This window comes from Bacillus sp. OTU530 (genome assembly GCF_038440375.1).
In genome coordinates this window covers 57672-173014 of record NZ_JASATP010000006.1, presented here as the reverse complement: position 1 = coordinate 173014, position 115343 = coordinate 57672, and the positions used below count along the sequence as shown (strand labels likewise).

General features: G+C 42.3%; 103 protein-coding genes, 2 tRNA genes, 1 pseudogene and 3 other annotated features. Of the genes and pseudogenes, 87 read left to right on the top strand and 19 right to left on the bottom strand.

What is annotated here, in order from left to right; translation table 11 throughout:
- Positions 1-91: 91 nt before the first annotated feature.
- Positions 92-928: an EcsC family protein gene (locus tag AAHB12_RS06635; protein WP_342044703.1), complete on the top strand. Its 837-nt coding sequence runs from the start codon at positions 92-94 to the stop codon at positions 926-928.
- A 201-nt stretch (positions 929-1129) separates the two neighbouring features.
- On the opposite strand, the gene AAHB12_RS06630 is transcribed toward AAHB12_RS06635, so the two are convergent.
- Positions 1130-1447: a radical SAM protein gene (locus AAHB12_RS06630; protein ID WP_129727829.1), complete on the bottom strand. Its 318-nt coding sequence runs from the start codon at positions 1445-1447 to the stop codon at positions 1130-1132.
- A 181-nt stretch (positions 1448-1628) separates the two neighbouring features.
- On the opposite strand from AAHB12_RS06630, the gene AAHB12_RS06625 reads away from it, so the two are divergent.
- From AAHB12_RS06625 to ald, 3 genes are all read left to right on the top strand, one after another.
- A complete protein-coding gene (locus AAHB12_RS06625; RefSeq protein ID WP_129727828.1) occupies positions 1629-2837 on the top strand; it encodes an argininosuccinate synthase in 1209 nt (402 codons plus the stop codon).
- Positions 2834-4207, top strand: coding sequence for an argininosuccinate lyase (gene argH / locus AAHB12_RS06620; RefSeq protein WP_129727827.1), 1374 nt, complete (start codon positions 2834-2836; stop codon positions 4205-4207). Before AAHB12_RS06625 ends, argH begins: the two co-directional genes overlap by 4 nt.
- A 423-nt stretch (positions 4208-4630) precedes the next feature.
- The gene (gene ald / locus AAHB12_RS06610) at positions 4631-5746 is read left to right on the top strand and encodes an alanine dehydrogenase (RefSeq protein WP_342044702.1); all 1116 of its coding nucleotides are present in this window, start codon (positions 4631-4633) and stop codon (positions 5744-5746) included.
- 55 nt (positions 5747-5801) lie between these two features.
- Here the strand turns inward: ald and AAHB12_RS06605 are convergent, their stop codons facing one another.
- Together AAHB12_RS06605 and AAHB12_RS06600 are read right to left on the bottom strand one after the other, a co-directional pair.
- A complete protein-coding gene (locus AAHB12_RS06605) occupies positions 5802-6065 on the bottom strand; it encodes a hypothetical protein (protein WP_129727825.1) in 264 nt (87 codons plus the stop codon).
- Positions 6066-6172: 107 nt separating this feature from the next.
- Positions 6173-7273: a M24 family metallopeptidase gene (locus tag AAHB12_RS06600; RefSeq protein WP_342044701.1), complete on the bottom strand. Its 1101-nt coding sequence runs from the start codon at positions 7271-7273 to the stop codon at positions 6173-6175.
- Between the two features lie 168 nt (positions 7274-7441).
- Here AAHB12_RS06600 and AAHB12_RS06595 point away from each other — a divergent pair, with 168 nt between their 5' ends.
- Together AAHB12_RS06595 and AAHB12_RS06590 are read left to right on the top strand one after the other, a co-directional pair.
- Positions 7442-8125 (top strand): metal-dependent hydrolase, encoded by a 684-nt coding sequence (locus AAHB12_RS06595; protein ID WP_342044700.1) that lies wholly within the window; start codon positions 7442-7444, stop codon positions 8123-8125.
- Between the two features lie 245 nt (positions 8126-8370).
- A complete protein-coding gene (locus AAHB12_RS06590) occupies positions 8371-9684 on the top strand; it encodes a DRTGG domain-containing protein (protein WP_129727822.1) in 1314 nt (437 codons plus the stop codon).
- A 243-nt stretch (positions 9685-9927) separates the two neighbouring features.
- Here AAHB12_RS06590 and AAHB12_RS06585 read toward each other — a convergent pair whose 3' ends face one another.
- Complete coding sequence (locus AAHB12_RS06585) at positions 9928-10227, bottom strand: YtpI family protein (RefSeq protein ID WP_129727821.1); 300 nt, start codon at positions 10225-10227, stop codon at positions 9928-9930.
- Positions 10228-10347: 120 nt separating this feature from the next.
- On the opposite strand from AAHB12_RS06585, the gene AAHB12_RS06580 reads away from it, so the two are divergent.
- On the top strand, positions 10348-11283 hold the full coding sequence (locus AAHB12_RS06580; protein ID WP_342044699.1) for a DHH family phosphoesterase: 936 nt from the start codon (positions 10348-10350) through the stop codon (positions 11281-11283).
- Between the two features lie 190 nt (positions 11284-11473).
- On the opposite strand, the gene ytrI is transcribed toward AAHB12_RS06580, so the two are convergent.
- Both ytrI and AAHB12_RS06570 read right to left on the bottom strand, forming a co-directional pair.
- The gene (ytrI, locus tag AAHB12_RS06575) at positions 11474-11974 is read right to left on the bottom strand and encodes a sporulation membrane protein YtrI (RefSeq protein WP_129727819.1); all 501 of its coding nucleotides are present in this window, start codon (positions 11972-11974) and stop codon (positions 11474-11476) included.
- Entirely contained in the window at positions 11971-12333 is a 363-nt protein-coding gene (locus AAHB12_RS06570; protein ID WP_446715523.1) for a YtrH family sporulation protein, read from the bottom strand. Before AAHB12_RS06570 ends, ytrI begins: the two co-directional genes overlap by 4 nt.
- A gap of 654 nt (positions 12334-12987) precedes the next feature.
- On the opposite strand from AAHB12_RS06570, the gene AAHB12_RS06565 reads away from it, so the two are divergent.
- The 8 genes from AAHB12_RS06565 to AAHB12_RS06530 all read left to right on the top strand — a co-directional run bounded on the left by AAHB12_RS06565 (position 12988) and on the right by AAHB12_RS06530 (position 24075).
- Positions 12988-16344 (top strand): DNA polymerase III subunit alpha, encoded by a 3357-nt coding sequence (locus tag AAHB12_RS06565; protein ID WP_342044732.1) that lies wholly within the window; start codon positions 12988-12990, stop codon positions 16342-16344.
- A gap of 90 nt (positions 16345-16434) precedes the next feature.
- A complete protein-coding gene (locus tag AAHB12_RS06560; protein ID WP_165350742.1) occupies positions 16435-17691 on the top strand; it encodes a malic enzyme-like NAD(P)-binding protein in 1257 nt (418 codons plus the stop codon).
- 71 nt (positions 17692-17762) lie between these two features.
- Positions 17763-18344 carry a FadR/GntR family transcriptional regulator gene (locus AAHB12_RS06555; protein ID WP_446715522.1) on the top strand — a complete coding sequence of 194 codons (582 nt, stop codon included), beginning with the start codon at positions 17763-17765 and terminating at the stop codon, positions 18342-18344.
- A gap of 115 nt (positions 18345-18459) precedes the next feature.
- Positions 18460-19329, top strand: coding sequence for an acetyl-CoA carboxylase, carboxyltransferase subunit beta (gene accD / locus AAHB12_RS06550; RefSeq protein ID WP_342044697.1), 870 nt, complete (start codon positions 18460-18462; stop codon positions 19327-19329).
- Entirely contained in the window at positions 19317-20291 is a 975-nt protein-coding gene (gene accA, locus AAHB12_RS06545; protein WP_129727813.1) for an acetyl-CoA carboxylase carboxyl transferase subunit alpha, read from the top strand. The genes accD and accA overlap by 13 nt, the downstream gene beginning before the upstream one ends.
- Positions 20292-20606: 315 nt before the next feature.
- Positions 20607-21566 carry a 6-phosphofructokinase gene (gene pfkA, locus AAHB12_RS06540; RefSeq protein WP_129727812.1) on the top strand — a complete coding sequence of 320 codons (960 nt, stop codon included), beginning with the start codon at positions 20607-20609 and terminating at the stop codon, positions 21564-21566.
- Between the two features lie 66 nt (positions 21567-21632).
- A complete protein-coding gene (gene pyk / locus AAHB12_RS06535; RefSeq protein WP_129727811.1) occupies positions 21633-23390 on the top strand; it encodes a pyruvate kinase in 1758 nt (585 codons plus the stop codon).
- 295 nt (positions 23391-23685) lie between these two features.
- Positions 23686-24075 (top strand): FxsA family protein, encoded by a 390-nt coding sequence (locus AAHB12_RS06530; RefSeq protein ID WP_129727884.1) that lies wholly within the window; start codon positions 23686-23688, stop codon positions 24073-24075.
- 140 nt (positions 24076-24215) lie between these two features.
- Here AAHB12_RS06530 and ytvI read toward each other — a convergent pair whose 3' ends face one another.
- A complete protein-coding gene (ytvI, locus tag AAHB12_RS06525; protein ID WP_342044696.1) occupies positions 24216-25307 on the bottom strand; it encodes a sporulation integral membrane protein YtvI in 1092 nt (363 codons plus the stop codon).
- A 202-nt stretch (positions 25308-25509) separates the two neighbouring features.
- Between ytvI and AAHB12_RS06520 the strand changes: the two genes are divergently transcribed.
- The 27 genes and pseudogenes from AAHB12_RS06520 to AAHB12_RS06385 all read left to right on the top strand — a co-directional run bounded on the left by AAHB12_RS06520 (position 25510) and on the right by AAHB12_RS06385 (position 55309).
- The gene (locus tag AAHB12_RS06520) at positions 25510-25971 is read left to right on the top strand and encodes a DUF441 domain-containing protein (RefSeq protein WP_129727809.1); all 462 of its coding nucleotides are present in this window, start codon (positions 25510-25512) and stop codon (positions 25969-25971) included.
- 231 nt (positions 25972-26202) lie between these two features.
- The gene (citZ, locus tag AAHB12_RS06515; RefSeq protein ID WP_129727808.1) at positions 26203-27321 is read left to right on the top strand and encodes a citrate synthase; all 1119 of its coding nucleotides are present in this window, start codon (positions 26203-26205) and stop codon (positions 27319-27321) included.
- Positions 27322-27458: 137 nt separating this feature from the next.
- A complete protein-coding gene (gene icd / locus AAHB12_RS06510) occupies positions 27459-28748 on the top strand; it encodes an NADP-dependent isocitrate dehydrogenase (RefSeq protein ID WP_129727807.1) in 1290 nt (429 codons plus the stop codon).
- 227 nt (positions 28749-28975) lie between these two features.
- Entirely contained in the window at positions 28976-29914 is a 939-nt protein-coding gene (gene mdh, locus AAHB12_RS06500) for a malate dehydrogenase (RefSeq protein WP_342044731.1), read from the top strand.
- 472 nt (positions 29915-30386) lie between these two features.
- Entirely contained in the window at positions 30387-31304 is a 918-nt protein-coding gene (gene epsC / locus AAHB12_RS06495; RefSeq protein ID WP_342044695.1) for a serine O-acetyltransferase EpsC, read from the top strand.
- Between the two features lie 169 nt (positions 31305-31473).
- Positions 31474-32190 (top strand): response regulator transcription factor, encoded by a 717-nt coding sequence (locus tag AAHB12_RS06490; RefSeq protein WP_342044694.1) that lies wholly within the window; start codon positions 31474-31476, stop codon positions 32188-32190.
- Positions 32183-33940, top strand: a complete 1758-nt coding sequence (pnpS, locus tag AAHB12_RS06485) for a two-component system histidine kinase PnpS (protein WP_342044693.1) — start codon at positions 32183-32185, stop codon at positions 33938-33940. Before AAHB12_RS06490 ends, pnpS begins: the two co-directional genes overlap by 8 nt.
- A gap of 529 nt (positions 33941-34469) precedes the next feature.
- Positions 34470-37100: a DNA polymerase I gene (gene polA, locus AAHB12_RS06480; protein ID WP_342044692.1), complete on the top strand. Its 2631-nt coding sequence runs from the start codon at positions 34470-34472 to the stop codon at positions 37098-37100.
- A 206-nt stretch (positions 37101-37306) separates the two neighbouring features.
- Positions 37307-38131: a DNA-formamidopyrimidine glycosylase gene (mutM, locus tag AAHB12_RS06475; RefSeq protein WP_342044691.1), complete on the top strand. Its 825-nt coding sequence runs from the start codon at positions 37307-37309 to the stop codon at positions 38129-38131.
- Between the two features lie 113 nt (positions 38132-38244).
- A complete protein-coding gene (gene ytaF, locus AAHB12_RS06470; protein WP_342044690.1) occupies positions 38245-38880 on the top strand; it encodes a sporulation membrane protein YtaF in 636 nt (211 codons plus the stop codon).
- Between the two features lie 200 nt (positions 38881-39080).
- Positions 39081-39683, top strand: a complete 603-nt coding sequence (coaE, locus tag AAHB12_RS06465) for a dephospho-CoA kinase (RefSeq protein WP_342044689.1) — start codon at positions 39081-39083, stop codon at positions 39681-39683.
- A 105-nt stretch (positions 39684-39788) separates the two neighbouring features.
- Positions 39789-40817 carry a glyceraldehyde-3-phosphate dehydrogenase gene (locus AAHB12_RS06460; protein WP_129727799.1) on the top strand — a complete coding sequence of 343 codons (1029 nt, stop codon included), beginning with the start codon at positions 39789-39791 and terminating at the stop codon, positions 40815-40817.
- Positions 40818-40847: 30 nt separating this feature from the next.
- Positions 40848-40982: pseudogene (locus AAHB12_RS06455) on the top strand (adenosylmethionine decarboxylase); the annotation flags it as partial.
- Positions 40983-41259: 277 nt separating this feature from the next.
- Positions 41260-41661, top strand: a complete 402-nt coding sequence (locus AAHB12_RS06450; protein ID WP_129727798.1) for a cytosolic protein — start codon at positions 41260-41262, stop codon at positions 41659-41661.
- A 37-nt stretch (positions 41662-41698) separates the two neighbouring features.
- A complete protein-coding gene (nrdR, locus tag AAHB12_RS06445; protein WP_129727797.1) occupies positions 41699-42160 on the top strand; it encodes a transcriptional regulator NrdR in 462 nt (153 codons plus the stop codon).
- Positions 42161-42233: 73 nt separating this feature from the next.
- Entirely contained in the window at positions 42234-43622 is a 1389-nt protein-coding gene (locus tag AAHB12_RS06440; protein ID WP_129727796.1) for a replication initiation and membrane attachment family protein, read from the top strand.
- A gap of 29 nt (positions 43623-43651) precedes the next feature.
- A complete protein-coding gene (gene dnaI, locus AAHB12_RS06435; RefSeq protein WP_342044688.1) occupies positions 43652-44605 on the top strand; it encodes a primosomal protein DnaI in 954 nt (317 codons plus the stop codon).
- Positions 44606-44787: 182 nt separating this feature from the next.
- Positions 44788-45645, top strand: coding sequence for a putative sporulation protein YtxC (gene ytxC / locus AAHB12_RS06430; RefSeq protein ID WP_342044687.1), 858 nt, complete (start codon positions 44788-44790; stop codon positions 45643-45645).
- Between the two features lie 57 nt (positions 45646-45702).
- Positions 45703-45924, top strand: a binding site (T-box leader).
- 42 nt (positions 45925-45966) lie between these two features.
- Entirely contained in the window at positions 45967-47898 is a 1932-nt protein-coding gene (gene thrS / locus AAHB12_RS06425; RefSeq protein ID WP_342044686.1) for a threonine--tRNA ligase, read from the top strand.
- Positions 47899-48269: 371 nt separating this feature from the next.
- Positions 48270-48406: a sequence feature (ribosomal protein L20 leader region), on the top strand.
- Between the two features lie 65 nt (positions 48407-48471).
- Positions 48472-48978, top strand: coding sequence for a translation initiation factor IF-3 (gene infC / locus AAHB12_RS06420; protein WP_129727882.1), 507 nt, complete (start codon positions 48472-48474; stop codon positions 48976-48978).
- A gap of 17 nt (positions 48979-48995) precedes the next feature.
- Positions 48996-49193 (top strand): 50S ribosomal protein L35, encoded by a 198-nt coding sequence (gene rpmI / locus AAHB12_RS06415; RefSeq protein WP_129727792.1) that lies wholly within the window; start codon positions 48996-48998, stop codon positions 49191-49193.
- 41 nt (positions 49194-49234) lie between these two features.
- Positions 49235-49594, top strand: coding sequence for a 50S ribosomal protein L20 (rplT, locus tag AAHB12_RS06410; protein WP_342044685.1), 360 nt, complete (start codon positions 49235-49237; stop codon positions 49592-49594).
- Between the two features lie 370 nt (positions 49595-49964).
- The gene (locus tag AAHB12_RS06405) at positions 49965-50579 is read left to right on the top strand and encodes an acetate uptake transporter (RefSeq protein WP_129727790.1); all 615 of its coding nucleotides are present in this window, start codon (positions 49965-49967) and stop codon (positions 50577-50579) included.
- A gap of 174 nt (positions 50580-50753) precedes the next feature.
- Positions 50754-51245 (top strand): dUTP diphosphatase, encoded by a 492-nt coding sequence (locus AAHB12_RS06400; RefSeq protein WP_129727789.1) that lies wholly within the window; start codon positions 50754-50756, stop codon positions 51243-51245.
- Between the two features lie 69 nt (positions 51246-51314).
- Complete coding sequence (locus AAHB12_RS06395; RefSeq protein ID WP_342044730.1) at positions 51315-52400, top strand: M42 family metallopeptidase; 1086 nt, start codon at positions 51315-51317, stop codon at positions 52398-52400.
- A 410-nt stretch (positions 52401-52810) separates the two neighbouring features.
- Positions 52811-53464, top strand: a complete 654-nt coding sequence (locus AAHB12_RS06390; protein ID WP_129727787.1) for an HlyD family secretion protein — start codon at positions 52811-52813, stop codon at positions 53462-53464.
- 12 nt (positions 53465-53476) lie between these two features.
- Positions 53477-55309: a DHA2 family efflux MFS transporter permease subunit gene (locus tag AAHB12_RS06385; protein ID WP_342044684.1), complete on the top strand. Its 1833-nt coding sequence runs from the start codon at positions 53477-53479 to the stop codon at positions 55307-55309.
- Positions 55310-55422: 113 nt separating this feature from the next.
- Here AAHB12_RS06385 and dctA read toward each other — a convergent pair whose 3' ends face one another.
- The gene (gene dctA, locus AAHB12_RS06380; RefSeq protein ID WP_342044683.1) at positions 55423-56757 is read right to left on the bottom strand and encodes a C4-dicarboxylate transporter DctA; all 1335 of its coding nucleotides are present in this window, start codon (positions 56755-56757) and stop codon (positions 55423-55425) included.
- Between the two features lie 554 nt (positions 56758-57311).
- Between dctA and AAHB12_RS06375 the strand changes: the two genes are divergently transcribed.
- Complete coding sequence (locus AAHB12_RS06375; RefSeq protein WP_342044682.1) at positions 57312-58490, top strand: amidase; 1179 nt, start codon at positions 57312-57314, stop codon at positions 58488-58490.
- Positions 58491-58631: 141 nt separating this feature from the next.
- Here the strand turns inward: AAHB12_RS06375 and sspI are convergent, their stop codons facing one another.
- The gene (gene sspI, locus AAHB12_RS06370) at positions 58632-58850 is read right to left on the bottom strand and encodes a small acid-soluble spore protein SspI (protein WP_129727783.1); all 219 of its coding nucleotides are present in this window, start codon (positions 58848-58850) and stop codon (positions 58632-58634) included.
- Between the two features lie 110 nt (positions 58851-58960).
- On the opposite strand from sspI, the gene AAHB12_RS06365 reads away from it, so the two are divergent.
- The 3 genes from AAHB12_RS06365 to pheT all read left to right on the top strand — a co-directional run bounded on the left by AAHB12_RS06365 (position 58961) and on the right by pheT (position 63550).
- Entirely contained in the window at positions 58961-59722 is a 762-nt protein-coding gene (locus AAHB12_RS06365; protein WP_129727782.1) for a TrmH family RNA methyltransferase, read from the top strand.
- A gap of 60 nt (positions 59723-59782) precedes the next feature.
- Positions 59783-60012, top strand: a binding site (T-box leader).
- 65 nt (positions 60013-60077) lie between these two features.
- Entirely contained in the window at positions 60078-61112 is a 1035-nt protein-coding gene (gene pheS / locus AAHB12_RS06360; protein ID WP_129727781.1) for a phenylalanine--tRNA ligase subunit alpha, read from the top strand.
- A gap of 17 nt (positions 61113-61129) precedes the next feature.
- Entirely contained in the window at positions 61130-63550 is a 2421-nt protein-coding gene (pheT, locus tag AAHB12_RS06355) for a phenylalanine--tRNA ligase subunit beta (protein ID WP_342044681.1), read from the top strand.
- 464 nt (positions 63551-64014) lie between these two features.
- Here the strand turns inward: pheT and AAHB12_RS06350 are convergent, their stop codons facing one another.
- Entirely contained in the window at positions 64015-64713 is a 699-nt protein-coding gene (locus AAHB12_RS06350) for an SDR family NAD(P)-dependent oxidoreductase (RefSeq protein ID WP_129727779.1), read from the bottom strand.
- A gap of 550 nt (positions 64714-65263) precedes the next feature.
- On the opposite strand from AAHB12_RS06350, the gene AAHB12_RS06345 reads away from it, so the two are divergent.
- The 5 genes from AAHB12_RS06345 to AAHB12_RS06325 all read left to right on the top strand — a co-directional run bounded on the left by AAHB12_RS06345 (position 65264) and on the right by AAHB12_RS06325 (position 69860).
- Positions 65264-65761 (top strand): HEAT repeat domain-containing protein, encoded by a 498-nt coding sequence (locus AAHB12_RS06345; protein ID WP_342044680.1) that lies wholly within the window; start codon positions 65264-65266, stop codon positions 65759-65761.
- Between the two features lie 86 nt (positions 65762-65847).
- Entirely contained in the window at positions 65848-66735 is an 888-nt protein-coding gene (locus tag AAHB12_RS06340; protein ID WP_342044679.1) for a polyprenyl synthetase family protein, read from the top strand.
- Positions 66736-66753: 18 nt separating this feature from the next.
- Positions 66754-66909, top strand: coding sequence for a competence pheromone ComX (gene comX / locus AAHB12_RS06335; RefSeq protein WP_165350740.1), 156 nt, complete (start codon positions 66754-66756; stop codon positions 66907-66909).
- A gap of 37 nt (positions 66910-66946) precedes the next feature.
- A complete protein-coding gene (locus AAHB12_RS06330; RefSeq protein ID WP_342044678.1) occupies positions 66947-69229 on the top strand; it encodes a sensor histidine kinase in 2283 nt (760 codons plus the stop codon).
- Positions 69204-69860 carry a response regulator transcription factor gene (locus tag AAHB12_RS06325; protein ID WP_129727774.1) on the top strand — a complete coding sequence of 219 codons (657 nt, stop codon included), beginning with the start codon at positions 69204-69206 and terminating at the stop codon, positions 69858-69860. Before AAHB12_RS06330 ends, AAHB12_RS06325 begins: the two co-directional genes overlap by 26 nt.
- Positions 69861-70012: 152 nt before the next feature.
- On the opposite strand, the gene AAHB12_RS06320 is transcribed toward AAHB12_RS06325, so the two are convergent.
- Positions 70013-70738, bottom strand: a complete 726-nt coding sequence (locus AAHB12_RS06320; RefSeq protein ID WP_342044677.1) for a MurR/RpiR family transcriptional regulator — start codon at positions 70736-70738, stop codon at positions 70013-70015.
- A 467-nt stretch (positions 70739-71205) separates the two neighbouring features.
- Between AAHB12_RS06320 and AAHB12_RS06315 the strand changes: the two genes are divergently transcribed.
- A complete protein-coding gene (locus AAHB12_RS06315; protein ID WP_129727772.1) occupies positions 71206-72534 on the top strand; it encodes a 6-phospho-beta-glucosidase in 1329 nt (442 codons plus the stop codon).
- Positions 72535-72718: 184 nt separating this feature from the next.
- Here AAHB12_RS06315 and rnhC read toward each other — a convergent pair whose 3' ends face one another.
- The gene (gene rnhC / locus AAHB12_RS06310; protein WP_342044676.1) at positions 72719-73651 is read right to left on the bottom strand and encodes a ribonuclease HIII; all 933 of its coding nucleotides are present in this window, start codon (positions 73649-73651) and stop codon (positions 72719-72721) included.
- Between the two features lie 126 nt (positions 73652-73777).
- Between rnhC and zapA the strand changes: the two genes are divergently transcribed.
- The 21 genes from zapA (at position 73778) to uvrC (ending at position 97551) form a co-directional block, all read left to right on the top strand.
- Positions 73778-74041 carry a cell division protein ZapA gene (zapA, locus tag AAHB12_RS06305; RefSeq protein ID WP_129727770.1) on the top strand — a complete coding sequence of 88 codons (264 nt, stop codon included), beginning with the start codon at positions 73778-73780 and terminating at the stop codon, positions 74039-74041.
- Positions 74042-74048: 7 nt separating this feature from the next.
- On the top strand, positions 74049-74588 hold the full coding sequence (locus AAHB12_RS06300; RefSeq protein WP_129727769.1) for a CvpA family protein: 540 nt from the start codon (positions 74049-74051) through the stop codon (positions 74586-74588).
- Between the two features lie 72 nt (positions 74589-74660).
- Positions 74661-76379: a DNA polymerase/3'-5' exonuclease PolX gene (polX, locus tag AAHB12_RS06295; RefSeq protein WP_129727768.1), complete on the top strand. Its 1719-nt coding sequence runs from the start codon at positions 74661-74663 to the stop codon at positions 76377-76379.
- A gap of 16 nt (positions 76380-76395) precedes the next feature.
- Positions 76396-78756, top strand: a complete 2361-nt coding sequence (locus AAHB12_RS06290; protein WP_342044675.1) for an endonuclease MutS2 — start codon at positions 76396-76398, stop codon at positions 78754-78756.
- Positions 78757-79434: 678 nt separating this feature from the next.
- Positions 79435-80175, top strand: coding sequence for a CRISPR-associated endoribonuclease Cas6 (gene cas6 / locus AAHB12_RS06285; RefSeq protein WP_342044674.1), 741 nt, complete (start codon positions 79435-79437; stop codon positions 80173-80175).
- Between the two features lie 217 nt (positions 80176-80392).
- Positions 80393-82066: an AMP-binding protein gene (locus AAHB12_RS06280; protein WP_342044673.1), complete on the top strand. Its 1674-nt coding sequence runs from the start codon at positions 80393-80395 to the stop codon at positions 82064-82066.
- 143 nt (positions 82067-82209) lie between these two features.
- A complete protein-coding gene (locus tag AAHB12_RS06275; protein ID WP_129727764.1) occupies positions 82210-82797 on the top strand; it encodes a TetR/AcrR family transcriptional regulator in 588 nt (195 codons plus the stop codon).
- 15 nt (positions 82798-82812) lie between these two features.
- On the top strand, positions 82813-83586 hold the full coding sequence (locus AAHB12_RS06270; protein WP_129727763.1) for an enoyl-CoA hydratase: 774 nt from the start codon (positions 82813-82815) through the stop codon (positions 83584-83586).
- Between the two features lie 80 nt (positions 83587-83666).
- Positions 83667-84440 (top strand): electron transfer flavoprotein subunit beta/FixA family protein, encoded by a 774-nt coding sequence (locus AAHB12_RS06265; protein WP_342044672.1) that lies wholly within the window; start codon positions 83667-83669, stop codon positions 84438-84440.
- Positions 84441-84480: 40 nt separating this feature from the next.
- On the top strand, positions 84481-85458 hold the full coding sequence (locus AAHB12_RS06260; protein ID WP_342044671.1) for an electron transfer flavoprotein subunit alpha/FixB family protein: 978 nt from the start codon (positions 84481-84483) through the stop codon (positions 85456-85458).
- A 204-nt stretch (positions 85459-85662) separates the two neighbouring features.
- Positions 85663-85977, top strand: a complete 315-nt coding sequence (gene trxA / locus AAHB12_RS06255) for a thioredoxin (RefSeq protein ID WP_129727760.1) — start codon at positions 85663-85665, stop codon at positions 85975-85977.
- A gap of 331 nt (positions 85978-86308) precedes the next feature.
- Complete coding sequence (locus AAHB12_RS06250; protein ID WP_165350738.1) at positions 86309-86476, top strand: hypothetical protein; 168 nt, start codon at positions 86309-86311, stop codon at positions 86474-86476.
- A 324-nt stretch (positions 86477-86800) separates the two neighbouring features.
- Positions 86801-87979 carry a hypothetical protein gene (locus tag AAHB12_RS06245; protein WP_129727759.1) on the top strand — a complete coding sequence of 393 codons (1179 nt, stop codon included), beginning with the start codon at positions 86801-86803 and terminating at the stop codon, positions 87977-87979.
- Between the two features lie 454 nt (positions 87980-88433).
- A complete protein-coding gene (locus AAHB12_RS06240) occupies positions 88434-89381 on the top strand; it encodes an SDR family NAD(P)-dependent oxidoreductase (RefSeq protein ID WP_129727758.1) in 948 nt (315 codons plus the stop codon).
- Entirely contained in the window at positions 89365-90282 is a 918-nt protein-coding gene (locus tag AAHB12_RS06235) for a lysylphosphatidylglycerol synthase transmembrane domain-containing protein (RefSeq protein WP_342044670.1), read from the top strand. The genes AAHB12_RS06240 and AAHB12_RS06235 overlap by 17 nt, the downstream gene beginning before the upstream one ends.
- On the top strand, positions 90270-91742 hold the full coding sequence (locus tag AAHB12_RS06230; RefSeq protein WP_342044669.1) for an alkaline phosphatase family protein: 1473 nt from the start codon (positions 90270-90272) through the stop codon (positions 91740-91742). The genes AAHB12_RS06235 and AAHB12_RS06230 overlap by 13 nt, the downstream gene beginning before the upstream one ends.
- Positions 91739-92491 carry a glycosyltransferase family 2 protein gene (locus AAHB12_RS06225; RefSeq protein WP_129727755.1) on the top strand — a complete coding sequence of 251 codons (753 nt, stop codon included), beginning with the start codon at positions 91739-91741 and terminating at the stop codon, positions 92489-92491. Before AAHB12_RS06230 ends, AAHB12_RS06225 begins: the two co-directional genes overlap by 4 nt.
- Before the next feature lie 66 nt (positions 92492-92557).
- The gene (locus AAHB12_RS06220) at positions 92558-93313 is read left to right on the top strand and encodes a hypothetical protein (protein ID WP_342044668.1); all 756 of its coding nucleotides are present in this window, start codon (positions 92558-92560) and stop codon (positions 93311-93313) included.
- A 28-nt stretch (positions 93314-93341) separates the two neighbouring features.
- Positions 93342-94256, top strand: a complete 915-nt coding sequence (locus AAHB12_RS06215) for an FTR1 family iron permease (RefSeq protein ID WP_129727753.1) — start codon at positions 93342-93344, stop codon at positions 94254-94256.
- A 61-nt stretch (positions 94257-94317) separates the two neighbouring features.
- Positions 94318-95757, top strand: coding sequence for a glycosyltransferase family 39 protein (locus AAHB12_RS06210; protein WP_342044667.1), 1440 nt, complete (start codon positions 94318-94320; stop codon positions 95755-95757).
- A gap of 12 nt (positions 95758-95769) precedes the next feature.
- On the top strand, positions 95770-97551 hold the full coding sequence (gene uvrC / locus AAHB12_RS06205) for an excinuclease ABC subunit UvrC (RefSeq protein WP_129727751.1): 1782 nt from the start codon (positions 95770-95772) through the stop codon (positions 97549-97551).
- A 339-nt stretch (positions 97552-97890) separates the two neighbouring features.
- Here uvrC and AAHB12_RS06200 read toward each other — a convergent pair whose 3' ends face one another.
- Entirely contained in the window at positions 97891-98337 is a 447-nt protein-coding gene (locus AAHB12_RS06200; RefSeq protein WP_342044666.1) for a YslB family protein, read from the bottom strand.
- A 315-nt stretch (positions 98338-98652) separates the two neighbouring features.
- Between AAHB12_RS06200 and AAHB12_RS06195 the strand changes: the two genes are divergently transcribed.
- From AAHB12_RS06195 to AAHB12_RS06180, 4 genes are all read left to right on the top strand, one after another.
- Positions 98653-99279: a succinate dehydrogenase cytochrome b558 subunit gene (locus AAHB12_RS06195; RefSeq protein WP_129727749.1), complete on the top strand. Its 627-nt coding sequence runs from the start codon at positions 98653-98655 to the stop codon at positions 99277-99279.
- A gap of 12 nt (positions 99280-99291) precedes the next feature.
- Positions 99292-101088 carry a succinate dehydrogenase flavoprotein subunit gene (gene sdhA, locus AAHB12_RS06190; RefSeq protein ID WP_342044665.1) on the top strand — a complete coding sequence of 599 codons (1797 nt, stop codon included), beginning with the start codon at positions 99292-99294 and terminating at the stop codon, positions 101086-101088.
- Positions 101081-101842: a succinate dehydrogenase iron-sulfur subunit gene (sdhB, locus tag AAHB12_RS06185; RefSeq protein WP_129727747.1), complete on the top strand. Its 762-nt coding sequence runs from the start codon at positions 101081-101083 to the stop codon at positions 101840-101842. Before sdhA ends, sdhB begins: the two co-directional genes overlap by 8 nt.
- Before the next feature lie 523 nt (positions 101843-102365).
- On the top strand, positions 102366-102815 hold the full coding sequence (locus AAHB12_RS06180; RefSeq protein ID WP_342044664.1) for an acyl-CoA thioesterase: 450 nt from the start codon (positions 102366-102368) through the stop codon (positions 102813-102815).
- A 207-nt stretch (positions 102816-103022) separates the two neighbouring features.
- Here the strand turns inward: AAHB12_RS06180 and AAHB12_RS06175 are convergent, their stop codons facing one another.
- From AAHB12_RS06175 to AAHB12_RS06155, 5 genes are all read right to left on the bottom strand, one after another.
- On the bottom strand, positions 103023-104036 hold the full coding sequence (locus AAHB12_RS06175; protein ID WP_342044663.1) for a glycosyltransferase family 2 protein: 1014 nt from the start codon (positions 104034-104036) through the stop codon (positions 103023-103025).
- A gap of 4 nt (positions 104037-104040) precedes the next feature.
- Positions 104041-105732 (bottom strand): DUF6044 family protein, encoded by a 1692-nt coding sequence (locus tag AAHB12_RS06170; RefSeq protein ID WP_342044662.1) that lies wholly within the window; start codon positions 105730-105732, stop codon positions 104041-104043.
- 371 nt (positions 105733-106103) lie between these two features.
- On the bottom strand, positions 106104-106280 hold the full coding sequence (locus AAHB12_RS06165; protein ID WP_165350737.1) for a hypothetical protein: 177 nt from the start codon (positions 106278-106280) through the stop codon (positions 106104-106106).
- A gap of 127 nt (positions 106281-106407) precedes the next feature.
- On the bottom strand, positions 106408-106638 hold the full coding sequence (locus tag AAHB12_RS06160) for a YozQ family protein (RefSeq protein WP_129727743.1): 231 nt from the start codon (positions 106636-106638) through the stop codon (positions 106408-106410).
- A 141-nt stretch (positions 106639-106779) separates the two neighbouring features.
- The gene (locus AAHB12_RS06155) at positions 106780-108168 is read right to left on the bottom strand and encodes an aminotransferase-like domain-containing protein (protein WP_342044661.1); all 1389 of its coding nucleotides are present in this window, start codon (positions 108166-108168) and stop codon (positions 106780-106782) included.
- 134 nt (positions 108169-108302) lie between these two features.
- Here AAHB12_RS06155 and azlC point away from each other — a divergent pair, with 134 nt between their 5' ends.
- The 10 genes from azlC to AAHB12_RS06105 all read left to right on the top strand — a co-directional run bounded on the left by azlC (position 108303) and on the right by AAHB12_RS06105 (position 114729).
- On the top strand, positions 108303-109013 hold the full coding sequence (azlC, locus tag AAHB12_RS06150; protein WP_342044660.1) for an azaleucine resistance protein AzlC: 711 nt from the start codon (positions 108303-108305) through the stop codon (positions 109011-109013).
- Positions 109010-109342 (top strand): branched-chain amino acid transporter permease, encoded by a 333-nt coding sequence (locus tag AAHB12_RS06145; RefSeq protein ID WP_342044729.1) that lies wholly within the window; start codon positions 109010-109012, stop codon positions 109340-109342. The genes azlC and AAHB12_RS06145 overlap by 4 nt, the downstream gene beginning before the upstream one ends.
- Positions 109343-109711: 369 nt before the next feature.
- On the top strand, positions 109712-109936 hold the full coding sequence (gene gerE, locus AAHB12_RS06140) for a spore germination transcription factor GerE (RefSeq protein WP_129727742.1): 225 nt from the start codon (positions 109712-109714) through the stop codon (positions 109934-109936).
- A gap of 158 nt (positions 109937-110094) precedes the next feature.
- Positions 110095-110895 carry a glutamate racemase gene (gene racE, locus AAHB12_RS06135; RefSeq protein ID WP_129727741.1) on the top strand — a complete coding sequence of 267 codons (801 nt, stop codon included), beginning with the start codon at positions 110095-110097 and terminating at the stop codon, positions 110893-110895.
- Positions 110896-111125: 230 nt separating this feature from the next.
- Positions 111126-112181, top strand: coding sequence for a GerMN domain-containing protein (locus tag AAHB12_RS06130; protein WP_342044659.1), 1056 nt, complete (start codon positions 111126-111128; stop codon positions 112179-112181).
- Between the two features lie 385 nt (positions 112182-112566).
- Positions 112567-113304, top strand: coding sequence for a ribonuclease PH (rph, locus tag AAHB12_RS06125; protein WP_129727739.1), 738 nt, complete (start codon positions 112567-112569; stop codon positions 113302-113304).
- 14 nt (positions 113305-113318) lie between these two features.
- Positions 113319-113951, top strand: coding sequence for an XTP/dITP diphosphatase (locus tag AAHB12_RS06120; RefSeq protein ID WP_129727738.1), 633 nt, complete (start codon positions 113319-113321; stop codon positions 113949-113951).
- A 12-nt stretch (positions 113952-113963) separates the two neighbouring features.
- Positions 113964-114470, top strand: a complete 507-nt coding sequence (locus AAHB12_RS06115) for a metallophosphoesterase (RefSeq protein ID WP_342044658.1) — start codon at positions 113964-113966, stop codon at positions 114468-114470.
- A 99-nt stretch (positions 114471-114569) separates the two neighbouring features.
- Positions 114570-114643, top strand: a tRNA-Gly gene (locus AAHB12_RS06110).
- Between the two features lie 12 nt (positions 114644-114655).
- Positions 114656-114729 (top strand) — tRNA-Arg (locus AAHB12_RS06105).
- Positions 114730-115160: 431 nt separating this feature from the next.
- Here the strand turns inward: AAHB12_RS06105 and AAHB12_RS06100 are convergent.
- Entirely contained in the window at positions 115161-115340 is a 180-nt protein-coding gene (locus tag AAHB12_RS06100) for a small acid-soluble spore protein H (protein ID WP_342044657.1), read from the bottom strand.
- Positions 115341-115343: the final 3 nt, after the last annotated feature.

Below are 115343 nucleotides of genomic sequence, written 5' to 3'. Positions count from 1 at the left end.
TGATATAATATTAGGAACTATGTGGTAAAAAAAGGATGGTGCAGGGCAAGCCTGGGCCAAGCAACGCTTTCTCAGATAAGGAGCTGATACTATGCCATTAACAGAACGGGAGCAAAAGGTTTGGAATGAAATTCAAAGCTGGGAGTACCAATTATCGCAGCAGGAATCAACCGACTTTCAAATGCTGTATGACAAATGGGTGAATGCGGCTGTAAATGGAATACCGGCTGGCAAGAGGCTGGAGGCTTTTGCAAAAGTGGATCAATGGTTGTTTCATTTACATGCGTTTATTCAAAGCTCACAATCGCAGTTAGATGCGAGAGGGCGTATTTTATCAGAGGCACGTTTATTTAATGAGCATATTGAGCACCTTGAAGAGCTTCGTACATTATCTATTGATCAGCTTATTTATATTGCAGAGCATCAAATTGCCCGTCATCGTGTCTATTCTTTCTTACAGGGTGGGGCGACGGGAGCTGGAGGTTTCTTATTGCTGAGTGCTGATCTTCCACTCATGCTCACTTTAAATTTGAAGGCTGTTCAGCTGATCGCAACTACGTATGGATATGATGTGAATAAACCTTATGAGATGATGCTTGCTTTAAAGGTGTTTCATGCAGCCATCTTGCCAGCGAGATTACAGCGCTATGCTTGGCATGGATTACTGGATGAAATTAATGAGGCAGGAGATATGCCATTTTTTTATGCAGGAGAAGACAAAATTGTAGGTGCAGAGTCCTGTCAGGCGTTTTTGAAGCAGACGCTTAAAACGTATATTATTTATATGCTTCGCCGCAAGCTCGTTCAAGGGATCCCGCTTCTTGGAATTGCGGTTGGATCGACGGTAAACTATCGATTAACCCGCACTGTCACAGAGTTTACCCATCGCTTCTATCAGATGCGGTATTTGCTTGAGAAACAAAAATAAGCTTCTGCCCCAGCAGAAGCTTATTTTTTATGTTCAAAAAACAAAGGATAAGTGCAGCTGCAGCTCGGTCTTCGAGCCCGCCAATCGGTGAGTTTTCTGTATTAAACTAGGAAATGATGCATAGGGAACAATGAAGATATTCACAGCTTTCTACCCTCTGTAAGCAGCATCTAATGAGAATGAAATGTGGGCGCTGATGTATTATGAGTGTGTTTTTTCGGCAGATATATCCTGATGTATACGATACCACAGCCATAAATCATTAATAACAGAAGCAAGATTAGCAATTTCTGAATTTAATCTGCAGGAAATCCCAAAATCTGCTTCATGATCAAGCTGATGCTGCTTTTGGTTAATTGTTTGTTCCAGTTCTTGAATACGATCGGGAATATGTCCGCGTATGCTTTCCCATTTCAGTAAAATGTGCTGCTGATCTTGCTTTGGTATTTCATCCCAATCTTCTTGTGAATCAGGAACTTCAATGCCTAATCGTTCATCTAATATAAAATAATGTTTCATGATTTCCCCTCCGTTTACCCATATTCTATACGAAAGGCTAGGCGAATTCGAAGGAATTGTCTGAAAAAAGAAAAGCGAAAAATAATTCTTGCGTGGTGGGCAAAAAGTTGGTAAAGTATCACTATGAATGAAAATGAATTTAGATGAATATTTATTCTTTTAATATATAGGAGGATGTCAGATGGGCAAGCAAAAATTAGTGTTGGCATATTCCGGAGGCTTAGACACTTCCGTTGCAATTAAATGGTTACAACAACAAGGTTATGATGTAGTAGCGGTAGGATTAGATGTAGGCGAAGGAAAAGACGTTGAGTTTATCAAGCAAAAAGCATTACAGGTCGGCGCAGTAGAATCTTATTCCATTGATGCAAGAAAAGAATTTGCTGAAGAGTACGTTCTTCCAGTGCTGCAAAGCCATGCATTATATGAAGAAAAATATCCACTTGTATCGGCTTTGTCACGTCCGTTAATTTCAAAAAAGCTTGTTGAGATTGCAGAGCAAGTAGGAGCGGTTGCAGTTGCTCATGGCTGCACAGGAAAAGGAAACGACCAAGTTCGTTTTGAAGTTTCTATCATGGCTTTAAATCCAGATTTAAAAGTAGTAGCTCCTGTACGTGAGTGGAGTTGGTCACGTGAAGAAGAAATCGAATACGCGAAAGAAAACAACATTCCAATTCCAATCAATTTAGATAATCCATACTCTATCGATGCAAACCTTTGGGGAAGAGCATGTGAGTGCGGTGTGTTAGAAGATCCATGGGCTGCTCCTCCAGAGGGTGCATACGATATGACAGCACCTCTTGAAGCAACTCCAGATCAAGCAGATATCGTTGAAATCGAGTTTAAGCAAGGTGTGCCGGTTGCATTGAACGGAAAAGCATACGAGCTTCATGAATTAATTATAGAGTTAAATGATCTTGCTGGTAAGCACGGCGTTGGCCGCATTGACCATGTTGAGAATCGTCTTGTAGGTATTAAGTCTCGCGAAGTATATGAGTGCCCAGCTGCTCTTACTTTAATCAAGGCGCACAAAGAGCTAGAAGATTTAACATTAACGAAGGATGTAGCACACTTCAAGCCAATCATCGCTCATAAATTAACAGAGCTTATCTACAACGGCCTATGGTTCTCTCCTTTGCATAAAGCGTTGCTTGCGTTCATCGAAAGCACACAAAAGAATGTAACAGGTACAGTGCGCGTGAAGCTATTTAAAGGGCATGCTATTGTAGAGGGCAGAAAATCTGAAAACTCTCTATATGATGAAAAGCTTGCAACATATACGAAAGCAGATGAGTTTAACCATCAAGCAGCAGTCGGCTTTATCGAATTGTTCGGATTACCAACTAAGGTTTACAGCCAGCTGCATAATCAGAAGAAGGTGGAAGTGTGAAAAAACTTTGGGGCGGCCGCTTCACAGAAGGAGCCGAAGCGTGGGTAGAAGAATTCGGAGCATCCATTTTCTTCGATCAAGAGCTTGTGCTTGAGGATCTTGAAGGAAGTATCGCACATGTTACGATGCTTGCGAAATCCGGCATCCTTCCAGAAGAAGATGCGGCAAAGATTAAGGAAGGACTGCAAGTTCTTCTTGAGAAAGCAAACAACAATGAATTGACATTTTCTGTTGAAAATGAGGATGTTCATTTAAACCTAGAAAAAATGCTAATTGAACAAATCGGCGAAGTGGGCGGTAAACTGCATACTGCCCGTAGCCGTAATGACCAAGTTGCGACGGATATGCATTTGTACTTACGTAAAGAAGTTCGCGATATTATTGCTAAGCTGAAAGGGCTGCAAGAGGTGCTCGTGAAGAAGGCGGAGCAGCATGTGGAAACGATTATGCCAGGCTACACGCATTTGCAGCGTGCACAGCCAGTGTCGTTTGCGCATCATCTTCTTGCATACTTTTGGATGCTGCAGCGTGATGTTGAGCGTTATGAGGATTCCTTAAAACGCATCAATCTTTCTCCGCTTGGAGCTGGTGCTCTTGCTGGTACAACATTCCCGATTGACCGCAGCTACAGCGCGTCATTGCTTGGATTTGACGGCATTTATGAAAACAGCATGGATGCGGTAAGTGACCGTGACTTTATTCTAGAGTTTTTAAGCGGCTCTTCTATCTTGATGATGCACTTGTCGCGTTTTTGCGAGGAGCTTATTTTGTGGAGCAGTCAGGAGTTTCAATTCATTGAAATGAGTGACAAATACTCTACAGGAAGCAGCATTATGCCGCAAAAGAAAAACCCGGATATGGCGGAGTTAATCCGTGGTAAAACAGGACGCGTATACGGAAACCTATTTAGCCTGCTTACGGTTATGAAGGGTCTGCCGCTTGCCTATAATAAAGACTTGCAAGAGGACAAGGAAGGTATGTTTGATACGGTGAAAACAATTAAAACTTCTCTTCTTGTAATGGCAGGCATGATTGACACAATGAAAGTAAATACTGATAAGCTCGGACAGGCAGTAAAGCAAGACTTCTCTAATGCAACTGAAATTGCGGATTACTTGGCAGCAAAAGGTCTTCCGTTCCGTCAGGCGCATGAGGTAGTAGGACGTTTAGTGCTCATGTGTATTGAAAAGGGCATTTACTTATTAGATTTGCCACTTGAGACGTATCAAGAGGTATGTCCGTTGTTTGAGGCGGATTTGTATGATGTATTGGACCCGTATGCAGCAGTAAAGCGTCGTAATAGTGAAGGCGGTACTGGCTTTGATCAAGTGCGTCAAGCGCTTGAGAAAGCAAATGCAGTATTGGGATAATAGGATAGGAAACAAGCCAAGGCATATGCCTTGGCTTGTTTTCATTGTAAGAAAGTATAAATTTCCAGCTAGAAGCGAATTCGACGTAGTGAGAAATTTTAGGAATAAAGTATAAGTGCAACTACGCCTCTGTCTTCGCCCAAGGGCAGGGCTCGCCAATCGACGAGTTTTCTTTATCTATATAATTCACTTACAGCTCACTCTTTTCCTTTTCTTTGCTGCGAACGGCAAGGAAATCATATTTTGCATAGCGAATAATATGTTCAGATACATTGCCGATTAGAAAGCTCTTTACTGCATTTCATTAAGATTGTGAAGTTGTAAACAAAGATCCAAAATAGGGAACGGGCCTTAAATATTTTTTCGTTTTGTTGCATATGCTAGCAGAAGACGAGCTTTTATTATCTTAAGGGGGAAGGCGCAGTGCGAATCGGTATACCAAAGGAAGTTAAAAATAACGAAAACCGTGTAGCTATGACGCCAGCGGGGGTTATTCATCTCGTTGGAGGTGGACATGAGGTATATATTGAGACGGAAGCAGGGATTGGCTCCGGATTTACAGACAAGGAGTATGAAAAAGCTGGTGCTGTTATTGTACGTACGGCGCAAGAGGCATGGTCAATGGATATGGTGATGAAAGTCAAGGAGCCGATTCAAAGCGAGTACATTTATTTTCGGGAAGGATTAATTTTATTTACCTATTTGCATCTTGCAGCGGAGCCCGAGCTAACAAAAGCGCTGAGCGAGAAAAAGGTAGTTGGTATAGCCTACGAGACAGTACAGTTAACAAACCAATCATTACCATTGCTGACACCGATGAGTGAAGTTGCAGGTCGAATGGCTACGCAAATAGGAGCCCAGTTTCTTGAAAAGCCCAAAGGAGGAAAAGGAATTTTACTTGGTGGGGTTCCGGGGGTGAAACGCGGTCAGGTAACCATTATTGGCGGAGGGGTGGCAGGTACAAACGCAGCGAAAATTGCGGTAGGTTTAGGTGCAAATGTGACGATGATTGATGTAAATCCACAGCGTCTTCGTGAGTTGGATGATATTTTCGGTCATCGCATTACAACCCTCATGTCAAACCCATATAATATTGCTCATACGGTGAGAGAAAGTGATTTAGTAATTGGAGCTGTGCTCATTCCAGGTGCAAAGGCCCCGAAACTTGTAAGTACAGACATCATTCAGTCGATGGAGCCCGGCTCAGTAATTGTTGATGTTGCCATTGACCAAGGTGGTATTTTTGAAACGACGGATCATCTTACAACACACGACAATCCAACCTATATCAAGCATGGCGTTGTTCATTATGCTGTGGCGAATATGCCGGGAGCTGTGCCGCGTACCTCAACCATTGCCCTCACAAATGTAACGGTACCGTATGCAGTGCAAATTGCCAGAAAAGGCTACAAGAGAGCCTGTCTTGATAATGAAGCATTGCTAAAAGGGATCAACACATTAAATGGTCATGTCACATATCAGGCTGTTGCACAAGCGCATGACTTACCCTATGTAGACGCAGTTACGCTTCTTTCGTGACAGCGCAAAGGACCCATTTTATCATAGGTCCTTTTGTGTATGTTGTTATATAAGATTAGCTGGCGTTATAACGTTTCCAGTCAATTTTTCGATAATCAAGTCCGGCAAGAAATAAAGTGAGTTCTGTTCTGCCATGATATACTGGTCTGCCTTTCCGATCCTTGCTTACTAGAACTATAGGAACATTTGGAAAATATGGTACAAATTTATCCCGGACTTGATTAATATAGTCGTCTGAATTATAAAATAGACCGTTTTCTACAACGGCAATTGCAAATGTCACACCTTCTTCTTGAATTAGAGCTCCTTCGAATTCCATGATGTTTGATCCCCTTCCATAAATGCATTTCGTACATTTCGCTATAGAGAAGAGAAATTCCTTCTAGTAATGTATCGAAATATACAAAATCCACTGTAAAAAGATAATTATTTTTTAATAATTTGTAATTCCTTTGGATATTTCGTCAAGATTTCTGTACCCTTTTTTGTTACATACACATCATCCTCAATACGCACTCCACCAATAGCAGGGACGTATATGCCAGGCTCAATTGTGAACACCATTCCCTCTTGCAAGGGGGTTGTGTTGGCATCCGTAACAGATGGATACTCATGCACGCTAATTCCTAAGCCGTGTCCGAGACGGTGCGGAAAATAATTTCCATATCCAGCTTGCTCAATATGTGAGCGTGCAGCGCGGTCAATTGTATCGAATGGTACACCAGGCTTGCACATATCAATTGCTTTTTGCTGTGCATCGCGTACAGTATCATATATGCGTTTTTGTTCTTCTGTCACATTTCCGAATGCAACAGTGCGTGTAATGTCGGAACAGTAGCCATCGATAATTACACCTAAATCAAATAACACAAAGTCACCACGCTGAATACGGTTCGCACCTGGGGCGCCATGCGGCAAGGCTGAGTTTGTGCCAGTTAGCACCATCGTATTAAAGGCCATCTGTTGAATCCCTTTTTTCTTCAGTTCTGTTTCGATTGCTGCCAAAATTGTCAGCTCTGTTTTTCCTTCCGCGATTTCATCTACGCCTATTTCAATTGCATAGTCTGCCATATAGGCAGCTTGGCGTAAAATAGTAAGCTCCTGTTCATCCTTTATGAGGCGAAGCTCATGCAGTTTTGCTTCTGCAGCAATAAAATGAGCATTTTGAAACAGATTTTGAAGATTTTCATACCGTTCTACGTTTAAATGCTCCTTTTCGATTGCTGCTGTGTGAACACGAAGCCCTCTTTTTTCGATTGTCTTTGAGATGAGCGACCATATATTGTCAGTATCGCTGTATCCAATCACTTCGTGCATCCAGCCTGCATGCCGTACTTGGTGCTCTTCCATTTTAGGACAAATTAAAATTGGCTCACTTTCGGGAAAGATAAACAGTCCCAGCAGCCGCTCATGCGGCTCACAATAAAACTTGCTCAGGTAAAATACGTTCGGTGTAGAGGTAAGGAATGCTACATCGATATCGCGTTCCTGCAGCCAATGCATCAAATTTTGCAGCCGTTGGTTCATATCTCAACCCTCCCTTGTTTCGTTATTATAACTTTACTGTTTCTCTGTTGCGATGACAAGAGAGGAAGTGTTAAAAGGGATAAAAGATTTAAAGGATTTGTTTTGAAACCTAGAGAATTTGTTTATAGAATAGAAGGGGTGAAGAAAGATTTTAAGGAGGAAAACGAAATGAAGGTATCTTATCACGGTCATTCTGTCGTCAAAATTGAAACAAATGATTTTACAATTCTCATTGACCCGTTTTTAACAGGAAATCCACAGACAGACTTGAAGCCCGATGAGGTAAAAGCTGATGCTATTTTACTTACGCATGGTCATGGTGACCACGTTGGCGACACAGTGGCGATTGCAAAACAGAATGATGCTTTGGTTGTAGCAACTGCCGAATTGGCAGCATTTTTGGGATGGCAGGGAGTAAAAACTCACAGCATGCATATCGGGGGCTCTCGTGAATTTGACTTCGGGATGGTAAAGCTTACACAAGCGTTTCACGGTTCTGCTTACATAGACGAGCAAACAAAGACAATTACCTATACAGGCATGCCGGCTGGCATTTTGTTTACGGCAGAAGGAAAAACGATTTATCACGCAGGCGATACAGCGCTGTTTTCGGACATGAAGCTGATTGGCTCCCGTCATTCCATTGACGTAGCATTTTTGCCGATTGGTGATAATTTCACAATGGGGCCTGAGGATGCAGCGCTTGCAGCCCAATGGCTTGGTGCAAAAGTTGTCGTGCCGATGCACTATAATACATTCCCGCCGATTCAGCAGGATCCATATCACTTTGTGGAAATGCTGCAAGGCAGCGTTGGGAAAGTATTACAGCCGGGGGAAGCAATTGAATTGTAGAACAAAGGAAAGAGGTGCCTAGAGGTGGGGCGCTTCTTTTTTACATTGTAGGAAAGTATAAATTTCCAGCCGGAAGCCCATTCGACGTAGGAGGAAGTTTTAGGCATACAGTATCAGTGCAACTACGCCTCCTTTTAATGTGTTATAAAAAAATGAATACAGCTCTCCTTACTTCCAGTGTAACAGTATTCATTTTGTAGTATAATTGTTATTATAACGCTGGAAGGAAAGTATGGTGAAGCTGCTTGGCTACGAAACACAATCAGATTTTAGAGCATATTAATAGCTTGCCGGTAGGGCACAAAATCTCGGTGCGGCAAATTGCAAAGGACTTGAATGTAAGTGAAGGGACGGCATACCGAGCAATTAAAGATGCAGAGAATAAAGGTTATGTGAGCACGATTGAACGTGTTGGAACGATCCGGATTGAGAAAAAGAAAAAGGAAAACATTGAAAGACTGACATATGCCGAGGTTATTAACATTGTAGACGGACAAGTTCTTGGTGGCCGGGAAGGCTTACATAAGACTTTAAATAAATTTGTAATCGGTGCGATGAAGCTTGAAGCTATGATGAGATACACGGATGCAGGAAACCTGCTGATTGTCGGAAACCGCACGCAGGCACATCAGCTTGCGTTAGAAGCCGGGGCAGCCGTGCTGATTACAGGCGGATTTGATACAGAGGATCATGTGAAAAAATTAGCAGATGAATTGAAGCTGCCGATTATTTCAAGCAGCTATGATACCTTTACAGTTGCAACACTTATTAACCGTGCGATTTATGACCAACTGATCAAAAAAGAAATTGTGCTTGTAGAGGATATCTTAACGCCAATCGAAAAAACCATTTCATTTAGACCGACAGATTTAGTTGCCAAGTGGCATGAGTATAGTCAAGAAACGCTCCATGGTCGTTATCCGATTATCGACGAGAATTTAAAGGTGCTCGGAATTATTACGGCAAAGGACATTATCGGAGTATCGATTGAAACACCTGTAGAAAAGGTAATGACAAAAAACCCCATTACGGTAAATGGCAAGGTATCTGTTGCTTCGGCAGCACGGATGATGGTGTGGGAAGGCATTGAACTTCTCCCGGTTGTTGATGAGCAGAACAGACTGCAGGGGATTCTAAGCCGGCAGGACGTTTTGCAGGCGCTGCAGATGATTCAACGTCAGCCGCAGGTCGGAGAGACCATCGAGGACATTGTGACTAATCAATTTATCGATACAAAGGAAACGAAGAACGAGAGTATGTACCGCTTTTCTGTTACACCGCAAATGACAAACTCTATTGGAACCTTATCATATGGTGTATTTACAACGATCGTGACAGAGGCGACGAATCGGGTGCTGCGCGTACATAAAAAGGGAGATCTTGTCGTAGAAAACTTAACAATTTACTTTGTTAAGCCAGTGCAAATTGATACGATTATCGAAGTGCATCCAAAGGTGATGGAAGTTGGAAGAAAGTTCGGAAAAGTAGATGTAGAGGTGTATCAGGAAGGGGCGGTTGTCGGAAAAGCACTTTTAATGGTGCAGCTAATCGATCGCTAGTAAAATAGAGTTTCATTTTAGCTCTCTATGCCCGTTATTTTTTACACTGTAAGAAAGTATAAATTTCCAGCTGAAAGCCAATTCGACATAGTCGGAAATTTTAGGAATACAGTATAAGGGCAACTACGCCTCTGTCTTCGCCCAGGAGCAGAGCTCGCCAATCGGCGAGTTTTCTTTAGAAGATTTGTGCGTATGATACAAAGAAAGGAAAAAGCTATCCATGGGTAGATAGCTTTATCTCTGTTAACTTAATTTTTCAGCTTCTTCTATAGCAAGAGGAAGAAAATGTTTGTATTGGCGAAAGCCGTTATAGGCACTTGCGCCTCCTATCAGGATAAACAATACTCCTACAATGATGCTTACTGTAGAGAGGTGGACAAAAAATTGATTTAATCCGAACAACAGAACAAATAGTCCAAGTGCCATGCTTGATTTTCCAGAAAGCCATCTCTTCTCCATTGGTCGGTGTGTACGAAAATACTTGGTTTTGTAAAACAGGTAAAACATAAATGAAACGACGATGAAAACAGCTAATACAGGCATGACCCACAACCCTCCAGTTAATATGCATTTATTTTATTTTAGCTGAATTTTCCTGCTGCTTGAAGTGTTTTCGTGTATGATAAGAGCAGGAGCTGCGAAGAAAAGGAGATTTATAAAGCTATGAAAGAACAAATTTTAGAGGCTATTAAGCAATTTGATACGATTATTATCCATCGTCATATTCGTCCAGATCCGGATGCATTAGGATCACAATGCGGACTTGGTACCATGCTGCAAGCATCGTTCCCGGAGAAAAACATCTATATGACCGGGGCGAATGAACCAACACTTTCTTATATGCGTATCATGGATAATGTAGATGATAGTACATATGAAAATGCATTGGTTATTGTATGTGATACAGCCAACGAGGATCGCATTTGTGACCAACGTTATAAAAATGGAAAAATGTTAATTAAAATTGACCATCATCCGAATGCAACGCCGTACGGAGATTTGTTGTGGGTTGATACGACGGCAAGCTCATGCAGCGAGATGATTTATGAGTTTTATTTATACGGACAAGACAAAGGCCTTGTGTTAACAGAGGAATCAGCACGCCTTATCTTTGGCGGTATTGTTGGTGATACAGGCCGCTTCTTATTCCGCAACACGTCGCCCAAAACATTTGAATATGCGGCGCAGCTTGTGGCAATGGGCATTGATTTTCCAGAACTGTATAATGAAATGTACAAGACGAGCGTTAGTCTGTCGCGTTTAAATGGCTATATTTTGCAAAATTTTGAGCTCACGGAGGAAGGGGCATCCTATATTAAAATTTCCCGTGAGACGATGGAGAAGTTTGGTGTTACAACAGCGGAGGCTTCATCGGTTGTTGGAACACTTGGAAGCATCGCGGGTATACGTGCATGGGTCTTGTTCCTTGAGGAGAAGGAATCCATTCGTGTTCGTCTTCGTTCCAAGGGTCTTGTGATCAATAAGCTAGCGGCTCAATATAATGGCGGAGGGCATCCGTTAGCATCTGGTGCAACAGTCCATTCATGGGAGGAAGCAGATGCGCTTATTGAAGATTTACGCGCACTTTGCAGACAATAATAGAGAATTTTTATAGAAAACTTGCTGATTGGCGAGCTGGTAGGCGAAGACAGAAGCGTAGTTGCCCTTATCCTTACACTGTACTCCTAACATTTCCGCCTGTGCAGCATGACTTCTAGCTGAAAATTTATAATTTCTTACAGTGCGAAAAAGCCAATTACCCCGTGCGGTTGGGACAATTGGCTTTTTTCTATTTATCTGCAATTTTCAAGGAGATTTCCAATACCGTGTCGAAATAGATGGAGTCGACCTTGAATCTATATTGCCGCTCATCTCGCTCATATGTTTTGTTTTCAATTGCCTTTTTTAGAAGTGCTTTATTTTTTGCAACGCTTTGAATGTCCTGTGTAAGCAACTCCCGCAGGTCATTCCGTACAGCAGTGGTGAGTGTGTGAACAGCCAGACCGTCTAAATCATAGGCATCATGGTTGGTGATGGTAATTTTAATGTCTTGAATCGTTAAGATACGTTTATTTTGCTCATTCTGCTTTTTTTGGTCTTCGATCAGCAAATGCTTGTCTTGCTCTAACGCTTGTATTTTCAGTTGTTGCTTTGCAATTGTGGATGTTTGTTCTTCATGATAAATTCCGTACATATACAAAAAAATAATCCAGCTTAGTACGCCCCCAATCGCTGCTCCCGCAAAAAACATTTGCCATGTTCTCGTTTTATATAATGGAGGGATTCTCATACGTGCTCCTGTGTCAGCCATTTAATGATCGTAAGCCCAGTCTGCATACCGCCCATAGCAAACAAAATCAACAGCACCTGTTTGATGATATCTCTCGTCTCGCCCTGAAAAATACCGCGTTCAAAGCTGTAAAAGGTATCAAATGTTCCGCCGATTGCCGCCACGAGCGCCCAAATACGCAGGCTATCTGAGAATCGCTTAATCATAGTAAGCGGCGGTTCTCCCGCCAAAAATGATCCGAGGCCTCCAAGCAGTGATCCTCCAAGCATAACGCCAAAGGCAATGAAGTAACTCGTAATGAGAAGAGACAAAAATGTTTGCTTTACTTCCAAGGCGACCACCCCTTTACAAGAAATCAGAATGTATTCGTTTGGTGTACATTGCACATTGCTCTTTCGTAACAATACCCGCTGTGACAAGTGCTTTCTGCGGGCTAGGAGCCTTCTCTTCTGAAAGCAAATCAATCTGTGTTTGCTTCTCTATTGTCCGATGTACGCTAATACTTCCCCTGACAATAAGAACAGGTACACATTGCGTTTCGTGGTAAGGAACATACGGTATTCTTCAGGAATTATCCCTGCTCTGTGTACGCTTCTATCTTCGCCCGGGGGCAGGGCTCACCAGTCGGCGAGTTTTCTTTACACTGTAAGAAAGTATAAATGCCCAGTTGGAAGTTCATTTGACGTAGTGGGGAATTTTAGGAATCCAGTATAAGTGCAACTACGCCTCTGTCTTCGCCCAAGAGTGGGGCTCGCCAGTCGGCGAGTTTTCCTTACACTGTAAGAAAGTATAAATGCCCAGCTAGAAGTTCATTCGACGTAGTGGGGAATTTTAGGAATCCAGTATAAGTGCAACTACGCCTCTGTCTTCGCCCAAGAGTGGGGCTCGCCAGTCGGCGAGTTTTCTTTACCACTATGTATATGGACAGTAGCTGGAGAGTATGTTTTGATTTCACAACAAACCATCAACTATAATGAAAGAATGTGAATATGTGAGGAAATGGGGTGCAGCAAGTGACATTCGTGCATTTGCAATGTCAAACTGTGTATAGCTTGTTGCAAAGCGCATGCAAAATCGAACCGCTTGTACGCCGTGCGAAGGAACTAGGATTTCAGGCACTTGCCATTACGGATCAAAACGTCATGTATGGTGTGATTCCGTTTTATAAAGCATGCAAGGCAGCGGGTATACATCCAATTATCGGGTTAACAGCCTCCGTATTGGAGGAAGGAGCATCTTCGTCATATCCGCTCGTATTGTTGGCTGAAACTGAGACGGGATATCAGAATTTACTTAAGATTTCAAGTACGATTATGACGAAAACTAGGGACGGGATTCCTAAGAAATGGCTCGCTCGTTACGCTGAAGGATTAATCGCTATTTCACCGGGGGTAAATGGAGAAGTGGAGCAGCTGCTGCTTCAGCAGGAGGATGAGCAGGCGCGGACAGTGATTACCGACTATCTGGAGATGTTTTCGTCCTTTTATCTTAGTATACAAAATCACGGCTTACCTGAGGAAAGGTTGCTGCAAGCACGTTTGCTGCAGTTGAGTGAGGACATGCATGTGCCGCTTGTAGCAGCTAATGACGTTCATTATGTGGATAAAACAGATGCCTTTGTTCAAGATTGCTTGCTATGCATCGAGCACGGTGTAAAGGTAGAGGACACAAACAGGCCTCGTCTTAAGACAGAGGAATATGATTTAAAATCAGTAGAACAAATGGAGGGGTTATTTTCTTTTCTTCCAGAAGCGCTCGATCATACAGTGCAGATTGCACAGCGATGTCGCGTTGAAGTGACCTTTCATGAGAGCCGTTTGCCAGAGTTTCCAATCGATACAGACGAAACGTCAGATGAGTTTTTGCGGCGCATTTGTGAGGAAGGGCTCCGTAAGCGCTATGAGCATATAACGGATGTACATAGAGGGCGGCTGCAGCATGAGCTGCATGTTATTAGTCGCATGGGCTTTAGTGATTACTTTTTGATTGTATGGGATTTTATGAAGTATGCACATAATCTGCGTATGTTAACGGGACCGGGCCGTGGGTCGGCTGCTGGCTCGCTTGTTGCGTATGTATTGGAAATCACAAATATTGATCCTATTCAATATAGGCTATTATTTGAGAGATTTTTAAATCCAGAGCGTGTAACAATGCCTGATATTGATATTGATTTTCCTGATGTCCGCCGCGACGAAATTATTTCGTATGTTGCGCAGAAATATGGTCAGCTGCATGCAGCACAAATTATTACATTTGGTACGCTGGCTGCAAAAGCTGCAGTACGTGATATCGGGCGTGTGATGGGGCTGTCACAGCGCGAAATGGAGCAGTTTTCACGCCTTATTCCCTCGCGCGTCGGGATTACCTTGGAGCAGGCATATGAGGATTCCGCAGCTTTGCGGGAGTATACGGCAAGCAATCCAAGATACGAGCGTGTGTTTTCAGTTGCTAAGCGTGTAGAGGGAATGCCGCGGCATACATCTATCCATGCAGCAGGCGTGATTTTAAGCGCTGCTCCGCTTACAAATAGTGTAGCAGTGCAGCAGGGGCATAATGATGTCTATATTACACAGTACCCTGCAGAGGTATTAGAAGAGCTTGGATTACTTAAAATCGATTTTCTTGGCTTGCGTAATCTTACGATTTTAGAGAATATTTGCAGCCTTATTACTGAAACGAGCGGGGAAGTAGTTGATTTGCAGCGCCTGCCTCTTGATGATGAAGCAACCTTTTCATTGCTTGGACAAGGGGATACGACAGGTGTGTTTCAGCTTGAATCATCAGGGATGCGCAATGTCTTGAAGGCGCTTCAGCCTACTGTGTTCGAGGATATTGTCGCTGTCAATGCTCTGTATAGACCTGGACCAATGGAACAAATTCCTGCTTTTATTGAAGCGAAGCACGGAAAGAGAACTGTGGAATACCCGCATCCGGACCTAGAGCCGATTTTGAAAAAAACATATGGCGTTGTAGTATATCAAGAGCAAATTATGGAAATTGCTTCTAAGATGGCAGGTTTTTCTCTTGGTGAAGCAGATTTGCTGCGCCGAGCAGTGAGCAAGAAAAAGCATGAGATTTTGGATCGAGAGAGGAAGCCGTTTGTAAGCGGCTGTTTAGATAAGGGTTATGACGAAGCGACGGCTCAGGCTGTATATGATTTAATTGTCCGTTTCGCTAATTATGGCTTTAATAGAAGTCATGCTGTCGCCTATAGTATGATTGCCTATCAGCTTGCGTATTTAAAAGCGAATTACCCCATTGCCTTTATGGCAGCCCTTTTAACAAGCGCGATCGGCAATGAAGAACGCATGATGCAGTATGTACGTGAAGCAAAGCGAAAGAATGTACAAATCTTTCCTCCCTCTATTCAAACTAGTGATTACCGATTTTACCCGGAGGAAGAAGGAATTCGATATAGCTTGCTTGGCATTCGCGGTATCGGCAGCGCAACGGTAAGAGATATTTTGCAGGAGCGGCGCAAAGGGGCATTTACAGACCTGTTTCAATTCTGCGTCCGTTTGCCGTCGCGAACAGCAAATCGAAAGCATCTAGAATTGCTGATTGGAGCAGGCTGCTTTGACTGTTTTGGAGTAGAACGGGCTTCCTTGCTTGCAAGCATAGATACGGCATTAGAATATGCCGCACTTGTTAGACCGGATGATGCAAACCAAGCTGAGATGTTTTTGGATGAGGATCTTGTACCGAAACCGTCGTATGCAGAAGCACCCCCGATGCAATTTGCGGCACGGCTTCGCTTAGAAAAAGAAACGCTAGGTTTATATGTATCTGGTTATCCGACGCAGGAATATGAATCCTTTATACAGGAGTTGCAAATTCCGACACTTTCGGAGGCAGTTCAAAGCCAAAGTAAAAGTATTCGTTCGATTGTATTTATAGTAGAGGTGAAAGTAATTCGGACAAAAGCAATGCAAAATATGGCCTTTTTGACTATCTGCGATAAAGAGGAAGAATGGGAGGCAGTCATATTTCCAGATACGTATGCGCAGTTCCGTTCTATTGTGCAAGAGGATAGCACATTGCTGCTTGAAGGGGCGATGAGTGTACGTAATGGCCGAAAGCAGTGGGTAGTTAGTGGTATATATCCACTCGAACGCATAGAGGAATACGAAGCGGAACAGAATAAACGTTTGTATATCAAACTCCCGTCTCAATATGACAAAGGTCTGTTTGCAAAAATCACGAAAACTTTATTGCATTATCCGGGACTTGCCCAAGTATTTATTTACTATGAAAAAGAACATAAAATGGTACAGTTATCCCGTCCTTTTTCTGTACATCCTAATGAAGAGTGTATAAAAGTGCTAAAGGAAATTTCAGGTGCGGATAACGTTGCATTAAAAATGTGATAGACTTTTTTGTATCTTGTCCATTATAGTAATAATGAAGCTCGTGGTCAGACCACTTTGGAGAGAAGAAAAACGAAGCAGCAATCCAATATGAGGAGAGTGAGCGTTTTGTCAACACTTCGCGATGAAGCTTTACATATGCACCGAGTACACCAAGGAAAGCTTGAAACAGTTTCAAAGGTTAAGGTGGCAAACGCAAAGGATTTAAGTCTTGCGTATTCACCAGGCGTGGCAGAGCCGTGCAAAGCTATCTATGACGATAAAAGCAAGGTGTACGAATATACAGTGAAGGGGAACTTGGTCGCTGTTGTAACGGATGGCACAGCTGTATTGGGTTTAGGGAATATAGGTCCAGAGGCGGCGCTGCCTGTTATGGAAGGAAAAGCGGTGTTGTTTAAAAGCTTTGCTGGTGTTGATGCATTTCCAATCGCTTTAAATACAAACGATGTAGAAAAAATTATTGAAACTGTTAAGTTAATGGAACCAACATTTGGCGGCGTGAACCTTGAGGATATCGCAGCACCAAACTGTTTTGTTATAGAAGAACGCTTGAAGAAGGAAATAAACATTCCTGTGTTTCACGATGATCAGCACGGGACTGCAATTGTTACGGTGGCAGGACTTGTGAATGCTTTGAAATTAGTAGGTAAAAAGATGTCTGAAGTTAAAGTTGTCGCAAATGGAGCGGGCGCCGCTGGGATTGCGATTATGAAGTTGTTATATCACTATGGTGTTCGCGATATTATTATGTGTGATACAAAAGGTGCTATTTACGAAGGGCGTCCAATTGGCATGAACACAGTAAAAAATGAGATAGCAAAATATACGAATCGTGATCGTAAGCAAGGATCGCTTGCTGATGTTATTCAAGGTGCAGACGTATTTATTGGTGTATCGGCAGAGGGAGCTCTCACGAAAGAGATGGTGCAAACGATGAATCGTCAGCCAATCATTTTTGCGATGGCGAATCCTGTGCCGGAGATTATGCCGGCAGATGCGAAAGCAGCGGGTGCAGCAGTTATCGGAACGGGACGATCTGATTTCCCAAATCAGGTGAACAATGTATTAGCGTTTCCAGGAATTTTTCGCGGGGCACTTGATGTGCATGCGACGCAAATTAATGAAGAGATGAAGGTTGCTGCTGTACAGGCGATTGCAGGACTCATATCAGATGAGGAGCTACAGGCTGATTATATTATCCCGGCACCATTTGATCCACGTGTTGCTCCTCAGGTCGCGGCATATGTAGCAAAGGCAGCGATGGAGACGGGTGTAGCGCGCCGGAAGGTGAATCCAGACGAAGTAGCTGAGAAAACAAGAAGATTGGCGACTATAGGAAAACAATAAGTGGGGAATGTTCATTGACAGCAGTACAATCGAAGATATATCTAGAAATCGTTCATCAAATTCGTTCCATTATGGAGGGAGATGGTCTCAAGGCCGGCGACCGTCTCCCTTCAGAACGGGAGCTGAGTGCACGTCTGAATGTGGGGCGTTCCTCTGTACGTGAGGCGCTTCGCGCACTAGAGCTTGTAGGGTTAATTGAAACACGCCGCGGGGAAGGGACGTTTGTGAAGCGCTTTTACGAGAACGGTCTTGTCCAGTTAATTGCAGCCTTTTTGCTGCAAGATGAAAAGACAAAGCAAGATTTACTGCAGGTGAAGATGCTGCTCGAACGAAATATATTGAGCCTTTTGCTTGGCAAAACAAAAGAACAGCTTTTGCCGCTTTCGGAGCTTCTTTCCTCCAATGAAACATCGTTACTCCTTTTTCATCAAGCATTTTTTAAGCAGGCTGTTGAGCTTACAGATAATCATCTGTTATATCGTATTTGGCTTATTGTGAGCGAGTATGCAGCAACATTTTCCTATAAAGCCGAAGTGCCATTGGAAGATATAACCTCTTATAAGAACATTTATAGAGCAATAGAAAACAAGGATATGGAACAGATGATGCATTGCTACGAGGAGGCTTCAAAAGTAATCCTGGTGCACATGTAAGTTTTAGAACATACCGAAACGACATCAATCCTATTTAGCAACATATAAGGTAAAGAGAAAGGTCAGCTTGTTTTCGATATGGATAAAGCTGTATCTATTATAAAGGAGGGGTAATGTGCTAAGAGATTTGTTTATTAAGAAAAAGAAATATGCAGCAATTCCTTCAGAGCAAATGAGAAGAGATGTTCCGGACGGCCTAATGACCAAGTGTCCAGAGTGTAAAAAAATTATGTATACAAAGGAGCTTCTAAAAAACCTAAAGGTGTGTGCGAACTGCGGCTATCATCATCCGATGAATGCATGGGAGCGACTAGACAGCTTACTGGATGAACAGTCGTTTGTAGAATATGATCAAGAGATGATTTCGGCAAATCCGCTCCAGTTTGAAGGCTACGAGGAAAAGTTAGAGGGAGACCGCAAGCGAACAAAGCTCAATGAAGCAGTTGTAACGGGCGAGGGAACAATTGATGATATGCTTGTTGTTGTCGCGGTAATGGATTCGCGTTTTCGTATGGGGAGCATGGGTTCAGTCGTCGGAGAGAAGATTGCGCGCGCGATTGAGAAAGCAGGGGAACTGCAAGTGCCGTTCCTCATTTTCACAGCATCAGGCGGTGCAAGAATGCAAGAAGGCGTATTGAGTCTAATGCAAATGGCAAAAACAAGTGCTGCGCTAAAACGTTTTAGTACAAACGGAGGTCTTATTATTTCTGTTATGACTCACCCAACTACGGGCGGTGTTTCAGCAAGCTTTGCATCACTTGGAGACTATAACCTAGCGGAACCTGGTGCTCTAATTGGGTTTGCAGGACGACGTGTCATTCAACAAACGGTGCGCGAGGAGCTGCCAGAGGATTTTCAGACTGCGGAGTTTTTGCTCCAGCATGGGCAGCTAGATGCAGTGGTGAACCGTCTTGAAATGAAGGAAACATTGAGTACGATTGTAGGGATTCATCATGTAGGGGGGACGGAGCAGTGGCAGAATTAGAATTTGAAAAGCCCATTGTCCAGCTGCGAAATAAAATTCGCGAACTGAAAGAATATACGAATAACAGCCAAATGGACTTTAGTGAGGAGATTCGTATTCTAGAGGCGAAACTCGAGAATTTGGAGAACGAAGTATACGGCAGCATGAAGGTGTGGGATCGGGTACAAATAGCCCGTCATGCGGAGCGACCGACAACTCTAGATTATATTGAACATCTGTTTACAGACTTTTTCGAGTGCCACGGTGACCGTGCTTTTGGAGATGATGCTGCTATTGTTGGAGGGATCGCCAAGTACAAAGGCACTCCCATAACGGTAATTGGACATCAGCGTGGGAAGGATACGAAGGAGAATATTCGCCGTAACTTTGGTATGCCCCATCCTGAAGGCTACCGAAAGGCACTTCGTTTAATGAAACAGGCTGAAAAATTTAAGCGTCCGATTGTTTGTTTTATTGATACGAAGGGCGCATATCCGGGAATGGCAGCGGAGGAGCGCGGACAAAGTGAGGCAATTGCGCGTAACTTGTTTGAAATGGCAGGCCTAGCCGTTCCGATTGTCTGTATTGTCATTGGTGAAGGAGGAAGCGGCGGCGCATTAGGACTCGGTGTCGGGAATTATGTGCATATGCTGGAGAATTCAACGTATTCTGTTATTTCTCCAGAAGGGGCCGCAACTATTCTTTGGAAAGATGCAAGCAAAGCAAAGGAAGCAGCAGAGGCGATGGGCATTACGGCAGCGGATTTGAAGCGTCTGGGCATTATTGATGAAATCATTCCTGAGGTGCGGGGAGGAGCACATCGTGATGTGAAGCAGCAGGCGAAACTCATGGATGAAGTGCTGAGGCAGTCACTAGAGAAGCTAAGACAGATGACCGAAGAAGAGCTTCTTGAGCAAAGATATGAGAAGTATATGAAAATGGGGCAGGTTTCGTTTGCTGAGGAATCAATTGGGGCACAATAAAAGCGTAAGCTCCCTGTTTTGTTTAGTCGACAGGCAAACAAGCGTGTCTCTGTAGTGAAGCCGAGTATGGAATCTTTCCATATGTTCTATGCGGTTCAGGAACTTTTATGTGTGAGAACAATTTGGGGACTGAAGTAGATCGCATACGCTAGACGATATTCCAAAAGCTATACACCCTTACTTAATAGAAAAAAACGTGCATTTCTTTCTCAGAATGCACGTTTTTTCTTCTCAAATATGCATCTTCCCATTGTGCTTCCGTAATTTTTCATGGTATTTTATTAGAGGGCAAATAAACTTTCGAGGTGATTGCAGATGAAACGTATTGGAGTTTTAACAAGCGGCGGAGATTCGCCGGGAATGAATGCTGCTGTGCGCGCTGTTGTCCGCAAAGCAATTTATCATGACGTGGAAGTATACGGTGTGTATCATGGATACTCCGGTCTTATTTCAGGTCATATCGAAAAGCTAGAGCTTGGTTCTGTTGGTGACATTATTCATCGCGGAGGAACAAAGCTGTATTCAGCAAGATGTCCGGAGTTTAGAACATTAGAAGGACAAATGCAAGGCATTGAGCAATTGAAAAAATTCGGTATTGAAGGCCTGGTTGTCATTGGCGGCGACGGTTCTTATCAAGGAGCGAAAAAGCTAACAGAACATGGTTATCCTTGTATAGGCGTTCCTGGAACAATTGATAACGATATTCCGGGTACTGATTTTACAATTGGTTTTGATACAGCACTGAACACAGTAATCGATGCAATCGATAAAATTCGTGATACAGCAACTTCCCACGAACGTACATATGTAATTGAAGTTATGGGTCGACATGCTGGGGATATTGCGCTGTGGGCTGGTTTGGCGGATGGTGCGGAAACAATTTTGGTTCCGGAAGTAGACTTTGACATGCAAGATATCATTGCACGTTTAAAACGAGGTCACGAACGCGGCAAGAAGCACAGTATTATTGTAGTAGCTGAAGGGGTAGGCAGTGCGATTGAGATTGGTAAGAACATTGAAGAGGCAACTAGTCTGGATACGCGCGTAACAGTGTTAGGTCACGTACAACGCGGTGGTTCTCCAAGTGCATTTGACCGCGTATTAGCTAGCCGTTTAGGGGCAAGAGCGGTTGAACTTCTTTTAGAAGGACAAGGCGGCCGTTGTGTTGGGATTCAAAACAACAAGCTTGTAGACCATGATATCATTGAAGCATTAGCACAGAAGCACACAATTGATGAAGATATGTATCGATTATCTCAGGAATTATCCATTTAGTAGGACATAATTGAAATTTGGTACGTCAAAATTGGGAACGTTTCCATAAAAAAGCGGAGGTATTGTATGCGTAAGACGAAAATAGTATGTACTATTGGACCGGCAAGTGAAAGTATTGAGAAGCTAACGCAACTCATGGAAGCAGGTATGAATGTTGCACGTTTGAATTTCTCACATGGCAGTCACGAGGAGCATGCAGCACGTATTACTAATATTCGTGAAGCGGCAAAGCAAACAGGAAAAACAATTGCAATTTTGCTTGATACAAAGGGCCCTGAAATTCGTACGCACGATTTTGAGAATGGACAAGCGGAATTAAAAACAGGTCAGGAAGTTATTATTTCCATGGAGCAGGTTTTAGGAACAGCGGAAAAATTCTCAGTATCCTATACAGGCTTGTATGATGATGTTGATACAGGATCACGCATTTTAATTGATGACGGTTTGATTGAATTAGAGGTTATTGGTAAAGCAAATGGTGAAATTCGTACCAAAGTATTAAATAGCGGTCTTGTTAAAAATAAAAAGGGTGTAAACGTACCAAATGTAAGTATCAAGTTGCCTGGTATCACTGAAAAAGACGTGCAGGATATTCTTTTTGGTGTTGAGCAGGGCGTAGACTTTATCGCGGCTTCCTTTGTGCGTAAAGCATCTGACGTTTTAGAAATTCGTGAGCTGTTAGCAGAAAAAGGCGCGAAACACATTCAAATCATTCCAAAAATCGAAAACCAAGAGGGTATTGACAATATTGATGCCATTCTAGAGGTTTCCAACGGTCTTATGGTTGCTCGTGGTGACCTGGGTGTAGAAATCCCGCCAGAAGAAGTACCACTCGTACAAAAGAGCCTAATTAACAAGTGTAATCTTCAAGGAAAGCCTGTTATTACAGCAACACAAATGCTTGATAGCATGCAACGCAACCCTCGTCCGACACGCGCTGAAGCAAGTGACGTAGCCAACGCAATTTTTGACGGTACAGATGCAATTATGCTTTCTGGTGAAACTGCTGCGGGACAATATCCTGTAGAATCAGTTAAAATGATGGCGACTATTGCTACTCGCGTAGAAAGATCTCTAGTATATCAAGATATCTTCCGCAAGCGTATTGAAGAAGTACGCCCAAGTATTGCAGATGCAATCTGTCAATCAGTTGCGCATACAGCTCTTTCTTTAGATGTGGTAGCAATTGTAGCGCCTACAGAGAGTGGTCATACAGCAAAAATGATCTCTAAATATCGTCCAAAGTCTCCAATTATTGCGGTTTCTGCAGATGATCGTGTATGTCGTAAGCTTGCACTTGTATGGGGTGTACAAGCATATTTAGCACAAGATCCTGTATATTCTACGGATGAAATGCTTGAGGGCGCTATTCAAGCATCTAAAGACACAGGCATTGTAAAATCAGGAGATACAGTTGTAATCGCAGCAGGTGTGCCTATTGGTGAAACAGGAACAACAAACTTAATGAAGGTTCATGTTGTAGGCGAGCAAATTGTTAAAGGGCAAGGTATTGGCCGCAAAAGCAGCAAAGGGCGAGTTGTTGTTGCGAAAACGGCTGAAGAAGCACTTGCAAAGATGCACCCAGGAGCTATTTTAGTTACAACTAGCACAGACAAGGATATGATGCCGGCAGTTGAACAAGCAAGCGCGCTTGTAATTGAAGAAGGCGGTTTAACAAGTCATGCTGCTGTTGTAGGGGTATCTATCGGTATTCCAGTTATCGTAGGTGTAAATAACGCTACTTCTATTCTAAAGGATGATCAGGAAGTAACAGTTGATGCAGCACGAGGGATTGTTTATAACGGACATGCAATAGTTCTATAAGGGATAAGGAAGGGAGAGAGTGAATCTCTCCCTTTTTCTCACATTTAAGAGAGTATAAATTTCCAGCTGGAAGACAATTCGACATAGTTAGAAATTTTAGGAATACAGTATAAGTGCAACTACGCCTCTGTCTTCGCCCAAGAGCGGAGCTTGCCAATCGACGAGTTTTCTTTATTCGACTAGGAAAAATTTTGAGGGGTGTCTAGCTCACATTGTCTGCTTCAGCTCTCCAGAATGTTTTTCGGTGAAAAGGCTGGATTATGGAAATTTATTCTTAATAGGAGGGAAAATAATGGTGAAGCTTCTTATCCTCTTGTTTATTATTGTACCTGCTTTAGAGGTTACACTGCTTGTGGCGTCGAGTCATTGGATTGGTATTTGGCCGACATTTTTGATGATTATAGCAACCGGAATCATTGGCGCATATTTAGCAAAGAAGCAAGGAATAGCAGTGTTGCGAGAGGTGCAGTATCGTCTGAGCCGCGGGCAAATGCCGACAGAATCTCTTCTAGATGGAGGTTGTATTTTGATTGGCGGAATATTGCTGCTTACACCAGGCTATGCTACCGATATTATCGGTTTTTTACTTCTGTTTCCTATTACAAGAAAGATTGTTACATATTGGTTCTTGAAATGGATCGAGAAGAAAATAAAGAAAAATAACCAAACAATCATTTGGAAATAAAAAGCGATTCGGTCACAGTCCGAATCGCTTTTTATCACCTTAGGAAAGTGAAAATTTCCAGGAGGAAAGGAGTTTGACGTGTCAGGAAATTTTAAGAGCAAAGTGTAAGTGCAACTATGCCTCTGTCTTCGCCCTGCAGGCTATTTAGCATCTTTAATAAAGCGCCAAAGATCACGAAATACCTTTGCGTCATACAATGTTTTAAGAAGAACAAGCGTTGCTGGACCGATAATCAGACCAAGAAAACCGTATAGCTTGAACCCAACAAAAAGCGCAATAAGTGTTGGAAGCGGGTCGAGACCGATATTGGAGGATAGTACTTTCGGTTCCATAATTTGTCGCTGTACAATGACGACGATATATAAAACAAGAAGTCCAACAGCGAGCGGAGTACTGCCTGTGAAGTAGGCGTATAAAATCCACGGTACAAATACTGCTCCTGTTCCAAGATACGGTAATAGATCAACAATTCCAGTCACGATAGCAATTGTAATAGCATATGGCACACGCAAAACAAGCAATCCGACAAGTACGATAATGGTTGTCATTGAGACAAGCGTAAATTGCGCTTTAATGAAGCCAAGGAGCGCTTTACGCAAATTTCCAAAAATCGTTTCACTATATAGATGAATACGTGTTGGCAGTATGCGCTTTAGACGTTGCCTCATTTTGTACCAATCATTGCTAATGAAAAACGTGGCAAGCAAAATGAAAATCAGAACGGTTGCTGTGGTTGGAAGAACGCGTAAAAAATTGGTCAATCCGCTCAAAATGGATGTAAGTAAATCTTGCGCCTTTTGTGTGAGGTCTGAACCAAGATTTTGAATATTAGAGGAGATTGTATTTTGCTGCGTCTCTCCAAGACGATTAAATTTTGTAGCTAAATCTTCATATAACGGCATGATATTATGAACAATAATATTCTGTACATATACAACAAGTTTCGGAAATTGATTTGGCAAAATCTCAAGCAAGTACGTAGCAGCAGCGATGGTCTCTGTTACGAGAAGAATAACAAGCCCTACTATTGCCCCAAATACAAGGATGAGCGTTACAAACACCGCAAGCGGGCGCGGGAAGAGAAGTTTTTTCTCGAGTAGATCGACGATTGGATGCATCGCATATGCCAAACAAAGAGCAATAATAAATGGATATACTAGACCTGAGATATAAAAAAGAATGTACAGGCCAATTATAATTAACGCTGCCACAAAAATAAGCCGAAGCCCCATGTACAGGTAATCTCGATTTAAAATGGAACATTCCTCCTGTTCGGAGTGTATTTTTTTTTATATTATGGGGAAGGTGAAGTTTTTCCCATCTCTTATTTTACATCGTATTAAGGAGAAAAAAAAGCCGTTATTAGGCAATATTTTCCTGCTTTTTCTTGGGTATTTACGAAATATTATTTTTATAGGAAAGGATAAACAAGTTATGTTTAATCAATCTGTTTTATTTTTATTCATTTTGCTTGCTATTGGCTTACTGGCTAAAAATCAATCGCTTACATTTGCTGTACTGGTGCTTCTCCTTATAAAATGGACACCCCTTAACGAAAAATTGTTTTCATACTTACAACAGAAAGGAATTAACTTTGGTGTAACAATTATTACAATTGCTGTTCTTGTCCCGATTGCCTCGGGAGAAATCGGCTTTAGACAGTTGACGGAAGCGATCAAATCCTATTATGCTTGGATTGCGTTGGCATCTGGTATTGCTGTTGCGCTGCTGGCTAAGGGAGGGCTAAGCCTGCTTGCCAGTGATCCTCATATTACAACTGCACTTGTTCTTGGAACAGTGATAGCAGTTGCGCTTTTTAATGGGGTGGCGGTTGGGCCTCTTGTTGGGGCGGGTATTGCATATATGGTGCTGCATGTGGTACAAATATTAAAGTAGAGCATTTTTATCTTGATATAAATTATCTGAATTCTTTTCATTCACAAAAGTCAGATAATTGTTTATAATGGTACGTAAGGGAGTGCCTGGGATAGATCAACAACGAGAATTGTGTGGTGGAAAAGTAGCACCAACATAAAACAATGCCAAGGTGCATTGTTTTATGTCGTGTTATTTTTCGTCTCGGCGCTTTAGGGTTGGGGAGAAATTTGTGGAAAAGGAGAGATTACTATGGCAGTTACTCGAGGTCTTGAAGGGGTAGTAGCCACAACCTCATCGATTAGTTCTATTATTGATGACACTTTAACATATGTAGGCTACACAATCGATGACTTGGCAGAGCACGCTTCGTTTGAAGAGGTTGTGTATTTATTGTGGCACCGCAAGCTTCCAAACAAAACAGAACTAGAGGAGCTAAAATCTCAGCTAGCTGAAAACGCGCAAATTCCTGCAGAAATTATCGCATATCTAAAAGCAACAAACTTAAATACAGCCCATCCAATGTCTGTCCTTCGTACAGTTATTTCCATGCTATCCTTATATGATGAAAGCGCAGAATCGATGGAAGGAAAATCTAATTATTTGAAAGCGGTTAAACTACAAGCACAGGTCTCAACAATTGTAGCCGCATATTCCCGTATCCGCAAAGGCTTGGAACCAGTTGCTCCCAATACAAAACTCAGCTTCGCAGCTAACTTTTTGTACATGCTGAATAATAGAGAGCCGAATGAAATTGAGATTCAAGCATTTGACAAAGCGCTCGTTCTTCATGCTGACCATGAGCTGAATGCATCGACATTTACGGCGCGTGTGTGCGTAGCGACGCTTTCGGATGTGTATTCTGGTATTACAGCTGCAATTGGAGCGTTAAAAGGCCCTCTTCATGGTGGTGCAAATGAAAATGTGATGAAGATGCTTATGGAGATTGGCGATGTAGAAAATGTAGAGCCATACATCTTAAATGCGTTGAACAACAAAGTAAAGATTATGGGCTTTGGACATCGTGTATATAGAGGTGGAGATCCACGCGCAAAGCACTTAAAGGAAATGTCCAAGAAGATTGGTGAAGTTACAGGCGAAACGAAATGGTATGAAATGTCCTTGCAAATTGAGGAAATCGTAACATCTTCCAAAAATTTACCGCCAAATGTAGATTTCTATTCTGCTTCTATGTACCATTGTTTAGGAATTGATCATGATTTATTTACACCAATTTTTGCGATCAGCCGCATGTCTGGTTGGCTTGCGCACATTCTTGAGCAGTACGAAAACAATCGCCTAATCCGTCCGCGTGCGGATTATACAGGTCCTACACATCAAACGTATGTGCCTGTTGAGAAAAGAGGATAATTTTTGTTTGAAAGTTTGCCTGTTTCGGGTAGACTGAATAGTGGCAATATGACAACTAGTTATTGAGGTTGATTAGGACCCGCTTGCGGGTCTCTAGTCTGTTTCATACATATTTTATAAGCATGGGGGTAATTACATTGACTACAGGTGAAAAAATTACAGTAACGAACGGTGTATTGAACGTACCAAACAACCCAATCATTCCTTTCATCGAAGGAGATGGAACAGGTCCGGATATTTGGGCAGCTTCTGTACGTGTATTAGACGCAGCAGTTGAAAAAGCATACAAAGGCGAGAAGAAAATCGCTTGGAAGGAAGTACTTGCGGGTGAGAAAGCCTTTAACCAAACAGGTGAGTGGCTTCCTCAAGAAACACTTAATTTAATTGATGAGTACTTGCTTGCGATCAAAGGTCCTTTAACAACTCCAGTAGGCGGCGGTATTCGTTCTCTAAACGTGGCATTGCGTCAAGAACTTGACTTGTATGTATGTGTACGTCCTGTTCGCTATTTTGAAGGCGTTCCGTCACCAGTAAAGCGTCCAGAAGACACTGATATGGTAATTTTCCGTGAAAATACTGAGGACATCTATGCAGGTATTGAATATCAAAAAGGCTCTGCAGAAGTCCAAAAGGTGCTTGAATTCCTGCAAACTGAAATGGGCGTAAAGAAAATCCGCTTCCCTGAAACATCTGGTATCGGTATTAAGCCTGTTTCTGAAGAGGGAACAAAGCGTTTGGTTCGCGCAGCTATCCAATATGCAGTTGATCATGGCCGTAAATCTGTAACGCTTGTTCACAAAGGAAACATTATGAAGTTTACAGAAGGTGCGTTCAAGAACTGGGGTTACGAAGTGGCTGAGCAAGAGTTCAGCGATCAAGTGTTCACTTGGGCGCAATACGATCGTCTTGTAGAAGAGCAAGGCAAGCAAGCAGCGAATGAAGCGCAAGCAGCAGCAGAAGCAGCTGGCAAAATCATCGTGAAGGATTCTATTGCAGATATTTTCTTGCAACAAATTTTAACTCGTCCAAAAGAGTTCGACGTAGTGGCAACAATGAACTTAAACGGCGACTATATTTCTGATGCATTAGCAGCACAAGTAGGTGGCATTGGTATTGCACCTGGCGCTAACATCAACTACGTAACAGGACATGCTATTTTCGAAGCGACACACGGTACAGCTCCGAAGTATGCAGGACTTGATAAAGTGAATCCGTCTTCTGTTATCCTTTCAGGCGTATTAATGCTTGAGCATCTTGGCTGGAACGAAGCAGCAAACCTAATTGTAGGATCTATGGAGAAAACAATTGCTTCTAAAGTAGTAACATACGATTTCGCACGTTTAATGGACGGAGCAACAGAAGTAAAATGCTCTGAGTTTGGCGACGAGTTAATTAAGAACATGGACACGGTTCAAGTAAACGCGTAAGCAGGTTTCAGGTGTATTAACGCTTGAACATCTTGGCTGAAACGAAGCTGCAAACCTGATTGGATAGGGTCTATGAAGAAAACAATTGCTTCTAAAGTGTTAACATACGATTTCGCACGTTTAATGGACGGAGCAACAGAAGGAAATGCTCTGGGTTTGGCGATAAGTTAATTAAAAACATGGAGCGCGTTTCAAGTAAACGCGTAACAGGAGCAGGGGGAATTCTCATGACAATCAAACGTAAAAAGGTTTCTGTTGTCGGTGCAGGGTTTACGGGAGCAACAACAGCATTCTTACTAGCGCAAAGGGAATTAGCTGATGTAGTATTAGTTGATATTGCACCATTAGAAAACCCGACTAAGGGAAAAGCGCTGGACATGCTTGAAGCAAGCCCAGTACAAGGCTTTGATGCAAATATTATTGGTACTGCTGACTATGCTGACACTGCTGATTCCGATGTGGTTGTAGTTACTGCAGGAATTGCACGTAAGCCTGGTATGAGCCGTGATGATCTTGTGGCAACAAACTCCAAAATTATGAAGAGTGTAGCTAAAGAAATCGTAAAGTATTCTCCAAACACAACAATTGTTGTGTTAACGAATCCTGTTGATGCGATGACTTATACAATCTTTAAGGAGTCTGGCCTTCCAAAAGAGCGTGTAATTGGGCAGTCCGGCGTACTTGATACGGCTCGCTTCCGTACGTTTGTAGCGCAGGAATTAAACCTGTCTGTAAAGGATGTGACAGGCTTCGTATTAGGCGGTCACGGTGACGATATGGTTCCGCTCGTACGTTATTCCTATGCTGGCGGTATTCCACTGGAAACATTAATTCCAAAGGACCGTTTAGATGCGATTGTCGAGCGTACACGTAAAGGCGGCGGTGAAATCGTAAACCTTTTAGGAAACGGCAGTGCATACTACGCTCCGGCTGCTTCCCTTGTTGAAATGACAGAAGCAATCCTAAAAGATCAGCGTCGCGTATTGCCTGCTATTGCTTATTTAGAAGGTGAGTATGGCTACAGCGATTTATACTTGGGTGTTCCTGTTATTCTTGGCGGAAACGGAATTGAAAAGGTTATCGAGCTGGATCTTCTTGACGAAGAAAAAGCGGCACTTGACCGTTCTGTCGAAGCTGTACGCAACGTAATGAAAGTACTTGCTTAATAAATTTAGAAAAAAGATTCGGGGGACTCCTCGAATCTTTTTTTACATTGTAAGAAAGTATAAATTTCCAGCTAGGAGTGAATTCGACGTAATCGGAAATTTTAGGAGTACAACATAAGTGCAACTACCCCTCTGTCTTCGCCAATCGGTGACTTTTTCAAGGATGTAAGTTTTTATGTACTATTCCTTTTTTAAACAAACAGGGGATCCGGAAAGGGGTTTTCAATTTTCATATTTTTTAGTTGAATAAGAATGATGAAACCTTTAGCATAAAGAAGAGTGAATCTCTCTTTACACTTTGGGAAAGCATAAATTTCCAGCGAGAAGCGAATTCGACGCAGTCGGAAATTTTAAGAACAAAGTATAAGTGCAACTACGCCTCTGTCTTCGCCTAGCGGCTTGCCAGTCGGCGAGTCTTCTTTACAAAGAGCTGTTTGTATAAAGAAATATTTCGATCAAAAGGAGCACTGCAATGGAGCTGAACAACTGGTTAAATCGGGATATGCCTGAGGTAGCACAAAAGTTGGAAAAGATTAATATGGATCATTTTTTCAAGGAAAAGACAATTGGCTTTGCTGGTAAAGAGATTGTCTACAAGGTATTGTTTCATTTGCGCTCTGCATTGTTTCCTGGGGTGTACGAAAACTACCCTATTGATGAGACGAGAGCAAACATTCTAATCGGGAATCGAATCCGAAATGCGGCTGTAGATTTGAGTAACTTAATCGAGAAGGCCTTTAAGAATGAGTGTGCGATGAAGTATAAAACATTGGTGGAACGACGGGATCGTGCAAATGAAATTACGATCCATTTGATTAATAAGCTGCCTGAAATACGCGAAACGTTAAATACAGATATTGAGGCTGCCTATAATGGGGACCCAGCAGCATTAAATACGGAAGAAATCTTGCTTAGCTATCCTTCTATCGAGGCTATTAGTATATACAGAATTGCGCACGTATTATACGAGATGCATGTACCTCTCATACCGAGAATGATGTCGGAATATGCTCATCAGCTAACGGGAATTGATATTCATCCGGGCGCTGAAATCGGAGAAAGCTTCTTTATTGATCACGGGACAGGCGTTGTAATCGGTGAAACATGTATTATTGGGAAGAATGTAAAAATATATCAAGGTGTGACACTCGGAGCAAAAAGTTTTCCGCTTGATGAGAATGGGAATCCGATAAAAGGAATCAAGAGGCACCCTGAAATCGAGGAGGGGGTTGTGATTTATGCTGGTGCTACAATTCTTGGAGGAGATACAGTAGTAGGGCATGATTCTACCATCGGGGGCAATGTTTGGCTCACTCATTCTGTTCCACCGTTTTCACAAGTGTATAATTCTCAGCCATCGCCGACTATTACACAAAGCGTTCCGAAATAAAGCAGCTATACCTATCGGAAGGAAACCTCCTTCAACAATATGCCCTGCTTGGGGCAGTGTGGGGCTTTAGGTTGAGCAATTATTTGTTTTCTAGTATGATACAACTAATAAAATAGACAAATATTCATTGGATGAGGAAGGGTTTTACTTTTTAATCTGGAGGCGTAGAATGAGCAATCGTATTTTAGTAGTGGATGATGAGGAATTTATCTTAACGTTAATAGAATTTAATTTACAGCAAGCTGGATTTGAAGTCATCACCGCTATGGATGGAGCAGAGGGTCTTCGTAAAGCAACAGAAGAAAATCCGGATTTGATTATATTAGATTTAATGCTGCCGAAAATGGATGGAATGGAAGTATGTAAGGAACTTCGGCTGCGTCGTATCATGACGCCGATTTTAATGCTAACCGCTAAAGATGATGAATTTGATAAGGTACTCGGTCTTGAATTAGGCGCAGATGATTATATGACAAAGCCGTTCAGCCCTAGAGAGGTTATTGCGCGAGTTAAAGCGATTTTGCGCCGGACGAGAATGAGTGATGATAACGCACAGGAAGAGCAAGATACGAGCCGTATTATGATTGCTGATTTGAAAATTATGCCGGAGTATTACGAAGCATACTACCGCGGGGAGAAGCTGGAGCTAACACCAAAGGAATTTGAACTTCTTGTCTATTTGGCTAAGCATAAGGGGCGTGTACTAACTCGTGATCAACTGTTAAGTGCCGTTTGGAACTATGACTTTGCCGGAGATACTCGTATTGTGGATGTTCATATTAGTCATTTGCGCGATAAAATCGAGAGCAATACAAAAAAGCCAGTTTATATTAAAACAATTCGCGGTTTAGGGTATAAGCTGGAAGAGCCGAAAATCAATGAATAAGTTTCGCTCGAAACTTCTTCTAGCCTTGATTTCATTGATTGTTGCGGTCCTTGTTGGATTAGGGCTGTTGCTGGGTCAGCTTTTTAAAGGCTTTTATATTGAGAACTTCAATGAACGAATGGAAAGAGAGCTTCGCTATACCGCTTCTGTTTTGGAGAAAACAGGAATTCATGAAACATTGCTTCGTCCGGAGACTCTTATTCAGATACAAGAGAAGCTGAAGGTAAACATTACCCTATTAGATTTAAAAGGGAAACTGTTATACGGTTCAGAGGAGAAGAAGGACCAGGATAATACGGAAGCAGTGCAAAAGCTTTTGTCAGATTTAAAGGACAATCCTCAAAATGTAGAGATGAGGTATACGGGCAACGATACGTATTATTATGGGGTATTATTGAGTGACAGGCGCTATGATGAAGCGTATTTAATCGTACATTTGTCGATGAACTCATTTTCATATATGCAGCAAAAAGTATGGGGCTTGCTTATTAGCAGCTTTTTTATCGCATTTATTGTCATCCTTTTATTAGGGCTTAGAATTATTGCCCAGTATACAAAACCGATTGAATCGGCGACAAGAGTTGCGATTGAGCTTGCGAAGGGAAATTATAAGGCTCGTGCGTATGAAAATCGTGCTGATGAAACGGGCATGCTGAGTCAGGCAATCAATATTTTAGCACGGAACTTGCAGGAGATGACATTAGCACAGGAGATGCAGCAGGACCGTTTGCATACGCTTATTGAGAACATGGGAAGCGGCATGATTTTAATTGATAGCCGCGGATATATTAGTCTTGTAAATCGCTCATACAAAGAAACGTTTCATGCGACAAATGAGCGATATTTAGATCGTCTTTATTATGAGGCATTTGATCATCAGGAAATCATTGAACTTGTCGAAGAGATTTTCATGACGGAGGTAAAGGTACGTAAGCAAATGCTGCTGCCTCTAGGAATTGAGCGTAAGCATTTTGAAGTATACGGTGCACCGATTATTGGGACAAATCATGAGTGGAAGGGAATTATTCTTGTGTTCCATGATATTACTGAGCTGAAAAGGTTAGAGCAAATGCGAAAGGACTTTTTAGCGAATGTATCGCATGAGCTGAAGACGCCGATTACTTCTATTAAGGGCTTTTCTGAAACGCTGCTTGACGGGGCAATGGAGGATCGAAAGCTTCGGGAATATTTTTTAACTATTATTTTGAAAGAAAGCGATCGAATGCAAAACTTGATTGCCGATTTATTAGATTTATCTAAAATTGAGCAACAAGGCTTTAAGCTGCAAATGGGAAATGTGAATTTAAAGATGCTACTTGAGGAAATTGAAGTGATGCTAAGGGGAAAAGCAGCTAATAAAACAATTGATTTGCAGCTGCAAGCAGCTCAGGATGTCACCATTCCTGGAGATCCGCATCGAATGAAGCAAATTTTTCTTAACCTAATTAGTAATGCAATTGTGTATACACCGGCAGGAGGAAGGGTTGTTGTCTCCCTAGAGACATCTCATCATTGGGTGAGCGTAAAAGTATCAGATACAGGGATTGGTATTGAGAAAGCTGAAATTCCACGGATTTTTGAACGCTTTTACCGCGTGGACAAAGCACGCAGCCGTAATACGGGCGGTACAGGCCTTGGTCTGTCCATCGTAAAGCATCTTGTTGAAGCGCATCGCGGACTTATTACGGTAGAAAGTGATGTAGGGGTCGGTACTACTTTTACAGTGATGCTTCGTCAGAAACAGAATTAGACAAATTTACAGTATATTAACAATATATTTATTTTATATTAATAAAGATTTGTTATTCTAGTTAACGAAAACCCCTTCATCCAAGGAGTAGTTCAAGGCGGAAGCATGATTTTCCGTTTCCGCCTGCCTTTTTATCTTGTAACAACAGGTGAAATATAGCATGAAGGCAACTGGCTGTAGTGGAAATGGATACATGTAAGATCTAAGTGTATCTGCATCTTTGTCCTCGCCGAACAGTTCCTGAATTGGTGAGAGCTCTCTTGCAAAATCCTGTGTATATACTTTTATTAAGCCGTTATTTTCCTTCTCTCGTTAGGTCATGCTAATATAGAGGAGGGAAGAAACGGTTTTTTGTTTTATACTTTAAGAAAGTATAAATTTCTAGCTGGGAGACTATTCGACGTAGTGAGAAATTTTAGGAGTAAGTATAAGTACAACTACGCCTCTGTCTTCGCCCGAAGGCAGGGCTTGCCAATCGTCGAGTTTTCTTTCTCTGATTTATGCTATATAGTGGGGAGGCTTGCATATCTTGAAGAAAAAAGTAGTATTAATTGACGGCAATAGCATCGCATACCGCGCCTTTTTTGCGTTGCCGCTGCTCAATAATGATAAGGGAATACATACAAATGCCGTGTACGGCTTTACAATGATGCTGATGCGGATTCTTGAGGAAGAGAAACCAACGCATATGCTCGTTGCATTTGATGCGGGGAAAACGACATTCCGTCATAAAACCTTCGGGGAATACAAGGGGGGGCGTCAAAAAACACCGCCAGAACTGTCAGAGCAATTTCCATTTATTCGTGAGCTTCTGGACAATCTTCAAATTTCCCGTTATGAGCTTGAAAATTATGAAGCTGACGATATTATCGGCACATTAGCGAAAGAAGCGGATGTAGACGGTGCTGAAGTGAGAGTTATTTCAGGAGATCGCGACCTTATTCAGCTTGTGTCGGAGCATACGAGTGTACTAATTACGAGAAAAGGTATTACGGAAGTTGATGAATACACGCCAGAAACCTTATTTGAAAAGCTGTCGCTCCAGCCGGATCAAATTATTGATATGAAAGGTCTAATGGGCGATCCGTCCGATAACATTCCGGGCGTACCTGGTGTAGGGGAAAAGACGGCAATTAAGCTGCTCAAGGAGTTTGGGACAATAGAAAAACTGTATGAAAACTTAGGCAGCGTCAGCGGAAAGAAGCTAAAGGAAAAGCTCGAAGAACATGAACAGCAGGCCTTGATGAGCAAGGAGTTGGCAACCATTTATAGGGAAGCGCCAATTACACTTCATTTACAGGATATTGAATACAAAGGGTACGAGCAGGAAGCTGTTATCCCTCTTTTCAAGCAGCTAGGCTTCAATTCCTTGCTGGATAAGTTCCAGCTTCCAGGAGAAGTAGCGGAAACGGTGCTAGATGAGCTATCGTTTACCGTTGTGGAGGAAGTAAATGAGAATATACTGCGAAGCGGAAGTTCGATAATTGTTGAGGTGCAGGAAGAAAACTATCATGGTGCTGAGGTGCAGGGCTTCGGTATTACCAATGAGACGGGCAGCTATTTTATTCCTGCGGAAGCCGGACTGAACTCAGAACGCTTTCGAGAATGGCTTGCTGATGATAGTGTGAAAAAAAGCATATTCGATGTGAAACGGGCAATCGTCGCTTTAAAGTGGAAGGGTCTAGAGCTAAGAGGAATTGATTTCGACTTGCTGCTTGCTGCTTATTTGCTTGATCCATCCGAGACAGATAAGGATTTTCGCGCTGTTGCGAAGATGAAGGATGCTCATGCAGTGAAATCCGATGAAGAGGTGTATGGCAAAGGTGCGAAGCGGGCCGTTCCAAATCAAGAGGTTTTATCGGAGCACGTGGCACGCAAATCTCGGGTGCTGTATGAGGTGAAAGAATCATTTGTCTTAGAATTGAAAAAGAATGAGCAGTATGGACTGTTTACAGATTTAGAGCTGCCATTATCTCGAGTGCTCGGGGAAATGGAGTATATGGGCGTGAAAGTAGACACGAATCGTTTGCTGCGTATGGGAGAGGATTTGTCCGTACAGTTGCAGGCGATTGAAAAAGATATTCATGAGCTAGCAGGCAGTGAATTTAATATTAACTCACCAAAGCAGCTAGGGGTTATTTTATTTGATAAGCTAAACTTGCCGGTATTCAAAAAAACAAAAACAGGTTATTCAACTTCAGCAGATGTGCTTGAGAAGTTAATTGACCATCATGAAATCGTTCCAAAAATCCTGCATTATCGCCAGCTTGGAAAATTATATTCAACGTACATTGAGGGGCTGCTTAAGGTTGTGCATAGTGATTCCTCCAAAATCCATACACGCTTTCAGCAGGCGCTAACCCAAACAGGACGCCTAAGCTCGACGGAGCCGAACCTGCAAAACATTCCGATTCGGCTTGAAGAAGGCCGGAAAATTCGCGAAGCGTTCATCCCATCGCAGGAAGGGTGGGTTATATTTGCGGCAGACTATTCGCAAATCGAGCTGCGTGTTCTTGCTCACATTGCCAAGGATAAAGGCTTAATGGATGCGTTTTTGCAGGATATGGATGTTCATACGAAAACCGCGATGGATGTATTTGGCGTAAATCAGGATGAAGTAACATCTAATATGAGACGTCAAGCAAAGGCGGTAAATTTCGGAATTGTATATGGAATTAGCGATTATGGCTTATCGCAAAACCTTGGGATTACAAGAAAAGCTGCTGCTGACTTTATTGAAACATACTTCCGAAGCTTTCCTGGTGTAAAGGAGTATATGGACAGCATTGTGCAGGAAGCGAAGCAAGCAGGGTATGTAACAACGCTATTAAATCGCCGTCGCTATATTCCTGAAATTACGAGTCGTAATTTTAATTTACGAAGCTTTGCCGAGCGTACTGCGATGAATACACCTATTCAAGGAAGTGCGGCTGATATTATTAAGCAGGCGATGATTGTAATGTTTGAGCGTTTGCAGGAGGAAAAGTTAACTGCGCGTCTCCTGCTTCAGGTACACGACGAATTGATTTTCGAGGCTCCGAAGGAAGAAATCGAAAAATTGGAGAAACTTGTTCCAGAAGTGATGGAGCATGCGGTTGAGTTAGCTGTGCCATTAAAGGTGGACTACTCCTATGGTCCAACATGGTATGATGCAAAATAAAGGACTGTGACAAAACTCCCTCTAATTGTGAGGGAGTTTTGTTTGCCCTGTGATAAGGTATAAACTTCCAGATAGAGGCGAATTCGCCGTGGTCGGAAATGTTAAGAATACAGGATAAGTGCAGCTATACCTCTGTCTTCACCCAAGGGCCGGCGAGTTTTCAGCACCTAGAAGCTTCATGATAACAATGTAAGGATGTGATAGATATGCCTGAACTGCCAGAGGTAGAAACGGTGAGACGAACGCTAGAGATACTTGTCAAAGGAAAGCAAATTGAAGATGTAATTGTAACATATGGAAAACTTGTCAAAGAGCCCGATGACGTCAAATTATTTCAGGAGATGCTAAAGGGTGAAATCATTGAAGGAATACGGCGAAGAGGGAAGTTTTTATTAATTGATTTAACGCACTATACGCTTGTCTCTCATTTGCGCATGGAAGGGAAGTACCGTCTGCAGGATGCGGGTGAGCCTGTGGACAAGCATACACATGTACGTTTTCAGTTTACCGATGGAACTGAGCTGCACTACAATGACGTTCGTAAATTTGGGACGATGCATATGTATAAAAAAGGAGAAGAGCATCTTTGTCCGTCTCTTGCCGATTTAGGGCCAGAGCCTTTTTCAGACGAGCTGACTGCGGTATATTTGATGGGAAAGCTGAAGAAAACGCAGCGGAAAATTAAGGCTGTTCTGTTGGATCAGCGTATACTTGTTGGACTGGGAAATATTTATGTAGATGAGGTACTATTTCGTTCTCGTATTCACCCAGAACGGGAGGCTTCTTCCTTACAGCCTTCTGAAATTGAAGCAATGCAGAAGGAAATTGTTGCAACGCTAACAGAAGCGGTGGAAAAGGGTGGTAGCACGATCCGGACATATATCAATTCTCAAGGACAAATTGGGACGTTCCAGAAAAGTTTATATGTCTATGGCCGAAAGGGGGAATCTTGCCCATCATGTGGGACGCCAATTGAGAAAACAGTTGTTGGCGGACGAGGTACGCACTATTGCCCAATTTGCCAAAACTAAAAAGGACAATAACATCGGATAGGCTTTTGTCATATATATACACCATATGAACATAAACGAAGCTTTTCCCTGAATCTAAAGGGAAAGGCGGACATATGGAAGGGAGCCCGACGATGCACCATTATGTTGCTTTGTTTCTTTTGGCATTGACGCTAAGCCTTGACAGCTGCAGCGTAGGCCTTACGTATGGACTGAGAAAGGTGAGGATTCCGGCAAAATCAGTTATTGTAATATCCCTTTGTTCAGCAGCTGTCATGATCCTTTCTATGGGGATTGGTCATCTCGTTGCGCAAATTTTTTCACCCGCTCTCGCAACAAAGATCGGGGGGGCTGTTCTTATTGGGATAGGTGCATGGGTGTTATATCAATTTTTTCAAGCAGACAAAAAGGAAGAGCCGCCAGTAGAGGAAACAACAGTGTGGAATCTGGAAATCCGTTCTCTTGGTATTGTTATTCAAATCTTGAGGAAGCCGACGATGGCCGATTTTGATAAATCTGGTATAATTTCCGGCATTGAAGCCCTTATGTTAGGGTTAGCGCTATCGTTAGACTCTTTTGGGGCTGGGATTGGAGCTTCGTTGCTTGGGTTTTCTCCGGTGCTTCTTGCCATATTGGTTGCAGTGATGAGCTCTATATTTTTAACTGTGGGCATGAAGGTCGGTATGTGGTTTTCTGGTGTTTCATGGCTGCAGCGATTGACATTCCTGCCCGGGATTTTGCTTATTATTATTGGTATTTGGAAGATGTAGGGAGCTGCTGTAAGAAATCTGTGTCAGCTTAAATGTATTTTCTATACTTACACGTATGAGGTGATTCCCAAGAGGAGGTTTTTTTCTCTTGTGAGTCACCTCTTTCTTAGTTTTGAGAATTCAGACAGCGTAGCTTTTTGAAAAGTTTGCCGGAAGGATGAAGTATAATAATAGGGATAAAATGACAGGAGAGATGCTATATGACAATTGTAATTGGGTTAACAGGAGGTATCGCAAGCGGCAAAAGTACTGTTGCCGCTATGCTGCGTGATTTCCATATTCCCATAATTGATGCAGATATCATTGCAAGGGAAGTGGTGGAACCTGGAAAGGAAGCATATAAAGGAATTATTGATGCCTTTGGACAAGAAATCTTACAAACAAATGGAGAGATTGACCGTCAGAAGCTCGGAAGCATTGTATTTCATAATGAGGAAAAACGCCTTCTTTTGAATCGTATTGTCCACCCTGCTATTCGTATGGAAATGAACCGGCAAAAGGACATGTATATTGAACAGGGTGAGAAAGCAATTGTTCTGGATATTCCGCTTCTCTTTGAAAGCAAACTAACTTCGCTTGTCCATAAGGTGCTGCTTGTATACGTAGACGAGGAGGTACAATTACATAGGCTCATGCAGCGTAACCATTTAACAGCAGAGGAGGCGAGGGCGCGTATAGCCTCGCAAATGCCTTTAAGGAAAAAGATAACATTAGCAGATGAAGTGATTAATAATAATGGCACAATAGAACATACAAAAACTCAATTAGTCAGCATTTTAGAAAAATGGTCACTCAAATTATAACGAAATACCCATAATATGAATTTATTGGTGACTATATATCCATTTGTGTTATACTATTTATGGGGTTTATGAGTTAAAAGTATAACATAAATAGGGGGCTGGAAAATGGTGCGTGTGGCGATTAATGGGTTTGGTCGTATTGGTAGAATGGTGTTCCGTCAGGCAATTAAAGAAAGTGCATTTGAAATTACAGCGATTAATGCCAGCTATCCCGCTGAGACATTAGCTCATTTAATCAAATATGATACGGTTCATGGGAAATTTGATGGAACAGTGGAAGCGTCTGAGGATCATTTATTAGTCGATGGAAAAAAGGTGCGCTTATTAAATGAACGTGATCCAAGGAAGCTACCTTGGAAAGAGCTCGGCATTGATATCGTGATCGAAGCAACGGGGAAATTCAATGCGAAGGAAAAAGCAATGGACCATGTTGAAGCAGGGGCAAAAAAGGTTATTTTAACAGCACCAGGCAAAGGTGAGGATATTACAGTTGTAGTGGGGGTTAATGAACAGCAGCTTGATATTGCGCAGCATACTATCATTTCGAATGCCTCTTGTACGACAAACTGCCTAGCGCCTGTTGTAAAAATTCTTGATGAGCAGTTCGGTATTGAAAACGGTTTGATGACGACCGTTCACGCATATACAAATGACCAAAAAAATATTGACAACCCACACAAGGATTTACGAAGAGCACGAGCTTGTGCACAGTCTATTATTCCGACAACAACAGGAGCGGCCAAAGCGTTATCCAAGGTGCTCCCTCATCTGTCAGGCAAGCTTCATGGTATGGCCCTTCGTGTACCAACAATAAATGTATCGCTTATTGATCTTGTTGTTGATGTAAAACGAGATGTTACCGCGGAGGAAATTAACGATGCGTTTCGGGCTGCTGCCAGAAGCTCTATGATGGGAATTATTGAAGTTTGCGACGAACCGCTCGTATCAGTGGATTTTAATACAAACGCCAGCTCCGCGATTATTGATGGGTTATCCACGATGGTGATGGGAACACGTAAAGTAAAGATACTGGCGTGGTACGATAATGAATGGGGATACTCTAAACGTGTTGTAGATCTTGTAGGAATGGTTACTGAGCAGTTCGCAGCGAGAGGGAAGGCGCAGCCCGCCTAAACAGAATAGATAATGAACGTCTGCAGAGGAAGTATTGATGTTTATACATGTGGTGATCGTATTAACCTGCATGTAACAGTTGACGATATTGCAGAAAGCCTTGGTGCGACAACACACGAGAGCATCGAACCTCCGCGTGGAACTGAAGGCTTTGAAATTAACTAACGAGATGCAAAAGCTCTTTAAAAAACAATATATTTGCTTTAAAATGTAAAGAGGTGTAGAACGCACCTCTTTTTTAGTTTACACTTTAAGAAAAGGCTAAATTTTTAGCTGCAAGACAATTCGCTGCAGCTGGAAAGTTTAAGAATACAGTATAAGTAGGGCTACGCCTCTGTCTTCGCCCAAGGGCAGGCTCGCCAATCGGCGAGTTTTCTTTACACTGTAGAAAATATCATTGGTGATAGAACTATAACTTGTTGTTGTGTAGGAGGAGAGTTTTATGAGCATCATGCAGAAGGTGAAGCAGGTTTTTTCCACACATGCTGAAACAATGGATTCACACTCGGACGAACAGCTGCGCAGCCGTTATTATAAAACAAATACACAAAATGCGTTAAAGGCTGTGGAAGATGTTATTCGTGGTTTAAAAGGCTATACAGTTACATCCGTTTCTCCTGAACGCGGGGAAATGAGTGTGAATATTGCTGGATCTAGGAAAGCATTTGTTGTTGTGACTGTCATTACAATTCGTCCATTTGAGACGGCAATTGATTTCTCCGTTACGACTGAAACGCCGTTGCCGAGTGATTTCGGATTTAGTAAGAAGGTTATTATGGAGTTGTATAACCAATTGGACAAGCAGCTCGTGTTTATTGGATCGGGATTAGGCGCAAAGCTATAACGAGCAAAGGAAAAGAAATAAATGAGGAGTGGTGACGATGCGTTGTCCGAATTGTTCTCATAATGGTACAAGAGTGCTCGATTCTCGTCCGGTTGATGATGGACGATCTATTCGCAGACGCAGAGAATGCGAAAGCTGTCTATATCGTTTTACAACATTTGAGCGTGTGGAAGAGACGCCGCTGATTGTTGTCAAGAAGGACGGAACACGTGAGCAGTTTAGCAAAGAAAAAATGTTACGAGGGCTGATTAAGGCCTGTGAAAAACGGCCTGTTTCCTTGAAGCAGCTTGAAGATGTTACACAGCATGTAGAACGAGAGCTGCGCAACATCGGGGTATCTGAGGTGGAAAGCGATAAAGTAGGGGAAATGGTAATGGAAGCGCTCAGGGATATTGATGAGGTGGCTTACGTGCGCTTCGCCTCAGTTTATCGACAATTTAAAGACTTAAATGTATTTATTGAGGAATTAAAGGATATTCTGCAAAAAGGCGGGAAGTAAGAAGAGCTTGAGGCATAAGTGCTATCGGCTCTTTTTTATCCGCATCAATATACAGTGAAAGGAATCAATTAAGATGGAAAGACAGTCATGGAGAGAGCTGCTGCCGGTGGATCGGTATCGTGTATGTGCCAGCGGACTGCTGCATGAGCATGACCGTCATATGTTAACGATGCTGTATCAGCCGTTGATTGGCAGTAAAGCAATCGGCTTATACAATACATTGTGGGGTGAACTGAAACAGTACGTTTCGGGTGGTGAAGAAAGCAATCATCATGCACTGATGATTCATATGTACATGCCGCTTCCTGAAATTTATGAAGAACGCATGAAGCTAGAGGCGTTGGGGCTATTAAAGGTGTATGTAAAAAAAGAACAGGACATCCGTTCATTTTTGTATGAATTACAGCCGCCCTTGTCGCCTAAGCAGTTTTTTGATGATGTTGTGTTAAATATCTTTTTATATAATCGTCTTGGTAAAACAAAGTACAACAAGCTGAAGCAATCCTTTTTGGAGCAGGAATCTGATGCTTCGGCTTACAGCGAAGTAACGCATTCTTTTAATGATGTGTTCCAATCGTTTTCTCCTTCGCAAATCGCCTCTTTACAGGAGGAAGTGAGTGTGCCTTCAGGATTTGCGGCACCGGGCCGGACAGCTGGCAAGGCACCGAGCATTTGGAATGATTTCTTTGACTTCGAGCTGTTTGCAGAAGGGCTTTCAGCACTTGTGCCGAAAAAGGCCCTTACGGCACATGTAAAGGAAGCTATTGTGAAGCTTGCTTATGTATACGGTATGAATGCATTGGCGATGCAAAATGTCGTGCTTGGCGCAGTAACAGAGCATCATACGATTGATATGGAAAAGCTGCGCAAAGGTGCACGAGACTGGTATCAATTTGAAAATGGAAGTGCTGTGCCCGTATTCAGCGAACGTGTGCAGCCGCTTGATGCAAGAACGATGCAGCATAAAGAACCGTCTAGTCAGGAGGAACTGCTTATTCAGCAGCTTGAGCAAATTTCACCGCGGGAGCTGTTAAAGGAAATCTCAGGCGGTACAGAGCCGACTGCGGCAGACTTAAAGATTATAGAGGACGTTATGCTGTCACAAAAGCTGTTGCCAGGTGTGGTAAATGTACTCATTTATTACGTTATGCTGAGAACAGATATGAAGCTCTCCAAAACATATGTTGAGAAAATAGCGGGGCATTGGGCACGTAAGAAAGTAACAACCGTACAGGACGCCATGATGCTCGCAAAAGAAGAAAACCGTCAATATCAAGAATGGGCTACCTCGAAAAAGACGCCGAAGAAGCGCGCAACAACGCGCAAGGAGCAGCTGCCGGAATGGCTGGAGGAACAAAAGCAACAGTCAGCAACTTCTCAGAGTCAAACAGAGAGTGCAATCGATTTGGAAGAAGAACGACGTCGCTTAGAGGAAGAGTTAAAAATGTATAAGAAGGAATAAAGGAATTTGTGTCCTTTGGAGGTGAAAAGATGGAACATGTTCAAAACTCCTTCGCCAATCTCATGAAAAATGAGGATTTCAAGAAACGATATGCTTCGTTGAAGGAGCAGGTGCTGTCACATCCGCGTATTCAACAATTTCTGCTTGAGCAAGAGGGGGAGGTAACCACTTCTATGCTTGAAGGCAGCCTTGTGAAGCTGTATGAATATATAGGTCAAAGTATGAACTGTGATGAATGTCAAACATTGGAACAATGTAAAAATATGCTGCAGGGCTACCATCCCCATCTTGTGATTCAAGGGAAACGGATTGATATTCAATATGACCGCTGTCCGCGTAAGGTGGCGTACGATGAGCGTAAAAAGCAGGAGTCTCTTATTCAAAGCTTGTATGTTCCAAGGGACATATTAGAAGCATCTATGGGAGGACTAGATCTTTCGCAATTAGAAAGAGTACAAGCAATTCGTGCCGCTAGCGAATTTCTAAAGGAATATGAGCTTGGCAAGAAGGTTAAGGGTTTATATCTATATGGACCATTTGGGGTAGGAAAGACATATATTTTAGGTGCAATTGCTAATGAATTAGCCGAACGGAAAATCTCTTCTATGCTTGTATACTTACCAGAATTCCTGCGTGAAATCAAAAGCTCCATTCAGGATAATACAATCAGTGATAAAATTGACGCGGTGAAGCGAGTACCGGTTCTGATGCTTGATGACATTGGGGCAGAAGCGATGTCAAGCTTTGTTCGAGATGATGTGTTAGGAGCTATTTTGCAATTTCGGATGCTGGAAAATCTGCCAACCTTCTTTACTTCTAATTTCAACATGCAGGAACTTGAGCATCATTTAACCTATTCGCAGCGCGGAGAAGAAGAGCGGATGAAGGCGGCTCGTATTATGGAACGAATTAAATATTTGGCGAAGCCAGTGCAAGTCAAAGGTGAGAATCGCCGCCATCAAGGGAGTAATCAAGGGGAGTAAGGACAGCTTGCTTCCTTTGTCTTTTGATGTATATACGTAGGTTTATGCAAAGGTTGTTTTACTACAGGAGAAAAGCGATTGGATTCCGCTTTTCTTTTTTTTGTCAAGAGTTTCTTGTATCATTTTTTGCTCCCCCTTTTAATATACATAAAATAGGTGATGATCTTAAAGGGGGGACAAAAGTGATCGAAATCCGCTTTGAAGAAGAGCATGATGCGCGCATGATGTACGAGCATTTGCTGAAAGGTGCGGAAACTGCGCATGAAAGTATGAGCGTGCTTTTGGAGGAATCAACAGTGGTCGTTCATATTCCGCCTGGGGACGTATGGTGTGCAGATGAAGTATTGATTCCGGCAATTATTCGTTTTATTACAGATGTGAAGGAAGAAAAATGGATTTTATCGATTTTAGAACAGGCCTTTTTATATCGCGATCAGGACGAACGGATGCAAATTCTACATATTGTTCATTCGCTATTAGACGGGAAATTGCAGGATATACCATATAAGGGTCTGCAGAAAGAAAGGAGAAGTTTGCTAGAGGCGTCTCTGGCGGAATTTGTACAAAACCCTATTTCCTTTTCCTTTGATTCCTATGTGAAGTTTCGTTTGAGGTACTATATGGCGTATTTGGTTCGATTAACAGAGCTTGCGATTGATGAATATAAGCTTGAGCAGGAGTATCAGTCCTTTGTGGAACTGCTTCGGCAGCATGTGTATACACGAAAACCTCGGCTGTCTTGCCTTCATCTCGTCTATAACGGAAGTTTCACTTTTTACGATGAACGTGGCTCTTGTTTAAATCAGGAGAGGTTGGTCCAATATATAGACGAGGGTATTGTGTACAATCAAGAGTCGTATATCGATCCTAATATTATTGCGCCGCTGTTATCGATTGCGCCGAAAACGATTTATCTATATACCGCTCATATAGATGACAATATGATTATTACAATTCGAAATGTGTTTCAAGAACGTGTAATTGTTCATACTATCGGAGAGTTTGAAAAAATGATGGGCAAGCAGGTAAGAAAACCGTAATGCTCCCTTGCTTTTCTTTTGCGTTGCGAATATAATTACGTACATAATGTGAATATAACATAAGTAATGATGAGGACATGAATTTCTTTTTACGATTCCCAGAGAGGGAGGCCTTAGGCTGTGAGCTTCCTAATACGAAAAAGTTGTTTACCACCTCTGAACTTCAGCGATGAATTGATAGTAATTGCTGACGGCAAACACCGTTATAATACTTGAGCGATTCATAGATGTGAATCGGAACAAGGGTGGAACCACGAGAAATCAACACTCGTCCCTTTTTGGGGACGGGTGTTTTTTATTTTTATGAAGGAGCTGAATGACATGGCAGAAAGTATTAAAATTACATTCCCAGATGGAGCTGTAAAGGAGTTTCCGCACGGGACAACAACAGAAGACATCGCTGCTTCCATTAGCCCTGGCTTAAAGAAAAAGGCTGTGGCAGGAAAGTTGAATGATACATTGCTTGACTTGAAGACACCTATTCAAGAGGATGGCAGCATCGCCATTGTTACATTGGATACTAAGGAAGGCGCAGAGATTTTGCGTCACTCTACAGCCCATTTGCTTGCACAGGCATTAAAGCGTTTGTATAAAGATGTGAAGCTTGGCATCGGACCAGTTATTGAAAATGGTTTTTACTACGATATCGATTTAGAAGAGCCAATTACAGCAGAAGATCTCCCGAAGATTGAGAAGGAAATGGAGCGCATCGTAAAGGAAAATATTGAGATTGTGCGCCAAGAGGTGAGCCGTGAGGAGGCGCTGCGCCGTTATGAAGAAATTGGTGATTATCTAAAGTTAGAACTGATTAATGACATTCCTGCGGATCAAACATTGTCTATTTATGAGCAAGGTGAATTTTTTGACCTATGCCGCGGCATCCATCTTCCGTCTACAGGAAAAATCAAAGCATTTAAGCTATTAAGCGTGGCGGGTGCCTACTGGCGCGGTGATAGCAAAAACAAAATGCTTCAGCGCATCTATGGTACTGCGTTTGCAAAGAAGGAAGAGCTTGCGGAGCATCTTCGCCTGCTAGAGGAAGCGAAGGAGCGCGACCACCGCAAGCTTGGCAAGGAATTAAAGCTATTTACAAACTCGCAAAAGGTTGGGCAAGGCTTGCCGCTTTGGCTGCCAAAGGGCGCGACAATCCGCCGCATTATCGAGCGTTATATTGTCGATAAGGAAGTAGCACTCGGTTATGATCACGTTTATACACCAGTTATGGGAAGCGTTGAATTGTACAAAACATCTGGTCACTGGGATCACTATCAGGATGGCATGTTCCCTCCAATGGAAATGGACAATGAACAGCTTGTGCTTCGTCCGATGAACTGTCCGCACCATATGATGGTATATAAGCATGATATCCATAGCTACCGCGAGCTACCGATTCGGATTGCAGAGCTTGGCACAATGCATCGTTATGAGATGTCCGGGGCGTTAACAGGTTTGCAACGCGTACGCGGCATGACTTTGAATGATGCTCATATCTTTGTTCGTCCAGATCAAATTAAAGAAGAGTTTATCCGTGTTGTTCGCTTGATTTTAGAGGTGTATAAGGACTTTGGTTTAGAAGACTATTCCTTCCGTCTATCGTATCGTGACCCAGAAGATACAGAGAAATATTTCAATGATGATGAAATGTGGAATAAAGCACAAAGCATGCTGAAGGAAGCTATGGATGAAATGGGCTACGACTACTATGAGGCAGAGGGTGAAGCTGCATTCTACGGTCCAAAGCTGGATGTGCAGGTGCGCACAGCGCTTGGCAAGGATGAAACATTGTCTACTGTACAGCTTGATTTCTTGCTTCCAGAGCGCTTTGATTTAACATATATCGGTGAAGATGGCAAGCATCACCGCCCTGTTGTCATCCACCGCGGCGTTGTTTCTACAATGGAACGTTTTGTTGCGTTCTTAATTGAGGAATACAAAGGTGCGTTCCCAACATGGCTTGCACCGGTACAGGTGCAGGTGATTCCTGTTTCTCCTCAAGTACATCTGGATTATGCGAAGAAGGTACAAGAGGAGCTTCAGCTTGCAGGGATCCGGGTTGAGCTGGATACACGCGACGAGAAAATCGGCTACAAAATCCGCGAGGCACAAATGCAAAAAATTCCGTACATGCTCGTAGTTGGTGATAACGAGGTACAGGAAACTGGTGTTAATGTGCGTAAGTACGGTGAGCAAAAGTCAGAAACAATGCCGCTTGCAGCGTTTGTAGATATGATTCGAAAAGAAGGAAAACGATAAGAAGGCTTGCTTCTTGTAAAAAGGTGCCGCATCATGAACGGCACCTTTTTGCACTGTAGGAAAATATAAATTTCCAGCTAGAAGTGAATTCGACGTAGTCGGAAGTTTTAGGAATACAGTATAAGGGCAACTACGCCGCTGTCCTCGCCAGTCAGTGAGTTTTCTCTATTCCGCCTTAATTTGTTAGCATCGTAAAAAGAAACACTATAGTCTAGTCAAAAGGACTGTGTTCTAAACATACTCCTTTAAAAAAATATTGCATCATTTCCGTTTCTCTGCTACAATACTTTTTGTTGTTACTTTTACATGTGACTTCTTGACATAGGATTACCAAATATGGTATAGTTTCTGAGGAAAAAGAATACTTAATTGTGAACAAGCAGGAGCACCCGCTTCTCACCTGATGGACGCTAGAAGGCAGTTAACAGGTTACAACATATGTTGTATGTAACGGATATAAACAGTTACAGTGTGGGTGTATTGTATATGCCCGCACTTTTTTATTGGGCGCAAACATTCTGCCGCAGAAGTATTCTCATAAAACCTTGGAGGTGGCTTACTATTAGCAAGGACATGATGATCAATGAGCAAATTCGTGCTCGTGAGGTACGTTTAGTTGGACCGACTGGCGATCAGCTTGGAATTAAATCCCGTCAAGAAGCGATGGAAATCGCTGCCAATGTGAATCTCGATCTTGTTATGGTTGCTCCAACTGCGAAACCACCTGTGTGCCGCATTATGGACTACGGAAAATTCCGCTTTGAGCAGCAAAAGAAAGAGAAAGATCAGCGTAAAAACCAAAAAATTATTAGTATTAAAGAAATTCGTTTAAGCCCGACAATTGATGAGCATGACTTTAACACGAAGCTTCGCAATGCCATTAAGTTTTTAGAGAAAGGCGATAAGGTTAAAGCATCTATTCGCTTTAAAGGACGCGCGATTACTCATAAAGAAATCGGTCAACGCGTATTAGATCGTTTCTCTGAAGCTTGTGCAGAGGTAAGTACAGTGGAATCCGCTCCGCGTATGGACGGTCGTAGCATGTTCTTAGTTTTAGCACCTAAAAACGATAGCAAGTAATAGAGGAGGAAACCCACATGCCTAAACAAAAAACTCACCGTGGCGCTGCAAAGCGTTTCAAAAAGACTGGAACTGGTAAGCTTAAGCGTTCCCATGCTTACACAAGCCACTTATTCGCTAACAAATCTACAAAAGCAAAACGCAAGCTTCGTAAAGCTGGAGTAGTAAGCGCAGGCGATTTCAAACGTATTCGCCAAATGCTTGACAACATTTAATCAGACTTCGGTTAACATAGATATCTTAGGAGGTAAGAAATATGCCAAGAGTAAAAGGCGGTACAGTTACTCGTAAACGTCGTAAAAAAGTTTTAAAATTAGCTAAAGGTTTCTACGGTTCTAAACATACATTATTTAAAGTTGCTAACCAACAGGTTATGAAATCTTTAATGTATGCATTCCGCGACCGTCGCCAAAAGAAACGTGACTTCCGCAAACTTTGGGTTACTCGTATCAATGCGGCTGCTCGTATCAACGGTCTTTCCTACAGCAAATTCATGCACGGCTTAAAATTAGCTGGCATCGAAGTAAACCGCAAAATGCTTGCTGACCTTGCTGTAACTGATGCACAAGGCTTTGCACAATTAGCGGACGCTGCGAAAAACAGCTTAAATAAGTAATTTAGCGAATCCCTTTAGGACATGTCCTGAAGGGATTTTTACTTTTTACACTTTAAGAAAGTATAAATTTCTAGCTGGAAGCCAATTCGACGTAGTTGGAAATTTTAAGAATACAGTATAAGTGTAACTACGCCTCTGTCTTTATCGAATGGTTCGCCAATCAGTGAGTTTTCTTTACAGGGTAGATAAAATTATTAAAAGATAAAATATTCATGTAAGCGTATCCTTGTGTTGGAAATTGTCTTTCTTCGTGTTATTTGCAGTCTTGTATCTAAAAACACGTATAGAGCTATACTGCTGATGCTCTTGACAGATCTTGTCGAATTTTGTATCGTTTTCAAGTATGTTTTAAAAAATAAGGGAGGATCACATGAACAGTCAAGTACAGCAAGTTAAAATTACAACGGCAGATCCATCTGCACTTGGGTTATTCGGTCTTGCGATGGTGACGCTTGTCGCGTCTTCACAAAAGCTCGGTTGGACCGAAGGAGTTTCTCTTGTTCTGCCATGGGCCATTTTCTTAGGTGGCTTTGCTCAATTGTTTGCATGTATTCACGATGCAAAGCACAATAACACGTTCGGAACAACAGCTTTTGGCGCATTTGCTTTGTTTTGGTTCGGTGTTGGTACATCGTGGCTGATTAATCTAGGAGTGTTTGGAGAGGCATTGGCGAAAGCTGCTGACCCAAAGCAACTGGGCATTGCATTTATTGGTTATTTAATTTTTAGCATTTTTATGACAATTGGAGCAATGGAAACACATAAAGTACTATTTATCATTTTTGTTCTTATTGATTTCTTATTTATCGGTTTGTCATTAAGTACGTTAGGTGTTGCTCCTGAATTTACTCATGAAATTGCGGCATTTGCGGAGTTATTCATTGCGCTATTTTCGTTTTATGCTTCGGCTGCCGCAGTGTTGAACACACATTTTGGACGAGTTGTTCTTCCAGTTGGCAAGCCATTTGGGATATTCAAGAAATAATATAGCAAGCTATTAGAGTTTTAATTGAAGGCCGGGTAATCTTACCTCTGGCCTTTTTGTTTTGTTTTTCATCTAGTACATAAAATATGAGATAGCACCTGTTAATAAATCGTCTTTCCTCAATAAAAGCGCACTGATATAATGAAGCTTGAGAAAGCTAGGGGGAATACAAACGTGGACTTATTACATTTGTTTAAGCTGCAAAAAGAATTAGATGAGCGTATCCTGAAGGAACATAATTTAGAGCCAAAGAAGCTATTAAAGGAAAAAACACTTGCACTGCTTGTGGAAATAGGAGAATTGGCTAACGAAACGCGCTGCTTTAAATATTGGAGTACAAGGCCGTCCTCAGAGCGGGAGGTTATTTTAGAGGAATATGTAGACGGGTTTCATTTTATTTTATCGGTTGGGATCGATTTAGGTGTGGATAAAAACTTTTTATTTTATAAGTGTGCACACGCGAATAAGACAACTGTGCAAACCTTTTTAGATGTATATGCAAGGGTGATTCGCTTCCACGATCAGCCGTCTATTACAAACTATATTGAATTATTTACAAGCTATCTGCGACTTGGACAAGCGCTTGATTTTTCGCAGGAGGATATTGAGAGGGCCTATCTGGCTAAGAACGAGGTCAATCATCAGCGTCAAACGCAAGGCTACTAAGGGCATGCTTTGAACATCATCATACCCTCCTGTATAATGGAAGAGATAGACAAAAAGGAGGGTATGATGATGCAAAATCTAGATCCTACATTAAAGATGCTTAAGGAATTAACAGATGCGAATGGCGTTGCTGGAAATGAACGTGAAGTACGCGAGGTAATGAAAACATACATAGCATCCTATGCGGATGAAATCATGACAGATAATCTTGGAAGCTTAATTGCCAAAAAAACAGGTGATGCGAGTGGTCCAAAAATTATGGTGGCTGGACATTTGGACGAGGTTGGTTTCATGGTAACACAAATCGATGACAAGGGCTTTCTCCGCTTCCAAACAGTTGGCGGCTGGTGGGGGCAGGTGATGTTAGCGCAGCGTGTAACGGTTGTGACAAGAAACGGAAATATCACAGGTGTTATCGGTTCAAAGCCTCCTCATATTTTGCCGGTTGAAGCACGCAAAAAGCCGGTGGAAATTAAAGATATGTTTATTGATATCGGTGCTTCCAGCAAGGATGAAGCTTCAGAGTGGGGAGTTCGTCCAGGTGATCAAGTTGTGCCGTATTTTGAATTTCAAGTGATGAAAAATGAAAAAATGCTTCTTGCAAAAGCATGGGATAACCGTATTGGCTGTGCGATTGCGATCGATGTGTTAAAGCAGCTCAAGAATCAATCGCATCCGAATACAGTGTATGGGGTCGCGACTGTACAGGAAGAGGTTGGTCTGCGCGGTGCAAAAACATCTGCACACCTTGTCGATCCAGATATTGCATTTGCGGTTGATGTTGGCATTGCAGGAGACACGCCAGGCGTAACCGAAAAAGAAGCGCAAGGAAAGCTTGGAAAAGGCCCGCAAATTATTTTATATGATGCGTCTATCGTATCACATAAGGGTCTACGCGATTTTGTTGTTGGGGTAGCGGATGAATTAAACATTCCATATCAATACGACTCAATGGCGGGCGGTGGAACGGATGCTGGTGCTATTCATGTGACGCTTAATGGTGTACCTGCTATGTCCATTACAATTGCTACGCGTTATATTCATTCGAATGCTGCAATGCTTCATCGAGATGACTATGAAAATGCAATAAAGCTACTTGTAGAAGTGATTAAACGATTGGATAGGATGACTGTACATCGTATTACCTTTGACTAAGAGGGAAAAAGGCGAAGGGGGATAACCTTTCGCTTTTTTTGTACTATAGGAATGTATAAATTTTCAACTAGAAGCGAATTCGACGGAGCGGGAAATTTTAGGAATATAGTATCAGTAGAGCTGCGCCTCTGTCTTCATCTAAAGGGGATATTTTCCAAACGGCGAAAATTTCTTTACTTTATGTGAGATTTTTTAAAACAAATTAGTTTCTATCTTCGAAAAAACTCTTTATAATATGAAAGTATGCTCTTACTGAAAGGAAAAATGAGACTGGCATAGTGGATTCGTATGCTTTTGCCATTTAATTAACATTGTTAATAATTTGTTTTGTTTAATAAAAAATAGGAATCCAGGTCGGCTGTTTTTCACATTATAGTTAAGAGACGATAAAAAGGAAGGGAAGAAAATAAATGAATCAGTTTCGCCGACTCGTAGCAGTCAATATTATCACTTTGCTTGTATTGATAGGAGGAGGTTTTCTTGGCTATTATTACTACAATCAAGCACAAAATTATTTAACAACGGACAATGCCAAAGTTGATGGAAAGGCAATTTCAATTGCTTCTCCTGCAGCTGGACAGCTTACTGAATGGACAGCGACAACAGGAAGAGCATACAGTGCCGGTGAAAAGGTGGGTACTGTTCAAGCAAGCAGTGCTGCAGGTGTGCAACAGCTTGATATTACAGTTCCTGTCGGTTCCACGGTAGTTCAATCTAACGCAACAGAAAATACGTTTATCGCTGCAGGTTCTCCATTGGCATATGCATACGACATGAACAATTTATGGGTAACAGCAAATATTAAAGAGACTGACATTGATGATGTGAAAGAAGGACAGGATGTAGATGTGTATGTTGACGCATATCCAAATACAACCTTAACAGGAGTGGTGGACCAAGTTGGTTTAACGACAGCTAATACATTCTCCTTGCTTCCATCTGGAAACACGACAGCCAATTATACAAAGGTAACGCAGGTCGTACCAGTGAAAATTACTTTAGATCATACGAAATCTGTGAACATTGTGCCTGGGATGAACGTGTCAGTCCGCATTCACAAGTAAGGAGGAGATTGTATGTCCTCAACAATTATTGCTGTATACGCTGTGTTTTGCGTTATTATATTTGCCGCTGTGAACCTAGTGCTCCGTCGCAGAAAGAATGCGGAGTCAGCGGTTCAAGAACACAGTGGTACGGTAAAACACGAACATGATGAAGAAACAGTGTATCGGGCAGAGGCAACAGAACCTTCTCAGGAAGAAGGGCGTGCCTCTTCAGAGGAAGTTTTGCAGGCCGCAGCAACAGCGGTCGAAGAAGAAATTCCAGTTCCCACACCGGAGCAAGCGGCGCAGCAGCCACAATCGGAGCAGCCGCAATCGGAAAAACCAGCTTTTAGTATTGCTGCTGTTTTAACCGTTCTTGTGCTGGGAATGTTTATCTCTATTTTAAATCAAACAGTTATTAATGTTGCCTTACCTGCATTAATGAATGAATTTAATATTTCCACGTCAACCGGTCAGTGGTTGTCAACAGGATTTATGCTTGTAAACGGGATTTTAGTTCCGATTAGCGCGTATTTAATTCAAACCTTTACGTATCGAAAGCTCTTTTTAGCTGCGATGATATTCTTTACGGTTGGCTCTATTGTTTGTGCGATAGCAGTGAACTTTCCTGTTATGATGGCAGGGCGTGTTATTCAGGCTGTCGGTGCTGGTATTTTAATGCCAGTTGGGATGAATATCTTCATGACACTCTTCCCGCCAGCAAAGCGCGGGGCGGCAATGGGCTTGCTCGGTGTTGCGATGATTTTAGCTCCGGCGATTGGGCCGACAATTGCGGGCTGGCTCGTCGAAAACTATACGTGGAATCTTATGTTTTACGGTATGTTTGTGATTGGACTTGTCATCTTTTTACTTGCTCTTCGGTTGTTTACGTTGGTACAGCCGTTATCAAAACCAAAGTTTGACTTGGTCGGCGCGATTTCCTCAACCATTGGTCTCGGTACATTATTGTATGGCTTTAGTGAAGCTGGGAATAAGGGTTGGGATAGCGCAGAGGTTATTATCATGTTTATAATCGGGGTGATTGGACTCGTCTTCTTTGTACGTTGGGAATTGAAGGCCGAGACAAAGTTATTGGATTTAACAATTTTTTCAATTCCAGCTTTTTCCTTCACGTTGTTTATTAATATGATTATTACAATGGCTTTGTTTGGCGGAATGCTGTTGCTTCCGGTTTATCTGCAAAACATTCGGGGCTTCACTCCGATTGAGTCCGGATTATTGCTCCTTCCGGGATCATTAATTATGGGACTTATGGGACCGTTCGCTGGAAAGCTATTTGATAAATACGGCATAAGACCGTTAGCGATTTTCGGTATGATTCTGATGACGTATGGAACATATGAATATACACATCTTTCGCTCGATACGTCATACGGGCATATTATGAGTATCTATATTCTGCGCTCCTTTGGGATGGCGTTTATTATGATGCCTATTATGACTGCTGGGATGAACGCACTGCCGATGAATAAAATTTCACACGGTACTGCTTCACAAAATACGCTGCGGTCGGTAGCTGGTGCAATTGGAACAGCTATTCTTGTTACAGTTATGACGCGGCAAACCACCTTCCATGCGGCTGATTATACCAATCAGGTGACGGCAACGAACCCTGTGCTAAGCACAAGCTTTGCCCAGGCAGGACAAGGTGTAGCTGCGCTTGCGCATGTTCCAGCGCAGACGGGATCCGCACTTGAAACAACCCTGCTATATAGTCAGGTTATGAAGCTATCTACCATTAATGGAATTAATGATGCGTTCTGGGTGGCAACGGTTTTATCGGGACTTGCCCTTGTGCTATCATTTTTCTTACATTCTGGTAAGCGGCAGACAGCTAAGAAATAAGAAGGTATAGTAAAGAAAAGGCGAACCACTCTTTGAGGATGGTTCGCTTTTTTTTTGCACTGTAGGAAAGTATAAATTTTCAGCTAGAAGTGGGTAGCTTAACGCAAGGATCCTTAGGATACATTTGAATCGGTTAGATTAGAAGCATTCACCTCTGTGTTGTTGGGGAGGTAGGTAATGCGACCATCAAGAGTGTCTTTCGCTCGGTTAATATCCAGTAATCTTTCCCATCGTGCAATGATGAACGTGGCAACAGCATAACCGATAATGTTCACAGTTGTACGGTAATTGCCCATAAAACGATCTGGAGCAAGCATGAGAGCAATTGCTGCTATAGGAATGGATCCGGTTGCTGCTGCGGTTGCTGACAGTGCAACAAAAGCTGAACCTGGAATACCTGCCATCCCTTTTGAGGTTAATAAGAGAACTCCTAAAATCATGATTTGGTCAACAAGGCTTAAATCAATACCAGTCGCTTGTGCAAGAAAGACCAACGCAAGTGATAAATAAAGAGAAGCCCCATCCAGGTTGAATGAATATCCAGTTGGAACCACTAGACCGACAACAGCGCGGCTACAACCAGCATGCTCGAACTTGTCCATCAGCTGGGGCATGACTGCTTCCGATGATCCTGTTGCAAACGCAAGCATAATCTCTTCCCGGATATAGAGAACTAATTTCCAGAGACTAAGACCGAGGAAGACCCGCGTGATGATAGCCAATACAAGAAGAAATGCCAGGCATGCAATAGTCATAGCTATAAAAAGTTTACCAAACGATACAAGTGTGTCCATTCCATACTGACTAACAGCGAACGCCATTGCGCCGAATGTAGCAATTGCCGTTAGTTTCATAATATAATCCATGATTTTAAACAAGACCTTATTAACCTTCTCTAAAAGGTCGAGGATAGTCTCCGATGTATGGCCACCTACATGTACAAGCGCAAAGCCGAACAAGCAAGAAATTAGCAGAACCTGCAGCATAGAGTTATTTATAAATGCTCCAACGGCACTATCTGGAATAATATTAAGTAAAAACTCGGCTTCACTCGGGAGTTCTGCACCTTGGGTTTTTGCTTCTATTTCTGTTGTTGTGAGAGTAGAAGGGTCGATATTCATGCCCTTGCCGGGGTTGGTTACATTCGCTACAACCATACCGATAATTAATGCAAGTGTAGTAATGATTTCGAAATAAAGGAGTGTTTTCCCGCCTATTCTACCAACGGTTTTAATGTTGCCAACCTTTGCAATCCCCACAACAACAACACCGAAAACAAGAGGTGCAATAATCATTTTAATTAATTTAACAAAGCCATCGCCAAGCGGTTTTAATGCTAATCCAAGTTTGGGGAATAAATAACCGACTAAGATACCTGCAAGAATTGATAGTATAATCTGAAAAAACAGTCCTTTGTAAAAGGGGGGCTTTACTTTTTCCTGCTTCATACATTTTCTCCTTTCATGTTTGCATAATTCTTAATGGGATTTCCAAGATACTTGATGTTATAAAAAGCAACATGTTATGTAATATGTATATATTAACCTAGCCGATCGGTTTTTTCATTGGATGTTTTAACTAAAACTCAAAAAAACAGTTGGTTATTATGTATAATAATATTATTAGAAATTTGAATTGGTGTTATTTAATGTAACATACCGTTTGTTGCTGAATGGGGATATTACAGGCACCGCTGTTCCAGTGCATCCATCATGTTTACTGTATTCATCTTACGTTCAATCCTTTATTTTCCCTCCATTAAGGTGGTTCCTTAGAAAACAGGAAAGTCTAATAATTCACTTCATGTTTTTCTTCTTTGTTGATTTAGTTAATATAAACAATAAAACAACTAAATGTTTTACATTTTTATGAGTGTTTTTACCTAGTGGTTATTTTACAATCATTGTAGATTACTCACTATGTGAATCGATGTGACAATTCATTGTAGAAAAGGTCTCATTTGAAATGACTAAAAAATGGCATTAGATTGGAGGGATCCACGATGAATGATCAGTGGAATGCATTTGTAGATGAAGATATAAATATTGAAGCAACAGGGGCAGGGCGGTTAAATGGTTTAACGTTTGCAGTGAAGGATGTGTTTGCGATTCAGGGCTATACGAATGGAGCCGGAAATCCTGATTGGCTCCGTACACATATGCCCGCAGCTCAACATGCACCCGCTATTGAGCGCCTTCTGAAACATGGGGCAAAATTAAAGGGCACCGTACAAACAGATGAATTGATGTATAGTTTGAACGGTGAAAATTTTCATTACGGTACACCCGTAAATCCAAAGGCTGTTGATCGAATTCCAGGGGGATCCTCCAGTGGATCAGCAGTTGCGGTAGCTGCCGGATTAGTAGACTTCGCGTTAGGGACTGATACCGGAGGATCTGTTCGGATTCCCTCCTCCTACTGTGGGATCTATGGTTTCCGACCTACACACGGTGCTGTTTTGGTTGACGGGGTGATTCCATTAGCCAAAAGCTTTGATACAGTTGGCTGGATGGCTAAGAATCCTGAATTACTACTTGAGATCGCCTATATCCTGATAGATGGTCAAAGTGCGGAAGGGCAATTTCATAACATCTTTTGGGCGGAAGAGGCATGGGGAGCGTTGAATACAAACGACAAAGAGGCACTGTTAGCTTTTCAGCCCCCATTAAAAGAAATAATGAATCATAGTGAGTGGATAAAAATTTCTGAAGAGGGGATAGCAGAGTGGTCGAATACGTTTCGTATTCTTCAAGGACTAGAGATTTGGAGTGAACACGGCGAATGGATCCGCAGGGAAAATCCGAACTTTGGACCTGGGATTGCTGAAAGATTTCAGTGGACAAGTACATTGAAAAAGAGTGAGAGTCTTCCTCAATATGAATTAAGAGAAAAGATTCGCCAATCGATGTCAAATCTTTTAGGAGAAGCAGGGTTATTAGTCATTCCAACTGCTCCTGGAGCAGCGCCATTGCTCAAGTTGCAAGGAGAAAAAGCGGAGCAATATCGAGCGAAAACAATGCAGCTGTCTTGTATCGCAGGTTTAGCTGGGTTACCGCAGATCACGCTTCCATTAACAAAAGTGAACGGGCTCCCGATAGGGTTATCGTTCATTGCTAACCGTCACCAAGACCTGAAGTTATTGCGTTGGACGAGTGAGTTTTTAGCTAAAAAGCAGTTTTAATTGGCCGTTTGTTATCAGCTTATCATAAGGCAAGCGTTTTAAAGTTACTCTTCTTCTTGCGGAGTTTCGGGTATGGTTATATGGAAAAAACGGGTGGTGTAAAGTTATCTCTACATCACCCGTTTTTTCATATAACCTCTTTTACTGATTATCGTTCTTTACACCAGTCTCTAATGTAGATAGCATTTGATGCTTCTCTTGCTCGCTTGCATGATTCCAAATGACCTCAAATAACACACCAAGACCAGGCAGCATTTTTTCTTCACCGCTTTGAATAGCATCAACAATCGTGTCTTCCAACTGCGCTTGAGAGTTCCCGGAAATGTTTGCAAGTACTGCACCGCGTAAATTAAAATTCATTCAGCACACCTCTTTTATGTAATATAAAAACCACTGTAATTATTGTTTGTTGTTTTATTAGAAATATGCAAAATGGTTTATAATGTATAGGGAAGTGAGGGATATCATCCATGAATAGAATTGATTCATTACAAAATCCGCGCATTAAGCAGTGGAAGAAGCTGCAAACAAAAAAAGAGCGTGATAAAACAGGGACGTTTATTGTAGAAGGTTTTCACCTTGTGGAAGAAGCGCTGAAAGCCAATGTCGTGCAGCAGATTATTCTAAGTGAGCAGGCAGATTTGCCGGCAAATTGGAGCGTGGACAACACAGATGTATTTGTTGTAACAGAGGCTATTAGTAAGGCGATCAGCGAAACAGAGACGCCGCAGGGCGTATTTGCGGTATGTGAGAAAATAGAAAGTAACGTTCAGCTTGAAAATGGGAAGTTTCTACTGCTTGATGGGATTCAAGATCCTGGAAATTTAGGGACGATCATTCGTACAGCTGACGCGGCGGGCATTACTGCCGTGATTCTCGGAGAAGGATGCGTTGATGTATATAACAGCAAGGTGCTTCGCTCAACACAGGGATCTGTGTTTCATTTACCGATTATAAAAGGAAGTCTGGGAGAATGGATGGATAAGCTGCAGCAGCTTAGCATTCCAATCTATGGAACAGCTTTGCAGCATGCGGTGCCTTATACGGAGGTCAAAGCTCCTGGAAGATTCGCGCTCATCGTCGGAAATGAGGGAAGCGGTGTACGTCCGGAATTGTTAGAGAAGTGCGATCAGAATTTGTACATTCCCATTTATGGGCAGGCAGAGTCGTTAAATGTATCTGTTGCGACAGGCATTTTGGCCTATTATTTACAAAGCAAGGTTGATAATTAGAAAAAAGACACTTATAATTAAGTCTTGAATAAATTGTTATAAAGCTAAAAATACATATCACAAAAAATGATGATAGAGAAGAGTAGCAAATAGAGCGCCATACAGGGAGAAAATGCCTAAGACTGGAAGCATTTTTATGGTAGGGATTTGTGAATTCACCTCTGGAGTTGGCGCTGGGACCATGGATATCATGTAAAGGCGTTCCGGCATAATGCCGTTACCGAAATGAAGCGGGCAGATATATTTCTGCCAATTAGGGTGGTACCGCGAGACTAAGTCTCGTCCCTTCATAGGGATGAGGCTTTTTTTATTTGTAAAATTTTCACTTCATTAATATATATAGGAGGTTTTTTTCATGGAAGCACGTTTGAAAGAGCTGCAGCAAGAAGCGCTTGAGAAAATTGAAGCGGCATCTGAACTGAAAGAGTTAAATGATGTGCGCGTGGCGTATTTAGGAAAGAAAGGACCGATTACGGAGGTTTTGCGCGGTATGGGCAAATTGTCCGCAGAGGAGCGTCCTCGTATGGGAGCACTTGTGAATGATGTGCGCGAAGCGATCCAAACTCGTCTAGATGAAAAAGTGGCACAGCTTGAGCAGGCGGCAATCGCGAAGCAATTAGAATCTGAAACAATTGATGTAACATTGCCAGGTCGTCCTGTGAGTGTTGGCTCTCACCATCCGCTTACAGCTGTTATCGAAGAAATTGAAGACTTATTTATTGGTATGGGCTACGAAATTGCAGAAGGCCCAGAAGTGGAGCGCGATTACTACAACTTTGAAGCATTGAACTTGCCAAAGGGCCACCCAGCTCGTGATATGCAGGATTCTTTCTATATTACAGATGAAATTCTTCTTCGTACGCATACATCTCCGGTGCAGGCAAGAACAATGGAGAAAAATGAAGAAAAAGGTCCAATCAAAATCATTTGCCCAGGTAAAGTATACCGACGTGATGATGACGATGCGACACACTCCCATCAGTTCATGCAAATTGAGGGTCTTGTAATCGATAAAAATATTCGCATGAGCGATTTAAAAGGCACGCTGCAAGCATTTGCGAAGAAATTATTTGGTGAAGAGCGCGAAATCCGTCTGCGCCCAAGCTTCTTCCCGTTCACAGAGCCATCTGTTGAGATGGATATTTCCTGTATGATGTGCGGTGGTAAGGGCTGCGGAACTTGTAAAGGAACAGGCTGGATTGAAATTTTGGGTGCGGGTATGGTTCATCCAAATGTGCTTCGCATGGCTGGCTACGATCCGAAGGAATATCAGGGCTTTGCTTTCGGTATGGGACCTGAGCGTATTGCAATGCTGAAATATGGCGTAGATGACATCCGCCATTTCTATACAAACGATGTACGATTCTTACAGCAATTTAAACGAGCGTAAAAGGGGAGGGCATAAACATGTTCGTATCTTATAAATGGTTACAGCAATATGTAGATATTGATGGTCTAACGGCTGAGCAATTAGCTGATAAAATTACAAAGGCCGGCATTGAAGTAGAAGGCGTAGAGCTTTTAAATCAAGGGGCAACAAATGTCGTTGTCGGCTATGTGATGGAGCGCGAAAAGCATCCGGAAGCAGATAAATTAAGCAAATGCCTTGTAGATGTTGGGGAAGACGAGCCAGTGCAAATTATTTGCGGCGCGAAAAATGTAGCACAAGGACAAAAGGTAGCAGTCGCAAAGGTTGGTGCGCGTTTACCGGGCGGTCTTAAAATCAAAAAGGCGAAGCTTCGCGGTGAAGCATCACACGGGATGATTTGTTCCCTGCAAGAGCTTGGCATTGAAGGAAAGCTTGTCCCGAAGGAATATTCAGAGGGTATTTTCGTATTTCCTGCGGACGCAGAGGTTGGAGCGGATGCGATTGAGCAACTGAACTTGGATGACCAAGTGCTAGAGCTTGGCTTAACGCCAAACCGTGCTGACTGCTTGAACATGCTTGGTGTAGCATATGAGGTAGCAGCGATTATTGGCAAGGAAGTGAAAATGCCAAGTATTGAACTGCAAGAAACAAATGAAAAAGCATCTGACTATATTTCCATTCGTGTAGATGCACCGGAGCAAAACCCGCTATATATTGCAAAAGTGGTGAAAAACGTAAAAATTGGCCCATCTCCTATTTGGATGCAAACACGCCTCATGGCAGCTGGTGTTCGTCCTCTTAACAATGTAGTAGATATTACGAACTATATTCTGATGGAATACGGTCAGCCGCTTCATGCATTCGATTATGATAAGCTTGGCTCCAAGGAAATCGTTGTTCGTCTTGCAGAGGAAGGCGAGAAGGTGGAAACACTTGATGGCACAGAGCGTACATTGAAAAATGATCATTTGTTAATCACAAACGGATCAAAAGGTGTTGCGATTGCTGGTGTAATGGGCGGTGCAAATTCAGAGGTAGATGAAAACACAGTTAACGTGTTAATTGAATCTGCTTACTTCACAGGCTCTGCAATTCGTAAAGCGTCCAAAGACTTAGGTCTTCGCAGTGAAGCAAGCGCACGCTATGAAAAGGGCATTGACCCGCAGCGTACATTCGAAGCAGCGCAGCGTGCGGCAGCGTTAATGGCACAATACGCAGGCGGCGAAGTGTTAGAAGGTGCTGCCGAGGTGAATAACCTGAAGCTCGAGCAAAATACGGTTTCTGTCTCTGTTGAGAAAATTAACAGTGTGCTAGGAACTGCCATTACAGCTGAAGAGGTAGCGGCGATTTTCACAAACTTAAAATTCCCATTTTCACAAGAGAACGGAACATTCCAAGTAGAAGTGCCAACAAGAAGACCTGATATTACAATCGAAGAGGACCTAGTAGAAGAAGTAGGCCGTTTATATGGTTATGACCATATTCCAGCTACGCTTCCAGTGGCGGAAACAACACGCGGCAAGCTGTCCGAAAAGCAGGCAAAGCGTCGTAAAACACGCCGTTATTTAGAGGGAGCAGGATTATACGAAGCAATTACGTATTCCTTAACAAGCGCGGAAAAGGCGAAGCAATATGCATTAAAGGAAACAGCTCTTGAGCCGATTCGTCTTGCGCTTCCGATGAGCGAAGAGCGCAGCCAGCTTCGTTTAAGTTTGGTGCCGCATTTGTTAGAGGCAGCTTCTTATAACAATGCACGTAAAATTGAAAACGTGGCACTGTATGAAATCGGCTCTGTTTTCTTGCCGGCGGGACAAGAAGAGCAGCCAAAAGAAGAGCAGCATCTTGCCGGTGTCATGACTGGACTTGTGCTGAATCACCCGTGGCAGGGCGAGAAAAAAGCAGTTGATTTTTATGTTGTGAAAGGTGTGCTCGAAGGCTTATTTGATGTGCTTGGTGTAACAGAAAAGATTTCATATGCTGCGGCTAAACGTGCTGATTTGCACCCAGGACGTACAGCAAGCATCTTGTTAGATGGCGAGGAAATTGGCTATATCGGTCAAGTGCATCCAGAAATGCAAAAGCAATTAGACGTGAAGGAAACATATGTTTTTGAATTGTCTCTTGCCGCATTGTTTGGTGCGGATGTTGCCGAGGTGAGCTATGAAAGCATTCCTCGTTTCCCATCTATGACACGTGACATGGCGCTTGTTGTTAAAGCAGACGTTCTTGCTGGGGATGTACATCGCACGATTGTGGAAGCTGGCGGCGAATTGTTAAAAGAAGTTGCTTTATTTGACCTATATCAAGGTGAAAAAATGGAAGCAGGCAAAAAATCGTTAGCATTCTCACTTCGTTACTACAATCCAGAGCGTACGCTAACGGATGAAGAAGTAACAGAAGCACATAGCCGTGTGTTGCAGGCTGTGGAGGAAACATTCGGGGCGGAGCTTCGGAAATAATACGTAATAAATGAGCAAGGACAATGCAGAGGCATTGTCCTTGTGTTTTATACTTTAGGAAAAGATAAATTTCCAGTTAGAAGTGAATTCGACGTAGCGAGCAATTTTAGGAAGAAAGTATAAGTGCAACTCCGCCTCTGTCTTCGCCCAAGGACAGGGCTCGCCAGTCGGCGAGTTTTCTTTACACTGTAGGAAAGTATAAATTCCCAGCTAGGGGTGAATTCGACGTAGTCGGAAATTTTAGGAACACAGTATAAGTGCAACTACACCTCTGTCTTCGCCCAAGGACAGGGCTCGCCAATCGGTGAGTTTTCTTTACACTGTAGGAAAGTATAAATTCCCAGCTGGAAGTTCATTCGACGTAGTGGGGAATTTTAGGAATACAGTGTAAGTGCAACTCCGCCTCTGTCTTCACCCAAGAGCAGGGCTCGCCAGTCGGCGAGTTTTCTTTATAAGAAAATGCATTAATCTCTTGCTAGTTGAAAATCTTCTAATTGAATAACGCGCCTTTCACCAGTAGAATGGACCTCCGCTAATGCAACAACGTACGGTGCAACATTGGCAGGATCATCACCTATATTAGCTAAATTTGTTTTCATTACACCTGGGTTAAAGACATGCACATGAATCCCATTTTTATGCTCTTCATCCTGAACAGAATACGTTAATGCTTCAATTGCCGCTTTACTCGCAGCATATGCGCCAAAGCCCGCTGCACCTTCGCGGACCAACCCGGACGTAATATTAATAATATGACCGGATTTTTGATTTCGCATAATCGGAATGCATTCCCGCATCATTAAAAACACACTCGTAGCATTATTATGGATTTGGTACTCCCATGAATCTAGCGGACTATCAATAAGAGGATATTGCTGGAAAACGGCTGCGTTATTAATTAACACATTAATTTTTTGAAACTTAGCCAATGCAGCTTGCACAAGCATTTTTACATCAGACTCAGATGATACATCTGCGCGGATTGGCAGCACTGTAACATTATACTGACTTGTAATTAAGTCCTCCACTTGTTCGAGCTTAGCATAATTACGACCGCAAATCACAAGATTCGCCCCAGCTTTTGCGAAGGCGAGTGCTGTTTCCTTCCCTAAACCGCTCCCAGCTCCAGAAATGATGACGACCTTTCCCTTTACATGTTCCATACATCGTCTCCTTTCATTAAAAAAGCATACATGACCTTCCTATGATGATTACTGCTATTATATACCATCTGAAAAGCGATTGTATTCAAAATATTATGATTATTTAGGAGGAAGGATGCCATACAATACATGCTTTGTTCCAATGTAAAAAAGGATAAATTTCTAACTGGAAGACAGCTCGACGTAGTGAGAAATTTTAGGGATACAGCATAAGTAGGGCTACGCCTCTGACCTCTCCCAAGGCCCAAAATGGCAGACTCCGGGCGAACCTCCGCAAAAGGCAAAAAGCGCCTTTTACTCCGGCCCACCCCTACGCTGCCATAAAAGGCGGGCCTTGTCCGCTTTTCTTTATTGCAGTCTGATTTCGGAAACCTACAAAAAAATTGCGGTTTTCCGAAGAGAGGTTTGCGGAAACCCGCAAGCGTAGTTCTGTTAATATAAAGGTAATCCAAGTGAAAGTTCTTCCGCTGCTCATGATTTCCTTGGAGAGCTTTTAATTCCTGCCCAAGTATGCAATGAACAAACTAAACGAAGTGAGGTGAATCTGTGAATGAGCAAGGCTCCGGTGGATCTTCAAATGCTACAATTCGAAAGTTCCAGCATTCCGGAGACATGGAAGGTGATTCAAAGCTTGCAAAAGGAACAAGCCATTCAATTTATCGTAGATGCCTTGCAAGACGAGCATGATGCTATAAAAATGCTGGCGGTAAGGATGATGGAGCAGCTAGGTGAGGAATTTTCAGATGCCATACCTGTAATTACTCCATTACTGCTTCATACAAAGGAGCAAACAAGAATGGCAAGTGCTTTAGCATTAGTAAGGATTGGAGGGAAGAGTGTACCATACCTAATGAAAGAGCTGGCCTCAGAAAATAAAAGCGGTCGTTTTTGGGCAGCTTGGTCCATTTCATTGATTAATCCTTCTTGCCTGACCTACGATGCGCTGGAGTTGCTGGAGAGCGTAGGTGCTCATTCAAACAGTACAATAGAAATAATGGCAGCTCAAGAAGCACTAGGAAAAATAACTGCTTTAGTGATAAATTTATAAAAAATTTATCAAAAATTTATAAAAAACCCTTATAAATGGTAATTTTGTTTTGGATAATGTTTTAGAAAGGGGGAATGTAGAAAAACATGATTGCTACAGAGCATCTTATTCAAGAAAAGCAGCTCCAGCAGCTGTATGCAGATTGTTTTGCTTATAAGAAGAAGCAAGGCTCGCCATTTCGGTTAATAACCTTGCAGCATTACAAGGTCTTTGGAGGAACATCTCCCGATATCCAGCAAATTGCTGATGCGGTAGAACAGCTTATTTTATCGCTTGATATTATAGATGATTGGCAGGATGAAGATCTTGCCGAAGCAGCTCCTTGGATGAAAATCGAGAAGGCACAAGCCTTGAATATCGCTTTATTATTCTTGAATTCCTCTATGAATCACATTATAGCCTCATCCTTCCAAAATCAGAATGCAGCTGCACGCTGCATGCATCAATGCCTTAACATCTCTATAGAAGGACAATACTTAGATATCGAAAATGCAATTAGCAATGAAGAACAATATATCATCATGTGCCGTAAGAAGTCCGGTTCCCTGCTTACGTTAGCCAGCTTACTTGGCAGCTTGCTTGCAACGGATAATGTGCCCGCTTGCATTGCTTCATATGCGAGCGATATGGGAGTAGCGGCACAAATCGCCAATGATATGAGAGATGCCGTTAATATAACAGGGAAAAGTGATTGGAGAAAGAAAAAACGAACATTGCCTATTTTATATTTACTGCATCCAAAGGTAGAAAAAGGCCAGCTTGTTCGTGATTATTTTGCAGGGACTATTTCCTTTGAGGAATTGGCAGAGAGGGAAGAGGAACTTGTACATATTGTGAAATCCTCGGGAGCACTTGTGTATGCCAACGCTGTAAGAGAGCTCCATCAGAATCAAGCTATCGCTGCAATTGATAGTTTGCAGGTTAATAGGAAAAGCAAACAGGCTTTAAAAGAGAGCTTTTTGCAAAAATTATAAATGGGGAGTGTGCAAATTATGCAAGAAATGGTTTTATATTTAACGGAAAATCTAGAAGCTTTGGAAAGTGTGAAAAATGGTCAGTCTAACTTGCTAGGTGTATCGGTAGAAGAACAAAGAGCTATTTTGAAATCCTTTGAAGGAAACCAAGAGAAACTATATTATTGGGCTTAATCCTTTTTTAGAATCTATGAAGAAGCCAACGTTGTATATGATTTTCATCGCTTTGATTGCATGTATTGCCACTTATTTTACGTATGTTATTAGCACCTATCCTTTAATGGGAATGAAGGCGCAGCAAATAAAGGAACACCATTATACCGTGACAGATGTGTATCCGAACGGCTGGGCTTACATACACGGCATTCGAGCAGGGGATCATATTGTGATTTCGGACGATCGTGTAGATACGATACGCACACATGGCAGGGTAGAGAAAATACGTGCTTTACTTATAGAAAGAAAAGGAATATACAGCTCCTTTTTTATCAATTATGAACGAGCTCCTATTTCATACTTGTTTTATACCTTTTTTCCGCTTGTATTGTTCGTGCTCACTTTAGCTATTGTTTTGTATGTCTATCGAAGATTTAAAGAGACAGAAAGTGTTCTCCTTCTTTCTGTCTTTCTTTTAATTGTAAGCATGTGTTATGTCAGCAGCGAGGTTTCCGCTCGGTTTGATCGAATCGGTGTGTATGTAATGGGTCTATCTCTAATGATGTGCCCTGTTGTAGTGAGTCATTTTATGTATCAGATATACCGTGAGCATTCTATTACGCTATTTTCTAGAATAGTTCTCTATACCTTATATATATGTGCTGTGTTGCTTTCAACCATTAGCTATATCCTTGTTTGCTCCTTTCATATTTCAGAGGAAATATACCTATTCCTATTTTTACTTATGAGTGCAGCCGTGGCCGCTCTTATTTACAAGAATTGCCGGGGCTATAAACATGTGCTCAATCCTGCTAAGTTAAAACTGGTTTTTTATACAATCCTTTTTGCGTTTCTTCCATTTTGTTTATTTTATGCACTTCCTAAAGTTTTGACAGGAATTGTAATTGTTTCTGCTGAATATACAGCCTGCTTTTTAGCGTTTTTGCCGTTTGCAGCCTTATATATTGTCATGAACAAGGAACTGCATGATATAGATTATATGCTAAAAAGAATGTTCTATTATGCGCTTCTCTCATGTTTTCCCGCTTTGGCACTTATATTAGGGTTTTATGTTCTGCATCCAGCCTCTTTTGAATGGCTGTCTTACTTGAGAATCTATCTTTTATGCTGGGCGATTATGGCGTCTCTTTTATTTATAAAGGAGGAGGCTGATGTAGGGATTGAAAGCAGGCTAGTGTTTAATAAAGCAAGATATGAAGCTAGCTTATTACGATTTTCTAAAGCCGGGACGAGCAGTATAAGCGCGAATAGCATAATAGATAACTTAATAAACGAGATGAAAAAGGTATTGTTTGTGAAGCGGGTTTTCAAGCTAGAATTTTTAAAGACTGGGCAACGTTTTTGTCTATCAGAGGACGATTGTGAAATTGATTTAGTTTCTTTGCGGGAAACCCTGATTCGTGAAGAAATGGTCATAGGGACGGTGATGCGTGGAAAAAGCGGGTATTTTCTATTGGTAGGTGAAACTCCAGAGATATATACTTGTATGTTCATCAGCTATAAAAAAGATCGGGTTCGTTTTAATCACGATGACCTTGTCTGGCTACATACTATTGCACTGCATACGAATGTTTTATTACAAAGCTTTGTTCATGTGCAGGAGATATTACGGGAGTTTGAACGTACACGTGATGAACAGGGGGCTTCCTCCCTGCTGTTGTCAAAGCTGTTATTTATGGTTTCTGAACAAGAGAAGGAAAGTCTGTCGCGAGATATTCATGATACGCTGTTGCAGGAGCTGATCCTCATCTATCAGGAGCTTGGGCAAGGAATGGCTATAGATACTGCAAGAGACCAGCTAATTCAACAAATTCAGTATATTCGTGAGGAATGCTATCGGCTACGGCCGCCATTTTTGTTGCAAATGGGGATTGTTGATGGACTGCAGACATTAATAGAAAATCATAGGATGAAAGAGCAAGTTTTGATTGAGTTTGCTTCCAATCTAGATGCAGCCGAACGACTTGGTGAATGGTACACCGTACATTTATATCGAATTATGCAGGAATTGCTTCACAATGCAAGAAAGCATGCTGAGGCAAATTGCATCTTTATTTCCCTGTACAAGAAGGAAAACCGATTATTGCTTGTTTATGAGGATGATGGCGTGGGCATGGAGATGAGTTGTCTTGCAAATACCAAACCAAAGCAGCATTTTGGCTTGGTGGGAATAAAGGAGCGAACCCAAGCAATGAACGGGGAGCTTTCTATTTCATCTGCGCCAAATGAGGGAATGCTCATTCGAATAGAACTTCCGTTGCCAAAAAAAGAGAACACGGAGGAAAACAATTATGGCAATCCGAGTTTTGATTGTTGATGACCACGTTGCGGTAAGCCAGGGGATGAAAGCGGTGCTAGAGCATAAAGCGGACATGATAGTAACGGTGCTTTCTTCTGCCTTAGAGACGATGAAGCTGGTGAAAGCAGCAGATTTCGATGTAATTTTACTTGATTTACATATGCCGGAACTAAATGGAATGGAGCTTGCGCAAAGCATTTTGCATGAAAAGCCAGAGAGCAAAATTGTCGTTTGGACAGGCTTTGATTTGGCATCTCATATGAATCTTTTAATCGAAGCGGGAGTATATGGTTTTATCAGCAAGGCGTCTTCCACTGAAGATATTATGATGAGTATTACAGCGGCTGCAAGAGGATTGTCGATACTTCCGGTCAGCATATTGCGGCAGCTAACAAAAAAAGTAGAAGGCTCTCATATGAAGGGAGCAGGAGAGAAAGAATCGATTCAGCTAACTGAGAAGGAACAGAATCTTTTAAAGCTGATTGCAGAAGGATTGACAAACCGCGAAATTTCCGAAGCATTATACATGAGCCAACGGGCAGTAGAATATGCGTTAACAAAGCTGTTTGGACAGCTCGGGGCCCGTTCTAGAACGGAAGCGTTGATGAAGGCAAAGCAGTATGGGTTAGTTTCCTTCCAAACATTATAATGAGGAATCAACTATTTTGATAAACAGATCTTCTTCTCCTTGTGTACAGAAATTGATGAGTTTTTGTACACAAGGAGAAATGAATGGCAGTAATGGGAAATAAAGAAAACAGGTTAACGCCATTAGAAAGCAATAACCTTTTTTCCATTCTCTTATTTCTTACGTTTATATATTTCACGAGCCATTGATTCTAGAATATACAAAACGGGTACTTGTGTAGTAATATTAGCATTTTCAAACCACTCTTCAGTCACATAATATGGAATGTTTATATCAGAGATTTTTGCAATGGTCGAGTGTTTATTGTTTGTAATACTAATAATTTTACTTCCTTCTTGTTTAAGCTGATGAAGATGAGTGACTGTAAAATTATTTTCTCCCGAGACGGATAAAGCAATTGTTACGCTATTATTACGAAGCTGGGAGTGAATCGGAAAGAGGGGATCTTTAATATACATTGAAAATGTACCTAAGCTTGAGAAGTATCTTGCCCCATATTCGGCAAGAATGCCTGAGCTCCCGATTCCAATAAAAATTACACTTTCTGCTTGGTTAACTAGACTTGCAGCCTGCCTAATTTTTTCCTCGATATCGCCTTTTAACGTCCTCTCAAAAAATTCGGCTACGGAATGCTCGGAACTTTTTAAAATAGTCTTTTTATTTTCCCCTAAATGCATTTTAAGCATTACTTTAAATTCTGAAAAACCCTCACAATTTAATTTTCTGCAAAAGCGTAAAATAGTAGCTGTTGATACGTGGGTTTCATCTGCCAATTCACGGATTCGCATATAAGCAACTTTCTCACTATTTTGGCAAATATAATTGTATAAAGAAGTTTCTAACTCATTAAATGAAGCAATGATATCGTGTGTAAACATTTGTGCAGAGTTCTCCTTCTATAAAAAGTATATTTTTCACTGTAGGAAAGTATAAATTTCCAGTTGGAAGCAAATTCCACGTAGTCGGAAATTTTAGGAATACAGTATAGGTGCAGCTACGCCTCTGTCTTCGCCCAAGGGCAGGGCTCGCCAATTGGCGAGTTTTCCTTAACTCCGTTGTGAATTGTTATATCTCCTCTTATAGCCCAATCTTAACACATCTTCTTCGTAAGTTACAGGCTGTTACATTTGTGTAACAAGTGACTTCTTGCGTTATTAAAAACTAGATGTTCCTAGCTTATTTACTGTCTTACGCAATACAGATACAATTCAGTCATAGGTAATTTAATTTTCTTTTATTAAATAAGAGAAGGTTAAAAAGATACTTTCCATTACCATTTTTTCGGTAGGATTCTTCAAATCGTAATGGCTATTTATTCATTAAATTACCCGGGGGTGTATAGAGTATGACACAAGGTATTAAAATTGTAACGATTGGCGGGGGATCTAGTTATACGCCTGAATTAGTAGAAGGATTCATAAAACGCTATCATGAATTACCGGTTAGAGAGCTATGGTTAGTAGACATTGAAGCAGGAAAAGAAAAATTAGAGATTGTTGGAAACCTTGCAAAAAGAATGATTGAAAAAGCAGGTCTTCCCACCAAGGTTCATCTAACACTTGATCGAAGAGCAGCTTTAAAGGATGCTGATTTTGTTACGACTCAATTTCGGGTAGGGTTACTGGATGCTCGTGCTAAAGATGAAAGAATTCCTTTAAGCCACGGGGTGTTAGGACAAGAAACAAATGGACCAGGCGGATTGTTTAAGGGTTTGCGTACCATTCCAATTATTTTAGATATTGTAAAAGACATTAAAGAATTATGTCCAGATGCTTGGTTAATCAATTTTACAAATCCTGCTGGCATGGTGACAGAAGCTGTTCTTCGTTACACTGACCATAAGAAAATCGTTGGCTTATGTAATGTTCCGATCGGCATTGAGATGGGGGTTGCGAAGCTATTGGATGTTGACCACTCCCGCATTCGTATTGATTTTGCCGGTCTGAATCATATGGTATATGGATTAGATGTGTATGTAGACGGAGTTAGTGTAAAAGATAAGGTAATTGATCTGTTATCAAATCCGGAGAATAGCAGCTTTGTTAAAAATATAGAAGGACAAGGCTGGGAGCCAGAATTTATTCGAGCATTAAACGTCTTAACTTGTCCATATCACCTATACTATTATAAGAAAGATGAAATGCTGCAAAAAGAACTGAAAAACTTTAAAGAGGGCACAACGAGAGCTGAAGTAGTTCAGAAACTGGAAGAGGAACTATTTGAGCTATACAAGGATCCTAATTTAGCAATTAAACCGCCTCAATTAGAGCAACGTGGCGGAGCGTATTATAGTGATGCAGCGGTTCGTCTTATTTCGTCTATCTATAATGATAAACGTGATATTCAGCCGGTTAACACAATTAACAATGGGGCTATTGCAAGTATTCCGTATGACTCTGCTGTTGAAGTAAGCTGTGTGATTACAAAAGAAGGTCCAAAACCAATCATCAACGGAGATCTTCCAGTTGCCGTTCGAGGATTAGTACAGCAAATCAAATCATTTGAACGTGTGGGCGCTGAGGCCGCTGTAACAGGCAACTATGATACAGCTTTACTTGCAATGACAATTAATCCGCTCGTTCCTTCTGATAAAGTTGGTAAAGCGATCTTGGATGAGATGCTAGAAGCGCATAAGGAGCATTTACCTAATTTTTTCGAAAAAGTGGAAGTATAAAATAATGAATTGTTCTAGTGTTTTTGGCACTAGAACAATTTTTTTGTTGCACTTTAAGAAAGTATAAATTTCTAGCTGGAAGCAAGCCTGATGTAGCGAGAAATTTTAGGGATACAGTATAAGTAGGGCTACGCCTCTGTCTTCGCCCAAGGGCAGGGCTCGCCAATCGGCGAGTTTCTTTATCTTACTTCAGTAATCCTAATGCCTTTTCCGTATTCGCAAAATGCAGCTTCGCAAATTCCTTCAATTTTTCTTTTCCATGTGTGCGTATCAATTTTGCCGCCGCCGCATCCACCTGTGCCCCCGCCCCTTTTGGCAAGGTAAAGCCCGCTTTTTTACTAAGCTCATTAAATTGCTTTACGAAGCTATAGCGTGCGAGCATGGAAGCTGCCGCAACTGCAAGGTGCACGCTCTCGCCCTTTGTGGAAAAATGCACATTTTCACGGTGAACCGTTTTTTGTTTAGCTAAATACTTATAATATGTAGCAGGCTGGACAAACTGATCTATTAGGATGCCTTCCGGTTTCGTTGGCTTCAGTTTTTCTAATACTTTGCCGATTGCCTGGTTATGAAGCCATGCTTTGATTTCACCTTGGTTCATTCCACGCTGCTGCAGCTCGTTATATTTTTCATTATGTAAGACGAGCGAGCTGTATGTGAGGATCGAGAGCAAATCCTTTGCAATTTTTGTGATTTGGTCATCTGTTAAATCCTTCGAGTCCCTTACGCCTAATTCCTTGAGAAGAGGAATTTGTTCTTTAGAGACGTAAGCAGCTACGACTGTAACCGGTCCGAAATAGTCCCCGGTGCCGACCTCGTCTGAGCCGATAATAGACATGGTGCTGATGGAGGAAGGAGGAGAGTATGGCGTTTGCTTATTCGTACTTGTTTTCAATGATGCAGAAGATTTAGCGCTTTCTTGCCAACGAGCTGCTTCTGCTTCGGCCCGTGCTCCTTGGAACAGTACCTTTCCAGACTTATAGGCTGTAATGTTACATGAAGGAGCTTTAGCGGAAAAGATGCCGCCTTGGGGTACCTTTGGAATTAGCATGCTTGCGTAATGCTGTTTCATTTGCTCGATTGTTGCAGCGCTCACTTGAATAACTTGATTAGACAAATTGTTCTCTCCTTTTCCGTTTACTTACAATTTTATCATACCTCATATGTGATAGTGTTTCCATCTAAGTCTACTTCATGGTATGATAAAGTTTAGGATTCTGAAAGTTGATTGGAGGACAGTAAGTTGTCACAGCAAAAAGACAATAGAACGCGAATTACAGTGGATATCTACGGCCAGCAATATTCTGTTGTTGGCGACGAAAGTACAAGTCATATTCGCATGGTCGCCGCAATTGTGGATGATAAGATGCGTGAGATACATGCTAAGAATCCTTCCCTTGATATAAACAGGCTAGCAGTGCTAACTGCGGTGAACGTTGTGCACGATTATATAAAACTGAAAGACGAACACGAAAGGCTGCAAGAAAAATTGAATCAAAAGGAATGAGTGAATCATGATCGATATTGTTATTATTATCCTGCTGCTTATAGGATTTTTTATCGGCTTGAAACGGGGGCTCATTCTTCAGGTTATACGTCTAGTAGGCTACGTTTTGGCATATATTGTGGCATATTTGTATTACAAACGTTTGGCGGCGGTGCTACATACTGCTATTCCGTATCCGCTTCAGGAGCATGCCGATGTGCCAGATTGGTTAAAAAGCACGGATGTGGAAAGCATGTTTTACAGTGTGATTGCCTTCATCCTGCTGTTTTTTGTTACAAAATTTGCGTTTTCTCTCTTGGGACAACTCCTTAATATGATTGCGCAAATTCCAATACTAAAGCAGTTAAACTCGCTTGGCGGCGGTGTGCTCGGGTTTGTTGAGGTGTATATCGTGCTGTTTATTGTAATTTTAATCGGAACGCTTGTACCGATTCAGCCGCTTCAATCCTCTTTGAATGCTTCTGTGCTTTGCCAGACAATTATAGACGATACACCAGTTTTGTCGGACAAGATGAAGGAATTATGGGTTCAAGAAGATAGTGTATAACTTCTCTTTTGCATAAGGAGAAGTTTTTTTCTATGATTAGAGGAGAATGATGGCAGGAAAGGCGGGGTAATGGTGAGTGTAAATAAAAAACAGGTTATTAAGCTGCTTGAAACAATTGCGTTATATATGGAGCTAAAAGGGGAAAATCCGTTTAAAATTTCCGCATTTCGTAAAGCGGCGGCTGCTTTGGAGACAGATGACCGCAGTTTATCTGAAATTGAAGATTTCACAAAAATTGGCGGTATTGGTAAAGGAACGGCCGCTGTCATTATCGAGTACATAGAAGCAGGAGAATCATCCGTTTTAGAGGAGCTGGAAAAGGAGGTTCCGAGTACGCTCATTCCTTTATTAAAGCTGCCGGGTCTTGGCGGCAAAAAGCTGGCTAAGCTATACAAGGAGCTTGGTGTAACAGACATTGCTTCTTTACAACAAGCGTGCGAAGAGCAGCGTGTTCAGGCCCTTGCTGGTTTTGGAAAGAAAACGGAAGAGAAAATATTAGAAGCAATTGCCCAGTTTGGAACTCGTCCGGAACGGCTGCCGATTGCTGATGTTCTTCCTATTGCCTCGGAAATTGAACGAAGATTGTCGGAGATCTTAGAAGTGGAGCGATTTTCACGTGCGGGGAGTTTGCGGCGCGTACGAGAAACAGTAAAGGATTTAGATTTTATTATTGCTACGAACAATCCTTCTGCGGTGCGGGATGCGCTGCTGCAATTTCCTCGTATTGAAGAAGTGATTGCAAGCGGCGATACAAAGGTTTCACTTCGCCTTCAATATGAATATGAGATTTCAGTTGATTTTCGTCTTGTTCAGCCGGTGGAATTTATTACAACATTGCATCATTTTACGGGATCGAAGGATCATAACGTAAAAATGAGACAGATTGCCAAAGCACAAAATAAAAAAATTAGTGAATATGGTGTAGAGAATCTTGAAACAGGCGAGATTGTAACATTCGAGAGTGAGGAGGATTTTTTTGCTCATTTTGGATTGCCCTATATCCCGCCTGAGGTACGCGAGGATGGACGGGAAATCGACTGGATCGAGCAATATCCAAACTTTATCCAGCTAGAGGATATAAAAGGCGATCTGCATATGCATACAACGTGGAGCGATGGTGCTTTTTCAATAGAAGAAATGGTACAAGCTTGTATTGCAAGAGGATATCAATATATGGCCATTACAGATCATTCGCAATATTTGAAGGTCGCAAATGGCCTCACGAAGGAACGCTTGCTTCAGCAGGGGGAAGAAATTGAGAAGCTGCGGGCAAAATATAGAGACATTACGATTCTGCGCGGCATAGAGATGGATATCTTGCCCGATGCTGCGTTAGATTTTGATGATGAAGTGTTGGCACAGCTGGACTTTGTAATTGGTGCTATTCATTCTAGCTTTTCGCAGGATCGGGAGACGATTATGAAGCGTCTTCGTGCTGCCATTGAGAACAATCATGTTACAATGATTGCCCATCCGACCGGTCGTTTAATCGGCAGACGGGAAGGATATGATGTGGATACGGATCTGCTTATTGAGCTGGCAAAGGAAACCGGAACGGTACTTGAGCTTAATGCCAATCCGAATCGATTGGATTTAAGCGCTGAACTGCTTAAAAAAGCACAGGATGCGGGTGTGAAAATTGCAATTAACACGGATGCGCATACATTGGATATGCTGGAGCATATAGAAATTGGGGTAGCGGCGGCAAGAAAGGGCTGGATTCAAAAGGATACGGTCCTGAACGCTTGGGAGACAGACAAATTGCTAGCATATATTCGCCGCAATAAATAGGGAGGGCTTTAAAGCTGTGTTAGAACGAACATTACGTGTATTAGAGTACGATAAAGTAAAAGAACAGCTCATGGAGCATGTTGCGTCCTCACTTGGACGGGATAAGGTCAGAGCCTTGCAGCCAAGCACGGATTACGATGAAGTTGTCCGGCTGCAGGAAACAACAGATGAAGCCGCAACTGTCGTACGCCTGCGCGGAAATGCGCCGCTTGGGGGCGTATTTGATATTCGGGCGAACATAAAGCGCGCAAAAATCGGCAGCGTACTGGGGCCGCATGAGCTGCTTGATATTTCAAGTACGATGCGTGCGAGCCGGCAAATGAAAAACTTTATTGAGGATTTGGCAGAGAACGGGCCGGAGCTGCCAATTCTTTTAACCTACGTGGAGCGCATTTTGTCTTTGCAAAACCTAGAGCGTACGATTAATAACTGTATCGGTGAAGGCGGCGAGGTACTTGATAGCGCAAGTGACAAGCTGCGCACAATTCGCCAGCAAATCCGCTCTGCCGAAAGTCGTATCCGCGAAAAGCTGGAAGGGATGGTGCGCTCCTCCAATGCATCCAAAATGCTCTCGGACGCGATTATTACAATCCGTAATGACCGATATGTTATCCCGGTTAAGCAGGAGTACCGCGGACATTACGGCGGGATTGTACATGATCAATCTGCTTCAGGGCAAACCTTGTTTATTGAGCCTCAGGTTGTAGTGGACTTAAACAACACACTGCAGGAAGCACGCGGAAAAGAAAAGCAGGAGATCGAACGCATTTTACAGATGTTAACCGTTGAGGTTGCGAACGATGCCGAGCTTATTCTTGAAAATGTGGAAGTTTTGGCGGAGCTTGATTTTATTTTTGCAAAGGCACATTATGCAAAGAAATTGAAGGCATCAAGGCCGGAGGTCAACAATGAGCGCTATATGATGCTGAAAAAGGCGCGTCATCCGCTCATTGCACAAGAGGTTGTTGTACCAAATGATGTTGAACTGGGCGGCGATTTTACATCGATTGTTATCACTGGCCCAAATACAGGCGGTAAAACAGTTACACTTAAAACGATTGGCTTGTGCGTACTCATGGCGCAATCCGGCTTGCAAATTCCGGTGCTCGATGGCTCGGAGATTTGCGTTTTCCGCAATGTATTCGCTGATATCGGCGATGAGCAATCAATTGAGCAAAGCTTAAGTACCTTTTCTTCGCACATGGTTAACATTGTTGATATCCTCGAGGAAGCTGATTTCGAAAGCCTAGTATTATTTGACGAACTAGGTGCGGGAACAGACCCGCAAGAAGGGGCGGCGCTTGCAATCTCGATCTTAGATGAAGTCTATAATCGAGGCTGCCGAGTTGTGGCAACAACGCACTATCCAGAATTGAAGGCATACGGCTATAACCGTGAAAAGGTTATTAACGCGAGTGTGGAATTTGATATTAATACGCTTAGCCCAACATATAAGCTATTAATTGGCGTACCAGGACGAAGCAATGCATTTGAAATTTCCAAACGCCTTGGCTTGATCGAACGTGTAATTGAGCGTGCCCGCGGACATGTGAGCACGGAAACGAACACAATCGACAATATGATCAGCAAGCTAGAGGAAAGTCAAAAAAATGCGGAACGCGCCTGGGAAGAGGCAGAGGATTTCCGCAAGCAATCCGAAAAGCTGCATAAGGAACTGCAGAATCAAATTATTGAGTTCAACGAGCAGCGCGACAATATGCTGCTAAAGGCGCAAAACGAAGCGGCAGAGAAAGTAGAAGAAGCAAAGAAGGAAGCAGAAACAATTATTCGCGAGCTTCGCCATCTTCGCAAAGAGCAGTTAGCTAATGTGAAAGAGCATGAACTTATTGAAGCGAAAAGCCGCCTAGAGGGGGCTGTGCCGCAGCTTGTGACGAAGAAGCAGAAACAGCAAGTGCAAACAGCACCGCAGAAAGCACTTCGACCTGGTGATGAAGTAAAGGTGCTCACATTCGGCCAAAAAGGACAGCTGCTGGAAAAGGTCAGTGACAAGGAATGGTCTGTGCAAATCGGTATCTTAAAAATGAAGGTAAAAGAAAAGGATATGCAATACATCAGCAGTCCAAAGCAAACAGAAAAGCGCACGCTTGCAACCGTCAAAGGAAAAGACTATCATGTTGGCCTTGAACTGGACCTGCGCGGGGAGCGTTATGAAGAAGCGCTGCATCGGGTAGCGAAATATATAGATGATGCTTTACTTGCGAACTACCCTCGCATCTCGATCATCCACGGCAAAGGAACAGGTGCGCTCCGGCAGGGTGTACAGGAGTACTTGAAGAAGCACCGCGCTGTGAAAAGCTTCCGTTACGGTGATGCAGGAGAAGGCGGTCTCGGTGTGACGGTGGTAGAATTTAAATAATATTCACTGCATGTGTATTAAAATCCCTGCTAGACAACTCGTAACTGTGGTAGAATCTAAGTAATATTCTTCGTAAAAAGGGGTATTGGCGTATGTTTATGGAGAAATTGGCGAAGGTTTTGCTTGTGCTTTGCGGGGGATTTATGGCTGTTGGGGTTGTGTATTGGATGTTTTTTGCGTAAGGTGAGATAGAAATCCCGCTTGGCTCTCGGAAAGGGAGAAGGCGGGATTTTTTATACCTTCAGACATCTTTTTCCTATATTAAGAAATCTCCTTTTTAAACAATGCAAGCAGAAATTTGAAACCCCTTCCATCCAAACCCTATAAGTATGCAAGAATTGTCAATTTCGTACATTTACAATATTAGATGTATTTGATACGATATAATTAAAAATTACTATATAAATCCATTCTGATGTATTGGCGTATCAGTAATGAGAATAGATTTGTTGAATGGATATGTCAGAAAGGGTACATTGGCTAGATACAGTTTTCAGATGCTAAATGAATTTAATAGCTAGCATTAATCCAAAAAACAATATAATACATAATAGTTTGTAAGCTAAGTTAAATTAAAAATGTAGTGGGCGTAAGCCTTTATTTATAGGAGAGAGAGTATTTACCGAATTTTGAATTATCAGAAGAGAGAAAAAATCTTATCACAAAGGAGAGTGAATCGTGAGGTTAACGGTAACGATGCGGCCTGTTAACAATTCTTTAAGGCTGCCTCTTAATTATCAGTATGCCCTGCAAGGGTTTCTGTACCGTTCATTAACAGAGACAAGCTTTGCTAGCTTCCTCCATGAGGTCGGTTTCCAAAAGGGAAAACGGACATTTAAGCTATTTACGTTTAGCCGGTTGTTCGGACCACATAGAATCTATACGAAGCAGAAACAGATTGAGTTTACTGACACTATTACATGGCATGTAAGCAGCGTGCTGGAGGATTTGATTCAACAGCTCCGGGAGCATTTTCTTATGTCTGAAACAGTGCAGCTAAACGGACAAACATTGTATATTAGCAAGGTTGAAGTGCGCAAGACGAGCATGCAAGAAGGATGTTATAAAATTAAGATGTTGTCACCAGTGACAGTGTATAGTACATATGAGCAGGAGGAACGGAAGAAAACACATTATTTTCAGCCGCCGGATCCTGCATTTCCTCACTTAGTACAGGCAAATTTTGTGAATAAGTATGAAGCATACTATGGGACAGTGCCTGAGCATGAGTTTAAAGTATCCCCCCTTGCAGAGGGGGAATTGTCCAAGGTTGTTACAACGTTTAAGGGTCATATTATCACTGGCTGGCTTGGGACATTTGAGGTAGATACATCGCCCGAGCAGCTGACTTTTGCGTACGATACCGGAATTGGCGGTAGAAATTCGCAAGGCTTTGGAATGTTTGAAATTATTGAGTAAACAAATGTCAGTTTGGGGATATATGGGATTCCTAAGCTGACATTTTTCTTTTTACACTTTAGGAACACTGTGTAAGTGCAACTGCGCCTCTGTCTTCGCCCAAGGTCAGGGCTCGCCAATCAGCGAGTTTTCTTTATACAGATATGCATATTTCCGTTTTGTTTTTTGCAGCCGCTGAATACCTTATATAAAAGAGCCATATAAGGGGAGATTCAAAATGGAGAAACCATGGCTGCGTCACTACCCCAAGGAAATTCCTCCTGTTGTAAAGTATGATCTTCGGCCGCTGCATTCGTATTTGGAGGAAACTGCTTCTCAGTATCCAAATAAGAAGGCTATTCATTTTTTAGGAAAAGATGTGACGTTTTCAGAGATATATGAAAAGGCAAGGCGTTTTGCGTTGTTTTTACAGGTGAATGGGCTTCGGAAGGGAGATAGGGTGGCAATTATGCTGCCGAATTGTCCGCAGGCAGTGATCGGGTATTATGGTGTACTTCTTGCAGGCGGCATTGTTGTGCAGACAAATCCATTATATACAGAGCGGGAGCTAGAGTACCAGATGCGGAATTCCGGCGCTACCTTTATTTTATGTTTGAATCTTGTATATCCGAAGGTATCAGCTGTTGTGCCTTCAACATATTTACAGAATATTATTGTGACAAGTATTGGTGATTACTTGCCGTTTCCGAAGAATGTGCTGTATCCGTTTGTTCAAAAGAAGCAGACGAAGCTGATTGTAAATATACGAGAAACAGAGACGGTCCGTTTGTGGAAAACAGTTATGCATACATCGCCAAAGTACACGGATGTACCATGTGATCCTGCAAATGATTTAGCACTGTTGCAATATACGGGTGGAACGACCGGGGCTCCAAAAGGCGTGATGCTTACGCACGAGAATCTTGTTTCTAACACTGTAATGGCCATTCAATGGCTGTATAACTGTGAGAAGGGGAAGGAGGTTATACTTGGAGCGTTGCCGTTTTTTCATGTGTATGGCATGACAGCGGTAATGAATCTTTCCATTATGCAGGCATATAAAATGGTACTGATTCCAAAGTTTGATATTGATATGATGTTAAAGGAGATTAAGGAGCAGCGTGTAACGTTATTTCCAGGCGCACCGACGATGTACATTGCCCTGCTGAATCATCCAAGGCTGACAGATTTTGATGTATCTTCTATACGTGCTTGTCTTAGCGGATCGGCTGCGCTGCCTATTGAAGTGCAGGAGCAGTTTGAGTCACTCACAGGCGGAAAATTGGTTGAGGGCTATGGTTTAACCGAATCATCGCCGATTACGCATGCTAATTTTCTTTGGTCAGAGCGGGTGAAGGGGAGTATTGGGGTACCATGGCCGAATACGGATGCACATATTGTTTCGCTTGAAACAGGAGAGAGATTGTCTCCTAGAGAAATTGGCGAGTTGATTGTGAAAGGTCCTCAGGTGATGAAGGGATATTGGAAGAATGAGCAGGAAACAGCTGCTGTATTGAAGGAAGGCTGGTTATATACGGGTGATCTTGGTTATATGGATGAAGAAGGGTTTTTCTATATTGTGGATCGGAAGAAGGATATGATTATTTCAAGCGGATTTAATGTGTACCCGCGTGAGGTTGAGGAAGTGCTGTATGAGCACGAGAAGGTAAAGGAAGCTGTTGTCGTAGGGGTACCGGATTCATATCGGGGAGAAACGGTGAAGGCGTTTATTGTATTAAAGGACGATGTGATATGCACGGAGGAGGAGCTGGATCAGTTTGCTCGTAAGCTGCTTACAGCGTATAAGGTTCCGAGGGTGTATGAATTTCGGAAGGAGCTGCCAAAGTCAATAGTTGGAAAAGTTTTGCGGCGTGTATTAGCAGAGGAGGATACAAATGATAAGGTAGATTAGTTGGAATTATGGAAGCCTTTTCTTTTGGGAGGATGGCTTCCATGTATTCCTTTGGTAGGATCATATTGACAATAAAAGGGATTATCAGTATGATGATAACATGAATGAATAGTCATTCATTTTTGTTAGAGGAGAAGTTAAATGTGAAGAAAAATAAGCCAAAATATTCTCAAATTCTTGATGCAGCTGTAATTGTGATTGCAGAGAATGGATACTATCAGGCGCAGATTTCAAAAATCGCCAAGCAGGCGGGCGTTGCAGATGGTACGATTTATCTTTATTTTAAAAATAAAGAAGATATTCTAGTGTCTTTGTTCGAGGAGAAGATGGGAGAGTTTGTCGAAATAATCAAAGAGCGGACAGCAGGAATTGAGAGTGCTGCAGAGAAGTTATTTATGTTAGTTGAGAGCCATTTATCCTTGCTTGCGGAAAATCATCATCTTGCCGTTGTGACGCAGCTTGAGCTTCGTCAGTCGAATAAGGAAATTCGCTGGCGTATTAATGAGGTGCTAAAGGGATATCTACGGGTGATTGATGAGATTGTGATGCTGGGTGTTGAAAAAGGAGAGTTTCAGAGCGATTTGAATGTTCGTATTGCACGGCAAATGATATTCGGAACGCTGGATGAAGTGGTGACCAACTGGGTGATGAGCGAGCGGAAATATGATTTGGTTTCCTTGATTCCTACGGTGCATGAACTTTTAGCAAACGCTTGCGGCTGCCGAAAATAAAAGGGGGTAATACATATGGGGTTCCTTACTGTAAAAGTGGAAGAGTATGTGGCTGTCCTTACGATTCAAAATCCGCCTGCAAATGCGATGGCGGCGGCAATTATTCGCAGATTGTCTGAAGTGCTTGATGAACTGGAGCAAAACGATAGCGTACGAGCGATTGTGATTCATGGCGAAGGTCGTTTTTTCTCTGCTGGCGCTGATATTAAAGAGTTCACAGTCGTTGAAGAGGCAAAGGATGCAGAGGAATTGGCGCAAAACGGTCAGATTGTGTTTGAGCGTTTGGAGAAGTATCAAAAGCCTGTTATTGCGGCAATTCATGGTGCAGCACTGGGCGGCGGCTTAGAGATGGCAATGGCGTGTCATATGCGTATCGTAAGCGAAAATGCAAAGCTCGGCTTACCAGAATTAAACCTTGGTATTATTCCAGGCTTTGCGGGAACACAGCGTTTGCCTCGTTATGTCGGTAAAGCAAAGGCGCTTGAAATGATGCTAACGGGCGAACCGATTACAGGAACGCAGGCAGTGCAGTGGGGACTTGCGAATGCTGCGTACCCAGAAGAGGAATACCTGGAGGCAGCAATGAAGCTCGCGAAGAAGGCTGCAAGCAAGAGCACAGCCTCTGTTCGTGCCGTATTGGAGCTCCTTCAGACAGTGAAAACGTCTGAGTATTATGAGGGCGTGCAGCGCGAAGCCCAGTTGTTTGGTAACGTCTTCACTTCACCGGATGGCCGAGAAGGAGTTGAAGCATTTATACAAAAACGTAAGCCTATGTTCAGCGGTAAATAATTCCCTATATTTTTTCGAAAAAAATAAACTGAATATTTGTAATTCATTGTATGTTTTACATTTCGGAAGGGGAATGTGGAATGAACATTTACGTACTGATGAAGCGAACGTTCGATACAGAAGAGAAGATTGTTATTAAAAATGGCAGTATTTCTGATGGGGAAGCTGAGTTTATTATAAATCCATACGATGAGTATGCGATTGAAGAAGCGATCCGTGTCCGTGACGCAAAGGGCGGTGAGGTGACCGTTGTAACAGTTGGCGGCGAGGATGCGGAGAAGGAGCTGCGTACAGCGCTTGCGATGGGCTGTGATAAGGCTGCACTCATAAATATTGAAGATGATGTAGAAATCTGTGATCAGTATACAACGGCGAAAGTATTGTCAGAGTATTTAAAAGATAAAGCTGCCGATTTAATTTTAGCGGGCAATGTGGCGATTGACGGTGCATCCGGCCAGGTTGGTCCGCGTGTCGCAGAGGCACTTGGCATTCCATATGTAACGACAATTACAAAGCTGGAGATTGACGGCGTGAACGTCCGCATCGAACGCGATGTAGAGGGAGATACGGAAGTGGTGGAAACAACGCTTCCCCTTCTCGTAACCGCGCAGCAAGGTTTAAACGAACCGCGCTATCCATCCTTACCGGGAATTATGAAGGCAAAGAAAAAGCCGCTTGCCCGAATGGATCTTGATGACCTTGATTTAGAAGAGGATGATGTAGAAGCGAAAACGAAGACGATTGAGGTGTACGTACCGCCAAAAAAAGCTGCAGGAAAGGTGCTGCAGGGTGATCTTGCTCAGCAAGTGAAGGAGCTAGTGTCTTTGCTGCATACGGAGGCAAAGGTCGTCTAAGTTTGTGAAGAGCGCCAAACATATCTCGGAGGTGGATGAGATGGCTCGTAAGGTACTGGTCTTAGGAGAGGTACGTGACGGTTCGTTGAGAAATGTGTCATTTGAGGCCGTGTCCGCAGCAAAAACAATGGCGGAGGGCGGTGATGTCATCGGTTTTCTGATCGGTGAGAGTGTGGCTTCCTTGGCTCTTCAGCTGATTCAATACGGTGCCGACCGCGTGATAACAGTAGAAGATGCAAAGCTGAAGTCTTATACATCTGATGGTTATGCGCAGGCAGTTTTAGCAGCGGTGGAAGCAGAGCATCCAGAAGGTCTTGTAATGGGGCACACAGCACTTGGAAAGGATCTGTCGCCAAGGATTGCCGCAAAGCTAGGCGCAGGTCTCATTTCTGACGTAACAGCCCTAGAGGTTGCAGGAGGAAATGTTGTATTTACACGCCCGATTTATTCCGGTAAAGCATTTGAAAAGAAAATCATAACAGCTGGCCTGCTTCTTGCGACCGTACGGCCAAATAATATTGCACCTCTTGCATTAGATGAGTCCCGCACAGGTGAAACGAAGTCTCTTGCGGTTACGATTAAGGATTTGCGTACGACGATTAAGGAGGTTGTCCGCAAAACAGCAGAGGGTGTAGATTTATCAGAAGCGAAGGTAATTATTGCTGGCGGACGCGGTGTGAAAAGCGCGGAAGGCTTTAAGCCGCTGCAGGAGCTTGCAAAGGTGCTCGGAGGGGCAGTAGGAGCCTCTCGCGGCGCATGCGATGCTGACTATTGTGATTATTCGCTGCAAATCGGGCAAACAGGAAAGGTCGTAACCCCTGATCTATACATTGCTTGCGGTATTTCCGGAGCCATTCAACATTTGGCTGGCATGTCCAACTCAAAGGTAATTGTAGCAATTAACAAGGATCCGGAAGCGAATATTTTTAAAGTAGCAGACTATGGCATTGTTGGTGATTTATTTGAGGTTGTACCGCTTCTCACAGAGGAGTTCAAAAAGCTGACGGTTCGTTCATAGGATGATCTAAAGGGCGAGAGGGGATGATCTTCTCGCTTTTTGCATTTGCCTATGGGATAATCTCTTTCAGGCTTTGCTTTTTGAATGCAAGTCATGAATAAATAAAAAGCAAATTGAGACAATACATAACGGTACATAATATTCGCCACGCTGAAAAGATAGTGATATACTTTTGGTTAGATTCGCTATAAGGAGGAACTTAAAATGGCAATTGTAAACGCAACTGATCAAACTTTCACGAATGAAACAGGAGAAGGTCTAGTACTAGTTGACTTTTGGGCACCGTGGTGCGGACCTTGCAAAATGATCGCTCCTGTATTAGTTGAAATTGACGAAGAATTAGGCGGAAAAGTGAAGGTTGTAAAAGTAGACGTAGATGAAAACCAAGAAACAGCAGCAAAATTCGAAGTAATGAGCATTCCATCTTTATTTGTTATGAAAGATGGCCAAATCGTTGATAAAGCATTAGGCTATAAGCCGAAGGAAGCATTAGTGGAGCTAGTATCCAAGCACTTCTAATTTCAAATGCGGTTCATAAAAAACCTGGCACTAAAGGTGAGCTTTAGTGCCAGGTTTTTTATATTGCAGGAAATTTTAGGAATACAGTATAAGTGCAACTACGCCTCTGTCTTCGCCTAATGGCTTACCAATTGGCGAGTTTTCTTTATGGACAGATTTGAAGCAAGGGGTTAGAAAAAGTGATTTCTTTTTTTAATTCCTTCATTATATGAAGTAAATGACCAGGTGGACAACTTGGTTAAAAACATAGTGGGGCATGTCCTGTTGTCAAGCTATCATGTATACTCCTTATATTAAAAGGGAACGGATAACATGAAAGGGGTGCAGGCTTATGAAACGAAAAAACACAAATGAAGCTGAACCGGTTCTTGCTCCTGGATTGGACCGTGGGCAGGAGCTTGAGCGAAGCGCAACGCCGGAAGAGGTAGAACGAGGCGAGTATACGAAGGTTTTCAAGCTGTCATTGGATGAAGTAGACGCGTCCGATCCTCAAGGGTAACGCTAATTCCCAAAAGGTCACGTTTTCAGTGACCTTTGGGTCAACTTACTATAGTTTGTTTTATCTTGTTAAGGAGACTGTAGATTTTTCGTTGTCACAAATCTCGCGAATATGGATAATCGACTCTTGATAACATAATAAAATGATTTTTAAGTATGTTGTTATACATAAAATATATGTATTATACGAATATTGTTAATCTTGTTAAGTTTAAATGTAAACATTTCTAAGAAAAACTCATTGACAATGATAATTATTCTCTCCTATAATGACGATAGTTAAAGTGAAAATCGTTATCACGTACAGAAATAGGGGGAGCAAGACATGAATTGGAAGTTAAAGGTATTATCAGCAGCAGCGGTAACATCCATTTTATTTGCGGGATGTGCTAAGCAGGAGACTGCAGGCTCAACAGAGACAAAGACAAAGACAGAGCAAGCAGAGAAAAAAGAAGAGACAACAGCAGAAGTAACAAAAGAAGCAATCGTGCAGGCGTATAAGGATGCAGTTACAGAGCTAGACAAAGCAAAGGCAGGACAAGAAGTTGATTTTGATAAGGTAACAACTTTATACAAAGAAAACCTGCAAACTCTTGTACAAGCACGTGATGCTGAATTTACAGAGCAAATTGACCAAACGATTACAGCAGCGCTAGAAGCGGGCAAAAAGAAAGAAATGGATCCAATTATCACGCGTCAGCTATTTGATAAATTGATGCAAAAGGAATTGTTCCAAACATTGCGTCATGAGTTTAAAGAAATTGATGAAAATTGGGGCAAGACAGAGGAAGTAAAGGAAGAGTATGAGGAAGCATTAACGTTCTATAAAGTGCTTGAAGGCACAGTAACAAAGCGTGATGCAGCGTACGGAACGAAGATGGTAGATACAATCAATGGCGGCTTCAGCGAAATGAAGGCAGCGATTGACAAAGGAGATAAGCTTGCATTCCAACTTGGCAAGCAGGTGGTTGATAAAACAATTATGAAAACATTCTACTTTGCAACAGGTGCTCTGCCGAACGGTTATGCAACAAAAGCAGCTGAGGAGGCAAAAACTGATGCAACAGCAGCAAAGATTGAGCAGGCAGAAGGCTGGGCTTTCTACCAGGCAATCTATCCATACTTGAAAAAGAACTCTCCTGAAGAGGGCGATGCAATCTTAAAGCAATTTGATCTGCAAACAGATGTGAAAACATTAGATCCAGCATTGGTGAACAAAACATTTGTACGCGGCTGGGTGAATGTGGCGCTTTCTGAGTATAAAGAAAGCCAAGAAATGTTCAATGAAGATAAAGGTGCCATTACAGCCATGGAAGGCGCATTGTTCATCAACATGATTGAGAGCGACTTGAAGACATTAATCGGCGAGCAGGAAACAGCAGCTTTAACAGCATCTACACAAGCGTACCTTGATGCTGCGAAAGCGAAGGACAAAGCAGCAGCTGATAAGGCTTTAGCTGAAATCAAGTCTGTGCTTGATAAAGTCGTACAAGCGACAAAATAAGCAGAAATCGGACGCGCTTTTACAAAAATCGTTTATACTAAGATGAAAGGACAACCTTGTTGGAAAGCAAGGTTGCTTCTTTTTGTTACAACAGTAAGAAAGCAGAGTTTTTAAAGTGCTGTCTAGCTCCAGCGCTCAGCCCCTCGCAGTCAAATAATCTTCACAGCAGAAGGAAAAAAATCGCTTTTCATGGTGAAGAACACAAGCAATAATTCTGTGTATTTGTTCCGTCCGAATCATGCGTTTTGTACGCAGGTTGTTTGTCTGTCGGCGTTAACTAGGGCGCTTACGCTTTTCTTACACTTTAAGAAAGTATAAATTTCTAGCTGGATGCTAATTCGACGCAGCGAGAAATTTTAGGAATAAAGTATAAGTGCAACTACGCCTCTGTCTTCGCCCAAAGGCAGGGCTCGCCAGTCGGCAAGTTTTCTTTATAGAAATGGAGGAACTGCACGTGAACATTCTTATTACGGGAGGCGCTGGGTTTATCGGCAGCCATTTGGCGCTTCGTCTTTTGCAGGATGGAAAGAAAGTTGTGTTATTAGATAGCTTTCATCCGCACTATTCAAGGGAGCGCAAGCAATATCATATTGAACAGGTGCAGCAGCATGGAGCAGTATCTTTTTATGAGTGCGATGTGCTGCATAAAGAAGATCTAAGGGCTGTCATACAGCAGGAAAAAATTGATACAGTTGTTCACTTAGCTGCCTTGCCCGGTGTACGTCCTTCTTTGGAAATGCCGTCCTTATATATAGATGTAAATGTAAAAGGAACAACTAATATTCTCTCATGTGCAGGAGAAGAGGGAGTTAAGAAGGTGGTATTCGCTTCTTCCTCTTCTGTGTATGGAGAGCAAGTGGGAATGCCGCTTGCCGAGCATATGGCTAATGGAAAAGTATTGTCTCCGTACGCCGCTTCCAAGTTTGGCGCAGAGTCGCTTTGCTATGCGTTTCAATATATGTACGGCTTTCAAGTAAACATATTGCGCTTTTTTACGGTATACGGACCTTGGAGCCGACCTGATATGGCGATTGGGATTTTTTTGCGCAAGCTGCTTCGGCAAGAGGGGATTAGCGTGTATGGCACAGGAACCGGCCGCGATTATACATACATTGATGATATTGTAAACGGCATCGTGCTTACGCTAGAATCTAAACATAGCGATGTGTACAATCTCGGCTCTCATGCTCCTGTACTGATGACGGAGCTATTAGATGAGCTCCGCCGTTATTTCCCAGCTATGCGCGTAAAGCAAGAAGAAGGGAGAATGGGTGATGTGACGTCGACATGGGCGGATATTACAAAGGCACAAACGAAGCTAGGCTATCAACCGAGTGTTTCGTTTGAGGAAGGTTTAGAGCGGACAGTTGTCTGGGCAAGGAAGCATGCGCATCTTCTTTAGGATTGTTGGTGTTGCTTGCTTGTTTTTGTTTGTTGGATTGTCCTTTCATGTGTTGAATTTACAGTCCCTTTTCATGCAGATGCGATCTCTGTTGCATCGTCCCATTTTACTTGCTTTGCTCGTCGGCTTGTATGGAGCTTCATTTTTGCTGAAGACTTATGCCTGGCGTTTATATTTGCATGAGAAGATTACGTTGCGTGAAGGATTGTACGGTTTGTTGTATAGTCTGCTTGTAAATCATTTGTCACCACTGAAAATCGGTGATGCTGTCCGCATTGCTGCTGTGACGAAACGGGGGCGTGTTTCCTGGGCGGAAGCAGCGCAATCTGTTATTGTGATGCGCCTGCTCGATTTGTTAATACTTGGCTTGTTCGGCGCCTTTGGGACGCTGCTCCTGTTTCAGCAGCTGAGTGTCCGTGTGCTGCTGTTTGTGTTGGGCAGTGTCCTGATGTTAATCATCGCCTTATTTTTGCGCCATAAAGCCCCTAGCTTTCTTCAGAAGCAGCTCCAGCAGCTAAGCAGTGCTTTGCAAGGAGGGCGCGGCGCAGCTATCGTTTTGCTCGTTGCGGTGAGCTGGATTTTTGAAGCTTTCGTTATTTTTGGCATAAGCAGCAATGTTTCCTTCTGGGAGGCTGTATGGGTAAATAGCGTTACCATTGCCGGTCAAGTATTTCAGCTAACACCGGGCGGGGTCGGTACATATGAAACTGTGATGACATTTGCGCTTAGGGCTGTTGGTGTGCCCGTGCAAAAGGCGTATGAATGGGCGCTTCTTAGTCACGGCTTTAAATTTTTGTTTTCATATGGAGCGGGATTGCTTGTCTTTCTTATATATCCAATTCAGCTTGCCTCGTATCTGCGCTATAAAAAGAAGGGAGAGACTAACGAGTGGAGGAAGTAAAAAAAGCATCAAAGTTTGAGAAAGTGGCGGCACGTTGTTGGAATTTATTAAATGAAGGAAAACCGTTTACGCCGATATTTGTTATTGGAACATTCCTTTTGTTCCATATCGCAGAAGTTGGAACGGGAAGCTTTTGGGGGAATATGCTCGGCAGCCTTCTTCTTGTGCTGCCGCTCCTTGTTTTATACTATATATTTGATTTTCCATTATTTCTGCGAAACTATTTATGGATTCCGTTCATTGCTTATTTGATGATGTTTGGACAGTTTACATTATCCCTTTTGCTGCTGGCAATCGGGTTGTACTTCTTTTTTACCGTCTTTTTTTGGGGAACGTTTTATTATCATTTACGCATTGGCACGTCGTGGCTCAATTTCACGCGTTTTTGGAAGCTTGTCTTAAAAAACAGCGATTCTACAAGCGGCAACGCGCAAGAACAGCTGCCTAAGTTTTTGCTTGTGCTGTCACTTTGGCAATATGGTTTTAATGCACTCTCTGCGGGCGGCTTTGCCTCTGTTGATATTTCGTTGCTTCTTATGTTTTACGGCGGATTATTGCTATATACAATCATTTTGCATCGTAATTTATTTGATTGGAAGCCAAAGGCGATTGCGACATATACGAACAATGCGCCTGTTCCAACAGAAGCTATTAGCGATAAGGTTGTGGTCATTGTCATTGACGGTATGAGAAAGGAACGTTTTGATGTTGCGCATACACCATATTTGGACTTTCTTCGAAAAAATGGTACGGAGTTTACAAATATGGAAACAGTGTATCCAGCTCGGACAGTCGTTTGTTTCTCGTCCATGTTTACCGGTACGTACTCATTTGAGCATGGAATTAAATCTAATATGGTTTGGAAGCACGGCGTAAATGTGGAAAGTATTTTTGACTCGCTTCGCAAGATTGGGAAAAAGGGGAAAATGCTTGCAGTAGCCCACCTTGTTGATGCATTTGGCGATGATGTAGAAACATACACAGCTGTGATGAAGAATGATATTGTAGATTCGCAAATTATGAAAAAAGCCAAAAAAATTATGGATGAACAGAACCCGGATTTGTTCATTGTACAGCTTATTTCAACAGACCAAACTGGTCACAGTCGCGGGGTATTATATGATGAGTATCTTCAAAAAATATATGAAGCGGATCAGCATGTAAAAGATTTTATTGGGCATCTGGAGAAAACAGGAAAAGCAAAAAATACGACTTTTATCATTTGTGCGGATCATGGACAAGCGGATGGCATCGGCGGACATGGCCATTTAGATGAGGGAGAGCGGATTGTACCGTTTTTTATGTACGGTCCAAGTATTAAGGAAGGCGTTCGGATTGAAGAAAAACAAAGTTTAGTATCCGTTGCTTCGACAATCGCGTATTTGCTTGGGGCTCCGTATCCGTCACACAGCCGCGGCCCTGTTTTGTTGGATGCTGTTGAGGAGAGAAAAAAAGGATGAAGCAGCATGTGATTGTATTTTTACCGGCACATAATGAAGAAGAGGCTATTGGTGAGGTGATTCGCAATGTGCCGCGTTATTTTCATCCGGATGTTTTCGTAGAGGTGCTTGTTGTTGACGATGGATCAACCGATGGAACAGTACGAGCTGCAAGAGAAGCAGGAGCCGATTATATCGTATCAAAGCCTGTAAATGAGGGTCTTGGTGCAGCGGTACGGACTGCACTTGGGGAGTGCTGTAAGCTCGGGGCTCACATTGGAGTCATGATTGATGCCGATAACGAATATCCGGCGGATGAAATTCCTGATATTTTGCTGCCCATTTTTGAAGGGAAAGCTGATTATACGATGGGATCGCGTTTTTTAGGAACGATTCGCGGCATGAAGCTGCATCGAAGGCTTGGGAACTATTGCTTTACACTTTTACAATCTCTGCTTCTTAGAAAATGGATCTATGACGGACAGTCTGGTATGCGTGCCTTTTCTCGCCAGGCGATGGAGCATGGGGAAATTGTGCATGATTACAATTATGCGCAGGTGCTAACCTTGAATTTGGTAAGAAAAGGATTTCGTGTTCAAGAGGTTCCCATTACGTATAAGGTACGAGAAACCGGGGAGTCCTTCATTAAATTTCGAAAGTATCTGTTCAATGTGCTGCCAGCTATTTTTCGAGAAATAAGCCGCCCTGTACGGCAGGTGCCCATTGATTATGAGGCACATTTGTTAACAAGTGAGAAGAAATGCTCCTAATGAGTATTTCTTCTCTTGACAATAAAATTGATAATCATTATCATTAAACGCGGGAGGGAACTAGTTATGAAAAAGTTTATTTTATCCTTTTTAGTCGCAATTTTTGCAATATTTTCTATACATACGAGCATCTTTGCGTATTCGTACGGAAATCCGAACGAGGAAGCCATTGCTGAAGCTTATAAGCAAATGGCCACGAAGCTTGATGAGAATCCGCCAAACTATACAGAAGCAAAAAAGATTTATGAAACGGTTCGTGAAGAAATTGATATGCATATGGGACCAGAGCCTTCTAAAGCAATTATGCAAAACTTTGAAAAAAAGCAAAAAGATGAGCTTACACAAAATATGCAAAAGCTCCTTGTCCTCAATATTAACCGCCGTTTGTCGAGTATTGAGGAAAACTTCACCGATTATGATACGGGCAAGCGATTGCTGGCAAAGGGATTTGCAACCTATGAAACACTTTCGCCAATAATCGCAAGCAAGGATAAAGAGCTTGATACAAAGCTGCGCGGTGAATTTAACAAGGCACTTGAAGCACTTGGAAATCCAGGATTGTTCGGAGTTGGAAAAAAGGAAGCAAACAAGGATCAGTTCGTAGAAAGCAAAAAAATCATTTTAAGCAATTTGCAGACGGAATTTAAAGTCGAAAGCTTAAAGTCTGGTCACTTTACAGCGGCTGGTGAGGAAACGACATCAGCAGCGAAAAAGACAGAGTGGACAGATCTCAGCAGCTTGAAGAACTGGCTGCCAATTGTCATCATTGTGATTGTGCTTGTTGGTGTTATTGTATATGCAGTACGAAAAAGAAGGAAATAATGAAGGACTATGAAGGGGAGGAAGAGCAATGCAACTGCAGGCGTTTCTCATTACATTTCGCGAAGTGCTGGAGGCTTTGCTAATCGTTGGCATTATTACAACGTACTTAAAACGAACAGACAATAAGAAGTTTGTGAAATATGTTTGGATGGGGGCAGGTCTTGCGGTTGCAGCGAGCTATTTCATCGCCCTTCTTTTTCAAGTTGTATTCACTGGCTTTGCGGCCATGGGCAGCGAGATTTATTTGAAGATCGGGATTATGTTTGTTTCAGCCATTTTGCTCACACAAATGGTGTTTTGGATGGCAGAGCATAGTAAGGACATAAAGTCTAGCGTGGAAGGAAAAATGGGGCAGTTCATTACAGCTGGAAACGTTATTGGTATGGTTATGCACTCCTTCCTTGTTGTAGTACGTGAAGGTGTTGAAACAGTCTTTTTCTTTGCGGCGATTACGGGCGGCAACATTGGTCAGGCGATGCAAGGATGGGGAGCAATCTCCGGTGCAGTTGCAGCTGCACTGGTGAGCTATATGTTCTTTAAAGGAACGATGCGTATTTCACTAAAGGCTTTTTTCAAAACGACAGGAGTGTTTATCGTTCTTATTGCAGCTGGTTTACTTGTGCAGGGAGTAGGCATTTTACAGGATATCAAGCTTTTGGGCAGCGTAATCCCTCATTTATATGATATTACATGGCTGCTTCCGGAGCATCCAATTGATTATGATCATTATTTACGCGATACAGGAACTGCACCGCTGTTATCTGGTGATATCGGTATTTTCCTAAAAGCGTTTCTCGGTTATTCTTCGATGCCGTCGATTGAAGAGGTGATTGTGTATCTTGGCTACTATGTTGTAATTTATTTGTTCGTTTCATCGAAGCAGCCAAGCACAAAGATCAAAGCGGAACCGGCGAAAAAAGTATTACAAGCAAATAATCAATGAATTAAAAGTACAAGGCATGCGCCTTGTACTTTTTTTAGCAGGTAAGTAAGGGGGAGTTATTATGCATTTTGTAAGTTTTGTAAGGAGAGCAGCAATTGTTTTGATTATAGCAGCAGCCATTATCCGCTTTTTATATACAAGTCCATTTGCTTCAACGTGGGATGAAGTGGATTTTGCTCTCGCACTTGATGAGTATGATATAGCGAATATGCAGCCGCATTTTCCTGGATATCCGTTTTTTATTTTGGGGGGAATGGCGATCCATCATTGGATCGGCAACCCTACGCAGGCACTCGCTATCCTGAATGCCGCGCTGGCAGTAACCGCGATTTTTCCCATGTACAAACTGGCACGCCGTTATGTAACAGTTACACAATCTTTCATTGTTGTTGCGTTATTGCAAACAAGCAGCTATTTTTCGATTCTCGTCACGCAATCTATGTCAGAGGGAGCTGCGCTGTCAATTGTTTGGTGGTATATGTGGGTGCTCATAATTGCTTTTGAACAGAGGGGATTTCGTTTTCAAGTCCTGCCGCTTGTATTGTTTGCGCTTCTCATGGGAATCCGCTTATCGTATGCTCCGTTTGGGATTGGCATTATGTTTCTTTTATTTTGCAGGCACAATCGAAATACAATGCGGGTTGTTTCCCTCATTTTGCTTGCTGCTTTGCTGCAGTTGGTTTGGGTAAGTGCGCTTGTCTGGAATGTGGGAGGAATAGACGGACTTTTAAAGCTAGCCTTCGGATTTGTAGAGGGGCACTTTACAGAGTGGGGCGGGGCTGTGACAGAAACAAAAGAACCGATTGTGTCGAGGCTGTATCGTCTTGTTGTTACCAATATTGTATACGTTGGCGTTCTTTCCAAATCGCTTGTTTCAGGTGTTATCCTTGCTTTGCTCGTTGCTTTCTTGGTGGTTCCTAAGAAGAGGCACTTTCATAGGGAGATGAAATGGGAGACGCAGCTGCTTGTTGCGATAACAGCAGTTTATTTTCTCTGGAATTTACTTGCACAAAATATTGATAAACCGAGACATTCCTATCCAATTGTTATGCTCTTCTTGTTTTTGTTCGCCGTTTCCTCTGTAAAGGCACGTCCCGTGAGTCAGTGGCTGCTTTTGATGTTTTCTATCGCACAGCTGGTGACCGGGCTGGCTTTTGTGAAAGAGCAGGCTTCACAGGAACCGGCTACCTATCAACTTGCACGCTACCTAGAGGAGCGGAAACAGCCGCTTATTGTATACACATGGGAGGAAACGAGAGTGATGGATTATTTGCGTGTATCATATGAACATGAGCGCTTTTACACATATGACTATTATTTACAAGACAAAAAATATCGGCAAAATGATACAATATACGTTACGAACCACCTCATAGATGGATTTCGCAAGCAAGGGGCGCGGGTAGAAGGGAATCTGAAAAAGGTGGCAGAGTTCCGATCGAATCCTTTATTCGACCCAGTTTACAGTGAAATTATTTTATATGAATGGAGAAGCAACTAGAGGGGGAGAGGTATGCAAGAGAAGCTACGTGAAAAGCTGGCGGTTTTGCCAGATCAGCCGGGCTGTTATTTAATGAAGGACAAGCACGGCACGATTATTTATGTAGGCAAAGCAAAGGTGCTCAAAAATCGTGTGCGTTCTTATTTTACAGGAACGCACGACGGGAAAACGTATCGTCTGGTCAATGAGATTGCTGACTTTGAGTATATTGTTACGTCCTCAAATTTAGAGGCGCTTATTTTAGAATTAAATTTAATTAAAAAACATGATCCAAAATACAATATTATGCTTAAGGATGACAAAAGCTATCCGTTTTTGAAAATTACGGCGGAAAAGCAGCCGCGTCTCGTTATCACGAGAACCGTCAAGAAGGATAAAGGAAGATATTTTGGACCATATCCAAATTCACAGGCAGCCCATGAAACGAAAAAGCTGCTTGATCGCATGTATCCATTGCGCAAATGCACAAACATTCCAGACAAGGTATGCTTGTATTATCATATGGGACAATGCTTAGCTCCCTGTATCAAGGATGTGACGGAAGAGCAAAATAGGGAAATTGTTGACCAAATTACCCGTTTTTTAAATGGCGGTCATAAGGATATTCGCTCGGAGCTTGAGGTTAAAATGTACGAAGCGGCTGAAAAGCTAGAGTTTGAACGTGCAAAGGAACTGCGGGATCAAATGGCTCATATGGATGCGCTCATGGAGAAGCAAAAAATGATTATGGGCGATTTACTTGATCGGGATATATTTGGCTATGTGATAGATAAAGGCTGGATGTGTGTACAGGTATTTTTTGTTCGCCAAGGAAAGCTAATTGAACGCGATGTTTCCATGTTCCCAATCTATGATGAGCCTGAGGAGGAATTTCTCACCTTCATTGGACAATTTTACGCACAGGATAATCATTTTAAGCCAAAGGAGATTGTACTCCCAAATGCTATCGACCAAGAGCTGGCACAGCAATTTCTAGAGGTGGACGTATCACAGCCAAAAACGGGCAAGCGGAAGGAGCTTGTTGATTTAGCCTCCAAGAATGCAGATATTGCTTTGAGGGAAAAGTTTTCTCTTATTGAACGTGATGAGGAGCGCACGATTAAAGCTGTGGAGAATTTAGGGAAGGCACTGGGGATTCCAACACTGAGCCGAATTGAGGCGTTTGACAATTCGAATATTCAAGGAACAAATCCTGTTTCTGCAATGATTGTGTTTGTCGATGGTAAGCCGGATAAAAAAGAGTATCGGAAATATAAAATTAAAACGGTGCAAGGACCTGACGATTATGAATCGATGCGTGAGGTTGTACGGCGCCGTTATTCTCGTGTGCTGCGCGAGCATCTTCCGCTTCCGGATCTTATTATTATTGATGGGGGAAAGGGACAGCTTGGCGCAGCGATAGATGTATTGGAGAATGAACTTGGCTTGTCTATTCCTGTTGCCGGTCTGATGAAGGATGAAAAGCATCGTACATCGCAGCTTATTATAGGAGAGTCCGCGCGACCAATAGAACTGGAACGAAGCAGTCAGGAGTTTTATCTGCTGCAGCGGATCCAAGATGAGGTACACCGTTTTGCGATCACGTTTCATCGTCATTTGCACGGTAAGTCAGCCATTCAATCTGTACTTGACGAGATCCCAGGTGTAGGAGAAAAACGAAGAAAGCAGCTTTTGAAGCATTTTGGTTCTGTTAAAAAGCTAAAGGAAGCATCAATCGAGGAAATTACAGCAGCCGGTGTGCCGAAGAATGTAGCTGAAGCAGTACGAAGTCACTTTGAACAAGCTTCCTTCTAGCACTATAGGAGAGTATAAATTTCCAGCTAGAAGTCATTTGACAGGAGTAAAGTAGAAGCGAAACTTCGCTTCTGTCTTTGCCTAATGACTCGCTAGTCGGTTATAACTTCCATGATGCTATAATGGTAATAGATGCTTATTTCATTTTCAGCTGATAGCTTGGCGCGAAGGGCTTGTGTGCAGGACAAGGAAGAAATGATGAGCAGATGGAAAAAACGGAAGTGTTTCCCGTGTTGGCACGGAAATTTGCAACTGTTACAATAGGTAGACGAAGCAAACAACTGAGCAGTTGCTTGCTTCGTCTACCGTATAAAACATAAAAAGCCAGCAAAAGCCGGCTTATGTATTAAGAGGATCCTTTGCATCCCATTTCACGGTAAATAGTACTTTTTCAGAGCGTTTTTTCGGGTCTTCATATGCTTCAGCAATTACTTGGCGCTGCTGCTGCGTTTGCTGTGCAAGAAAACCCGCTTCTAATTGATAGGTTGTATTTTGTTTATTCTTGTAGCGTTCCTCAATAAGAGGACTCGTTAGTTGTAATTGCAGCTCACGTCGGTTTTGCTCAACGATGCTTAAGTCACCCCAGCCGGCTTGCCGGAAAAAAACGATAATATCTTCAAAGGTTTCTAGTGTGTACTTCCTGGCAAGGTTTTTTCCTGCCCAATATAGTATCCGATCTAATTCTTTGCCAATAATATCTGGAAGAAGCTCTTCACGAATTAACTCGTAGGCGAAAGCATTTATTGGAATTGTTAGTAATTGTTCTATATTTGTTTTGTTGCTCACGAGATTTCCCCTCTTTCTTTTCTGTCGTTATTATATAACATTTTGATAAAAGAAACACATAATTTCGCTAGAATGTTACAAAAGCATTACGATGTTTTAACAGGTATTAATGCACTTCTTGAAATTTTATACAGATATTGTGTATCCGTTTTCTTGACGCTCTTAGGAAGTTAGGAGTAAAATGGATTTGTCATAAATTATACTGTAATATTTTGAATAGTTTTTACAATCTTTTTCAGAGAATGAAAGAAATGCTATTGTCTGAAAATAATAATTTATGATGTGAGCTAAACATTCAAGGGGGGTAATGGGAAGATGAAAGGGCAAGAATTTGCTTACCGTAAATGGCACTCTTTATTAGGAGTCATTCCTGTCGGTATTTTTTTGACACAACACTTAGTAGTAAACCATTTTGCTACGGCGGGCGCAGAAGCGTTCAACAAAGCTTCCGGATTTATGGAACACCTACCATTCCGAATTTTCTTAGAAACGTTTGTGATTTTTTTACCATTGTTGTATCACGCGGTATATGGAATTTATATTGCATTCACTGCTAAGCATAATGTTAATGCTTACAGCTATTTCCGTAACTGGATGTTTTCGATTCAGCGTTTTACGGGCGTATTCCTCGTTGTTTTTATCGCTTGGCACGTTTGGCAGACACGTATTGCTGCTGCATTAGGACAAGAAGTGGATTACGAAATGATGGAAAATATTTTAAGCAATCCTGGTATGTTTATATTTTATACAATAGGCGTGTTATCAGCAGTATTCCACCTTGCTAATGGATTATGGTCATTTTTCATTAGTTGGGGCATTACAGTTTCACCGCGTTCACAGCGCATATCTACTTATGTAACATTGGCGATTTTCTTTGCACTATCTATAGTAGGAATTCGTGCTTTGTTCGCATTCGTGGATCCTCAGTTAGCAAATATGTAAGGAGTGGAGAGCATGAAAGGGAAACTAATCGTAGTTGGCGGCGGCTTGGCCGGCTTAATGGCAACAATTAAAGGAGCGGAAGCAGGAGTTAAGGTTGACCTGTTCTCGCTTGTTCCAGTAAAACGTTCTCACTCTGTTTGTGCGCAGGGCGGTATTAACGGCGCTGTTAACACAAAGGGTGAAGGGGATTCTCCATGGGAGCATTTTGATGACACGGTATACGGCGGCGACTTCTTAGCGGATCAGCCTCCTGTTAAGGCGATGTGCGATGCGGCTCCTGGAGTTATTCACTTAATGGATCGTATGGGTGTTATGTTTAACCGTACGGATGAAGGTCTTCTTGACTTCCGCCGCTTTGGAGGTACGAAGCACCACCGAACAGCGTTTGCAGGCGCGACGACTGGTCAGCAGCTGTTATATGCATTAGATGAGCAGGTGCGCCGTCATGAGGTGGCCGGTCTTGTTGAAAAATTTGAAGGCTGGGAGTTTTTACGTGTTGTTGTAGATGATGAGGGTGTTTGTCGTGGAATTGTGGCTCAAAACTTACAATCATCTGAAATTAAAAGCTTCCAAGCTGATGCTGTTATTATGGCGACAGGCGGCCCTGGTATTATTTTCGGAAAATCTACAAACTCAATTATTAACACGGGTACAGCGGCTTCTGCTGTCTATCAGCAAGGCGCAATCTATGCAAATGGTGAGTTTATCCAAATTCATCCGACAGCAATTCCTGGAGACGATAAGCTTCGTCTCATGAGTGAATCTGCACGCGGTGAGGGCGGACGTGTTTGGACATATAAAGATGGCAAGCCTTGGTATTTCTTGGAGGAGAAATATCCAGCGTACGGAAACCTTGTACCGCGTGATATTGCAACTCGTGAAATCTTTGACGTGTGCGTAAATCAAAAGCTTGGTGTGAACGGCGAAAACATGGTGTATCTAGATTTATCTCATAAGGATCCAAAAGAGCTTGATATCAAACTGGGCGGTATTATTGAAATTTATGAGAAGTTCACGGGCGACGATCCACGCAAGCTGCCGATGAAAATCTTCCCGGCTGTTCACTATTCGATGGGCGGATTATGGGTAGATTACAACCAAATGACAAATATTCCAGGGTTGTTCGCGGCAGGTGAGTGTGATTTCTCTATGCACGGAGCAAACCGTTTAGGAGCAAACTCCTTATTATCCGCTATTTACGGCGGTATGGTAGCAGGACCAAATGCGATTGAGTACATGAAGGGTCTTGAAAAGTCGGCTGATGCTGTATCTGTTTCTGTTTATGAGCAAAACGAGCTTGCGGAAATTGAAAGATACAACAACATTTTGGCTATGAACGGAACTGAGAATGCGTATGTGCTTCATAAAGAGCTTGGAGAATGGATGACGGACAATGTAACGGTTGTACGTTACAACGAAAAGCTTCTGCAAACGGATAATAAGATCCAGGAACTGCTGGAACGTTATCAGCGCATCAACATTAATGATACAGCAAAATGGAGCAACCAAGGAGCTTCCTTTACTCGTCAGTTAGAAAACATGCTGCACTTAGCTCGTGTCATCACGCTTGGCGCATATAACCGTAATGAAAGCCGCGGAGCGCATTATAAACCAGAATTCCCAGAGCGTAACGATGAACAGTTTATGAAGCATACAATGGCAAGCTTCGATGCAAAGACGAAGGAGCCAGTATTCTCTTATAAAGATGTAGATGTAGATTTAATCGCACCGCGTAAACGCGACTATACTACAGATAAGAAGAAGAAAAATGAAACGGCAGAACAGAAGGGGGATAAGCAACATGTCTGATAAACAAATCCGCCTCATTATTACAAGACAAGACTCGCCGGACGCACAACCGTATGAACAAGAGTTTGCAATTCCTTATCGTCCGAATATGAACGTTATCTCGGCATTGATGGAAATTCGTCGTAACCCGGTTGATACAAAGGGAAACCAAACAACACCAGTTGCTTGGGATATGAACTGTTTGGAGGAAGTATGCGGCGCATGTTCTATGGTTATTAACGGCAAACCGCGTCAATCCTGTACTGCGCTTGTTGATAAGCTTGAACAGCCAATCCGTTTGCAGCCAATGAAAACATTCCCGGTTGTACGTGATTTGCAAATTGACCGTAGCCGCATGTTCAACGCCTTAAAACGCGTAAAAGCATGGGTGCCAATCGACGGTACGTACGATCTTGGTCCAGGACCACGTATGCCAGAGAAGAAACGTCAATGGGCGTATGAGTTATCAAAATGTATGACCTGCGGCGTTTGCTTAGAGGCTTGCCCGAACGTAAACGAGAAATCTTCCTTTATTGGGCCGGCTCCATTATCGCAAGCGCGTCTGTTCAATGCACATCCAACAGGTTCTCTGCATAAAGCAGAGCGTCTGCGTACCCTGATGGGCGATGGTGGACTTGCAAACTGCGGAAATTCGCAAAACTGCGTACAATCCTGTCCAAAAGGAATTCCGCTCACAACATCAATCGCTGCCTTGAACCGCGATACAACATTCCAATCGTTCAAGGATTTCTTTGGCAGTGACAATAACTATTAATCTGTCAGCTATCGCCTCTTCCTACAGAAGAGGCGATTTTCATAAAGAAAACTCGCCGAGTGGCGAGCCCTGCCTTTGGGCGAAGACAGAGGCGTAGTTGCGCTTATACTGTATTCCTAAAATTTCTCACCACGTCGAATTGACTTCTAGCTAGAAATTTATACTTTCTTACAGTGTAAAGAAAACTCGCCGAGTGGCGAGCCCTGCCTTTGGGCGAAGACAGAGGCGTAGTTGCGCTTATACTGTATTCCTAAAATTTCTCACCACGTCGAATTGACTTCTAGCTAGAAATTTATACTTTCTTACAGTGTAAAGAAAACTCGCCGAGTGGCGAGCCCTGCCTTTGGGCGAAGACAGAGGCGTAGTTGCGCTTATACTGTATTCCTAAAATTTCTCACTACATCGAATTGATTTCTAGCTAGAAATTTATACTTTCTTACAATGCAAGATGCTCTAGCTGCAAGCAGTAAAAAAGGTTTCTTATATAATGCTTCACCTTGTGAAATGATTAGGGGGCGCTGGAATGAAACACATATCATATGTTGAAAATGCTCTGGAATGGGAAAAGGAATTTAGCTTTTTTATACCGGTAAAAGTTCGTTTTTCAGAAACGGATATGTTTGGTCACCTTAATAATAAAGCTCCATTTACATACTTTGAAGAGGCACGGATTGAATTTTTTAAGGAGCTTGGTTTTATGCAAAAGTGGATGGATAAAAAGACGGAAGCAATGATTGTTGTGGCAAACCAGCAATGCGATTATTTGAAGCAGGTGTATTTTGATGAACAGCTACGGGTGTATGTAAAGATACAGTCTGTGGGAACCTCTTCTGCTGACTTGCATTATATGGTGAAAAATGAAGCCGGAGAAATCTGTCTTGCAGCAAGAGGGACTATTGTGCAGGTTTCGAGAACAACAGGAAAAGGTTTGCCGTGGTCTGACGAATGGAAAGTGAAATTGCTTGAGAGATAATTCATATAAAAGACCTCTCTTCATTCTCTGAAAAATAGTTCCTCTACCACCCTATATAAGTAGAAGAAAAAGATTTGATGAAGCGAGGAATTTCGGTTTGGGACATTGTCTAGTTTCTGTTTTTAGTACAACCCCACACAACGGAAAATCATCTTCCCTTTGTGTGGGGTGTTTTGCTGCCTGTGTCCGTTTTTCTTATGAAGAGATTCAGGATGTTTTTTCTTGTTCCTCTTGAGAGGAGGATACGGACCAGTCCTGTGTTTGAATTTGTCTAGAGTACAGATCAGTCTCAATTGTGTAACGAGGTCGTTGTTTCACCTCTACATACATTTTTCCGATATACTCTCCAATTAATCCGATGCTCATAAGTTGAATACCGCCTAATAACCAGATTGAAATGACGATGGATGTCCATCCTGGCGTTGTAAAACCAAGGAAACGCTGACCGAGCGCATAGACCCCGCAAACCAGGCTTAGCAAGAAGACGCACATTCCGATAATCGTAATCCAGCGAATTGGCGTTATGCTAAAGGATGTAATGCCATCAAAGGCAAATGACAGCATTTTTTTTAACGGATACTTCGATTCGCCCGCAAAACGTGCTTTTCTCTCATATGTAACAAAAGTGGAACGGAAGCCAAGAAGCGGAATAATGCCGCGCAAAAATATATTGCGCTCTTCATACAGGCTTAGTTCATCAAGGGCACGTTTGCTAAGCAAGCGATAATCGGCATGATTATGTACAATATTCACGCCTGCCTTATGTAAGAAGCGGTAAAACCAAACAGCGCTTGTTCTCTTAAAAAATGTATCTGTATCCCGTTTGCTTCGTACACCATATACAATATCATTGCCTTCTTGATATTTTAGAATAAAATCGCGAATAACGGCAATATCGTCTTGTAAATCAGCATCAATGGAAATGACGCAGTCAGAATATTCCCTTGCCAATAAAATGCCGGCAAGGAGCGCACGTTGATGACCGACGTTGCGCGCTAGCTTAATACCCGTTAAAAATGGATTTATCCTGCTAACTTCCTCTATAAGATTCCATGTCGCATCCTTGCTTCCATCATCTACAAATAGAAGCTTGCTCCTTGCGTGGATAAGCTCCTCTCGGATTAGCTTTGCCAGTACAACTGAAAGCTGTCCAATGGTTTCTTTCATTACTTTCTCTTCGTTATAACAAGGTACCACAATTGTTAAAATAGGTTCTGTCATGATGTCACTCTCCTTGTGTTTCCACTTCATATAGATAAATGCGCCAAAGAGCTTCTGGATGTTCAAAGGATCGTTTGAAACGAAGATGATTGGAAGCTGCGTTTTGAATCGGAACAGCTGAGAAAATATAGCGTCCCCCTAATGAGGAAAAGGCCGCTGTGTTTAACTGCAGATGACGAATTTTTTTCTTGGATGTTTTCCGATAGTCATACCATTTTCCAAGTTCGGCAGAGAATAGGTAGCAGCGTCCGCCCCAATGATCAAAATACCGTTTTAAACGTTTATTTTTCTTGAGCTCAGCTGCAATGATTTTTCGGAATTGCCGCTTATAGGATAGCGGATAAAAGTTATTGTATGTATCTAATGTGTAAAAGCCATTATATTGTGCAATAGCTGGGTGAAGCCCAATGGTTGCAACGCGATAGTTCTGTTTTGGCTTCCCGATATAATCCGCGATATTCTCGAATAGGGAAACTGCATAGAACTCCTTGAAGGACGGAGCATGTACGCGTCTGTAATACCACTCTTCGTTACAATAAAATAAGATAAGACATTGTGCGATAACAGCCAGCTTTACAAGGCTCCTCCATCTCTTTCCAAGCTGCCAAAGAAATGCGAGAGAAAGGGCGAACAGGACATATAAGACAAGCGGCCGCAAAAAGTGGAAGCGTGCAAAGTTGAAAGTGTTCAGAAATGCAAAACGTTCCTTGAGAGGCTGCCAGCCAACATAAAACCAAAAGGCATACCAAACGGATAAACAAATGTTAAGAGCAAACCAACCTAAAAAGCTGCGCTTAAGCATATCCTTTTTGCGCTGAAAAACCAATATAACAAGTGTAAACAGCTGAAGCGGGAGAAGAACGTATGTGTGAACAGTTAGTACGTGTGTATGCCCAATTGCGAAGTTCTTTCCCACGAGCCGAATGGTTTTCCAAAATGGGAGGATAGACGAGACAAACTCATTTCGGCTTGTCGGCCCCTGCGGGAATAAAAGAGAGTAGACAAGTCGATAGTCAATAAGTAAATATAAAGCTGTCATCGTAACGATACTTGCCGCAAATACAGGATTGATGCGTCGAGTTCGCAGTACGTCAACCAACCATAGCACTCCCATTGCAGCGAGAAAAAAGAAAAAGCCTAACACGAAGCTTGAATACAGCGGCAATAGAAGGATGACCAGCCAGTGCTTCCAAGAGGCTGTGTGACGGCGAATATGCAAAAATGCCCATAGAGCAAGCGGGTGCCCCAACGTACTTAACATGCCGGATGGCCAAAAAGGAGTTAAGGAAAAGGCCAAGGCAGCCCCAACAGAAATCCAGCTCGTTTCCCTTTGAGGAATAATATGATCCTGAAGCAGATAATACATTCCAAAAAAAGCCACGAAGCGGACAATTGTTTGACTAATCGCATAAGCAATCATCGAAGGGAACAGCATATGAAGCCAAACGAGAAGGCTAAATTCTGTTCCAAATGAATTGCGTGGCAGCCCATTGATAACCTGGGGAATGGTTGCATCAATTGCCCCAAAAAGCTGTCCGCTTTCCCGGAGCACCTTGTACCAAGCGATATTAGAATCTAAATTATCGTGCATACGAATATGCGCATTCTCTCCCAGTGCGTATAGAGGGAGAAGAAACAGAGCAATTATCACGCATGCCAGTAAAACAGCGCGGTGTTCTCGAAGTTTTAACAGCATATTTCATCACCCAAGCTATAGGATAAACAAATAATGGGAAATCATTCATTATTTTACACTGTAAGAAAGTATAAATTTCCAGCTAGAAGTCAATTCGACGTAATCGGAAATTTTAGGAATACAGTATAAGTAGGGCTGCGTCTCTGTCTTCGCCCAAAGGCAGGGCTTGCCAATCGGCGAGTTTTTTTACAAATACAATTCCTTAACTAGGTGCCAATTAAATTTGACAAGAAAACCAGCATAATAGTTATGGCTAAGGAAACAGCGAATGGATACCGTAACGTTGAGGGGAAGCGTGTTAGCTGTTGTTGCGGTAGTGGCGGGAATGAATAAGCTCACCCCTTTTACGAAAGGGGTGAGCTTATCTGCTATTATTGTTGACTTTGATTGTTTCTGTGCTGTGACTGATTTTGTTTGTTCATGGACATCATATCTGTTAACTGGATACCGCCGTTTCTCATCATGCGGGACGCAGCTACGCCAATTCCAATCCCAATTCCAACAGCTGTTAAAGTAGAGAAAGTTCCCATTCCATTTCGTCGAAACATTGTAATCCCTCCTAATTCGTGTATAGTTTTATCTGCAACCTTTGATAATGTGCGGCAAGTACGCGGGAAACATAAGTACAAATCATTGTCTACTCAAGGGCGCACTTTTGTCTCCTTCTTATACAACCTACATTTTTTTGAGGTCATAGCCTTTTCTCTCAAGCTTAACATCCTTCCCTGCCACATTCTCTATAGCTCCATCAACAGTTCCTTCTGTGTACGTATCACTTACTTGTTCATGCGTAACAGCGAACGATTGAGATAAGCTATCATTTTTTTTGTAGTCCGTAGGATCATACTGCTTGTCTGAGATATTGCTGCTTTGTGTTTGTAAATCATCCTGTTGTTTGTTTGCCACTTGTATCAGCTCCTTTCTGCCATAGTGTCACCGTTTCTGCATCGAATTATAAAAACTTTATCCTTTGATAAAATCAGGTTCAGTAATGTTAGCAATCAACTTTTTACAAGGCTTAAAGATTGGATTTTTGCTTATCCCGAATTAACCGAGATACTGTTTTAGGATTTCTAATCCCATTTTCAACTCATCTAATGAGCTTGTAGAAGAAAGCGAAATACGCAAATACTTATCAGGTGTGGTCTGCCCACTGAGAAAACGTTCAGAATGAAAAACTCGAATACCGCTCCTTTTTAAATCCATTTCCAATTTTAAGGCATCATTATGCCCTTCAATGGGAAGCCAACGATAGAAACTAAGGGGATGCCCAACAGGCTTGTTAAGCGGGAAATATTCTAAATACATATCATTTGCAGACTGTGCAAGCTGTTGCTTTTGAGAAACAATTTCATGAGCTTTTCCTGATAAGATACTCTCTGTGATAATCTCCGCATCTAAGGAGGAGGTTTTTACATTGATGTTAAAAATAGCCTGCAAAATTTTCTCACGCAATGCATCCCCATAGACCATATAGGCCACTCTTAATCCAGAACAGATGGACTTAGAGGTGCCGCAAATATAAACACTTTGTTCTGGAAGTAAATTGAACATGGGTTGCTGATAATCGGGGATAATACCTGCCGTCAGAAATGCATGGATATCATCCTCAATCAAAATTAAACGATGCTTACGGATGACAGCCGCTAATTCCAGCTTTCGAAAATCTGACATCATAACGGTGGTAGGATTGCAGCAAGAGGGCATTAGGAAAATGCCATGAATGTTTATTTGGGAACACTGTTTTTCTAGTTCGTCCGGCAGCATCCCAAACTGGTCTCCGGGAATGGGTACTAGCTGAATATGAAACATTTTTGCTAACTCAATAAAGTTTGAATACGTGTATAAGTCGGTTGCAATACGATTGCCAGGCTCAAATAACGCAGTCAATGTAATCGCCAATGCATTTTGGGCACCGGAAACGATTGCCATATGCTCTTGGTCTGCCTGAATACCGAAAGAGTTCATCCAGTTTAGTCCTGCTGTTTTTTGATGTGGAATCCCGGTCGGGTCATTGTAATTTAGTAGCTGTGCCAAATAACTTTTATCCATAACTTTTGGCATAGTCTCTGCTACAATGCTATTGGTCTGCTCAAAAGAGGCAACAAAACCAAGATCAATACAGTTTTTGATTGTATCCGTTGAAATGGTAATAGAACGGGCGGCATTAGGGGCAACAAAGGTCCCGCTTCCGGTGACTGCATAAATTAATCCCTTGATCTCGCATAGTTTGTAGGCACGGGTGATAGTGGTAAAGTTTAAGTCAAGAAAATCTGCCAGTTCTCGTTGTGGAGGCAGTTTTGTCCCTGGTGCTAAAAATCCGTTTATAATATCCCGCTCCAGTAGCGATGCAATAGATTCATAAAAAGGACGCTTTAACGCTTTCTTATCAGGCTTCCAGGACATTGGATAGTTATCAAATGAATTTACAGGCATACTGCACCTCTATTATCGTGTTTTATACCATGATACCATCATAATTGTAATCCATACAATTCTCTTATTTATTGTATGGATTTCGTGTGCTAAATTTGTATGGAACACAGTTAGTAGTTGAGGATGTGAATCATATGAACAAAAGAAATCAAATTATAAGCGCATTTCGTGCCGCTCTTCCGCACACATTGCCTATTTTTGCAGGATTTGTATTTTTGGGAGTCGCTTATGGGATCTATATGAAGTCATTAGGCTTCGGTGCAATTTACCCAATCCTGATGAGTTTAACAATATTTGCAGGTTCAATGGAGTTTGTCGCGGCTCATTTATTGCTTATTGCATTTAATCCGATTAATGCCCTTTTGCTAACTTTAATGGTGAATGCGCGTCATTTGTTTTATGGGATTTCTATGCTGGATAAGTATAGAGGAACCGGAAAGAAAAAGCTTTACTTGATTTATGGACTGTGTGATGAATCTTTTGCAATCAATTGTACCGTTGCTGCTCCAAAGGATGTGGACAAGAACTGGTTTATGTTCTTCGTGACACTGCTCAATCACTCCTATTGGGTTATAGGAGCAACACTGGGTGGTACTTTTGGTTCTTTTGTACAATTCAACACAGAAGGTCTCGATTTTGTTATGACTGCTCTCTTTGTTGTCATTTTCATTGAACAATGGATGAAAGAAAAAAAACATGTAAGTGCTCTTGTAGGGCTTGGGCTTTCGGCTGTTTGCCTGATTATTTTTGGTGGGAACAAGTTTATCATCCCCGCTATGCTTACGATTCTGGGGACGCTTACCGCTCTTAGAAAGACATTGGAGAAAGTAGAGGTCACTGTATAACTATGGGTATAGCACAGCAGGTTATCACAATTGCTATGGTTGTTTTAGGCACTATGCTTACAAGGTTTCTTCCATTTGCTGTTTTCCCATCCGGTAAGCCCACACCGAAGTATGTTCAGTATCTCGGCAAAGTGTTGCCTTCAGCAGTGTTAGGGCTTTTGGTAATATATTGTTTTAAGGATGTGAGTTTATTATCCGGCAACCACGGCACTCCTGAACTGATTGCAGTAACGGTGGTTGCATTTCTTCACTTCTGGAAGAAAAACATGTTCCTATCTATATCAGGAGGTACTATTGTTTACATGATTTTGGTGCAATTTATTTTTTAACACTGTAGGAAAGTATAAACTTCTAGCAGGAAGCCTATTCGATGTAGCGAGAAATTTTAGGAATATAGTATAAGTGGGGCTCGCCAATCGGCGAGTTTTCTTTATCGAAGTGCTGGTGTGTGCCCAGCAAGCTTTACAAGGATTTATATCGGTTAGTTCAAGATAAAAAGTATTTCGTGATTACAATCAATGTCGAATAAAGAAAGCGTATAAGCTTCTTCATCATCAAAAGAATTTTTTCGTAACCGCTTTAGAAAAAACCTCTTTTTTCATGCACGTTGCAAGCACTCATCTCATACAATGCTATGACTAAATAGATACCCATCCCAAACATGTGGAGTGCTGTTTAAGCAAGGAGGGTTATAGGACTTGACGGAAAAAGACTTTGTATCCAAACCATTACTTACTAAGCGGGAACGAGAGGTATTCGAGTTGCTCGTTCAAGATAAGACAACAAAGGAGATTGCAGGAGAGCTGTTCATCAGTGAAAAAACTGTCCGCAATCATATTTCAAATGCTATGCAAAAGCTTGGAGTGAAGGGGCGCTCTCAAGCAGTTGTAGAGCTTCTCCGCATGGGGGAGCTGGAATTATAGGAACCGACCGGCTTTCTTTCCGCCACAGGAAGGCCGGTTTTTCTCTGTACATAAAGCCTTGCAATTTTATTGGAAACAGCGGAAAATAGACAATGGTTTGCCAGGGGGAGGATTATACCTGCTGACAACAGTATACAGATAGAAAATGGGGCGATTTTTTGAATAGAGCAATCGGTGTTATCGATTCCGGTGTTGGCGGACTAACGGTAGCGAGAGAAATCATCCGTCAGCTGCCGAAGGAGCGCATCATTTATTTAGGAGATACGGCAAGATGTCCATACGGTCCGCGTCCGCGCGGGGAGGTACGGAAATTTACTTGGGAGTTAACCAACTACCTGCTAGCGTATGATATTAAAATGCTTGTTATCGCATGTAATACAGCAACGTCTGTTGTGCTCGAAGAAATGCAGGCAGAGCTGTCTATTCCGGTTATCGGTGTAATTCATCCAGGAGCGCGTACAGCGCTGAAGGTGACTGAAAATCATAACGTAGGTGTTATTGGTACGGTAGGGACCATTGAGAGCAGGGCATACGAGCATGCGTTGTATGCAATCCATAATGGTGTTACAGTAGAAAGTCTCGCTTGTCCACCGTTCGTTCCCTTAGTGGAAAATGGAATGTTTGGAGAAGAAGAGGCACTGGAAATTGTTGAATGCACACTTGAGCCGCTAAGGAATACGAATATTGATACGTTAATTCTTGGATGTACGCATTATCCAATCCTTGGGCCTGTGATTCAACGAGTCATGGGAAATGATGTTCAGCTAATCAGTTCTGGGGATGAAACTGCCCGAGAAGTGAGTACCATTTTGTATCACAGCGGTTTATTACATCAAGAGGATGAACAGGCGGATCATCTATTTTTAACAACTGGCCCAACAGAGAAATTTAAAGAAATTGCATCCAGCTGGTTCGGACAACCGATTGAAAATGTCCACCATATATCCCTAGGAGAATAGGGAAAGTTCTTCAAGAGACTAATTCGAAAAGAAAAACGGCTTCTATAGTGACACACGGTAAGCTTTACTGAGCACCGTGTGTTTTTTTCTGTAGGAAAGTATAAAATTCCCTTTGCAAACATAAACGTCCAGCCGGATTTTTATGTGGACAAGAAATTTCAGAGCTTCTGGTCTAAACGAAAAAAGGGCTCGTATACATATAGTACAAACCGTATGAGGAGGGGAATGGCATGCGAAAATGGGTTGTGTGCACCATTGTATGCACTGCTGTACTGGCAGGCTGTGGGATAGGTGGAAACAAAGCATCAACGGAACAAATTGACCCGCCAAAGGAAGTAACATATAAGGATCAAGAAGGAGCAAGCACGAAAACAGAGCCAACAGCTAAACAAGGGGAAAAGAAACAAGCGGTCAATCGAGAGCTTTATTTAGTAGATAAAAACGGCTATGTTGTTCCGCAAACGTTGGCAATTCCTACTCCGCAGGATAATGCTGTTATCAAACAAGCGCTGCAATATTTAGTCAAGGAGGGTCCTGTCACAGGAATGCTGCCTAACGGATTTAAGGCAGTGCTGCCAGCTGATACAGAAATTAACGGTGTAGATGTAAAAGATGGTGTAGCAATAGCTGATTTCTCTGAGGAGTTTAAAAATTATAAAAAGGACGAGGAACGTCGTATTGTAGAAGCTGTTACATGGACGCTGACACAATTCAAAGAAGTGAAGCAGGTGAAGTTTCGGATAAATGGAAAAGATCTTACGGCGATGCCAGTGAATAAAACACCAATTGGCAATGGCGTGAGCCGTGCAGACGGCATCAACTTTGATGATGAGCAGGTAGCGGATGTTACGAATACGAAACCGGTGACACTCTATTTCCTAGCACAAACAAATAAGCAAACATATTATTATGTTCCGGTTACACGCCGCATCGCAAACAGTGAGAAGAATGAGCTAACAGCGGTTGTTAAGGAATTGGTTAAGGGACCATCTCCGGAGTCTATGCTTTCAAGCGACTTGAATCCTGATGTAAAGCTGCTAGGGGAGCCAAAGTATGAAGGCGGCAAAGTCACGTTGAATTTTAATGAGAATATTTATGGCAGCCCAGATAAAAATATTATTTCGACATACGTACTAAATTCACTTGTGCTATCGTTAACTGAACAAAAAGGCATTGACAGTGTATCTATCGAGGTGAATGGCAAGTCTGATATTGCAAATGAACAAGGGCAGAAGCTGACAAAGCCGGTGACACGACCACAAAATGTGAATACAGGTAGTTTTTAAGGAATAGAATTTGATATACTTGTGAAGAAGGAGAGAGTGACTCTCCTTCTTCTTTTTCACTGTAGAAAACTATAAATTTTCAGCTGAAAGTCATTCGACGTAGTCGGAAATTTTAAGAATACAGTATAAGTGCAATTACGCCTCTGTCTTCGCCCAAAGGCAGGGCTTGTCAGTCGGCGAGTTTTCTTTACACTGTAAGAACGTATAAATTTCTAGCTGGGAGATCATTCGACGTAAGGAGAAATTTTAGGAATACAGTATAAGTGCAACTACGCCTCTGTCTTCGCCCGGGAGCAGGGCTCGCCAGTCGGCGAGTTTTCTTTATCATACATAAGTGTAAATAGGCTATACTACAGATAGAGTAGGATGGCAAGGAGGTATTTTTATGAGAGTGGATGGACGCCAAAAGGATGAATTGCGCCCTATACATATGCAAACGCATTACATAAAGCATGCTGAGGGCTCTGTCCTCATTGAAGTTGGGGATACAAAGGTAATTTGTACAGCAAGTATTGATGATCGTGTTCCGCCTTTTATGAGGGGAAAAGGGAAGGGTTGGATTACGGCAGAGTATGCGATGCTGCCTCGCGCGACAGAACAGCGCACGATTCGCGAATCCAGTAAAGGCAAGGTATCAGGACGCACAATGGAAATTCAGCGTTTGATCGGCCGCGCACTTCGAGCAGTTGTGGACTTGGATACGCTTGGGGAGAAGACGGTATGGATTGATTGTGATGTCATTCAAGCGGACGGCGGCACAAGAACCGCTTCTATTACAGGAGCATTTGTCGCGATGGTGCTGGCATTTCAAAAGCTTGTTGAAATAGGAAAGCTCCCAGCTGTTCCTGTTAAGGATTACCTAGCCGCAACATCTGTAGGAATGATAGAGGATGCGGGGGTTGTGCTTGATTTAAATTATGCCGAGGATTCCAAGGCACAGGTTGATATGAACATTGTAATGACAGGGAAAGGACAGTTCGTGGAATTGCAAGGAACAGGTGAGGAAGCGACATTCAGCAAAGAAGAGTTGCATCAGCTTTTAGAAACGGCAGAATTCGGTATTCAACAGCTAATTGAGCTGCAAAAAGAAGCGTTAGGTGAAATTGCACAAAAAATTGGGTAAAGGTTGGGGCGAATATGAAGCAAGTGGTCATAGCAACAAAAAATGCAGGTAAGGTTCGTGAATTCGAACGATTATTTGAGAAATTTGATCTAGAGGTGAAATCTCTCTATGATTACGCGGATGTTGAAGAGGCAGAGGAGACAGGCGATACATTTGAAGAGAATGCTATTATTAAAGCAGAAGCCTTAAGCAAGCAAATCCAACAAATTGTAATTGCCGACGACTCTGGTCTCATCGTGGACGCCTTAAATGGTAAGCCGGGTGTTCGCTCTGCGCGTTATGCGGGTGAAGATAAGAATGATGAAGCAAACATGCAGAAGGTGCTGCAAGGATTGAAGAATGTCCAGGAAGAAAAGCGGACAGCCCGTTTTTACTGTGCCCTTGCCGTTGCGTTTCCAGAAGAAGACAAAAAAACAGTGATTGTAAATGGGACATGCGAAGGGAAAATCCTAGAGCAAAAGCGCGGTGACAAAGGATTCGGCTACGATCCTATTTTTTACGTAGAAGAGTTTAAACGATCGATGGCAGAATTATCTCCCGAAGAAAAAAATAAAGTAAGCCACCGTGGTCGTGCGCTTCGCAAACTTGAGCAAAAAATTCCGGTGTGGTTTTTAGGAGAGAAGTCCGACGATTTTGATGATTTGTAATGGGGGAGAAGAATGAAGGCTTTAATTGTAAGTGATAGTCATGGTTTAACTGGGGAATTGCAAGAATTGAAGCAAAAGTACGAGAATACGGTAGATATCATGATTCATTGCGGTGATTCTGAGCTTTCGCCGCAGCAGACAGAACTGCACGGTTATCAGGTCGTAAATGGAAATTGTGATTTCGGCAGTTCGTATCCGAATGAAATCATACAGGATGTACAAGGTATTCGCTTCTTTGTCACACACGGTCATTTGTACAATGTAAAGGCTACAATGCAAAACCTGCTGTACCGGGCAAAAGAAGCTGGAGCGCATCTCGCGTGCTTCGGACACTCGCATATTATGGGTGCAGAAGTTGTAGACGGCGTTCTTCTCATCAATCCGGGAAGCATATTACTGCCGCGCTTGCGCAGAGAAAAAACATATGTAATTGTAGAAGTGGAAGGTCATGATGCTTCTGTTGCTTTTTATGATTTGAGTGGAAGACTTGCTGCGCAGCAAACTTTTCAGCTTGGTTAGAGAAAAAAATTCTCTAACCACCTGAAAAGGTGTTGACTTTCACTTTGAATGTGAATATAATAAGAATTGTCGATAGGACGACAGCACTTAATACTAAGTGCGGGTGTAGTTTAATGGTAGAACTTCAGCCTTCCAAGCTGATAGCGTGGGTTCGATTCCCATCACCCGCTCCAATAATTTTATATGTCCCAGTAGCTCAGCAGGATAGAGCAACGGCCTTCTAAGCCGTCGGTCGGGAGTTCGAATCTCTCCTGGGACGCTTTATAAGAGAAAAGGTTGGTATGTCAAGGATGTTCATGGTTAGTCATAACTAGAACTGTCCGATGTATACCAGCCTTTTTTGTTGTTTTTTGATGTAGCTGTCGAACGCTTCTGTGGGCGTTTTTGGCACGTTTATTAGAATAGACAGTAAAATTCATAGAACAGTTCTTCTTGACTGCCGAGCGTGCAAGGTAGGGAAGGTAGACAAAGAAAGCACTCCAAGCAACAGGTACAACATGCTTTGAAGTTGCTTGAAACCTATACATACAAGAAAATGATAAAATAATCCTTATCCTCTTTAGAGAGAATGAGCAGGAGACGAGAGGTTTGGATTAGGTGGCTTATATAGTTTGGTTGCTCAAAAGATATTTTAGTTAAACACCACCTCTAGAGTGGTGTTTAACTAAAAGTGAGAAAATCCTTTGAAAATTAATGTTCTATCAAGTTGGATACGGGAACACTTTGTTTATTATTTGGGTTATCAAGGCAATGGATTGTAGCTGTTCCGTTTTGTGCATCTACATGTTCAATGTAGATGCGTTCTCCATTACAGGTTACATTAGCCATGATTGGTGAAGAAGAGATTTCTTGCGCTCGTTGTGCATTCATTAT

Bases quoted from the DNA above. Each gene is read 5' to 3' on its own strand.
- AAHB12_RS06635 (WP_342044703.1), top strand. From the start codon at position 92: ATGCCATTAACAGAACGGGAGCAAAAGGTTTGGAATGAAATTCAAAGC.
- AAHB12_RS06630 (WP_129727829.1), bottom strand. From the start codon at position 1,447: ATGAAACATTATTTTATATTAGATGAACGATTAGGCATTGAAGTTCCT.
- AAHB12_RS06625 (WP_129727828.1), top strand. From the start codon at position 1,629: ATGGGCAAGCAAAAATTAGTGTTGGCATATTCCGGAGGCTTAGACACT.
- AAHB12_RS06605 (WP_129727825.1), bottom strand. From the start codon at position 6,065: ATGGAATTCGAAGGAGCTCTAATTCAAGAAGAAGGTGTGACATTTGCA.
- AAHB12_RS06600 (WP_342044701.1), bottom strand. From the start codon at position 7,273: ATGAACCAACGGCTGCAAAATTTGATGCATTGGCTGCAGGAACGCGAT.
- AAHB12_RS06595 (WP_342044700.1), top strand. From the start codon at position 7,442: ATGAAGGTATCTTATCACGGTCATTCTGTCGTCAAAATTGAAACAAAT.
- AAHB12_RS06585 (WP_129727821.1), bottom strand. From the start codon at position 10,227: ATGCCTGTATTAGCTGTTTTCATCGTCGTTTCATTTATGTTTTACCTG.
- AAHB12_RS06580 (WP_342044699.1), top strand. From the start codon at position 10,348: ATGAAAGAACAAATTTTAGAGGCTATTAAGCAATTTGATACGATTATT.
- ytrI (WP_129727819.1), bottom strand. From the start codon at position 11,974: ATGAGAATCCCTCCATTATATAAAACGAGAACATGGCAAATGTTTTTT.
- AAHB12_RS06560 (WP_165350742.1), top strand. From the start codon at position 16,435: ATGAGGAGAGTGAGCGTTTTGTCAACACTTCGCGATGAAGCTTTACAT.
- AAHB12_RS06555 (WP_446715522.1), top strand. From the start codon at position 17,763: ATGGAGGGAGATGGTCTCAAGGCCGGCGACCGTCTCCCTTCAGAACGG.
- pfkA (WP_129727812.1), top strand. From the start codon at position 20,607: ATGAAACGTATTGGAGTTTTAACAAGCGGCGGAGATTCGCCGGGAATG.
- pyk (WP_129727811.1), top strand. From the start codon at position 21,633: ATGCGTAAGACGAAAATAGTATGTACTATTGGACCGGCAAGTGAAAGT.
- ytvI (WP_342044696.1), bottom strand. From the start codon at position 25,307: ATGGGGCTTCGGCTTATTTTTGTGGCAGCGTTAATTATAATTGGCCTG.
- AAHB12_RS06520 (WP_129727809.1), top strand. From the start codon at position 25,510: ATGTTTAATCAATCTGTTTTATTTTTATTCATTTTGCTTGCTATTGGC.
- citZ (WP_129727808.1), top strand. From the start codon at position 26,203: ATGGCAGTTACTCGAGGTCTTGAAGGGGTAGTAGCCACAACCTCATCG.
- mdh (WP_342044731.1), top strand. From the start codon at position 28,976: ATGACAATCAAACGTAAAAAGGTTTCTGTTGTCGGTGCAGGGTTTACG.
- epsC (WP_342044695.1), top strand. From the start codon at position 30,387: ATGGAGCTGAACAACTGGTTAAATCGGGATATGCCTGAGGTAGCACAA.
- AAHB12_RS06490 (WP_342044694.1), top strand. From the start codon at position 31,474: ATGAGCAATCGTATTTTAGTAGTGGATGATGAGGAATTTATCTTAACG.
- pnpS (WP_342044693.1), top strand. From the start codon at position 32,183: ATGAATAAGTTTCGCTCGAAACTTCTTCTAGCCTTGATTTCATTGATT.
- mutM (WP_342044691.1), top strand. From the start codon at position 37,307: ATGCCTGAACTGCCAGAGGTAGAAACGGTGAGACGAACGCTAGAGATA.
- ytaF (WP_342044690.1), top strand. From the start codon at position 38,245: ATGCACCATTATGTTGCTTTGTTTCTTTTGGCATTGACGCTAAGCCTT.
- coaE (WP_342044689.1), top strand. From the start codon at position 39,081: ATGACAATTGTAATTGGGTTAACAGGAGGTATCGCAAGCGGCAAAAGT.
- AAHB12_RS06460 (WP_129727799.1), top strand. From the start codon at position 39,789: ATGGTGCGTGTGGCGATTAATGGGTTTGGTCGTATTGGTAGAATGGTG.
- AAHB12_RS06450 (WP_129727798.1), top strand. From the start codon at position 41,260: ATGAGCATCATGCAGAAGGTGAAGCAGGTTTTTTCCACACATGCTGAA.
- nrdR (WP_129727797.1), top strand. From the start codon at position 41,699: ATGCGTTGTCCGAATTGTTCTCATAATGGTACAAGAGTGCTCGATTCT.
- AAHB12_RS06440 (WP_129727796.1), top strand. From the start codon at position 42,234: ATGGAAAGACAGTCATGGAGAGAGCTGCTGCCGGTGGATCGGTATCGT.
- dnaI (WP_342044688.1), top strand. From the start codon at position 43,652: ATGGAACATGTTCAAAACTCCTTCGCCAATCTCATGAAAAATGAGGAT.
- thrS (WP_342044686.1), top strand. From the start codon at position 45,967: ATGGCAGAAAGTATTAAAATTACATTCCCAGATGGAGCTGTAAAGGAG.
- infC (WP_129727882.1), top strand. From the start codon at position 48,472: ATGATGATCAATGAGCAAATTCGTGCTCGTGAGGTACGTTTAGTTGGA.
- rpmI (WP_129727792.1), top strand. From the start codon at position 48,996: ATGCCTAAACAAAAAACTCACCGTGGCGCTGCAAAGCGTTTCAAAAAG.
- rplT (WP_342044685.1), top strand. From the start codon at position 49,235: ATGCCAAGAGTAAAAGGCGGTACAGTTACTCGTAAACGTCGTAAAAAA.
- AAHB12_RS06405 (WP_129727790.1), top strand. From the start codon at position 49,965: ATGAACAGTCAAGTACAGCAAGTTAAAATTACAACGGCAGATCCATCT.
- AAHB12_RS06395 (WP_342044730.1), top strand. From the start codon at position 51,315: ATGCAAAATCTAGATCCTACATTAAAGATGCTTAAGGAATTAACAGAT.
- AAHB12_RS06390 (WP_129727787.1), top strand. From the start codon at position 52,811: ATGAATCAGTTTCGCCGACTCGTAGCAGTCAATATTATCACTTTGCTT.
- AAHB12_RS06385 (WP_342044684.1), top strand. From the start codon at position 53,477: ATGTCCTCAACAATTATTGCTGTATACGCTGTGTTTTGCGTTATTATA.
- dctA (WP_342044683.1), bottom strand. From the start codon at position 56,757: ATGAAGCAGGAAAAAGTAAAGCCCCCCTTTTACAAAGGACTGTTTTTT.
- AAHB12_RS06375 (WP_342044682.1), top strand. From the start codon at position 57,312: ATGAATGATCAGTGGAATGCATTTGTAGATGAAGATATAAATATTGAA.
- sspI (WP_129727783.1), bottom strand. From the start codon at position 58,850: ATGAATTTTAATTTACGCGGTGCAGTACTTGCAAACATTTCCGGGAAC.
- AAHB12_RS06365 (WP_129727782.1), top strand. From the start codon at position 58,961: ATGAATAGAATTGATTCATTACAAAATCCGCGCATTAAGCAGTGGAAG.
- pheS (WP_129727781.1), top strand. From the start codon at position 60,078: ATGGAAGCACGTTTGAAAGAGCTGCAGCAAGAAGCGCTTGAGAAAATT.
- pheT (WP_342044681.1), top strand. From the start codon at position 61,130: ATGTTCGTATCTTATAAATGGTTACAGCAATATGTAGATATTGATGGT.
- AAHB12_RS06350 (WP_129727779.1), bottom strand. From the start codon at position 64,713: ATGGAACATGTAAAGGGAAAGGTCGTCATCATTTCTGGAGCTGGGAGC.
- AAHB12_RS06345 (WP_342044680.1), top strand. From the start codon at position 65,264: ATGAGCAAGGCTCCGGTGGATCTTCAAATGCTACAATTCGAAAGTTCC.
- AAHB12_RS06340 (WP_342044679.1), top strand. From the start codon at position 65,848: ATGATTGCTACAGAGCATCTTATTCAAGAAAAGCAGCTCCAGCAGCTG.
- comX (WP_165350740.1), top strand. From the start codon at position 66,754: ATGCAAGAAATGGTTTTATATTTAACGGAAAATCTAGAAGCTTTGGAA.
- AAHB12_RS06330 (WP_342044678.1), top strand. From the start codon at position 66,947: ATGATTTTCATCGCTTTGATTGCATGTATTGCCACTTATTTTACGTAT.
- AAHB12_RS06325 (WP_129727774.1), top strand. From the start codon at position 69,204: ATGGCAATCCGAGTTTTGATTGTTGATGACCACGTTGCGGTAAGCCAG.
- AAHB12_RS06320 (WP_342044677.1), bottom strand. From the start codon at position 70,738: ATGTTTACACACGATATCATTGCTTCATTTAATGAGTTAGAAACTTCT.
- AAHB12_RS06315 (WP_129727772.1), top strand. From the start codon at position 71,206: ATGACACAAGGTATTAAAATTGTAACGATTGGCGGGGGATCTAGTTAT.
- AAHB12_RS06300 (WP_129727769.1), top strand. From the start codon at position 74,049: ATGATCGATATTGTTATTATTATCCTGCTGCTTATAGGATTTTTTATC.
- AAHB12_RS06280 (WP_342044673.1), top strand. From the start codon at position 80,393: ATGGAGAAACCATGGCTGCGTCACTACCCCAAGGAAATTCCTCCTGTT.
- AAHB12_RS06270 (WP_129727763.1), top strand. From the start codon at position 82,813: ATGGGGTTCCTTACTGTAAAAGTGGAAGAGTATGTGGCTGTCCTTACG.
- AAHB12_RS06265 (WP_342044672.1), top strand. From the start codon at position 83,667: ATGAACATTTACGTACTGATGAAGCGAACGTTCGATACAGAAGAGAAG.
- AAHB12_RS06260 (WP_342044671.1), top strand. From the start codon at position 84,481: ATGGCTCGTAAGGTACTGGTCTTAGGAGAGGTACGTGACGGTTCGTTG.
- trxA (WP_129727760.1), top strand. From the start codon at position 85,663: ATGGCAATTGTAAACGCAACTGATCAAACTTTCACGAATGAAACAGGA.
- AAHB12_RS06250 (WP_165350738.1), top strand. From the start codon at position 86,309: ATGAAACGAAAAAACACAAATGAAGCTGAACCGGTTCTTGCTCCTGGA.
- AAHB12_RS06245 (WP_129727759.1), top strand. From the start codon at position 86,801: ATGAATTGGAAGTTAAAGGTATTATCAGCAGCAGCGGTAACATCCATT.
- AAHB12_RS06235 (WP_342044670.1), top strand. From the start codon at position 89,365: ATGCGCATCTTCTTTAGGATTGTTGGTGTTGCTTGCTTGTTTTTGTTT.
- AAHB12_RS06225 (WP_129727755.1), top strand. From the start codon at position 91,739: ATGAAGCAGCATGTGATTGTATTTTTACCGGCACATAATGAAGAAGAG.
- AAHB12_RS06220 (WP_342044668.1), top strand. From the start codon at position 92,558: ATGAAAAAGTTTATTTTATCCTTTTTAGTCGCAATTTTTGCAATATTT.
- AAHB12_RS06215 (WP_129727753.1), top strand. From the start codon at position 93,342: ATGCAACTGCAGGCGTTTCTCATTACATTTCGCGAAGTGCTGGAGGCT.
- AAHB12_RS06210 (WP_342044667.1), top strand. From the start codon at position 94,318: ATGCATTTTGTAAGTTTTGTAAGGAGAGCAGCAATTGTTTTGATTATA.
- uvrC (WP_129727751.1), top strand. From the start codon at position 95,770: ATGCAAGAGAAGCTACGTGAAAAGCTGGCGGTTTTGCCAGATCAGCCG.
- AAHB12_RS06195 (WP_129727749.1), top strand. From the start codon at position 98,653: ATGAAAGGGCAAGAATTTGCTTACCGTAAATGGCACTCTTTATTAGGA.
- sdhA (WP_342044665.1), top strand. From the start codon at position 99,292: ATGAAAGGGAAACTAATCGTAGTTGGCGGCGGCTTGGCCGGCTTAATG.
- sdhB (WP_129727747.1), top strand. From the start codon at position 101,081: ATGTCTGATAAACAAATCCGCCTCATTATTACAAGACAAGACTCGCCG.
- AAHB12_RS06180 (WP_342044664.1), top strand. From the start codon at position 102,366: ATGAAACACATATCATATGTTGAAAATGCTCTGGAATGGGAAAAGGAA.
- AAHB12_RS06175 (WP_342044663.1), bottom strand. From the start codon at position 104,036: ATGACAGAACCTATTTTAACAATTGTGGTACCTTGTTATAACGAAGAG.
- AAHB12_RS06170 (WP_342044662.1), bottom strand. From the start codon at position 105,732: ATGCTGTTAAAACTTCGAGAACACCGCGCTGTTTTACTGGCATGCGTG.
- AAHB12_RS06165 (WP_165350737.1), bottom strand. From the start codon at position 106,280: ATGTTTCGACGAAATGGAATGGGAACTTTCTCTACTTTAACAGCTGTT.
- AAHB12_RS06155 (WP_342044661.1), bottom strand. From the start codon at position 108,168: ATGCCTGTAAATTCATTTGATAACTATCCAATGTCCTGGAAGCCTGAT.
- azlC (WP_342044660.1), top strand. From the start codon at position 108,303: ATGAACAAAAGAAATCAAATTATAAGCGCATTTCGTGCCGCTCTTCCG.
- AAHB12_RS06130 (WP_342044659.1), top strand. From the start codon at position 111,126: ATGCGAAAATGGGTTGTGTGCACCATTGTATGCACTGCTGTACTGGCA.
- rph (WP_129727739.1), top strand. From the start codon at position 112,567: ATGAGAGTGGATGGACGCCAAAAGGATGAATTGCGCCCTATACATATG.
- AAHB12_RS06120 (WP_129727738.1), top strand. From the start codon at position 113,319: ATGAAGCAAGTGGTCATAGCAACAAAAAATGCAGGTAAGGTTCGTGAA.
- AAHB12_RS06115 (WP_342044658.1), top strand. From the start codon at position 113,964: ATGAAGGCTTTAATTGTAAGTGATAGTCATGGTTTAACTGGGGAATTG.
- AAHB12_RS06100 (WP_342044657.1), bottom strand. From the start codon at position 115,340: ATGAATGCACAACGAGCGCAAGAAATCTCTTCTTCACCAATCATGGCT.